At 67.9% G+C, this 108,205-nt stretch carries 116 protein-coding genes and 1 tRNA gene (1 of these 117 cut by a window edge); 54 read left to right on the forward strand and 63 right to left on the reverse strand.

Annotated elements, in window-relative coordinates:
• Positions 1 to 145: 145 nt before the first annotated feature.
• Entirely contained in the window at positions 146 to 709 is a 564-nt protein-coding gene (locus KBY95_RS09870) for a hypothetical protein (protein WP_315858913.1), read from the forward strand.
• 38 nt (positions 710 to 747) lie between these two features.
• Positions 748 to 1,368, forward strand: coding sequence for a hypothetical protein (locus KBY95_RS09875; protein WP_254964827.1), 621 nt, complete (start codon positions 748 to 750; stop codon positions 1,366 to 1,368).
• Here the strand turns inward: KBY95_RS09875 and KBY95_RS09880 are convergent.
• The 5 genes from KBY95_RS09880 to KBY95_RS09900 all read right to left on the reverse strand — a co-directional run bounded on the left by KBY95_RS09880 (position 1,365) and on the right by KBY95_RS09900 (position 5,601).
• Positions 1,365 to 1,847 (reverse strand): hypothetical protein, encoded by a 483-nt coding sequence (locus KBY95_RS09880; protein ID WP_396095013.1) that lies wholly within the window; start codon positions 1,845 to 1,847, stop codon positions 1,365 to 1,367. The genes KBY95_RS09875 and KBY95_RS09880 overlap by 4 nt on opposite strands.
• An 87-nt stretch (positions 1,848 to 1,934) precedes the next feature.
• The gene (locus tag KBY95_RS09885) at positions 1,935 to 2,540 is read right to left on the reverse strand and encodes an alpha/beta hydrolase (protein WP_254964828.1); all 606 of its coding nucleotides are present in this window, start codon (positions 2,538 to 2,540) and stop codon (positions 1,935 to 1,937) included.
• Between the two features lie 58 nt (positions 2,541 to 2,598).
• Entirely contained in the window at positions 2,599 to 4,137 is a 1,539-nt protein-coding gene (locus KBY95_RS09890) for an alpha/beta fold hydrolase (protein ID WP_254964829.1), read from the reverse strand.
• 87 nt (positions 4,138 to 4,224) lie between these two features.
• Positions 4,225 to 4,872: a Crp/Fnr family transcriptional regulator gene (locus tag KBY95_RS09895; RefSeq protein WP_254964830.1), complete on the reverse strand. Its 648-nt coding sequence runs from the start codon at positions 4,870 to 4,872 to the stop codon at positions 4,225 to 4,227.
• 300 nt (positions 4,873 to 5,172) lie between these two features.
• Positions 5,173 to 5,601 (reverse strand): thiol-disulfide oxidoreductase DCC family protein, encoded by a 429-nt coding sequence (locus KBY95_RS09900; protein WP_254964831.1) that lies wholly within the window; start codon positions 5,599 to 5,601, stop codon positions 5,173 to 5,175.
• A 137-nt stretch (positions 5,602 to 5,738) separates the two neighbouring features.
• Between KBY95_RS09900 and KBY95_RS09905 the strand changes: the two genes are divergently transcribed.
• Entirely contained in the window at positions 5,739 to 6,572 is an 834-nt protein-coding gene (locus KBY95_RS09905) for a lysophospholipid acyltransferase family protein (protein ID WP_254964833.1), read from the forward strand.
• Here the strand turns inward: KBY95_RS09905 and KBY95_RS09910 are convergent.
• Complete coding sequence (locus KBY95_RS09910; protein ID WP_254964834.1) at positions 6,563 to 7,180, reverse strand: hypothetical protein; 618 nt, start codon at positions 7,178 to 7,180, stop codon at positions 6,563 to 6,565. The two genes, KBY95_RS09905 and KBY95_RS09910, sit on opposite strands and share 10 nt — an antisense overlap.
• Positions 7,181 to 7,333: 153 nt before the next feature.
• On the opposite strand from KBY95_RS09910, the gene KBY95_RS09915 reads away from it, so the two are divergent.
• Positions 7,334 to 7,927, forward strand: a complete 594-nt coding sequence (locus KBY95_RS09915; protein ID WP_254964835.1) for a MarC family protein — start codon at positions 7,334 to 7,336, stop codon at positions 7,925 to 7,927.
• Positions 7,928 to 7,956: 29 nt separating this feature from the next.
• Here KBY95_RS09915 and KBY95_RS09920 read toward each other — a convergent pair whose 3' ends face one another.
• Positions 7,957 to 8,472, reverse strand: coding sequence for a hypothetical protein (locus tag KBY95_RS09920; RefSeq protein ID WP_254964837.1), 516 nt, complete (start codon positions 8,470 to 8,472; stop codon positions 7,957 to 7,959).
• Positions 8,473 to 9,234: 762 nt separating this feature from the next.
• Here KBY95_RS09920 and KBY95_RS09925 point away from each other — a divergent pair.
• The 5 genes from KBY95_RS09925 to KBY95_RS09945 all read left to right on the forward strand — a co-directional run bounded on the left by KBY95_RS09925 (position 9,235) and on the right by KBY95_RS09945 (position 13,478).
• Positions 9,235 to 9,849 (forward strand): triacylglycerol lipase, encoded by a 615-nt coding sequence (locus tag KBY95_RS09925; protein WP_254964838.1) that lies wholly within the window; start codon positions 9,235 to 9,237, stop codon positions 9,847 to 9,849.
• Positions 9,850 to 9,898: 49 nt separating this feature from the next.
• Positions 9,899 to 10,441 carry an isoprenylcysteine carboxylmethyltransferase family protein gene (locus KBY95_RS09930; RefSeq protein WP_254964839.1) on the forward strand — a complete coding sequence of 181 codons (543 nt, stop codon included), beginning with the start codon at positions 9,899 to 9,901 and terminating at the stop codon, positions 10,439 to 10,441.
• A gap of 80 nt (positions 10,442 to 10,521) precedes the next feature.
• Positions 10,522 to 11,238, forward strand: coding sequence for a superoxide dismutase (locus KBY95_RS09935; RefSeq protein WP_315858910.1), 717 nt, complete (start codon positions 10,522 to 10,524; stop codon positions 11,236 to 11,238).
• Positions 11,239 to 11,338: 100 nt separating this feature from the next.
• Positions 11,339 to 11,755 carry a cupin domain-containing protein gene (locus KBY95_RS09940; protein WP_254964840.1) on the forward strand — a complete coding sequence of 139 codons (417 nt, stop codon included), beginning with the start codon at positions 11,339 to 11,341 and terminating at the stop codon, positions 11,753 to 11,755.
• Between the two features lie 91 nt (positions 11,756 to 11,846).
• Complete coding sequence (locus tag KBY95_RS09945; protein ID WP_254964841.1) at positions 11,847 to 13,478, forward strand: alkaline phosphatase family protein; 1,632 nt, start codon at positions 11,847 to 11,849, stop codon at positions 13,476 to 13,478.
• Between the two features lie 6 nt (positions 13,479 to 13,484).
• On the opposite strand, the gene KBY95_RS09950 is transcribed toward KBY95_RS09945, so the two are convergent.
• The 5 genes from KBY95_RS09950 to KBY95_RS09970 form a co-directional block, all read right to left on the reverse strand.
• Positions 13,485 to 13,700, reverse strand: coding sequence for a Nif11-like leader peptide family natural product precursor (locus tag KBY95_RS09950; protein ID WP_254964842.1), 216 nt, complete (start codon positions 13,698 to 13,700; stop codon positions 13,485 to 13,487).
• Positions 13,697 to 16,453, reverse strand: coding sequence for a cation-transporting P-type ATPase (locus tag KBY95_RS09955; RefSeq protein WP_254964843.1), 2,757 nt, complete (start codon positions 16,451 to 16,453; stop codon positions 13,697 to 13,699). The genes KBY95_RS09950 and KBY95_RS09955 overlap by 4 nt, the downstream gene beginning before the upstream one ends.
• 26 nt (positions 16,454 to 16,479) lie before the next feature.
• Positions 16,480 to 17,013 (reverse strand): thermonuclease family protein, encoded by a 534-nt coding sequence (locus tag KBY95_RS09960; RefSeq protein WP_254964844.1) that lies wholly within the window; start codon positions 17,011 to 17,013, stop codon positions 16,480 to 16,482.
• Positions 17,014 to 17,040: 27 nt separating this feature from the next.
• Positions 17,041 to 18,420, reverse strand: coding sequence for a nicotinate phosphoribosyltransferase (locus KBY95_RS09965; RefSeq protein WP_254964845.1), 1,380 nt, complete (start codon positions 18,418 to 18,420; stop codon positions 17,041 to 17,043).
• A gap of 94 nt (positions 18,421 to 18,514) precedes the next feature.
• Positions 18,515 to 19,531 (reverse strand): bifunctional nicotinamide-nucleotide adenylyltransferase/Nudix hydroxylase, encoded by a 1,017-nt coding sequence (locus KBY95_RS09970; RefSeq protein WP_254964847.1) that lies wholly within the window; start codon positions 19,529 to 19,531, stop codon positions 18,515 to 18,517.
• A gap of 231 nt (positions 19,532 to 19,762) precedes the next feature.
• Between KBY95_RS09970 and KBY95_RS09975 the strand changes: the two genes are divergently transcribed.
• Together KBY95_RS09975 and KBY95_RS09980 are read left to right on the forward strand one after the other, a co-directional pair.
• Positions 19,763 to 20,902, forward strand: coding sequence for a phosphotransferase enzyme family protein (locus KBY95_RS09975; RefSeq protein WP_254964849.1), 1,140 nt, complete (start codon positions 19,763 to 19,765; stop codon positions 20,900 to 20,902).
• Positions 20,902 to 21,450 (forward strand): DOMON-like domain-containing protein, encoded by a 549-nt coding sequence (locus tag KBY95_RS09980; protein WP_254964850.1) that lies wholly within the window; start codon positions 20,902 to 20,904, stop codon positions 21,448 to 21,450. Before KBY95_RS09975 ends, KBY95_RS09980 begins: the two co-directional genes overlap by 1 nt.
• Before the next feature lie 23 nt (positions 21,451 to 21,473).
• On the opposite strand, the gene lipA is transcribed toward KBY95_RS09980, so the two are convergent.
• A complete protein-coding gene (lipA, locus tag KBY95_RS09985; protein ID WP_254964969.1) occupies positions 21,474 to 22,385 on the reverse strand; it encodes a lipoyl synthase in 912 nt (303 codons plus the stop codon).
• Positions 22,386 to 22,408: 23 nt separating this feature from the next.
• Positions 22,409 to 22,987, reverse strand: a complete 579-nt coding sequence (recR, locus tag KBY95_RS09990; protein ID WP_254964970.1) for a recombination mediator RecR — start codon at positions 22,985 to 22,987, stop codon at positions 22,409 to 22,411.
• A 128-nt stretch (positions 22,988 to 23,115) separates the two neighbouring features.
• Between recR and psbP the strand changes: the two genes are divergently transcribed.
• The 4 genes from psbP to KBY95_RS10010 are packed head-to-tail and all read left to right on the forward strand — an operon-like array spanning position 23,116 to position 26,341.
• Complete coding sequence (psbP, locus tag KBY95_RS09995; protein ID WP_254964851.1) at positions 23,116 to 23,709, forward strand: photosystem II reaction center PsbP; 594 nt, start codon at positions 23,116 to 23,118, stop codon at positions 23,707 to 23,709.
• Between the two features lie 2 nt (positions 23,710 to 23,711).
• Complete coding sequence (locus tag KBY95_RS10000; protein WP_254964852.1) at positions 23,712 to 24,776, forward strand: FAD-binding oxidoreductase; 1,065 nt, start codon at positions 23,712 to 23,714, stop codon at positions 24,774 to 24,776.
• A gap of 33 nt (positions 24,777 to 24,809) precedes the next feature.
• Complete coding sequence (locus KBY95_RS10005; protein ID WP_254964853.1) at positions 24,810 to 26,153, forward strand: NHLP bacteriocin system secretion protein; 1,344 nt, start codon at positions 24,810 to 24,812, stop codon at positions 26,151 to 26,153.
• Positions 26,150 to 26,341: a hypothetical protein gene (locus KBY95_RS10010; protein WP_254964854.1), complete on the forward strand. Its 192-nt coding sequence runs from the start codon at positions 26,150 to 26,152 to the stop codon at positions 26,339 to 26,341. Before KBY95_RS10005 ends, KBY95_RS10010 begins: the two co-directional genes overlap by 4 nt.
• A gap of 76 nt (positions 26,342 to 26,417) precedes the next feature.
• Here the strand turns inward: KBY95_RS10010 and KBY95_RS10015 are convergent, their stop codons facing one another.
• The 6 genes from KBY95_RS10015 to KBY95_RS10040 all read right to left on the reverse strand — a co-directional run bounded on the left by KBY95_RS10015 (position 26,418) and on the right by KBY95_RS10040 (position 34,263).
• Positions 26,418 to 27,590: a diguanylate cyclase gene (locus KBY95_RS10015; protein WP_254964855.1), complete on the reverse strand. Its 1,173-nt coding sequence runs from the start codon at positions 27,588 to 27,590 to the stop codon at positions 26,418 to 26,420.
• Positions 27,591 to 27,716: 126 nt separating this feature from the next.
• The gene (locus tag KBY95_RS10020) at positions 27,717 to 29,117 is read right to left on the reverse strand and encodes a chloride channel protein (RefSeq protein WP_254964856.1); all 1,401 of its coding nucleotides are present in this window, start codon (positions 29,115 to 29,117) and stop codon (positions 27,717 to 27,719) included.
• Positions 29,114 to 30,745: a TolC family protein gene (locus tag KBY95_RS10025; protein ID WP_254964858.1), complete on the reverse strand. Its 1,632-nt coding sequence runs from the start codon at positions 30,743 to 30,745 to the stop codon at positions 29,114 to 29,116. The genes KBY95_RS10020 and KBY95_RS10025 overlap by 4 nt, the downstream gene beginning before the upstream one ends.
• 114 nt (positions 30,746 to 30,859) lie before the next feature.
• Positions 30,860 to 32,203 carry a carbohydrate porin gene (locus KBY95_RS10030; protein ID WP_254964859.1) on the reverse strand — a complete coding sequence of 448 codons (1,344 nt, stop codon included), beginning with the start codon at positions 32,201 to 32,203 and terminating at the stop codon, positions 30,860 to 30,862.
• A gap of 3 nt (positions 32,204 to 32,206) precedes the next feature.
• Positions 32,207 to 33,289, reverse strand: a complete 1,083-nt coding sequence (locus tag KBY95_RS10035) for an FUSC family protein (RefSeq protein WP_254964860.1) — start codon at positions 33,287 to 33,289, stop codon at positions 32,207 to 32,209.
• Positions 33,283 to 34,263, reverse strand: a complete 981-nt coding sequence (locus KBY95_RS10040; RefSeq protein WP_254964861.1) for an aromatic acid exporter family protein — start codon at positions 34,261 to 34,263, stop codon at positions 33,283 to 33,285. Before KBY95_RS10040 ends, KBY95_RS10035 begins: the two co-directional genes overlap by 7 nt.
• A 125-nt stretch (positions 34,264 to 34,388) precedes the next feature.
• On the opposite strand from KBY95_RS10040, the gene KBY95_RS10045 reads away from it, so the two are divergent.
• A complete protein-coding gene (locus KBY95_RS10045) occupies positions 34,389 to 34,889 on the forward strand; it encodes an MgtC/SapB family protein (RefSeq protein WP_254964863.1) in 501 nt (166 codons plus the stop codon).
• Here the strand turns inward: KBY95_RS10045 and KBY95_RS10050 are convergent.
• The 3 genes from KBY95_RS10050 to KBY95_RS16285 form a co-directional block, all read right to left on the reverse strand.
• Positions 34,858 to 35,736: an LCP family protein gene (locus tag KBY95_RS10050; RefSeq protein WP_254964864.1), complete on the reverse strand. Its 879-nt coding sequence runs from the start codon at positions 35,734 to 35,736 to the stop codon at positions 34,858 to 34,860. The two genes, KBY95_RS10045 and KBY95_RS10050, sit on opposite strands and share 32 nt — an antisense overlap.
• A gap of 78 nt (positions 35,737 to 35,814) precedes the next feature.
• Complete coding sequence (locus KBY95_RS10055) at positions 35,815 to 37,626, reverse strand: ABC transporter ATP-binding protein (protein WP_254964865.1); 1,812 nt, start codon at positions 37,624 to 37,626, stop codon at positions 35,815 to 35,817.
• Positions 37,627 to 37,640: 14 nt separating this feature from the next.
• Positions 37,641 to 38,075: an RNA-binding protein gene (locus KBY95_RS16285; RefSeq protein WP_315858909.1), complete on the reverse strand. Its 435-nt coding sequence runs from the start codon at positions 38,073 to 38,075 to the stop codon at positions 37,641 to 37,643.
• Between the two features lie 284 nt (positions 38,076 to 38,359).
• Here KBY95_RS16285 and KBY95_RS10065 point away from each other — a divergent pair, with 284 nt between their 5' ends.
• Positions 38,360 to 38,563, forward strand: a complete 204-nt coding sequence (locus tag KBY95_RS10065; RefSeq protein ID WP_254964866.1) for a hypothetical protein — start codon at positions 38,360 to 38,362, stop codon at positions 38,561 to 38,563.
• Positions 38,564 to 38,577: 14 nt separating this feature from the next.
• On the opposite strand, the gene KBY95_RS10070 is transcribed toward KBY95_RS10065, so the two are convergent.
• The 7 genes from KBY95_RS10070 to KBY95_RS10100 all read right to left on the reverse strand — a co-directional run bounded on the left by KBY95_RS10070 (position 38,578) and on the right by KBY95_RS10100 (position 51,085).
• Positions 38,578 to 38,901 (reverse strand): hypothetical protein, encoded by a 324-nt coding sequence (locus tag KBY95_RS10070; protein ID WP_254964868.1) that lies wholly within the window; start codon positions 38,899 to 38,901, stop codon positions 38,578 to 38,580.
• Positions 38,902 to 38,935: 34 nt separating this feature from the next.
• Entirely contained in the window at positions 38,936 to 40,837 is a 1,902-nt protein-coding gene (locus tag KBY95_RS10075) for a DEAD/DEAH box helicase (protein WP_254964869.1), read from the reverse strand.
• Positions 40,838 to 40,927: 90 nt separating this feature from the next.
• A complete protein-coding gene (locus tag KBY95_RS10080) occupies positions 40,928 to 41,302 on the reverse strand; it encodes a phosphomannose isomerase type II C-terminal cupin domain (RefSeq protein ID WP_254964870.1) in 375 nt (124 codons plus the stop codon).
• A 355-nt stretch (positions 41,303 to 41,657) separates the two neighbouring features.
• Positions 41,658 to 43,301, reverse strand: coding sequence for an ATP-dependent RecD-like DNA helicase (locus KBY95_RS10085; RefSeq protein WP_254964871.1), 1,644 nt, complete (start codon positions 43,299 to 43,301; stop codon positions 41,658 to 41,660).
• Positions 43,298 to 47,095 carry a UvrD-helicase domain-containing protein gene (locus tag KBY95_RS10090; protein WP_254964872.1) on the reverse strand — a complete coding sequence of 1,266 codons (3,798 nt, stop codon included), beginning with the start codon at positions 47,093 to 47,095 and terminating at the stop codon, positions 43,298 to 43,300. Before KBY95_RS10090 ends, KBY95_RS10085 begins: the two co-directional genes overlap by 4 nt.
• Complete coding sequence (locus KBY95_RS10095; RefSeq protein WP_254964873.1) at positions 47,092 to 50,400, reverse strand: exodeoxyribonuclease V subunit gamma; 3,309 nt, start codon at positions 50,398 to 50,400, stop codon at positions 47,092 to 47,094. Before KBY95_RS10095 ends, KBY95_RS10090 begins: the two co-directional genes overlap by 4 nt.
• Positions 50,401 to 50,410: 10 nt before the next feature.
• Complete coding sequence (locus KBY95_RS10100; protein ID WP_254964874.1) at positions 50,411 to 51,085, reverse strand: metallophosphoesterase; 675 nt, start codon at positions 51,083 to 51,085, stop codon at positions 50,411 to 50,413.
• Between the two features lie 112 nt (positions 51,086 to 51,197).
• On the opposite strand from KBY95_RS10100, the gene KBY95_RS10105 reads away from it, so the two are divergent.
• Positions 51,198 to 51,542, forward strand: coding sequence for a hypothetical protein (locus KBY95_RS10105; RefSeq protein WP_254964875.1), 345 nt, complete (start codon positions 51,198 to 51,200; stop codon positions 51,540 to 51,542).
• A gap of 15 nt (positions 51,543 to 51,557) precedes the next feature.
• Here KBY95_RS10105 and KBY95_RS10110 read toward each other — a convergent pair whose 3' ends face one another.
• Positions 51,558 to 51,878: an MgPME-cyclase complex family protein gene (locus tag KBY95_RS10110; protein WP_254964882.1), complete on the reverse strand. Its 321-nt coding sequence runs from the start codon at positions 51,876 to 51,878 to the stop codon at positions 51,558 to 51,560.
• Between the two features lie 13 nt (positions 51,879 to 51,891).
• Positions 51,892 to 52,641, reverse strand: coding sequence for a pyridoxine 5'-phosphate synthase (locus tag KBY95_RS10115; RefSeq protein WP_254964883.1), 750 nt, complete (start codon positions 52,639 to 52,641; stop codon positions 51,892 to 51,894).
• Between the two features lie 245 nt (positions 52,642 to 52,886).
• On the opposite strand from KBY95_RS10115, the gene KBY95_RS10120 reads away from it, so the two are divergent.
• The 4 genes from KBY95_RS10120 to grxD are packed head-to-tail and all read left to right on the forward strand — an operon-like array spanning position 52,887 to position 54,746.
• The gene (locus KBY95_RS10120; RefSeq protein ID WP_254964885.1) at positions 52,887 to 53,513 is read left to right on the forward strand and encodes a 1-acyl-sn-glycerol-3-phosphate acyltransferase; all 627 of its coding nucleotides are present in this window, start codon (positions 52,887 to 52,889) and stop codon (positions 53,511 to 53,513) included.
• Between the two features lie 29 nt (positions 53,514 to 53,542).
• Complete coding sequence (locus tag KBY95_RS10125) at positions 53,543 to 54,118, forward strand: hypothetical protein (RefSeq protein ID WP_254964886.1); 576 nt, start codon at positions 53,543 to 53,545, stop codon at positions 54,116 to 54,118.
• 47 nt (positions 54,119 to 54,165) lie between these two features.
• Complete coding sequence (locus tag KBY95_RS10130) at positions 54,166 to 54,399, forward strand: BolA family protein (RefSeq protein WP_254951994.1); 234 nt, start codon at positions 54,166 to 54,168, stop codon at positions 54,397 to 54,399.
• Between the two features lie 23 nt (positions 54,400 to 54,422).
• The gene (grxD, locus tag KBY95_RS10135; RefSeq protein ID WP_254964887.1) at positions 54,423 to 54,746 is read left to right on the forward strand and encodes a Grx4 family monothiol glutaredoxin; all 324 of its coding nucleotides are present in this window, start codon (positions 54,423 to 54,425) and stop codon (positions 54,744 to 54,746) included.
• 23 nt (positions 54,747 to 54,769) lie between these two features.
• Here the strand turns inward: grxD and KBY95_RS10140 are convergent, their stop codons facing one another.
• Positions 54,770 to 55,036 carry a DUF6761 family protein gene (locus KBY95_RS10140; RefSeq protein ID WP_254964888.1) on the reverse strand — a complete coding sequence of 89 codons (267 nt, stop codon included), beginning with the start codon at positions 55,034 to 55,036 and terminating at the stop codon, positions 54,770 to 54,772.
• Positions 55,037 to 55,240: 204 nt separating this feature from the next.
• Here KBY95_RS10140 and KBY95_RS10145 point away from each other — a divergent pair, with 204 nt between their 5' ends.
• The gene (locus tag KBY95_RS10145; RefSeq protein WP_254964971.1) at positions 55,241 to 56,032 is read left to right on the forward strand and encodes a response regulator transcription factor; all 792 of its coding nucleotides are present in this window, start codon (positions 55,241 to 55,243) and stop codon (positions 56,030 to 56,032) included.
• Between the two features lie 9 nt (positions 56,033 to 56,041).
• On the opposite strand, the gene KBY95_RS10150 is transcribed toward KBY95_RS10145, so the two are convergent.
• The 6 genes from KBY95_RS10150 to KBY95_RS10175 all read right to left on the reverse strand — a co-directional run bounded on the left by KBY95_RS10150 (position 56,042) and on the right by KBY95_RS10175 (position 60,639).
• A complete protein-coding gene (locus tag KBY95_RS10150; RefSeq protein WP_254964889.1) occupies positions 56,042 to 56,557 on the reverse strand; it encodes a hypothetical protein in 516 nt (171 codons plus the stop codon).
• A 29-nt stretch (positions 56,558 to 56,586) separates the two neighbouring features.
• Positions 56,587 to 56,868, reverse strand: a complete 282-nt coding sequence (locus KBY95_RS10155) for a hypothetical protein (protein WP_254964890.1) — start codon at positions 56,866 to 56,868, stop codon at positions 56,587 to 56,589.
• Between the two features lie 80 nt (positions 56,869 to 56,948).
• Positions 56,949 to 58,526 (reverse strand): carotenoid isomerase, encoded by a 1,578-nt coding sequence (crtH, locus tag KBY95_RS10160; RefSeq protein WP_254964891.1) that lies wholly within the window; start codon positions 58,524 to 58,526, stop codon positions 56,949 to 56,951.
• 47 nt (positions 58,527 to 58,573) lie between these two features.
• Positions 58,574 to 59,971 carry an FADH(2)-oxidizing methylenetetrahydrofolate--tRNA-(uracil(54)-C(5))-methyltransferase TrmFO gene (gene trmFO / locus KBY95_RS10165; RefSeq protein WP_254964892.1) on the reverse strand — a complete coding sequence of 466 codons (1,398 nt, stop codon included), beginning with the start codon at positions 59,969 to 59,971 and terminating at the stop codon, positions 58,574 to 58,576.
• A complete protein-coding gene (locus tag KBY95_RS10170; RefSeq protein ID WP_216900289.1) occupies positions 59,971 to 60,093 on the reverse strand; it encodes a photosystem II protein Y in 123 nt (40 codons plus the stop codon). The genes trmFO and KBY95_RS10170 overlap by 1 nt, the downstream gene beginning before the upstream one ends.
• 30 nt (positions 60,094 to 60,123) lie before the next feature.
• Complete coding sequence (locus KBY95_RS10175; RefSeq protein WP_254964893.1) at positions 60,124 to 60,639, reverse strand: gamma carbonic anhydrase family protein; 516 nt, start codon at positions 60,637 to 60,639, stop codon at positions 60,124 to 60,126.
• A 51-nt stretch (positions 60,640 to 60,690) separates the two neighbouring features.
• Here KBY95_RS10175 and KBY95_RS10180 point away from each other — a divergent pair.
• Positions 60,691 to 60,762, forward strand: a tRNA-Lys gene (locus tag KBY95_RS10180).
• A gap of 39 nt (positions 60,763 to 60,801) precedes the next feature.
• On the opposite strand, the gene KBY95_RS10185 is transcribed toward KBY95_RS10180, so the two are convergent.
• The 4 genes from KBY95_RS10185 to KBY95_RS10200 form a co-directional block, all read right to left on the reverse strand.
• The gene (locus tag KBY95_RS10185; protein ID WP_254964894.1) at positions 60,802 to 61,491 is read right to left on the reverse strand and encodes a response regulator transcription factor; all 690 of its coding nucleotides are present in this window, start codon (positions 61,489 to 61,491) and stop codon (positions 60,802 to 60,804) included.
• A 51-nt stretch (positions 61,492 to 61,542) separates the two neighbouring features.
• Positions 61,543 to 63,144 carry an iron uptake porin gene (locus KBY95_RS10190; RefSeq protein WP_254964895.1) on the reverse strand — a complete coding sequence of 534 codons (1,602 nt, stop codon included), beginning with the start codon at positions 63,142 to 63,144 and terminating at the stop codon, positions 61,543 to 61,545.
• Positions 63,145 to 63,237: 93 nt separating this feature from the next.
• Positions 63,238 to 63,957 (reverse strand): DUF305 domain-containing protein, encoded by a 720-nt coding sequence (locus tag KBY95_RS10195; RefSeq protein WP_254964896.1) that lies wholly within the window; start codon positions 63,955 to 63,957, stop codon positions 63,238 to 63,240.
• Between the two features lie 798 nt (positions 63,958 to 64,755).
• On the reverse strand, positions 64,756 to 64,974 hold the full coding sequence (locus KBY95_RS10200; protein WP_254951968.1) for a CsbD family protein: 219 nt from the start codon (positions 64,972 to 64,974) through the stop codon (positions 64,756 to 64,758).
• Between the two features lie 186 nt (positions 64,975 to 65,160).
• Here KBY95_RS10200 and KBY95_RS10205 point away from each other — a divergent pair, with 186 nt between their 5' ends.
• The 9 genes from KBY95_RS10205 to KBY95_RS10245 are packed head-to-tail and all read left to right on the forward strand — an operon-like array spanning position 65,161 to position 72,710.
• Entirely contained in the window at positions 65,161 to 65,361 is a 201-nt protein-coding gene (locus KBY95_RS10205; RefSeq protein WP_254964897.1) for a hypothetical protein, read from the forward strand.
• 3 nt (positions 65,362 to 65,364) lie between these two features.
• On the forward strand, positions 65,365 to 67,149 hold the full coding sequence (locus tag KBY95_RS10210; protein WP_254964898.1) for an alpha-amylase family glycosyl hydrolase: 1,785 nt from the start codon (positions 65,365 to 65,367) through the stop codon (positions 67,147 to 67,149).
• Positions 67,150 to 67,171: 22 nt separating this feature from the next.
• Positions 67,172 to 68,038 (forward strand): transglutaminase family protein, encoded by an 867-nt coding sequence (locus KBY95_RS10215; RefSeq protein WP_254964899.1) that lies wholly within the window; start codon positions 67,172 to 67,174, stop codon positions 68,036 to 68,038.
• Between the two features lie 51 nt (positions 68,039 to 68,089).
• Positions 68,090 to 68,905, forward strand: a complete 816-nt coding sequence (locus KBY95_RS10220; protein ID WP_254964900.1) for an N-formylglutamate amidohydrolase — start codon at positions 68,090 to 68,092, stop codon at positions 68,903 to 68,905.
• Between the two features lie 3 nt (positions 68,906 to 68,908).
• On the forward strand, positions 68,909 to 69,748 hold the full coding sequence (locus KBY95_RS10225) for a transglutaminase family protein (RefSeq protein WP_254964901.1): 840 nt from the start codon (positions 68,909 to 68,911) through the stop codon (positions 69,746 to 69,748).
• On the forward strand, positions 69,745 to 70,473 hold the full coding sequence (locus KBY95_RS10230; RefSeq protein ID WP_254964902.1) for a peptidase: 729 nt from the start codon (positions 69,745 to 69,747) through the stop codon (positions 70,471 to 70,473). Before KBY95_RS10225 ends, KBY95_RS10230 begins: the two co-directional genes overlap by 4 nt.
• A 26-nt stretch (positions 70,474 to 70,499) precedes the next feature.
• On the forward strand, positions 70,500 to 71,114 hold the full coding sequence (locus tag KBY95_RS10235) for a triacylglycerol lipase (RefSeq protein WP_254964903.1): 615 nt from the start codon (positions 70,500 to 70,502) through the stop codon (positions 71,112 to 71,114).
• A gap of 19 nt (positions 71,115 to 71,133) precedes the next feature.
• The gene (locus KBY95_RS10240) at positions 71,134 to 72,225 is read left to right on the forward strand and encodes a glycosyltransferase family 2 protein (protein ID WP_254964904.1); all 1,092 of its coding nucleotides are present in this window, start codon (positions 71,134 to 71,136) and stop codon (positions 72,223 to 72,225) included.
• Positions 72,195 to 72,710, forward strand: a complete 516-nt coding sequence (locus KBY95_RS10245; RefSeq protein ID WP_254964905.1) for a hypothetical protein — start codon at positions 72,195 to 72,197, stop codon at positions 72,708 to 72,710. The genes KBY95_RS10240 and KBY95_RS10245 overlap by 31 nt, the downstream gene beginning before the upstream one ends.
• A gap of 15 nt (positions 72,711 to 72,725) precedes the next feature.
• On the opposite strand, the gene KBY95_RS10250 is transcribed toward KBY95_RS10245, so the two are convergent.
• Positions 72,726 to 74,927 (reverse strand): glycoside hydrolase family 3 C-terminal domain-containing protein, encoded by a 2,202-nt coding sequence (locus KBY95_RS10250; RefSeq protein ID WP_254964906.1) that lies wholly within the window; start codon positions 74,925 to 74,927, stop codon positions 72,726 to 72,728.
• Positions 74,928 to 75,202: 275 nt separating this feature from the next.
• Here KBY95_RS10250 and KBY95_RS16500 point away from each other — a divergent pair, with 275 nt between their 5' ends.
• From KBY95_RS16500 to KBY95_RS10270, 4 genes are all read left to right on the forward strand, one after another.
• A complete protein-coding gene (locus tag KBY95_RS16500; protein ID WP_396095012.1) occupies positions 75,203 to 75,574 on the forward strand; it encodes a hypothetical protein in 372 nt (123 codons plus the stop codon).
• Between the two features lie 97 nt (positions 75,575 to 75,671).
• A complete protein-coding gene (locus KBY95_RS10260) occupies positions 75,672 to 77,774 on the forward strand; it encodes a copper-translocating P-type ATPase (RefSeq protein WP_254964907.1) in 2,103 nt (700 codons plus the stop codon).
• Complete coding sequence (locus KBY95_RS10265) at positions 77,771 to 78,214, forward strand: cupredoxin domain-containing protein (RefSeq protein WP_254964908.1); 444 nt, start codon at positions 77,771 to 77,773, stop codon at positions 78,212 to 78,214. Before KBY95_RS10260 ends, KBY95_RS10265 begins: the two co-directional genes overlap by 4 nt.
• 353 nt (positions 78,215 to 78,567) lie before the next feature.
• Entirely contained in the window at positions 78,568 to 79,437 is an 870-nt protein-coding gene (locus KBY95_RS10270; RefSeq protein WP_254964909.1) for a hypothetical protein, read from the forward strand.
• A gap of 6 nt (positions 79,438 to 79,443) precedes the next feature.
• Here KBY95_RS10270 and KBY95_RS10275 read toward each other — a convergent pair whose 3' ends face one another.
• The 4 genes from KBY95_RS10275 to KBY95_RS10290 all read right to left on the reverse strand — a co-directional run bounded on the left by KBY95_RS10275 (position 79,444) and on the right by KBY95_RS10290 (position 82,507).
• Entirely contained in the window at positions 79,444 to 79,965 is a 522-nt protein-coding gene (locus KBY95_RS10275) for a hypothetical protein (protein WP_254964910.1), read from the reverse strand.
• Positions 79,966 to 80,044: 79 nt separating this feature from the next.
• Positions 80,045 to 80,719 (reverse strand): DoxX family protein, encoded by a 675-nt coding sequence (locus KBY95_RS10280; RefSeq protein ID WP_254964911.1) that lies wholly within the window; start codon positions 80,717 to 80,719, stop codon positions 80,045 to 80,047.
• Between the two features lie 32 nt (positions 80,720 to 80,751).
• A complete protein-coding gene (locus KBY95_RS10285; RefSeq protein ID WP_254964912.1) occupies positions 80,752 to 82,347 on the reverse strand; it encodes an FAD-binding domain-containing protein in 1,596 nt (531 codons plus the stop codon).
• 22 nt (positions 82,348 to 82,369) lie between these two features.
• The gene (locus tag KBY95_RS10290) at positions 82,370 to 82,507 is read right to left on the reverse strand and encodes a hypothetical protein (protein ID WP_254964913.1); all 138 of its coding nucleotides are present in this window, start codon (positions 82,505 to 82,507) and stop codon (positions 82,370 to 82,372) included.
• Positions 82,508 to 82,695: 188 nt separating this feature from the next.
• On the opposite strand from KBY95_RS10290, the gene KBY95_RS10295 reads away from it, so the two are divergent.
• From KBY95_RS10295 to KBY95_RS10305, 3 genes are all read left to right on the forward strand, one after another.
• Positions 82,696 to 82,956 carry a hypothetical protein gene (locus KBY95_RS10295; protein WP_254964914.1) on the forward strand — a complete coding sequence of 87 codons (261 nt, stop codon included), beginning with the start codon at positions 82,696 to 82,698 and terminating at the stop codon, positions 82,954 to 82,956.
• A gap of 63 nt (positions 82,957 to 83,019) precedes the next feature.
• Positions 83,020 to 83,163, forward strand: coding sequence for a chlorophyll a/b-binding protein (locus tag KBY95_RS10300; protein WP_216909860.1), 144 nt, complete (start codon positions 83,020 to 83,022; stop codon positions 83,161 to 83,163).
• Positions 83,164 to 83,245: 82 nt separating this feature from the next.
• Complete coding sequence (locus tag KBY95_RS10305; RefSeq protein WP_254964915.1) at positions 83,246 to 84,019, forward strand: hypothetical protein; 774 nt, start codon at positions 83,246 to 83,248, stop codon at positions 84,017 to 84,019.
• Positions 84,020 to 84,029: 10 nt separating this feature from the next.
• Here KBY95_RS10305 and KBY95_RS10310 read toward each other — a convergent pair whose 3' ends face one another.
• The 3 genes from KBY95_RS10310 to KBY95_RS10320 form a co-directional block, all read right to left on the reverse strand.
• Entirely contained in the window at positions 84,030 to 84,242 is a 213-nt protein-coding gene (locus KBY95_RS10310) for a hypothetical protein (protein ID WP_254964916.1), read from the reverse strand.
• A gap of 71 nt (positions 84,243 to 84,313) precedes the next feature.
• Positions 84,314 to 84,907 carry a pyridoxamine 5'-phosphate oxidase gene (locus KBY95_RS10315; RefSeq protein WP_254964917.1) on the reverse strand — a complete coding sequence of 198 codons (594 nt, stop codon included), beginning with the start codon at positions 84,905 to 84,907 and terminating at the stop codon, positions 84,314 to 84,316.
• A gap of 10 nt (positions 84,908 to 84,917) precedes the next feature.
• Positions 84,918 to 85,571 (reverse strand): class I SAM-dependent methyltransferase, encoded by a 654-nt coding sequence (locus KBY95_RS10320; protein WP_254964918.1) that lies wholly within the window; start codon positions 85,569 to 85,571, stop codon positions 84,918 to 84,920.
• A 54-nt stretch (positions 85,572 to 85,625) separates the two neighbouring features.
• On the opposite strand from KBY95_RS10320, the gene KBY95_RS10325 reads away from it, so the two are divergent.
• A complete protein-coding gene (locus tag KBY95_RS10325) occupies positions 85,626 to 86,018 on the forward strand; it encodes a VOC family protein (RefSeq protein WP_254964919.1) in 393 nt (130 codons plus the stop codon).
• Here the strand turns inward: KBY95_RS10325 and KBY95_RS10330 are convergent.
• Genes KBY95_RS10330 through KBY95_RS10350 form a run of 5 tightly spaced genes read right to left on the reverse strand, consistent with a single transcriptional unit; the run spans position 86,005 to position 89,781 of the window.
• Complete coding sequence (locus KBY95_RS10330; protein ID WP_254964920.1) at positions 86,005 to 86,880, reverse strand: PfkB family carbohydrate kinase; 876 nt, start codon at positions 86,878 to 86,880, stop codon at positions 86,005 to 86,007. The two genes, KBY95_RS10325 and KBY95_RS10330, sit on opposite strands and share 14 nt — an antisense overlap.
• Complete coding sequence (locus tag KBY95_RS10335) at positions 86,881 to 87,669, reverse strand: ABC transporter permease (protein WP_254964921.1); 789 nt, start codon at positions 87,667 to 87,669, stop codon at positions 86,881 to 86,883.
• Positions 87,669 to 88,481, reverse strand: coding sequence for an ABC-2 family transporter protein (locus KBY95_RS10340; RefSeq protein WP_254964924.1), 813 nt, complete (start codon positions 88,479 to 88,481; stop codon positions 87,669 to 87,671). Before KBY95_RS10340 ends, KBY95_RS10335 begins: the two co-directional genes overlap by 1 nt.
• Complete coding sequence (locus tag KBY95_RS10345) at positions 88,478 to 89,461, reverse strand: ATP-binding cassette domain-containing protein (protein ID WP_261353629.1); 984 nt, start codon at positions 89,459 to 89,461, stop codon at positions 88,478 to 88,480. Before KBY95_RS10345 ends, KBY95_RS10340 begins: the two co-directional genes overlap by 4 nt.
• A gap of 59 nt (positions 89,462 to 89,520) precedes the next feature.
• The gene (locus tag KBY95_RS10350) at positions 89,521 to 89,781 is read right to left on the reverse strand and encodes a galactose oxidase (protein WP_254964925.1); all 261 of its coding nucleotides are present in this window, start codon (positions 89,779 to 89,781) and stop codon (positions 89,521 to 89,523) included.
• A gap of 158 nt (positions 89,782 to 89,939) precedes the next feature.
• Between KBY95_RS10350 and KBY95_RS10355 the strand changes: the two genes are divergently transcribed.
• The 7 genes from KBY95_RS10355 to KBY95_RS10385 all read left to right on the forward strand — a co-directional run bounded on the left by KBY95_RS10355 (position 89,940) and on the right by KBY95_RS10385 (position 95,717).
• Positions 89,940 to 90,767: a transglutaminase family protein gene (locus KBY95_RS10355; protein ID WP_254964926.1), complete on the forward strand. Its 828-nt coding sequence runs from the start codon at positions 89,940 to 89,942 to the stop codon at positions 90,765 to 90,767.
• Positions 90,768 to 91,433: 666 nt separating this feature from the next.
• Positions 91,434 to 92,201, forward strand: a complete 768-nt coding sequence (locus KBY95_RS10360; protein ID WP_254964928.1) for a phycobilisome rod-core linker polypeptide — start codon at positions 91,434 to 91,436, stop codon at positions 92,199 to 92,201.
• 193 nt (positions 92,202 to 92,394) lie between these two features.
• Complete coding sequence (locus KBY95_RS10365; RefSeq protein WP_254964929.1) at positions 92,395 to 93,351, forward strand: orange carotenoid-binding protein; 957 nt, start codon at positions 92,395 to 92,397, stop codon at positions 93,349 to 93,351.
• Between the two features lie 92 nt (positions 93,352 to 93,443).
• Positions 93,444 to 94,178 (forward strand): fatty acid desaturase, encoded by a 735-nt coding sequence (locus tag KBY95_RS10370; RefSeq protein WP_254964930.1) that lies wholly within the window; start codon positions 93,444 to 93,446, stop codon positions 94,176 to 94,178.
• Between the two features lie 25 nt (positions 94,179 to 94,203).
• The gene (locus KBY95_RS10375) at positions 94,204 to 94,530 is read left to right on the forward strand and encodes a hypothetical protein (RefSeq protein WP_254964931.1); all 327 of its coding nucleotides are present in this window, start codon (positions 94,204 to 94,206) and stop codon (positions 94,528 to 94,530) included.
• Positions 94,531 to 94,974: 444 nt separating this feature from the next.
• A complete protein-coding gene (locus KBY95_RS10380) occupies positions 94,975 to 95,328 on the forward strand; it encodes an RNA-binding protein (RefSeq protein WP_254964932.1) in 354 nt (117 codons plus the stop codon).
• Between the two features lie 176 nt (positions 95,329 to 95,504).
• Entirely contained in the window at positions 95,505 to 95,717 is a 213-nt protein-coding gene (locus KBY95_RS10385; protein ID WP_254964933.1) for a hypothetical protein, read from the forward strand.
• Here the strand turns inward: KBY95_RS10385 and KBY95_RS10390 are convergent.
• Both KBY95_RS10390 and KBY95_RS10395 read right to left on the reverse strand, forming a co-directional pair.
• Positions 95,696 to 96,589, reverse strand: coding sequence for a transglutaminase family protein (locus KBY95_RS10390; RefSeq protein WP_254964934.1), 894 nt, complete (start codon positions 96,587 to 96,589; stop codon positions 95,696 to 95,698). The genes KBY95_RS10385 and KBY95_RS10390 overlap by 22 nt on opposite strands.
• A gap of 3 nt (positions 96,590 to 96,592) precedes the next feature.
• A complete protein-coding gene (locus KBY95_RS10395) occupies positions 96,593 to 96,967 on the reverse strand; it encodes a hypothetical protein (protein ID WP_254964935.1) in 375 nt (124 codons plus the stop codon).
• A 336-nt stretch (positions 96,968 to 97,303) separates the two neighbouring features.
• Between KBY95_RS10395 and KBY95_RS10400 the strand changes: the two genes are divergently transcribed.
• From KBY95_RS10400 to KBY95_RS10410, 3 genes are all read left to right on the forward strand, one after another.
• Positions 97,304 to 97,756 carry a hypothetical protein gene (locus KBY95_RS10400; RefSeq protein WP_254964936.1) on the forward strand — a complete coding sequence of 151 codons (453 nt, stop codon included), beginning with the start codon at positions 97,304 to 97,306 and terminating at the stop codon, positions 97,754 to 97,756.
• 114 nt (positions 97,757 to 97,870) lie between these two features.
• On the forward strand, positions 97,871 to 98,116 hold the full coding sequence (locus KBY95_RS10405; RefSeq protein ID WP_254964937.1) for a hypothetical protein: 246 nt from the start codon (positions 97,871 to 97,873) through the stop codon (positions 98,114 to 98,116).
• 26 nt (positions 98,117 to 98,142) lie between these two features.
• A complete protein-coding gene (locus KBY95_RS10410) occupies positions 98,143 to 98,706 on the forward strand; it encodes a hypothetical protein (RefSeq protein ID WP_254964938.1) in 564 nt (187 codons plus the stop codon).
• 9 nt (positions 98,707 to 98,715) lie between these two features.
• Here KBY95_RS10410 and KBY95_RS10415 read toward each other — a convergent pair whose 3' ends face one another.
• Positions 98,716 to 99,168, reverse strand: coding sequence for a hypothetical protein (locus tag KBY95_RS10415; protein WP_254964939.1), 453 nt, complete (start codon positions 99,166 to 99,168; stop codon positions 98,716 to 98,718).
• A gap of 204 nt (positions 99,169 to 99,372) precedes the next feature.
• Here KBY95_RS10415 and KBY95_RS10420 point away from each other — a divergent pair, with 204 nt between their 5' ends.
• Positions 99,373 to 99,552 carry a Nif11 family protein gene (locus KBY95_RS10420; RefSeq protein ID WP_254964940.1) on the forward strand — a complete coding sequence of 60 codons (180 nt, stop codon included), beginning with the start codon at positions 99,373 to 99,375 and terminating at the stop codon, positions 99,550 to 99,552.
• Here KBY95_RS10420 and KBY95_RS10425 read toward each other — a convergent pair.
• The 3 genes from KBY95_RS10425 to KBY95_RS10435 are packed head-to-tail and all read right to left on the reverse strand — an operon-like array spanning position 99,500 to position 104,904.
• The gene (locus KBY95_RS10425; RefSeq protein ID WP_254964941.1) at positions 99,500 to 102,325 is read right to left on the reverse strand and encodes a bifunctional acetate--CoA ligase family protein/GNAT family N-acetyltransferase; all 2,826 of its coding nucleotides are present in this window, start codon (positions 102,323 to 102,325) and stop codon (positions 99,500 to 99,502) included. The genes KBY95_RS10420 and KBY95_RS10425 overlap by 53 nt on opposite strands.
• Positions 102,322 to 102,768: a universal stress protein gene (locus tag KBY95_RS10430; protein WP_254964942.1), complete on the reverse strand. Its 447-nt coding sequence runs from the start codon at positions 102,766 to 102,768 to the stop codon at positions 102,322 to 102,324. The genes KBY95_RS10425 and KBY95_RS10430 overlap by 4 nt, the downstream gene beginning before the upstream one ends.
• Before the next feature lie 54 nt (positions 102,769 to 102,822).
• Entirely contained in the window at positions 102,823 to 104,904 is a 2,082-nt protein-coding gene (locus KBY95_RS10435; protein WP_254964943.1) for a cation:proton antiporter, read from the reverse strand.
• Between the two features lie 128 nt (positions 104,905 to 105,032).
• On the opposite strand from KBY95_RS10435, the gene KBY95_RS10440 reads away from it, so the two are divergent.
• The gene (locus tag KBY95_RS10440) at positions 105,033 to 106,340 is read left to right on the forward strand and encodes a Rieske 2Fe-2S domain-containing protein (protein ID WP_254964944.1); all 1,308 of its coding nucleotides are present in this window, start codon (positions 105,033 to 105,035) and stop codon (positions 106,338 to 106,340) included.
• Positions 106,341 to 106,358: 18 nt separating this feature from the next.
• Here KBY95_RS10440 and KBY95_RS10445 read toward each other — a convergent pair whose 3' ends face one another.
• Positions 106,359 to 107,009, reverse strand: coding sequence for a ParB-like protein (locus tag KBY95_RS10445; protein ID WP_254964946.1), 651 nt, complete (start codon positions 107,007 to 107,009; stop codon positions 106,359 to 106,361).
• Between the two features lie 84 nt (positions 107,010 to 107,093).
• Between KBY95_RS10445 and KBY95_RS10450 the strand changes: the two genes are divergently transcribed.
• A protein-coding gene (locus KBY95_RS10450) for a sirohydrochlorin chelatase (RefSeq protein ID WP_254964947.1) crosses the window boundary here: on the forward strand, positions 107,094 to 108,205 show its 5' portion. It continues 16 nt past the right edge of the window; 1,112 of the gene's 1,128 nt are visible here — the first part of the coding sequence; it begins with the start codon at positions 107,094 to 107,096; the stop codon falls past the right edge of the window.

Consider the following 108,205-nt stretch of genomic DNA (forward strand, 5'->3'; position numbering starts at 1 on the left):
GCGGTAGCGCATCGGAGAGGGGCGCCCTTATTGCGAACTGCTCGCAACCTAGACGCCTAAGGGCCCCTTTTGCAAGCGATTCTCAATAGCAGCTGGAGATTGCGACGGGGTCCGGGCGTTTGGCGGCTGGCCCTCCCTACCGTTGGTGTCCTTCTGCTGGAGCCGTTCTGCCGTGATCCCCGATGCCCAGCAGTTGCTGGAGCGTGAACGACGCTGCCGCCAGGAGGGCAGTGGTCTCAGCCAGGCTGCGCTGATGGGCTCCTGGCGACTGGAGCGCGTCTGGAGCAAAGGGAGCCTCAGGCCGGCCGCGATCGGTGCCACCCTTTTGCGGGGATTGGCGGCCCGACTGCAACTCTCGCCAGACCAGGAGGCCGCAGGCGCTGAGGGGTTGCGGATGGTTAACAGCGTGCGCCTCGGTGCCCTCGAGTTGCGTTTCGAAGGCCTTGGTCGGCTGCAGGGCCGCCGTCCCCTGCTCGTCTTCAGTTTCGATCGGCTGCTGCTGCTGCTGGGTGGACGGGTGCTGATCCAGCGTGCCCTGCCCCCCCCTGATCCGCTGCGCCGACCGTTCTTCGCCCTGATTGCCGCCGAACACCCAGCGCCTGCCGTGGGGCTGCCCTGGGCGGGGGAGTCCCTCGGGTGGCTGGCGGCCCGGGGCCGCGGTGGTGGCCTGGCCCTGTGGCTCCTCGAAAGTGGCGAAGGGCCAGAATGAAGCTAGGGTTAATGAAAGTTGAGAAATAGGTTGACGACATGGCGGAACCAGCGACGGCCCTGCAGGAATGGTTGCTCCGCCATGCCCCTGACGGCAGCGCCGCGACCCTGCCGAGCAACCTGGTGCGGGCCTTCGACGCTGATGACATCAGTCTGCTGCCGGTGTTCGTGGCCCATGGCTGGCAGGATCACCTCCGCTCCGAAGCGTGCCGCGGCCTGAGGGAAGCCACCGATGCCGAGCAACAGCGCCTGGAAGCCGCCTTCCATGCCCAGATCGGCCTTGGCGACGACCACGATGGTGACCTGGCGTTGTTGCTGGGACGGGCTGTGGACCGACGCCTCGTCGCCTGTCACCGCTTCCTGCATCTCACGGCCCAGGCGATCCCGGATGGACGGCGCTGGTACCGGCTGGACATCAAGCCCAGCCCCAACACTCCCGGCGGCCTGTCTGAATCGGTGCAGCTGTGTGCCGTCGAATCCGAGCTCCAGGCCCGGGCGATCTGTGAGGCCGTTCACGAGGTGTTGGCGGCCCGTGGCTTCCAGACCAGTGCCGAACAGGGTCTGTTCCACCTGGAGGGCCCCCAGCTGGGGGCCCTGGTGGCGATCCTGAAGCGGCTGGCTCTGCAGGAATCCGAGGCTTCGATGGCCCTGGTCGCTTAGCGGCAACCCTGCACCGAGATGCGGTAGCTGAACCCCAGGGACCCAGGGTCGTTGCTGGCGCCCACCTTGAAATTCATCTGGCTGGCCGCCTTGCCCGGAATGGCGGGAAAGGGGCCGAACATCCTGCCGGTCCCGATGGGTGGATTCATGGTCTGGTTGATCACCTGGAGATTGCTGCCGTCGGTGAACTTCATGTACCCCTCCACGGGGTACTGGGCATTGGCGTCGGAGGAATTGGCCGTGAAGAAGAATTTGTAGCTGCTGTAGGGCTGGTCGACGATGAAGTCGGTGTTCCAGTTGGTCCTGCCGATGGCCTTGCCTGGACCCACCGACTTCGCCACCACCGGACTGGTGCTGTTGGCGCCGATGGGGGCCAGGAAGGTGCACACCGGGGCCGCCTGCGCCGGCGCCGCCAGAGGCAGCAGGGCCAGGGTCGCCAGGCTGCAGGCGCCGGCGAATGGGGAGAGGCGATGGGTCACGGCGGATCGATCGACGGAAGCACTCTGCAGCGTAAGAGCAGCGGCCCTGGCCTCCGCGCTGGCCGTCCCACCGGGCTGGGACCCTCCTCAGGGCTTGACCGGCGCCCCGGGAGGCTTCACCCGCTCGAGGTTGGATCCCAGGTCCGATTCGAGGAACTCCTTGAGGACGTTGCCCATGCCGCTGAGCCCCGCCAGGGCCGACTGCAGCGCCGGCAGGTTGATCGCCACTCCCTCGTTGGGATAGGCCCGCAGGAATCCCACGGCCGACAGGCTCCCCGAGCCGGTCTGAAGTCCGAGGATCGTCGCTGAACGCAGGGCCACCATCCCCACCCTCGGCGCCTTCAGGGGGTAAACGATCACGGACAGCTTCTCCAGGGCGTTCTCACCGAACCCTGTGCTCAACAGTCGCGTGGTCAGCACCAGTGGCAGGGGCACCCGGTGGTTCAGCAGCTTGCCGACCTCGGCGGGGTCTTTGCCGCCAAGGCGCAGGGCATCCCCCAGCAGACCCACGGCCTCCCCCGTTCGGGCCAGCCGTTCCAGGTCGGCAACGGGGATCGAGCGTCGGAAGGCTCCGCTGACGAACACCACTTGCTCGGCCGCCCGCGCCGATGGGGTGGCCAGGGTCAGCAGGCCAGCCAGCCCGGCTGCGCCCCAGGCGCGGGCTGATGGCGGAAGGGAAGGCCGAGGCGACATCAATCAGAGGCTGGAACCATGGGGCACAAGTGTGGTTCAGATGCTGGGCCCTGCCGGCTCAGGGGTTCCAACTCGGCAGCCGGTCGCTCACATCGCTGAGGGACAGATCGCGATCCCCCCAGCCATTCGAGGGCAGCAGGGCCGGGGCCACCGAGCCTGGTCCGACATCGGGGCCCGCGGCGAAGGCCCCGTTCACCCAGCCCAGCAGCAATCCCCGCAGGGGGCCGCCGCCCTGGTCGTAGCGGGAGCCCAGATTGAAGTGGTCCCCTCCGCCCACCAGCACAAGTCGGTGGCCGGCATCCCCGAGACGGGCGATGCGGGCCATCGGAGCGATGGCTTCAGGGCCGGGAGGCACCACCCAGTCGCGGCTGCCGCTCACCAGCAGCACCCGACCTTGAAACACAGGGGCGGCCTCGGCATCGAACAGGAGCGCCATCGGCGGACTCACCGCCACCACCGCTTTCACCCGCGGGTCGGCCAGGGCCGCCTGGTCGGTGGCGCCGAGGAAGCTGCACTGCAGCACCCAGCTGAGGTTGCGCTGGGGGTCCTGCAGATTGTTGCAGCGCTTCTGGAGGAGCTGGGAACGGGGACGGGCGCCCGCCAGCTGAAGGGCCGTGGTGGCTCCCCAGGAGTGGCCCAGCACCACCACGGAACGGGAGTCCACCGCGGCTGGCAGCGCCAGTTGCCCCGCCGCGGCCGCATCGATCAGGGCGGAGATGTCGAGGGGCCTCAGGCGCAGCTCCGCTGGACCAGGCGGGGGCACCTTGCCGGAGAGCATCGCCTGCTGCTGGGTCCGATCGCTGCCGGGGTGACGGGGCAGCAACACGGTGTAGCCGTGGCTGGCCAGATGCCGTCCCCAGCCCTCGAAGCTCTCCGGCCCATCCCAGAGGCCATGGGAGATGGCCACCAGCCGGCCGGAGGCCTGCTGGGACGGACGGATCACCACCACCTCCAGGGGCAGAGGCCGGTAGGTCACCGGCAGGTTCAAGGTGTCCCGTTGCACGACCAGGGGACCAGGGCCGGCGAGGCCGGGATCCACCGCCGCCGGGGTCTCCCCCTCCAGCAGCCGGTTGGCCGACAGCAGCTGGCCATTCAGGCGCTGGAGCAGAAGCAGGCCTTCGCCGACATCCACCGTGGCCGTGCGGCCAGGCACGGCCTGGAGAACCCCCAGCATCGTCAGGGCGCCCCGCCCGGCGGCCCGGTCGAGCACCTGCAGCACGGTCTCACTGGACACATCGGCGGGCAGCCCATCGACTCCCCCGAGGGAGGAGAGCAGCAGCAGCGCCTGCTGGGCCAGGGGGGAGGGGACCACCTGGCGGGCCACATCAAGGGCCTGAAGCGGCAGGGGGGTGTTGAACAGCTCCACCATCCGCTGTCCGATGGCGCCGCCGGTGGCCTGGTCGAGCTCGGCCAGGTCGCTGTTCCCCGTCAGCAGGGCGCGGGGGTCGCTCAGTTCAGCCAGCTGGATCGTGAAGGTGGTTTCCACCAAAGGCAGTTTCAGTTCGATCTGCTCCAAGGCCACTGCCGCAGGCGGCAGAGCGATCGCCGTGGCAAGCACGAGGGCCAGCGGTGCCAGGGACGAAGCAGCCTGGGCCAAATGTGCTCCCCCCGGGTCGGGGCCGCATCCTGACAGAAAGGCAACGGCTTGGGCCCTGGCCTGATGACCGGATTCCGGAGCCAAGCGTCAGGGGGTCAGAAAGCCGGCCTTCCGGTGGGCAGGGGGCTCCTGGCTCAGCGTTCTCAGGAAGGGAATGGAAGCGCTACCGAAGGGTGCGGGGCTGATACCCAGGCCGTCGATGCGCGGTACCAGCAGATCAGCCTCACTGACCCTCACCACCAGACCCTGGCTCCGGAAGCGAGTCAGCGCCTTGGTGACCGTGACCCGGGTCATCCCGGCGATGTCGGCCAGGTGGCGATGGGTCAGGTTCATGTCCTCCAGGGAGAGGGTGGTGCCACTGCTGCTGATCCGCCCGAAGCGATTGCCTATCCAGTGCAGCAGGCGCAGCAGGCGTGCCTCGGCGGGCCTGACACGGTGAATCTGCAGCAGCTCGGTGGTTTGGATGAACTGGTCGCGTAGAAAATCGAGAACATCGCTCTCGCTTGGTTGGTGCTCCACGACAGACACCCGGGCCAGGGAGATGAGTTCGTAAGGCTTTATTCCACAACCGGTGGGGGTGATCAGATCTCCGGGTCCCCAGATTCCGAGGGTAATGGATTCCCCTTCCACGTTCCAGGTGTTGGCGCGGATGTAGCCATCATCGATGCGCCAGCTGATGTCGGCCGGCAGATGACCATCGGAGCGGAGGTTCAGGCGAAGCGGACGCGCGGGCATGGCGATCGTCATGGCACGTGGGAAGTCATGGCGTCAAAGTTCTGCTGTTTGACCAGAACCTCCGGAGAGGCTCGCGTTCGAGTCCGGGAACGTTAATGACCAGTTGCCGCCTATGGGTAGGACCATCGGGCAGCATTGCCAATCCTCCCGATAAGCCCCGGTGATTGGATGGCGCAGAAATCCAATCCGCGCCAGTTTCTGCCTGTGTTTCAGCAAGTCGCCGTGAAGAGTGAAGACCCCAAATCGTTCTTCTCACAGCGGTGTGATGGCTGTTCTTCCAGAACCGCCTGACGCGGCCCTTCAGGAGGCCCCTAGCGTCTGTGTCTTGGCCGTTGTTGAGAGATTGCAGCGGCCTTGGCAGAGCACTTCGAGGGCCGGCCGGCCAGTGACGGCCAGCCGCCACCGGGCCCAGAGTCCGTACAAACCGTCCACCAACGGCCGCAGCAGGGGCCAGCGGGTGGGCGCATATAGCCAGCCGAGCCCAACCAGCCCATAGGCCTGGCGGAACACTTCCACATCCCGGATCACGCTGCCGTCGGCGCGCAGGGCGTGCATGCGGCCCATGGCGTCGGCATAGGTGATGCCGCCATAGCGGACCGGATCGTAGGTGAGGTCGTCCACATCCACGAAGGCCAGGCGGCCCGCGCTGCCATCGCGGCGGCGCAGGATCTTCACCTCCCGCAGGCACAGGGGGCAGCCGCCATCGAACAGCAGGGTGAGTTCGGCCATGGGTCGCAAGGGGGCGATCGTGCGCGGGTTGGGGAGGTTTCAGGCGCTCATCGAGCCTAGAAAGAGCGGCCAAGGGGTCGGGTCCGCCCGCCGGAGCCCGTCGGGTGACCAGACTCCATGCCTCCCTCCTTTCGCCCATGCCCGTGTCCCGCCAGGCCGCGCTGCACCGCTGGCAACGCCGGGATCCGCAGTTGATCCAGAGGCTGATGCCCTTCTGGGGGTGGTTGTACCAGCACTACTTCCGTGTTGTCACCGATGGCTGGGAGCACATCCCTGAGGCTGATCCGGTGCTGTTCGTGGGCACCCACAACGGCGGCCTGGCGGCGCCCGACATGCACATGGTCATGTACGACTGGTTTCGGCGTTTTGGCCTGGAGCGCCGGGTGCTGGGGCTGGCGCATCCGAAGGTCTGGCTGGGCTACCCGCCGTTGGCGGATCTGGCCTCCCGCACCGGCGCCATCCCGTTCCACCCGCGCCTGGCCCTGGCGGCCCTGGAGGAGGGGAACAGCCTGCTGGTGTATCCCGGCGGCGGGCAGGACACCTTCCGCCCCCACCGGGACCGGGGCCGCATCCACTTCGCCGGTCGCACCGGCTTTCTGCGCCTGGCGATCTGGCACGGACTGCCGATCGTCCCGGTGATCTCTTGGGGCGCCCACGACACGCTGGTGGTGCTGGAGGATTTCTACCCCCTGTTCCGGGCCCTGCACGAGCGGGGCATGCCCTGGCTCTTTGGCATTGATCCTGAGGTGATGCCCCTCTATCTGGGTCTCCCCTGGGGCCTGGCCCTGGGACCCCTGCTCAACCTGCCCCTGCCGGTGCGGATTCGCACGCGGGTGTGCCCGCCGATCCGCTTCGAGCGCAGCGGCCATGCCGCCAGCCGCGATCGGGCCTATGTGCAGCAGTGCTACCAGCAGGTGACCCACACCATGCAGCAGGCGCTGGATCGGCTGGCCGTCGAGGCTCAGCGGTAACGGGAGGGCGCCCCGTAGGACTGGGAGGGAATCGCCTGGGGTGACGGTCCACTGCCGAGGCGCTGCGGCAGGCCATCCCGCTGCCGTTGCAGTTCAGCCAGAGAGCGGGTTTCGCCCATGGCCAGGCCTGTCAGCACCGCCAGTTCCTGCTTCAGCTGGTTGGCAGGCCTGGGATTCACGAAGCGGAAATTGAGCGTCGTCTTGTCGCCGGCGCTGTCGTAGCCCACCACGGAAAAGTGGAGATCGGCGGTTTTGCCGGCCTTGGATCCGGCCAGGGCACCGCCCACCATGCCCCCCACCAGGCCGATCGGGCCCAGCAGCAGGCCACCGGCGATGGCCCCGGCGGTGCCGCCACCCACGGCTCCCACGGTGCCGTTGGTGCTGTCGTAGGTCTCCTGTCCGCCGGCGTACCAGCGGGCGATCCTGCCGACGGGAATGAAGCTGTTCCTGTTCCCGATGCCGTTGGCGTCGAGGTTGATGCTGCAGGGGTTGTTGCCGCAGAGGGCCTGATAGGTGGTGGCCGCCGCCGGGGCGGGATGCAGCAGGGCCAGGAGCAGCGGGGAGGCCTGGATGGCGCGCCACCGCAGCCGGGCTCGCGTGACGATCATGGGTCCAGCGTCAAGGGCCCTGCCAGTCAATCGGCGCTCGCCTGCGGCGCAATGGGGCCGGGGCCACGGGGTGATGACCGGATGTGTCCGGCGTGGCGGTGCGCCCGCGGCTCCGATGATGGTCATCGATTTCCCGGAGTCCCCGGGGCCGCCATGTCCCTGATCAATACGGCTGTCGGTCTGCTGGCGATCAGCTCGCCCATCGGCCTGCTGCCGGTGGTGGTGCAGGCGGGGCGGGGCAATCCCGTCCGCATCCGCCGGATCAGCCGACTGGCGGTGCTCACCTTTCTCTCGGCCCTGATCGCCGCCTGCTGGTGGGGCCAGGCCCTGCTCGATCTGTTTGGCATCACGTTGGAGGCGTTCCGGGTGGGTGGGGGGCTGATCCTGCTGCCCATCGGGCTGCGCCTGATCGATGGGCGCGAAGTGAGCCATGGCTCGCTCGACGGCACCGAGGACAGCGCCGGCGTGGTGCCGATCGGCCTGCCCCTGCTGGCGGGCCCCGGGGCCATTTCCCTGGTGGTGGCCGATGCCCCTGCGGCCTGGCAGGGCAAGGCGGCCCTCAGTGCCGTGATCGGCCTGCTGGCCATCGTCATTTATGTGTTGCTGATCGCCTCGATGCCCCTGCGTCAGGCCCTCGGGGAGCTGCAGGAAAAGGTGATCAGCCGCTTGATGGGCCTGCTGCTGAGTGCCATCGCTGTACAGATGCTCGTCAGTGGCCTGAGGGGGTGTTTCCCGGTGCTGGCCTGAAGGCTGGCTCCGCAGAGCGCTGCCGTCGATCAGAGGCAAGCAAGCCTTGGTGGTAAGGGTGGCCCTTCGAAGGGATCGATCGCCAGCTCCCGATCCAGGACGGCGAGGATGTCCTGGATGACGGCGGGTCGGGTGGCCACCCAGAGAAAGCCATCCAGCGGAGCTGCCTGGAGGGGGTCCCACAGGCAGTACTGGGGATGCTGCCTGTAGAGGCGGGTGGCCAGGGGCAGCAGGAAACGGGTCTTCGGGAAGTGATCTTCGCCATGGTCGAAGGTCAGGACAAAGGCGAACTCCAGCTCGCCTTTGGGGGTGTAGCGGTCGATCCGCGTTTCCCCTTCCAAGCCCGGAAAGGGGGAGAGCCGGTACTCCACATAGCGGCGATGGAAGGGATTCTTCTGTTCCTTCCAGGTTTTCGCCTCCACCCCCAGCTCCGTCGCCAGCTCGGTGAGCAGCAGATAGGAATGGGTGCGGAGGGTTTCCTGGAGCTCGTCAGTCCTGCTGCTCTGCAGTCGCCACAGGTCCGCCAGCGCGTCGTAGCGATTCATCCTCTTGGGCGGTTCATCTGGGGCGGTTCATCCAAGTTTTCCTCTCTTTCTCAGTTTATCTGCGGTCTACGGGCTGGCCAGGGGGCCTCTCGGCGCAGGGGCTGGGGCGAGTGGGTGGAGACCGTCGACGCCTCAAAGTCCTGTCTGCGTTTAGATCCTGACCGGACTGGCCGATCGCGGCAGGGCTGCAGCAGCACCGCAGCGACTGCTGGGCCATGAGCGATAACTTGGTGTACTCTTAAGGGGCAGTGAAATGACGGCCATGGATCCTGTAAGCCCAGTCGCCCAGTTGGCAGTGGCGGCCATCAGCGGAGCAGCTTTTCTGGTTTCGATGCTGGTGATTCCTTTCCCCGAGTCCAAAGCGGACTCCTCCGCGGGCGTTACGCCGCCCTCCCATACAACCAGCACCACCATCCATCCCCTGGATAAGTCTGCCGCTCCCCTGATCAAGTAAGCCTTCCTGGCCCGCTCGCCCCGAACGTCGATATCTGACCCGTCAGCCTGGAGCCCCCCTGAAGGAGGCCCTCCTGACAACCGACAGCCGGCTGTGTCCAAGCACCAGCCAACCCCACGACAAGGCTTTCAACCCCCACCCACGCCCTCCGCTGACCCAGAGCCATGGCGGGCTCAGCCGGGCGAAAGGCAATCCAACAGAGTGATGACCAAGGCCGTCCTTCCGGATGGGGCTCCGCCATGGTTCGCTCAGCCCGAGTCGCCTGATTCACCCCATCCGAAGATGGCGGGGTGATGCTCACCATCGCCATGGCTTCAGGCCGGGAAACCTCCACGCGGCCCCCGCTGGTGCTGGTTCACGGGCTGTTCGACACCCCCAGGGTGTTTGAGCGACTGGAGCGTCGCTTGGCTGGCAGACGCGAGCCTCTGTTACTGCCCGCGCTGCCACTGCGCTTCGGCATCGCACCGATCCAGACCTCGGCCCAGCGGCTCGCCGGTCACATTGAGGCGGCGTTTGGTGGCAGCGAGACAATCGACATTCTCGGCTTTTCCATGGGCGGCGTCATCGCTCGCACCTGGATCCAGCTGATGGGCGGCCATGTCCGCACCCGCCGCTTCCTCAGCCTCGGCAGCCCCCAGCAGGGCACCTTGACGGCCCAGCCCTGGCCCCGCCCGCTGCTGGCCGGTGTTGCTGATCTCAAGCTGGGCAGTGCACTGCTGCGCCAGCTCAACGCCGACCTCACCACCCTGCAGGGGATCGACTGCAGCAGCTACGGCACCGCCACCGATCTGATGGTGCTGCCGGGCTGGCATGGGGTCCTGCCGATCGGGCCGCGGCGGATGCTGCCTGTCTGGAGCCACCAGCAGCTGCTGCGCCATCCGGCGGCTCTCGATCCGGTGGTGGAGGACTTGCTTCGCGCCTGACGCTGATTCCGGCCCAGCATGGAGGTGGACGCCGAACCGCGAGGTCACCATGCCGAATGTCCTGGCCGAAAGGCTCAGCGCCTGGGGGTTTTCCTGGGCGGGGTTGCGCGACAACCGCCGTGGGGAATGGTGGCTGATCGCCCAGATGGCCTTGATTCTGGCCCATCTGCTGCCGGCCACCCCCTCCCCCGTCTCGCTGGGCCTGCACTGGCCGCTTTCCCTGCGCCTCGGTGGTCTGGCGCTGTTCGGCCTGGGTCTGGTGCTGGCCGGCCAGGGCGCCCTGAACCTGGGTGCGAGCCTCAGCCCCCTGCCTGAACCGATGCCCGAGGCCGCCCTGGTGACCACCGGTGCCTACGGACGCTGCCGCCATCCGCTTTACCAGTCGCTGATCCTCTGCTCGCTGGGTGTCACCCTGGCCCTGGGCAGCCTGCTGCATCTGGTCCTGCTGCTGGGGCTGGTCGTGGTGCTGGGGTTCAAGGCGCGCCGGGAGGAGTCCCGCCTCTGCAGCCTCCATCCGGAGTACGCCGTCTATCGCGCCACGACTCCGGCCATTCTTCCTGGTCTGCCCTGGCTGGATTGGCGCTCGGACTGAATCCAGGCCATCCATCGCTTCATGGGGGCTCTGGATGGCAGGGACGGTTAGAACCGGGGCTGATGCTCCCAGCCTGCCCCATGGCTCCGTTGACGTTTCTCCGTGGCCTGAGGGCCTACGGCCTCGCCGTATTGGTGGCTCTGACGGTGTTCGCTGCCGGTGCGCGGCCGGCGTTGGCGGCCTACGTGCTGCCGCCGTTGCCCTACTCGGCCGAGGCCCTGGCACCCTCAATCGATGCCACCACGATGAACATCCACCACGACCGCCACCATGGCGCCTATGTGGCCAATCTCAACGCCCAGATCGCGGACCATCCCGAGCTTGAGCGGGTGTCGCTGGAGGACCTGCAGGGCCGGATCTCTCAATACCCGGCAGCGGTCCGCAACAACGGCGGCGGCCATTACAACCACTCCCTCTTCTGGCGGGTGATGGCACCGCCCGGGCAGGGCGGTGCCCCGTCCCCGGAGCTGGAAGCGGCAATCAGCACGGCCTTTGGGTCGCCCGAGGCCCTGCAGCAGCGCTTCGCCCAGGCGGCGACCAGCCGCTTCGGTTCGGGCTGGGCCTGGCTGATCCGCCAGCCCGATGGGGCCCTGGCGATCACCAGCACTGCCAACCAGGACAACCCGCTGATGGACCTGCCCGGGATCGAGCCGGGCCTGCCCCTGCTGGGTCTGGATGTGTGGGAGCACGCCTACTACCTCAACTATCAAAACCGCCGACCTGACTACATCGCCGCCTGGTGGTCGTTGGTGAACTGGAACGAGGTGAACCGGCGCTTCGCTGAAGGCTCTGCTTAAGGCAGCGCCAGTAAATCCTGACACCTCCACTTGTCGGTAGCCGATACGACGATTTCCCAGGAAAATGGTCGCGAAAGTTAACCATATTGCTGCGATTGTCATGGCCCTGTCCCGCACCGTCGAACTCCTCCCCATGGAGCGCTCGCTGCATGGGGAGGCCGTCTTCTCCGCCCCCCGCGCCAGCGATGAAACCCTGATCGCCGAGATCGGCAGCGGCGACTCCTTTGAACTGTTCCGCCACCGCTTCCAGACCGATCAGCTGCTCGTGCTGCGTGGATCGATCGATCTGGTGGTGCTGCAGAACCGCCAGCTGCGCCGCATCTCGCTGCGGGAGGACGAGGGCCTCTGGGTCCGCATTCCGCCGGGAGTGCCCCACGGCGCCATCAACCGGGGCCGTATCCCCGCCCTGCTGGTCAATGCCGTGCTGCGTCACGGCCCCAGTGATCCCCGGGACTACCGGCCCCTGCCGGTGCCGCACAAGCTGCGCAGCCAGTGGCGGCGCTTGGCGGTGGCCTGAACCGAGGGGAGTCGGTCCTCAGGGCTGGCGCCAGTGTTTGTTCCCATCGGCTCCATCGCGCGATGATGGGGTCTTGTCGCCGATGTCGGGGATGGCCAGGAGCAAGGTGCTGGTGCTCGGCCTCGATGGCTACGAAAACACCCTTGGCGACGCGATGATGGCGGCCGGCGAGCTGCCTGCCCTGGCGGCGCTGCGGGTCAGCGCCGCCCATGCCCTGCTCGACCATGGCCCTGCCCAGCGCACGGGGCTGGCCTGGGAGCACGTGGCCTCGGGCCTTTCTCCCGAGGATGCAGGGCGCTGGTCAGCCGTTGGCTTCGATCCGGCAACTTACCGGGTGTGGCAGGAGGGAACGGTCCTCACCCCATTCCCACACGGCCTGAAGGCACGCACGGTGGTGTTCGATACCCCCTACTTCGACCTGAAGCGCGCCGATCAGGTCCAGGGTCTGGTCGGCTGGGGCGCCCACGATCCGGGCATTGCCCCGTCGTCCCGTCCGGCGGCCCTGTTCGGCGAGATGGTGGACCGGTTCGGCACCTATCCGGCCAAGGAACACATCTACGGCCTGCCCTGGCCCTGCCCTGACCGTTGCCGGCGCATGGCCACCGGCCTGGTTGAGGCCGTGCAGCGCCGAGCGGACGCCAGCCTCTGGCTGCTCCAGCAGCGCTGTCCCGACTGGGAGCTGGGTGTGGTGGTCGTGAGCGAGCTCCATTCGGCCATCGAGGGCCTGTGGCATGGCGTCGATCCCGGCCATCCTCTGCGGGACCACCGTTCCGCGTCCCCGGCTGGAGAGGGACTGCGCCAGGTGTACCAGGCGGTGGACCAGCTGGTGGGGCGATTCCTCGCTGCTTTCCCCGAAGCCGTCGTGGTCGCCTTCTCCACCGGCGGCATGGGCCCGAACCACTCGGACGTGCTCAGCATGGCCCTGCTCAGTGAGCTTCTCCACAGAGAGGCCTTCGGCACACCACTGATGGGGGAGAGGCCCGACTGGTCGGGAGCCCCCGATGGCCTGCCGATGCTTGCACCGGAGGACAACTGGCACGCCGCCATGCGGAGTCTGATCCCGACCCCAACGGCCCCCTCTCCGCTGCTGGGGCACCGGATAGTGCGCCGACTGCGCTCCTGGCTACCCAGTCGTTTCCAGCCTTCCAGCCAGGGGAGGCAACCGGAGATCCTGACCCTGGAGTGGATGCCGGCGACCCGCTACCAGCCGTTCTGGTCGTCGATGCGCGCCTTTGCGCTGCCGTCCTTCTACGACGGCAGGATCCGGATCAATCTGGTTGGTCGCGAATCCCATGGTCTGGTGCAGCCTCAGGACTACGGGGCGGTGTGCGACGAGCTGGTCGCCCTGTTGCAGGAGTGCCGCGACCCTCGCAGCGGAGACGGCATCGTGCAGGCCGTGGAGCTGCCGGCGCAGGGGCGGGATCCGCGCAGCTTGGGGCCCACCGAATCCGATCTGGTCATCATCTGGCGAGGCGCCCTGGCCCTCAGCCATCCCCGGCACGGAACCCTCGGACCGCTCCCCTATCGCCGCACCGGGGGGCACACCGGCACCCACGGAATGCTCCTGCTGCGCTCGCAGCAACTGGCCCCCGGAGATCTTGGCCTGCGCAGCACCTTTGATGTCGTGCCGACCATCCTGGCGCTGCTCGGGGAGGCACCGCCACGCCCCCTCAGTGGCAGGAGCCTGCTCCCCGACGCCGTTGCCGCCACCAGCGCTCGATGAGGCCCCTCAGTTGTATTCACCGGGAATGTCCTGCTTGGTCACCGTGACCCGGCCGACCTTCTTCCCGGAGAGCCGCAGCAGCTCATCACCTGAGAAGTCGAAGCCCCTGCCGGCGGCGATCTGGGCCACATCGTCCGCGGTGGCGGCGGCCAGCACCTCGCTGCGCAGAGCCGCATCGTCCTGCATGCGGGCCAGGAAGGAGCGCGCCTGATCGAGGCTCATGCGCTGGTGGGGGGGTGGGGTGAGCGCCCAGCATGGCGCAGGCCCAGGGCACGCCCCTTCTCCAGTTCCAGGTAGGCCACGAACGCCAGGCTCACTCCGCCGCAGGCCGCCAGCTCGCCGGCTGAAAGGGCGGTGACGCCGAGGAAGCGGGCCATCGGCGCCACGTAGAGAAGCAGCAGCTGCAGGGTGGCGGTGGCCAGCACCGCGCCCAGCAGCCAGGGGTTCGCCAGGGGAGGGGTGCGCCACAGCGGCCGGTCGCTGCCGGCCGAGAGGGCATGGCCCAGCTGGGCCAGGCAGAGGGTGGTGAAGGCCATCGTCTGCCAGGGAAGTCCGAGGCGGGCCGCCACCGCCATCAACGCCACCACCAGGGCCCCGAACACCAGCCCGGCGCGCAGGATGGCGCTGCCCAGCCCGCGGGCGAAGAGCGATTCACCGGGTTCGATCGGCGGCTGATGCATCAGATCCTCCGCCGGAGGACCCAGGGCCAGGGCCAGGGCCGGCAGGCCATCGGTCACCAGGTTGATCCAGAGGATCTGCAGGGGCGTCAGGGCCAGACCCAGCAGCGGCGCCGAGCCGATGGTGATCAGTTCGCCCAGGTTGCAGCCAAGGATGAAGCGCACGAAGCGGCGGATGTTCGCGTACACCTGCCGACCCTCCTCCACGGCGTTGACAATCGAGGCGAAGTTGTCGTCGAGCAGCACCACATCGGCCGCCTCCCGGCTCACGTCCGAGCCGCTGATGCCCATGGCCACCCCAACGTGGGCCTGGCGCAGGGCAGGGGCGTCGTTGACCCCGTCACCGGTCATGGCCACAACCGCGCCCGTGGCCTGCAGCGCCCGCACGATGCGGAGCTTCTGCTCCGGCAGCACCCGGGCGAAGAGGCTGGTGCGTCGCACGACCGCTTCGAGTTCCCCGTCGTCGAGGCCCTCCAGCTCAGGACCCTGCGCGATCGGGCTATCCGGTTCCGCCAGGCCGATGGCCGTGCTGATCGCGCGCGCCGTCAGGGGATGGTCGCCGGTGACCATCACCGGCCGGATGCCGGCCCCATGGCAGCGGGCCACGGCGCCTGGGACTTCCGGCCGGGGCGGATCGCGCTGGGCCATCAGGCCGAGCAGGACCAGGGTTTCCATCCCGGCTTCCGGGCCCTGGTGCTGCGGGCCGCAGGCGAAGGCCAGCACCCGCAGGCCACAGGAAGCCAGCCCGCGGGCTTCCGCCAGCCACCAGTCCCGCTGGACCGGTGTGAGGCTCCGTGCCCCCGCGCCATCGAGCCAGCGATCGCAGTCGCGCAGGATCGCCTCCGGAGCTCCCTTGACGATCAGCAGCTGGGAAGCGTCCGCAGGGGAGGAGCCCAGGGGGGGTGAGCCCAGGGGTGCCGTCAGGTGCCCGTCGGGATCGCTCACCCACACCGCCATCCGCTGGCGCTCGGCGCGAAAGGGACTCTCCGCCGTGCGGGGGTGCTTCGCACGCAGGCTGGCTGCCTCCAGGCCCGCCCGGGCGGCGGCTTCCAAAAGCGCGACCTCGGTGGGATCCCCCATCCCTCCCCCCTGTCCCGGTTCAGCGTCGTTGCAGAGCACGCCGGCCAGCAGCAGCAGCAAATCTCCTTGGCCCGGGGCGAGCCCGGTTTCAGCCCCCGGCGGTGGCACCAGATCCCGGACTTCGAAACCGTTCTCGCCCAGGTCCAGGGCCTGGGTGCCGCAGCGAATCTCGACCACCACCTGGCGGTTCTGGGTGAGGGTGCCGGTCTTGTCGGTGCAGATGACGGTGATGGCGCCCAGGGCCTCCACCGCCGGCAGATGGCGGATCAGGGCGGCCCGCCGCACCATCCGCTGGGTGCCGATCGCCAGGCTCACCGTGATCACGGCCGGCAGCCCCTCCGGCACGATCGCCACAGCGGTGGAGAGGGCCAGCTCCAGCAGGGCCAGGGGAGATCCGCCCAGCAGCCAGCCGCCCAGCACCACCGCCGCCACCAGCCCCAGGGCCCAGGCCACCAGCTGGCCAGAGAGGTCCGCCAGCCGTTTCTGCAGGGGCGTCGGCTCGGGGCGGGCGGTATGGATCAGGGTGGCGATGCCGCCCAGCTCGGTGGCCATGCCCGTGGCGGTCACGACAGCCTGCCCCCGCCCTCGCCCCACCTCGCTGCCGAGGAACAGGCAGTTGCTGCGCTCCACCAAGGGCGTGTCCGCCGCCAGCGGTGGTTCGGGGCGCTTGCTCACCAGTTCGGCCTCGCCGGTGAGGGCCGCCTCCTGCAGCCCCAGTTCGCTGCCCTCCAGCAGCCGCGCATCGGCGGGCACCCGATCGCCGCTTTCGAGGCGGATCACGTCCCCCGGTACCAGCTGGTCACTGGGGAGGCGCTGCCAGTGTCCGTCTCGCCGAACGCGGGCCAGGGGCTGGGCCAGGTTCAGCAGGCTGCGCAGGGCCAGCAGCGCCTGGCTCTCCTGCAGGTAGCCCAGCAGGGCGGTGAGGGCCACGATCAGCAGGATGGCGATCGCGTCCTTGGGGACGGCGTGGTTCAGCATCGCCAGGCCAGCGGAGACGGCCGCCACCGCCAGCAGCAGGACCAGCATCACGTTGCTGAACTGATCCAGCAGGAGGCGCCAGCGGCCCGGGCCCGGTGGTAGCGCCAGCCGGTTGGGACCTTCGCTGGCCAGGCGATCGGCCGCAACGGCCTCGCTCAGGCCCTCTGCGTCGACCCCGAGCCGGCGCAGGCATTCGGGCCCCGAAAGGGACTGCCAGGCCGTGGCTTCGGGAGGGAACATCGCAGCCACAGCGTGGCTCCCAGACCCTAGGTGTTGCCATTGGGGATCAGGGTCGAGCGGCGCGTGCGGCGGAAGTCCCAGGGCCTGGTGAGGCCCCCCGGCACCCGCCACACTCCGAGCCGCTGGCGCCGGGCCCGCTCCTCGGCCTCCAGGTAGGCCGCCGCGTTGCAGCTGCCGAGGTAGCGGCGGAAGGCGAAGGCCAAGCCGTCCTCCACCAGAGCCAGGTTGATGGTGGTGTCACCGACCGTTTCGGCCACGATGCGCCCGAAACGGTCGGTGCTCCTGGGCTGGATCGTCACCGGCCGTCCTCCGGCCAGGCGCCTCTGGAGGGCCTGCTGCGCCTGCCGGCCGTAGGGACTCTGGGCCATCTCGGGGGCATCGATGCAGGCCAGCCGGATCGTGATCCGCTGCTGGCCGCTGCGCACCCGCAGGGTGTCGCCATCACCGACCGAGAGCACCGTGGCTTGGAAGGCCGGTTCTGCCCATGTGGGCCCAGGCAGCCCCAGGCCCAGCAGGATCAGCGCGATCAGCAGTGATGGCGGCAGCCGGTGGCCGGTCATGGGCGCGGGGATCCCAGGGGCAGCCGCTCAGCCTTGCATCGCCCTGGCCCGTACCTCCTCGAGGCTGCAGCGCCGCCGCAGCGCCCCGTTCTCGAACACGGTCTGGAGGCAGCTGGCCGGATGGGGCACCGGTCGCTCCAGCACCACCGTCCGATAGCCCCGTTCGTCCCGGATCAGGTCGAGCACGCCGGCCTTGCTGGTCTTGGCGGGATCGGTGACGGGGCTCTTGTGCACTGGCCGGATCCGGCCGGCCCGCTCCACCCACGACAGCTTGTAGGCGAAGCGCTGGCTGTCCCGGTTCACCTGCTGCAGCAGGCCGCCACCCATGCCGAAGGCCACGTTCTCGACGCTGAAGCCCGCCGCCAGGATCGCTTCGAGCACCAGCGGCAGGCTGGTGGCGGTGATGCCATCCCCCTGGATCACACGCACGTGCTCCAGCACCCGGTAGCCCTTGCCGTTGAGCCGGCTGCCGAAGCGGGCCTCCAGGCGCCGCAGCAGTTCCGGCACGATCGCCACAGGATCGCCCGAATCGGGCCGGATCACCACGGTGGCGCCCGAGGCGATCACCTGATCCCGCAGCAGCTCGCCCCAGAGATGGTCGACGGCGTTCCAGAGGTCGTAGGAATCAGAGACCACCGCCAGCACGGCACCTGGCCTGGCAAAGCGGTCGAACATGGTCCGGTAGGCCTCCAGCTCGTGCTCCTGCCCCCAGGCCAGGATCGTGGAGTGCTCGGCGGCGGGAATCGAGAAGCCGGCCATCGGGCAGTCGTAGTGGCGCCGGCTCGCCACCAGGGCGGCGACGGTGTCGGTGCCGCGGAAGGCCACCAGGTGCGCCAGGCCGCCGATGGCGGCGCTCTCGTGGCTCGAGACGCCGCGGGAGCCGAAGTCGTGCAGGCGGAAGGGGAGTTCGGCGACCGGGTCGTTGGCGGAGCGCTCCAGGGCTGAGCGCAGCAGCTCCCGGAAGTGCCAGCTGCGGGTGGCCACGGTGGTGGGGTACCAGAGGCGCAGCAGCAGGGTCTCCACCCAGGTGACCAGCCAGGCCAGGGCTGGATCGGTGGACTCCACCGTCATCAGCACGTTGCCGGTGGGAACCCGGCTGCCCTCGGGGACGGCCCGGATCCGCAGGGGCAGGCGGCCGCCGTGGACGCTGACCAGGCGCTGCCAGCCCTCACGGTTGAACGGCAGGCCGTGGGCGGTCCAGAGGTCGGCGGCCTCCTCGACATCGTTTTGACTGACGGGCCGCTCCAAAGTGGTCTGCAGCAGCATCTGCAACCCGAAAAACAGCGTGTCGGGGTTCTCGCCGCCGCGGCTCTCCAGGTAGGCCCCCATGGCGGTGAGATCGGGGGGGTATTGGAGCCAGTGGCTGCCTTTGTAGCTGTCGGTGTCGAGCAGAAGATTGAAATCCATGGTGTGCGCTCCGCACGGGGTGGATGGAGGGCTCCGGCCCGGTCTCCCCAGGCCTGAAGCGTTGATGGGCCAGCCGTCGCCGGCAGCGGTGTGGTCAGATCCGGGCGATGAAGTGCTGAATGATCTGGACGTGGTCCTCGAAGAAGCTGTCTTCGTGGGCGTAAATGTCGGCCAGGGGCATCCAGAAGGCTTTATCGGCGTCATCGCCGCCGCGGACACTGGGGAGGACGCCCCCCTTGAGCTGGATCAGGAACGCATGGGTGATCACCCGGCCGCGCTGGGAGCGCCCCGGGGCATCGAAGACGTGGCGGTCGGCGATGGAGCCCTCCAGCACCGGCCTGGGCACCTTCAGGCCCGTCTCCTCGCGCAGCTCCCGCAGCATCCCATCGACCAGCCGCTCCTGCTGGTCGAGGTAGCCCCCCGGAAGGGCGATCAGCCCCTTGCCGGGCCGCACCCGGCGGCGCACCACCAGCACATGGCCCGATTGAACAACCACCGCATCGGTGGTGACAAAGGTGGGCGGGAACGGGGCCACCGACCAGATCTGACGATAGCCGGCGATGTAGTCGGCCTCCTGGCGCAGCCAGCGGTAGCGGCCCGTTTCCCGGTAGTCCATGAGGAAAGCCCGCACCGCCTCCGGCGCATGGGAGGCCCATTGGGAATCATCGGCGCCGGAGAAGTAGGCCTGGCGAATGGCCGTGGAGTGGACGGCATTCTTGAGGGGCACGTCCTGAAAATCCCACTGGGGGAAGAGGTCGAGGTAGTAACTGCTGCGGTCCTTTCTATGACCCACCAGCAGCACCCGATCCTCCTCATCGGTGGCGGCGAGCACCTTCTGCTGCACCTCCGCCAACCAGAGATTGTCAGAGTAGAGGTGGTCGCGGATCGGGATCACCTCCAGCCGGCGCTGCCAGTCGGCCGGCAGGGCGGCGCGGATCATGCGCTCCCGCTCCTCACTGCTCCAGGGGTTGCGGGTGTCGGGGGCGCAACGGTGACTGCCCAACAAGAGCAGCAAGCGGTCGGCCCTCTCAAGGGCCGATGCGACCAATGACAAATGCCCCTCATGAAAGGGCTGGAAGCGTCCTATCAGGACGGCAACATCGTGATTCATGGTGAAACCTCAGAATCCCTGAGATGAAGTCCGCCTCAATGGCAGACCATCGATTTATAGCATGACTTCTGGGGATCTCCTGCGGTTCCCGTCAGTTCGGAAGCTGGGCCGATGGGTCCCCTCGCCGGCAGACTCCGCCTTGATGGCCTATCTCGCTGCTGGGCCATTTCGGTCGTCTCCAGACCAGCAAGGCATGCGATCATCCGCGCTCCTCCACCGCTGCAGCCACCCATGACCCTGGGGGACGCCCACGACGACCTGAGCGCTATCGCTGCGGCGTTCGATCTTCCGGGTCGGATCCTTGGCCTGGATCCCCTGGGCAACGGCAATGTCAACGACAGTTACCTGGTCGTTTGCGAAGGGCCTCCGCTGCAGCGGTTCGTGCTGCAGCGCCTGAACAGGACGGTGTTTCTGCGGCCCGAGCTTGTGATGGCCAACATGATCGCCATCGCGGAGCATGTGGAGGCGCGATTGAATCAGGGCTGTGCCTTGCTGGGTGAGCGCCGTTGGGAGCACCCCAGGGTGTTGCTGAGCCGTGACGAACGACGACCCTGGGTGGAACGGGACGGTGGCTTCTGGCGCTTGACCACCTTCATCGAATCCTCCCGGAGCTTCGATGTGGTGGCTAGCGCTGAGCAGGCCAGGGAGGTGGGCTTCGGACTGGGTGTTTTCCACCATCTGATCAGTGACCTGCCCCCGGCAGGACTGGCCGACACCCTGGAGGGTTTTCACGTCACCCCCCGGTATCTCGAGCACTACGACGTGGTGGTGGCCAACGCGCCGGCCGCGGCAGTGAACGGGGTGCGGCACTGCCTGGCCTTTGTGGAGGAGCGCCGGGACTTTGCGTCGGTGCTGGAGGCGGCCAGGGACAGCGGCCATCTGCGCCTTCGCCCCATCCACGGCGATCCCAAGGTCAACAACGTGATGATGGAGGCCTGCTCCGGCCGGGCCTGCGCCCTGGTGGATCTCGATACGGTGAAGCCGGGATTGATCCACTACGACATCGGCGACTGCCTGCGGTCCTGTTGCAATCCCCTGGGGGAGGAAACGGCGGATCTGGAGGCCGTTTCTTTCGATGTGGATCTCTGCCGCGAGGTGCTCAGCGGGTATCTGGCCGCCGCTTCAGGGTTTCTCACCGCTGCCGACTATGACCACCTCTATGTGGCGATGCGCCTGATCAGCTTCGAGCTCGGCCTGCGGTTCTTCACCGATCATCTGGCAGGCAACGTTTATTTCAGAACGGACCAGCCGGGCCACAACCTGCAACGTGCCCTGGTGCAATTCCGGCTCACCGAGAGCATCGAGGCCCAGGAGCTTCAGATCCGGGACCTGATCGCTGAGCTCAGGGCCGATCTCGCCGCTGGCTGCTGATGGCTGCGTCCGTTTCCCAGCGCTTCGCGCTGTGCCCCTTTGATGACGGCACAGCGTCGCCGGCCCTCCAGCTGGGGGGCGAGATCGACCGCGAGGGCCCGCGACTCCTGCTGCGTTTGCGGCTGGGAGGAGCGATCGAGGCGGTGCATCTGCCGGCGCCGGTCGTGGCACCTTTGCGCCGGGATGGCCTCTGGTCCACGACCTGTTTCGAGTGCTTCTGGGCTGTTGAGGGGGAGCGGCCGTACTGGGAGCTGAATCTGTCCCCGGCCGGCCATTGGAACCTCTACCGACTGGAGGACTACCGCGATGGTCTGCGGCCCGAGCCCGGCTACGACCTGCCGCCGCATCGCCTCATCCGCGACGCTGCCGAGCTGACCCTGCACCTGGATCTGTCGTTGCCACAGGGGCTCGCAGAGGAGGTGCCGCTGCAGGTGGGGATCACCAGCGTGATCGAGGAGCGCAGCGGGCGGCTGAGCTACTGGGCCCTGTCCCATCCGGGGCCTGAGCCCGACTTCCACCGCCGGGAGGCGTTCCTGCTGCGCCTTTGAGCGCGTCAATCAGGCCGTTGCGGCTACGCCACGGCGGCGTGGTAGCTGCTGCGCACCAATGGGCCACTGCGCACCTGGGTGAAGCCCATGTCACTGGCGATGGCGCCCAGCTCCTCGAATTCCTCCGGTCTCCAGTAGCGGGCCACGGGGATGTGGGCCAGGGAGGGGCGCAGGTACTGGCCCAGGGTGAGTCGTTGGCAGCCGGCGGCCCGCAGGTGTTCCAGGGTGGTCACCACCTCCGCGGCGGTTTCGCCGAGCCCCAGCATCAGACCGGATTTGGTGGGGATCTCCGGCGCCAGTTCCCGGGCCGTGGCCAGCAGTTCCAGGGAGCGGCCATAGGTGGCGCCGCGGCGCACCTCCCCCTGCAGACGTTGCACCGTCTCCAGGTTGTGGTTGAAGCACACCGGCGCGGCGGCCAACACCGCGGCCAACCGCTGCCGCTGGGACCGGCGGCCCTGGTCGGGGTCGGCATGGCCGCCCCAGAAATCGGGGGTGAGTACCTCGATCAGCACCTGCGGATCGCGGCGCCGGATCGCGGCCATGGCAGCGGTGAACAGGCTGGCGCCATGGTCGGCCAGGTCGTCGCGGGCCACGGCGGTGAGCACCACGTAGCGCAGGTTGAGCGCCTGCACCGCCTCCGCCACCCGCTCCGCTTCACCCCCGTCGAGGGGCAGCGGCGCCCTGCCCTTGTCCACCTGGCAGAAGGCGCAGCTGCGGGTGCAGATGGGCCCGCCCAGCAGGAAGGTGGCCGTGCCGGCGGCGTAGCACTCGCCCCGATTGGGGCAGCGCCCCTCCTCGCAGATGGTGTGCAGTCGCTGCTCCCTGACCACCCCCTGCACCCGTTCGGTGGCCGAGGCCTCACCGAGGGGGCGACGGATCCACTCCGGCAGCCGCTCCGTGGGGGGCATGGCGCTGTAGCGGCTGGTGGCGGTCATGGTGGCGCGGTCAGGCGGCGGGCTCATTCCATTCGGCGGCGCCCTTCAAAGGCCCGCGCCAGGGTCACCTCGTCGGCATACTCCAGCTCGCCACCCACCGGCAGTCCATAGGCGATGCGGGTGACGCTGGTGAAGGGCTTGAGCAGCCTGGCCAGGTAAAGGCTGGTTGTGTCGCCTTCGACGCTGGGAGTCAGGGCCAGAATCACCTCGATCACCCCCTCCCGGTCGACCCGCTCCACCAGCGGCTGGATCTGCAACAGTTCCGGCCCGATGCCATCCATCGGCGAGATCAGTCCGCCCAACACGTGGTAGTGGCCATGGAATTCGCGGCTGCGTTCCATCGCCAGCAGGTCGCGGGAGTCGGACACCACACAGATCTGGCCGTTGCGACGCTCTTCGTTGCGGCAGATCTCGCAGAACTCCTCGGCCGAAAGATGGAAGCAGCGACGGCACTGTCCCACCTGGCTGCGGGCTGCCAGCAGGGCATCGGCGAAGCTGCGGATCTGTTCTTCCGGCTGGCGCAGCAGGTGCAGGGCCAGCCTCTGGGCCGTGCGGGGCCCGATGCCCGGCAGGCGTTCGAACTGGTCGATCAGCCTGGCCAGGGGTCGGGTGAAACCGCTCAGAGAACCGGCTGCAGGTGGTGTGAATCTAGGCGGCACGCTCGCGCGAGGCGGGGCGCCGGGTGAGGATGGCACCGGCTCTCGCCAGCTCCCCTGCCTCGCCCCGTGCCATGGGTTTTCCTGCTACCCACCAGCCCCTTCCACCTGCCGCCACTGGGCGCCGACGCTGGGGCAGCTCCCTGGTCGCGGCCCTGCTGCTGAGCCTGATGCTGGTGGGTTGCAGCGCCGCTGCCGCGGGCTTGAATTCCTTCCAGAGCCCGGACGGTCGCTATGCCTTCCTTTACCCCACCGGCTGGACCCGGGTTCAGGTCAGCAATGGCCCCCAGGTCGTCTTCCACGACCTGATCAACAGCGATGAAACCCTCAGCCTGGTGGTGTCCGAGGTCACCCCCGACCGGGATCTCAGCCAGCTGGGCAGTGCCGTCGAAGTGGGCGAGACCCTGCGCCGCAGCGTCATCTCACCAGAGGGCAGCGGCCGTGACGCCGAACTGGTGGAAGCCCACCAGCGGGAGCAGGGCGGCCGCACCTACTACGACCTGGAGTACACGGTCCATCTGGCCGACCGGGACCGCCACGAGCTCGCCACGGTGGTGGTGGACCGTGGCCGGCTGTACACCTTTGCCGCCAGCACCAACGAAGCCCGCTGGAACAAGGTGAAGGAGCTGTTCACCGTGGTGATCGGATCCTTCACGCTGCAGATCTAGGGGTGTCCGCCCCCGGCCGGCTGACCATCGTGGGTGGCGGCCTGGCAGGCAGTCTGCTGGCCCTGGAGCTGGTGGAGCGGGGCCTGCCGGTGACGCTGATCGACGCGGCAGAGGCCACCGCCACGGCGGTCAGTTACGGCGGGGTGGCCTGGTGGGCCGGGGCCCCTGGCAGTCTCGGCCCGCTGCTGCGCCAGGCCCCTGAGCGCTGGCGCCGGCTGCAGGGCCGGCATGGTTCTCTCGGCTGGCGGGGCTGCGGCCTGCGCCTCCATGGCGGCGGCTGGGGCACTTCCCTGTTGCGCCCCCCCTTCGCCCAGGTGGACAGCTCCGTGCTGATGGCGGCCCTGCCCGGGGTGCTGGTGGCCGCCGGGGTGGACCTGCGGCGGGCGCGGGTCCTGGCCCCGCCACGGCCGGAGGCCGCTGGCTGGCAGCTGCCGCTGGAGCCCGGGGGACCCCTGCTGACGGAGCAGGTGGTGCTGGCGGCCGGGGCCGGTTGCCGCGCCCTCGCCCCCGCCTTGCCGAACCGTCACCGGGTCAGCTGGGCCGGGGTGCTGGCCCTGCCGGCACGGCCGACCCTGCCGCCACGGTCCGCCAGCCCCTGGTGGCGGCACGCCATGCAGCGCCGCATCGTGCAGCCGCGTCACTGGCAGCGTCCAGCTCTGGAGAGTGCGGCGCCGGGGCTGGAGCAGGAGCGTTGGATCGTCGATGCCGGTTGCGCCCCCTGGGGCGCAGGGCTGCTGCTGGGCCAGATCAGCCTGGTGCGGCCGGGTCTGGAGCGCGGCGAGCCGCCGGCAACGGCGGTCATGGAAGGGCGATTGCGCCAGGGACTGGCCGGACTCGACCCGCTGCTGGCGGCCCTGCCAGGCCCCTACCGCCAGGTGCCGGTGGCCTTCTGCAGCGGCGGGCTTCCCTTGGTGGGCCGGCTGCCTGGGGCGGCGGGCCTGTGGGTGTTCAGTGGTTTTGGCGGCGCCTTTGCCCAGGTGCCGGTGCTGGCTCCCCTGTTGGCCGATGTGATCGCTGGCGTGGCCGATGAGTCGGCCCTGGCCGGATTGGGCGTCCTGGCGGGCTGACAGGTGGGCTCCCATCCAGCATGCTGGCGGGCGATGGCCACGTCCGCTCCCCCGACCGGTGCAGCGCCGCCCCTGCGGCCGGCCGCTGGCTTGCGCCGCCGTTGGCGGGGCCTTGGTGATCGGGGCCAGGTGGGGGCCTGTCTGGTGGCCATGGGTGGGGCCCTGGGGCTGTGGGTGCTGTTCTGGCCCGTGCCCACAGAGGTGATGGGGCAGGGGGTGTTGCTTTACCCCGACACCGCCGGCCTGCTCGATGCCCGCGCCGGTGGTCAGGTGCGGCGCCTGCGGGTGGCCGTGGGGCAGAAGGTGCGCAAGGGGCAGGTGCTGATGGAGTTGTACCTGCCGGTGCTCGATCGCCAGCTGCAGCAGCAACGCGGCAACCTGGCCCAGCTGGAGCGCGACAACCGGGAACTTGACCGTCGGGATGGCCTGCGGTTGGCCAGCGAAAAGCTCAGCGTCGACACCTCCCTGGCCAAGTTGGCCCAGGATCGGCGCCGCTACGAGGAGCTGGCGGCCACCTATGCGGAGAAGGTGCGCAACCTTCGCTGGCTGAGCCAGCGGGAGGTGGTGGCCCCCCTGGCTTCCGAGGTGGTGGCGGCTGAGCAGGGTCTGACCAGCACCAGCGTCAGTCTCGATGCGGTCAGGATCCAGGAGAAGGAGTTGCTGACCAGCTACGAGCAGGTCAAGCTCGACATCCAGACCCAGGCCTTGCGCCGCCGGTATCAGATCGACGACATGCGCCGCCAGATCCGGGTCACCGAGGCCCGTCTGGCTTACGACGGCCAGGTGCTGGCCGACCGTGACGGTACGGTGCTGGATCTGCAGGTGATCCAGGGCCAGACGGTTGCCACCGGACAGCGCCTGGGCACCCTGGGCCGTGCCACTTCCAGCACCGGCGTGCGGGCGCCGATCCTGCGGGCCGTGGCCTATTTCGCCCCCGCCGATGCCCGGCGTCTGCCGGTGGGTCTGCCGGTGGAGGTGGTGCCCCTCTGGGACCAGCGGGGCCGGTTTGGTGGAATTGTGGGCAAGGTGACCCAGGTCCTGGCTCTGCCGGCCACGGAGGAAGACATCTCCACCACCATCGGCAACCCCCAGCTGGCCCGTGACCTGCTCAAGCGGGGTCCGGTGATGCGCACGGAGATTGAGCTGGAGCGGGATCCCACCAGCCGGGACGGCTACCGCTGGACCCTTTCGGGCGGCAGCGGCGTCTTCCCTGTGCGGGAAGGCCTCACCATTGCCGCCCATGCCTACGTGGAATGGCGCACACCGATCACCTACGTGATTCCAGGGCTGCGCTCCCTCACCGGCGGCTACCGCACACTTCGCATGGATCGCCTTTGGGACCGCCCCTCCCTGCGCCAAAGCGGGCCGTTGCCATGAGTGAACGACGCTGGTGGCAGATCCGCAATCCCTTACTGCGCCAGGAACTTCCCTGGTTGATGAGTGAAGTGGTTCTTCTGGTGGTGCTGTGCAACGCCAATCCACCGGAACTGTGGTTCTGGTTGGTGGTGCTGCTGGTGATCCTGGGCTACAGGATGGAGCGCTGGATCTCCTCCCGGCCGGAGTGACGCCTGCGGTTCCCAAACCCTGCCAACAACCTTGCTCAAAACAGCGCGCACGCTCGCGCACGCTCCGGTGATCCGCTCAGCCGGCGGTCTCCTGGAACCTGTGGGCGAAGCCTGACCAGGAGCTATCCGTTGTGGTTGCTGCTGTTTCCGCAGGACTGCCGGCGACCTGATCCTCACATCGAAGCAGCTTGATTTCGTGCATCAGAGCATTGCCATCGGCAAGGAGTTCGGCGATCGTTTCATGCCTTTCGGGTTGATAAGAGGTGATTCCATAGCTGAAATCAAGATTGTAGATTTTGCCCGAGAGTCCTTTTTCGTGCATCAAAGCTTCCTTGATGCGATGGATGACCGTCTCTGACTGTTCCCGGGTGGAGTTGATCAGAAGCACCACGAACTCATCACCACCAAGCCTGGCAACGACATCGGAATCGCGACAGACATGCCTGATCTGATCGGCAAAGGTGATCAGGGCCAGATCCCCTTCCCCATGGCCGTGAAGGTCGTTGATGGTCTTGAAATGATCGAGGTCCAGATAAAGCAGCGAAACAGGCAATCCCTGGCGGGTAGAGAGTTGCAGACTCTGCTGGGCAAGAGCTAGAAAGCCGCGTCTGTTGTCCAGGCCGGTGAGCTCATCTTTGGTGGCCAGCAGGCTGGCCACCAACTCCTGCTCCACCAGGCTGGCCAGGTCCCTGAGGGTGTCGATCTGGTCCTGATTCAGGGAGCGGGGTGAGTCGTCGGCGATGCAGAGGGTGCCGATCTTGCGCTGATCAATGGTCAGGGGGCATCCGGCGTAAAAGCGAATGTGGGGGTCACCCAGGACCATGGGATTGTCGAAAAAACGCTCGTCCTCAGTGGTATCTTCCACGATCAATACATCGGAGCCAGTAATCGCATGCCCGCAGAAGGACACACTTCTGGCAACTTCTGAGATCCTCAGACCTACGCAGGATTTGAACCATTGCCGATCTTCGTCAACGAGGCTGATCACACAGATCGGCACCTGGAAGATACGCCCGGCCATCCTGGTGAGGCGGTCGAAACGGATGTCGTCTCCCGTATCCAGGAGCCGCAATGAGCGGAGCTTGGCGAGGCGGAGCTTTTCGTCCTCTGGGGTCTTGGGCGATTTCAATGCATCCCTCTGGAATTCATGGGCCTGGACAACAGTGGCAATATGGAGGGGCAGGAAACCAGCTTGGAAAGGCCAGTTCGGAAGGGGAGCTTTGTCTGCTGTTCCACATGCGGCCAGCATGTGCTGATGGGCCGCAACAACCGTGGGGAATATTAGCGTCTTTTGCCCATGCTCCCCATTCCTTGCTGCGCCTTAACTGCTGCTTCAGTCATTCAGCCAGTTGTAGAAATGGCGTAGACCGACGACTCAGTCTTCTTTCATCTTTTCTGCCATGTTGACTTCGTGAGACTCAAGCCAGCGTTCCAGCTGCACCTCGTTCCATGTCGCCGCCCACACCCAGCGTCCGATCGGCGCCGCCAGGGCAGCCACGAGCAGCAGCAGGGGCACCAGGGCGCCATTGCCGGCGATCTGGGCGACGAACAGGGCGCAGAACAGGGGGGTGCGGCAGGCGCCGCTGAACAGTGCCGTCGCTCCGATCCACACCAGCAACTGCCGTTCCAGGGGCGGAAGATCGCCGATCAGGGGCCCCGCCAGCAGGGCCCCCAGGGACATGGCGTCGTGCATGACACCGCCGGGGGCGCCGATGGCGATGCTCAGCACCGAGGCCAGCAAGCGCCAGGGCAGGACCTCGAGACCCGGGCGATCCTCGCCATAGGCCATCCGTAAGATCAGTAACTGGCCGTCGTTGAGACTCCAGCCATCGCTGGCCACGGCCGCCAGGCTGATCACCAAAGCAGCCCCCAGTGCCCAGATCAAGGGCCTTGGAAGGGCCGATCCCCCCGGACGTGCCGGTATGGAGAGCCACTGGCCCCAGCGTCTGGCCGTCCAGGCGGTACAGGCGGTGAACAACCCACCCAGCCATCCCGCCCCCAAGGTCAGCAACAGGGCCGGCGCGATCAGGTGGCCGCCGCTGCCCATCAGCAAGGTGAGGCCGGCATGGTGGGCGGGAGCCGCTTCGGCCATGCGCTGCCAGAGGCCGGTGGTGGCTCCGATCAGCACCCCCAGGCCCGTGGTCAGCAGGGTGCCGTTGATGAGGGCGGCCGAGCGCCGGCGACACAGTTCCTCGATGGCATAGGTAACCCCCAACAGGACGGAGTTGAAGGCCATGCCCAGGCCGGCTCCGGCACCGATCGCCAGCAGGACCGGCAGGGGCAGACGCCTGAGGGGGGCCAGCCTGGCTCGCAGCGCCAGCAGCAGGCTCGCCCCCAGCGAGGCGGAGGGGGATTCAAGACCTACGGTGAGGCTGGCGCCATGGGTGAGCAGCAGCAGCGGCAGGCGGGCCAGCTGGCGCTTCAGATCCAGGGAGGCCAAAGCCGCAGAACGGGCCGGACCCTGCTGCACCGGCTCCAGCTGCAGGGCCAGTACCCCGGTGAGGCCGCCCCCCCGGCTTCCCTTCAGGGGGCCATTCGCCAGCAGGGTCAGCAGTGCCGTGCCGGCGAACACCAGCAGCAGGCTGCCTCCGCGGACACCTCCTCCCTCGCCCAGGGGCCAGGCCCGCTGCAGACGGAAACCCAGAGCCGAAAGCCATTGGTAGGGCTGCAGCAGCAGCAGCAGCGGCAGCGCGGCCGCTAGCAGGGCGAGCACCTGGCCCCGGCGCAGGTTCCCGTCAGGCTGGACGTCGCCGAGGGTTGCAGGGGGAGGCGTCATGGCTCCAACTGCAGGCGGGCCGGAACCGGCGCGTCCGGATCGGTGGGCATGGGCAACAGTTCGCGCAGCAGCTGGGCGTAGGTGACGTTCACGTTCACGGTGGCCTCAAGGCGTTGCACGAGGCTGGCGATCAGGCGCTCCTGAGTGTTGGAGAGATCCAGCTCGTTGCTCAGACCCGCCTGATAGCGGAGGCGGGCATCACGGAAAGCCTCCAGACTTGCCGCCACGCCGCGCCTGGCGGCCACCAGCCGCGCCAGGCTGGCTTCATGGCCGAAGAAGGCCTGCTCGATCCGCAGACGGATGTCGTTGCGCTGGGCGGCGTACTGCTGGGCCACGGCCGCCCCTCGGCGGGCCAGGGCCCGTGCCTGTCCCCGGGTGGTCCCGGCGTCGAAGAGCAGCCAGCTGACCGCCAGGCCCACCGACCAGTCGCTGCCGTAGGTGTTCAGGGAGGTGGCGACGGTGGCGCCGCAGCAGCCGCCATCGGCGACCCCCACATTCCAACTGTTGGCATTGCTGGCACTGGCCCCTGCCCTGGCGAACAGCGACAGCTTCGGCAACAGCCCGGCGGCGACGGCATCCTTCTGCAGCAGCAGGGCTTCGCGGGTGGCCAGAAGGGCTTCCAGCTCTGGGTTGTTCCGGTAGGAGGCCACCAGGCTGGCTTCCAGATCCAGGGGCCAGCGCGGCTGGAGGCGGACCGGGTCGCCGGCGGCGGGGGTCAGCTGGGGCGGCAGGTTGAGCAGGGCCGCCAGCCGCCGGCGGGCGATGGCCTGGTCCGCCAAGGCGGCGATCAGCTGTTCCTGGCCGTCCGCTTCGATCGCCTGGCGCCGCAACACATCCAGCCGGGGAACCAGCCCCGCCTGCTTGAGATCCAGGCTGTCCTGCAGGATCAGCAGGTCGTTGCGCACCACGGCCTCGCGGATGCGCACGAGTTGGTCGGCCCGCTGCAGCTGGTAGTAGCTCTCGCTCAGGGTCAGCTGAAGCCGCCGCAGGGCATCGGCGTAGGCCAGCCGGCTGCTGCGCAGACTCGCCAGGGCGGCCCGCGCCTTCGGCGTGCGGGCGAAATCCAGCAGCTCATAGCGCAGCTGCAGGCCGGCAGCCATTGCATTGGCGTTGGTGTTGAAAGACGCCCTGCCGCCGGGGGGAATGAAGAACGGGTTGCTGGGGGCGAACAGGGTTCCCGAGCCGGTGGGGGAAAAGAAGCTGGTGCTCGCCTGGTCGGTGCCACCGGCGGCATAGGCCGAGATCCGCGGCCAGTAGGTGCCCATCTGGCTTTGCAGCTCGGCCAGGCCCGCCGCCACCTCTTCGCGGCGGGCCTGCAGGGTGGGGCTGTTGGCGAAGCCGATCGCCAGGGTCTGCTCCAGGCTGAGGGCCTGGGGCTGGCCTTCGCGCAGGCTGCCGGCCTCCGGCAGCGCTAGTGGTGGCAGGGGCGCGGTGTTCTGCGGCGGCAGCGATGGGTTGGCCGGTGCGCCGCCGTTGAGAGGTTCCGACTCCGCTGGCAGCAGCTCTTCAAGGGCTCGGATCTGGCGATCCAGCTCGTTCCAGCGGCGCTCGAGGCGCCGCACGTCTCCGCTGCTGGCGGCCGTCAGGGGCTGACCCGCCAGCGGCCCTGATCCGAGGCCAACAGCCAATGCCAGCCCCGCGAGGATCCACCTGGCCAGGGGCCGACCCGTTCCGCTGCCCCCCATGGCTCGCCGTCCCCCCCATCCAGCGCCCAGTTTGCTCGACACCGGCCACCCCGGCTCCTAAAAGCTCAAACCCAGCTGCAACCCCACCGCGAACACTCCGGGCACCCGGCCGGCTCCGCCAGGGTTGACGATCCACTGCAGGCTGGGCTGCAGGTTGAACGACCGGTTGATCCGCAGCTGGTAGCCGAGTTCCACCACACCTTCATGGCTGAGGCCGGGACTGATGGTCGGGCTGAAGCCCGTCCGGGCTAGACCGAGGATCAGCAGGTCGAAGGGCCGGCCAGGCAGGACTCCCTGACTCACCAGACCGCCCCCGACATAGCTGGGCGTCGGATTGGTGGCGGGGTCGAACCCTGCGGCTGCGGTTCCCCAGAGCCTGTGGTCGAGGCCCCAGGGCAGGTGAATCGGCACGGTGGCGCTGCCGTACAGCCCCCGGTTCGGTCCGGTGCCGGCATAGGCCGCCACTTGCAGCAGGCCTCCGGGTAGTTGGCGCTCCACCAGCACCGGTTGGGAACAGCTCCCGCGTCGGGCCCTGAAGCCGGCACCTTGGTGGCAGGCGGCGATCGGGGCCGTCAGGTGGCGGTTCAGCCAGGGGGCGGCATAGCTCCACTGCAGCTGATGGGTCCAGCCCCGTCCGGGGGGAAGGCCGCTGGATGTCCCCAAGAGCCCTGCCACCGCGTTGGTCGCGGCCAGATCAAAACTGGCCAGCCGCAGGGTGCTGGCTGGTGTTGGCCGCAGCCTCAGCAGGGCGCCCGTTGTGGCGACGGGAAAGATGGGAAAGTTGGGGATCGAGAACAGCACGGGCGCCCCGTTGAGGGCGTCATGCACGTAAAAGTCCTCGATCGGCGTGCTGAACAGATCGGGGCTCATGCTCACCGACCCCGCCTCCAGGCTCCAGCGGTCGTCGTCGGATCGGCGCTGGAGGCTGGCGCGGGTGAGCCAGAGCCCCACCGGATTGGCCACCTCCTGCAGCGACAGCACCGCCCCCAACCTCTGCGCATAGAGGGGGTCGCCATTGAAGCTGGCGATGGCGACATGCATGGCCCAGCGGTCCCATTCCCTCCCCGGTGAGCGGGAAGGGTCCGTGGGGACCCTCAGGGTCAGCGCCAGGGTCGTCTGCTGGATCCAGGTCGCTTCGCGGACCAGACCACCGGCAGGGTTGCCCATCGGTTCGGCCAGGACCTCCAGATCCAGATCGACCCAGGCAGGCAGACCCAGCGTCTGCTGGAGGCGGCCCCAGCCTGGCTCGAGCCTGAGCAAGGGCACCGGTGCTGGCGACGGGCTTCCCTCAGGTTCGATCGGCTCGGCCGCGCCGGGTACGGCGCTGGTCAGCAGCAGCGGCAGGGCCAGTGGCGACCAGAGCCCGGGGGCCTTCGGCGGAGAGCGGCGCAGTCCACCCATGGCTCAGCCGCGGGCCTCCCCCAGGGCTCGCCAGCTGTGCTCCGTCTGCTCGATGCTGTGCAGGGCTTGGCCGCAGAGCATCAGCCGGCTGGCATTGCGCTGCAAAAGAATCAGATCGAAGCCATCGAGTTCCGGATCGTGCAGCCATCGTTCCAGGCTCTCCCAAAGAGGTGGTGGTTCAAGGTGCGTGCTCGGGGGTGCTGGCCGGTGCCGGTGGGGCACTTCCAGGCAATGGTTCCATTGCTCCAGGCGTGCGGCCACCGCCCGCAGCAGTTCCGCCTGGGCCCCATGGACCCCCTCCAGCGGGCCGCGATCCGATGGCGTGTGCTCCAGAAGCCGCAGCCCGTCGACGACACCGACGAGTTGGGAGCCGGCCCCATTCAGGAGCTGGAAGAGACGAAACGTGGCGTGGCTGGTGGGGTTGTTCCCCAGCTCGTCGGCCACCGCCGGCATGGCCTCGCGCAGCCCCACCAGCTGACGGCGCAAACCTTGCGCCATCTGCAGCTCCAGTCGCTGGTCGGCCGCCATGGCGCCCGGGGGAAGGGGGGCAGCAGGGGCTTCGATGCGGTCGGCCTGGCCGACGAGGGCGGCGCCGAGGTCGGCCAGGAACCGCCGCAGCCGCTGCCGGTTGGTTTCCACCGCCAGGTCAGGCCAGAAGAGGCGCAGAGACACCAGGGCCACCAGGATGCCGGCCACGGTCCAGAACAGCCGCACCGGGACCCAGATTCCCAGCTCGCCGTCGTGGACCAACCAGCCCATCACGATGATGTTGCTGCCCACCTTGTAGCCCACCTCCAGCCCCAGGGCCGCCCCCAGCAACCGCATGGCAACGAGGGCCAGGCTCAGCCCCAGGGGCAGGGGCAGGTGGCTGAGGCCGGTGAACGACACGACCAGCACCACGGCTCCCGCCACCGACCCCAGCAGCCGCTGACGGCCAAGGCCGATGGAGCCCCCGTAGGTGCCGGTGCAGACCACCAGCACCGCCAAGGGGGCGTAGAAGCCATAGGCCACCGGGGCCAGGGCGCCGAAGCCGTTCATCAGTCCGGCCGTCAGGGCCAGGCGCAGTTCGGAGCGGCGAATCAGCATCGGGCCACCAGGCTCAGGGTGCGCAGGCTCGCCAGCAGCGGCGGCTGCTCCTGGGCCAGGGCGAGCAGGGGCAGCAGGGGCAGCGATCGGTGCCGGGCCAGGGCCTGCCATCGTCGGGGATCTAGGGCCGCGACCGGCGGGGACCCCCCCTGGAGCAGGGCCCCCATGTGCGCCAGGCTTTCCGCCAGCGGATCGTTGCCGCCATCGGCGCCGTGGTCCGTGCCTGGGCGGAGGCGGTCTGGAAGGCCAGCCAGCAGCCGCTCCCACTGCACCCAGTGGTGCTGGACCGACCCCCAGAGCTGCAGCCGCTGGGCCCAGCGCTGTCCCTGCATCCGCCGGCCGTGGGGACCACGGCGCTCCTGGGCCACCAGCTGTTCCATGGCCACCAGGTCGTGGCTGAGTTGGGCCGGGGGCAGGGGCAGGGGCCGTTCCCCCCGGCCCTCGAACCAGTCCCACTGACGCTGCAACTGGGCGATGTAGCCGTCGCGCAGTCCCACTTCCAGTCGTATCAGCCGGTCGAATCCGCGCCGGGGCCAGAACAGCAGTCCCACCAGAATCGCAATCACGCAGCCGACGGACGTGTCCAGCGTGCGGTTGAACACGTAGTCCCAGTTCAGGGCCACGTGGCTCGGAATCATCAGGAACATCAGGCTGACCAGCGTCGCTGTCCCGGCCGCCGACTGCCAGCCCAGCCAGCGCAGCAGGGGCAGCATCAGCAGCAGCGACACCAGCACCCCCTGCCAGCCGGCCAGCACGGTGTGGACCAGAAAGGTCACCAGGCCACCGGTGATGGTGCCAAACACCCTCACCTTGGCGGCCTGCAGGCTGAGGTCGTCACCGTCTTCCATGACCGTGATCACGGCCAGCATCGGGTACCACACGTAGGCGATGCGCTCGAACCAGAGCGACAGCGCCGCTGTGACGAAGGCGGCCACCCCGAGCCGCAGGCTGTTGCGAAGCAAGGCGGATCGCACGGACCTCGAAGCGCGGGGCAGGCAGGAGCCTTTGGAGCTTCATGGTCCCGGGCTGTTTGCCGTTACGCCAGGGCTGTACGCCGATGCGCGAGGGTTGGAACTCTCTTGTATTGGAACGGGCCGCCATGGTCCTCTCGCTGAGCCCTGATCTGGAAGCCCTGCTGCGGCTTGGCATGGCGGTGCTCTGCGGACTGGCCGTGGGGATCAACCGCGCCCATCACGGCAGTCGGGCCCATCCCAACCGGCTGCGGGTGCATGTGCTGGTGGGAATGAGTGCCTGTTTGATGGTTCTGGCGGCTGGCTCCGACCCCCAGGCCCGCAGCCGGGTGATCCAGGGAGTGGCGACGGGCGTCGGTTTTCTGGGAGCCGGCGAGATCCTGGTGCCCCCGGTCCGTCCAAAGCACGGCATCCCGGAGGTGCGTGGTCTGAGCAGTGCCGCCTCAATCTGGTTCACCGCCGCCCTTGGCGTCACGGTGGCCGTCTCGAGTCCGGTGCCGGTCCTGATGGCCCTCGGCCTGGCTTTGATCACCCTTTCCGACCGCAACGGCCATTCCGTCGACAGTGATGAAGCCGCTCTTCCTCAGCCTGAAGATCTCAAAAAAGAAAGCGGTGGCGGCCGTTCGTAGCGTTGACCTGGCCGTCGCCCTCGGCTTCCAGTGGATCCCCCTCCGGGGTCGGCCAGACGGCGTCCCAGTAGCTGATGCCGTCCTTGTAGAAGGGCCGTCCGTCCAGTCGCTGGGTGTCGAGCTGGGTGCTGCCCATGGCCGTGATCAGGCCGCCGAGCTCCATCGGCCCGAGGTCCGTTTTGATGTCTTTGCGGGCCGCCATCATCAGGGCCGGCAGTCGCACCAGGTATTCCGGCCGGGTCAGCTTGCGGAACAGGGACTTCAGGGCCAGTTGCTGGCGGTCCATGCGGCCGAGATCGCCGGTTTCGTCATGGCGGAAGCGCAGGAAGCCCTCCAGATCCTTGCCACGCAGGGTCTGCATCCCAGGCTGCAGATCAATGGACAGTCCCTGGCTTCGGTCTTCATAGAGCATGCGCTTGGGGACATCCACCTCGATGCCGCCCAGCACGTCGGCCATCTGGCGGATGGAGGAGAGATTGACGACCAGATGGTGCTGAATGGGACGGCCGAGACGTTGGGAAATCTCCCGCTTCACCGCTTCGATGCCGCCGAGGTTGTAGAGGGCGTTGATCTTGACCGGGCCGAAACTTTCGGCCTCGATGTAGGTGTCGCGCGGGATCTGGGTGATGCTGGTGCGGTTGCCATCGATGCGCAGGGTGGCGATCACATCGGTGTTGCCGCCGCCCACGTCGGTGCCCAGAATCAGTACATCCTGACGGCCCATGCCGCCGCTCCAGGCGGCGAAGGGATTGGTGAGTGCGGCGCCGGCCTCGGCGCTGGATCGTGCTGAGATCAGTTGGGCCAGGGGCCCAGCCAGCAACAGGCCCGCTCCAAGGCCACAGGCCATGGCGAAGAAAATGGGGGCACGTCGACGCGCCGACCTGGGCTTGGACATTTTCATTCAATCCAAACTAAGCCCCTGGACTCAGCGCAGGGCTTCCTCCGGCCTCAGTCCGGTCTGTACGCGCCAGAGCGCGGCATAGGCCCCGTTCCTGGCGAGCAGATCGTCGTGCCCGCCGCTCTCGACGATGCGGCCGCGTTCCATCACCACGATCCGGTCGGCGTGGCGCACCGTGCTCAGTCGGTGCGCGATCACCAGGGTGGTGCGTGCCGCGGTGATCCTGTCGAGGGAGCGCTGGATCGCCGCCTCCGTTTCGTTGTCGACGGCGGCGGTGGCCTCATCCAGCACCAGCACCGGCGGGTCCTTGAGGATCGCCCGGGCGAGGGCGATGCGCTGCCGCTGGCCTCCGGACAGGCGCAGGCCCCGCTCGCCTACCACGGTGTCGTAACCCTGGGGCAACTCCTGGATGAACGTGGTCGCCTCGGCCAGGCTGGCGGCCCTTTCGATAGCCCCGCGGCTGGCCTCGAAGCTGCCGTAGGCGATGTTCTCGGCCACAGTGCCATGGAAGAGAAACACCTCCTGGCTGACCAGGCCGATGGCCCGGCGCAGGTCCTGCAAGGTCAGCTCTTCAATCGCCACGCCGTCGAGAAGAATCCGGCCCGCCTGGATCGCATAGAGCCGTAGCAGCAGCTTGACGATGGTGCTCTTGCCGGAGCCGGTGGCCCCGACGATCCCGAGGGTGGCACCGGCTGGCACCTCCAGATCAAAGCCTTCCAGAAGCCTGTCGCGGCCGGAATAGGCGAAGTCAACCGCTTCGAAACGGAGGTGTCCGCGGACGGCGGCGAAGGGAAGCGGCCGGTCGCCACTGGGGATGGCGATGGGGGTGTCCAGCAGGTCCATCACCCGATGGGTGGAGGCCATGGCGCGTTGGTAGTCGTCGAGGGTGCGGCCCAGGGTGGTGAGCGGCCAGAGCAGGCGCTGGGTGATAAAGACCAAAAAGCTGTAGGTGCCGATGGCGATGGCGCCACTCCAGGCCTGCAGGCCGCCGATCACCAGGATCGCCAGGAAGGCGAACAGGATCGCGAATCGGATCAGGGGGATGAAGGCGGCTGACAGGCGGATCGCCTGGCCGTTGCTGGCGCGGTAGGCCTGGCTCTGGGCGACCAGCCGTTGCTTCTCCCAGTCCTCTGCCGCATAGCTCTTGATGGTCAGCATGCCGCCGAGGTTGTTGCTCAGCAGGCTGGCCAGGTCACCGGCCCGCTCGCGTACCTCCCGGTAGCGGGGGGCCAGGCGCCGCTGAAAACGCAGGGACCCCCACAGGATCACCGGAATCGGCAGGAAGGAGACCCCCGCGACTGTGGGGGACAGCACGAGCATGGTGCCGCCCACCGCCAGAACGGTGGTGACCAGTTGCAGGATCTCGTTGGCTCCCTGGTCGAGGAAGCGTTCCAGCTGGTTGATGTCGTCGTTGAGAACCGTGAGCAGACGCCCGCTGCTGCCGGCCTCGAAGAAGCCCATCTCCAGGTGCTGGAGGTGGTCGTAGGCCTCGATGCGCAGCTCGTGCTGCACGGTCTGGGCCAGGCGTCGCCACAGCAGGGCGTAGAGGTACTCGAAAAGGGATTCGGCGCTCCAGACCAGGAACGAGAGCACCGCCAGTACCCCCAGCTGACCGGGAACGGTGCTGAAGCCGAGTGCGGCCAGCCAGGAGGTGCGCTGTTGGACCACCACATCGACCGCCAGACCGATGAGGACCGGAGGGGCGAGGTCGAAGAGTTTGTTGAGGACCGAACAGGCGGCTGCGAGTCGAACGAGCCGAAGGTGGGGCCGAAGGCTGGCGAACAGACGCCTTAGGCCGGGTGTTGGGGTGGTTGGCGCCCCGACGCCATCAACGGCCATGGGGGCCGCGGGCGTCACCAGCGATTGCCGCCTCCGCCACCACCCCCATAGCCGCCACCAGCGCCACCGCCGTAGCCGCCACCACCGCCACCACCCCCGTAGCTGCCGCCACCGCCGGAGCGGCCGCCGCCACCGCCGGGGCGACCACCGCCGCCGCCGCCGCCGCCGTAGCCGCCGCCACCGGAGCGTCCCCCGCCACCGCCACCTTCACGGGGTGTGGCTTTGTTGACCCGGATCATCCGCCCCATCCATTCGACGTCCTGCAGGTCGTCGATGGCCTTCTGCTCGGAGGCATCGTCGGCCAGTTCGATGAAGGCAAAGCCGCGTTTGCGACCCGTTTCCCGGTCGAGGGGAAGGCTGCACTGACGGACCTCGCCGTACTGGCCGAAGAGATCGAGAAGGTCCTCGCGTTCAGCCTGGAACGAGAGGTTGCCGACGTAGATGGTCATTCAATGAAAAAGCTGGAACGGATTCCTCCGGTGTCGGGAATCCCATGGGAAGCAGGCGGTCGGCATGGAGGTCAGAACGGATCCAGGGGAGGGGACGGTTCTGTTGGGCCTGAGCCGGCGTTGCGTGCCGAAGGGATCCAGAGCGGTATGGAACTGGAGGAAGCCTACAACCGAGGCCAGAGTCTCTATGGAGAAGTTTGAAGCGGAAGCGAAGCAATTCCGAAGGTTTTTCCGGCCCAGGCCCGGACGCTCCATTGTCAGCAAACCCTGATCAAGCTGATCCCATGAAAACCGCCCCCGTTCCCTGGAGCCTCACCTGGCATGAGGATGGCGAGCTCGGAACCCAGGATCTGTTCGACCTGCTCCAGGTCCTTGTGGCTAACGAAAGTCACGAAGTTCAGATGTCCCTCATCGCCGTTGTGGAGCAGCTCACGGTCAGTGATCGCCAGGCGATGGCCAGCGAGGAGGTCACCCGGATGTGTGCCTGACGTGAAGGCCTCGATCAGATCGGGTAGCGCTTTGAGGTGGCGTCCCTGCAGCTGCTGCGGGCGGAGGCGATGCTGCTGCCGCTCGTGATGCGATCGGCCACGCAGCTGCAGGCGTAGTGGGCCATCCCGTCGGGAGCCTTCTTGCCGGACTGGGCCAGTTCCGTCTCGAAGGCGGAGAGGCAGAAGGAGCGCACCACCTCAAGGATGGGGCCGGAAACCGCCTCCGCCGGGCTCCCCGTCGGCCCCAGAGCTGCCAGGGCAAGCAGGCTGAGGCTCAGCCAGCCGAGGCCTGGCAGCTCTCGGGGAGATCGCAATCGGGGCCACTGCTGGGAAGGCATGGGAAGGCGGCGTGGTGAACGCCGGCGAGGGGAATCAGGAGCCCAGTCGGGAGATCTGAAGTTCCTTGTTCATCACCCGCAGGCGACGAAGGTCCGCGAAGACGTCTTCAGGCATGCCCTTGGGCAGGTCGACGGTGCTGTGGGCATCGAAGATGCGGATCTTTCCGATCGAACGACCGGCGAGACCGGATTCGTTGGCGATGGCGCCCACAATGTTCCCGGGCTTGACCCGATCGCGCCAGCCCACTTCGATGCGGAACCGCTCCATATTGTCCTCGGGGCCGTCTTCGTTGCGCTCCTGGTTGCGGTCGTTGAACGAACGGCGTTCGCCGCCCCGCTCCCTGTCGCCACGGTCGCGGTCTCGCTCCCTGGTGGGGGCACCGGGACGGGATTGACCCCAGCGCTCCTCACCCTGGAGCAGCAGGGGCTTGCCGCCCAGCCCCAGTTCCAGGGCGGCCAGGGCCAGCTGGTCGGGGCTGCAGGACTGCTCCTGGGCCACCCGTTGCAGGATCTCCGCCAGTAGGGCCCTTTCCTCGGGATTGCAGACCGGCTGCTGCAAGGTCGTGGTGAGTTTCTGGCGCAGGCGGTCGAGGCGGTGCTGATTGATGCTGGCGTTGCCGGGCACCTCCATCGCTTCGATCGGCTGATTCACGGCGCGCTCCATACCCCCGAGGAAGCGACGTTCCCGCGGCGTCAGGAAAAGGATCGCCTCACCATTGCGGCCGGCCCGACCGGTGCGGCCGATGCGGTGCACATAGGCCTCGCCATCAAAGGGGATGTCGTAATTGATGACCAGGCCGATGCGGTCAACGTCGAGGCCCCTGGCCGCCACGTCAGTGGCCACCAACACGTTGACCCGGCCATCCCGCAGGCGCTCGATGGTGCGCTCCCGTTGGGTCTGGGGCACATCGCCGTTGAGCACAGCCACGTCGTAGCCGTGTTGCTCCAGCGACTCGGCCACCGTGAGGGTGATGGCCTTGGTGCGGGCGAAGATGATCACCCCTTCACTGCCCTCGGCCTCCAGCACCCGTTCGAGCGCCTCGAGTTTCTGGGGGCCGTTCACCACCAGATGTCGCTGGCGGATGCGGCGTCCGTCGGCGGCCTTCTGACGAATGGTGACCTCGGCCGGGTCCTTGAGATAGTTCTGCGAGATGCGACGGATCTCCGAGGGCATCGTGGCGGAGAACAGCACCACCTGACGCTCGGCGGGGAGCTGCTCAAGCACCCACTTGACGTCGTCGATGAAGCCCATGCGGAGCATCTCATCAGCCTCGTCCAGCACCAGGCTGCGCAAGCCGGAGAGGTCGAGGGTGCCCTGACGCATGTGGTCCATCACCCGGCCAGGGGTGCCGACCACGATCTGCACACCCCGGCGCAGGTGCTGGATCTGGTCGCGGAAGTCGGCGCCGCCATAGATCGGCAGCACCTTCACGCCCTTCATGCAGGCCGCATAGCTGTTGAAAGCCTCTGCCACCTGCATCGCCAGTTCGCGGGTGGGGGTGAGCACCAGCACCTGGGGGGTGCGCTGGCCGGGATCGAGGCGCTCCAGCAGGGGCAGGCCGAAGGCGGCTGTCTTGCCGGTGCCGGTCTGGGCCTGGCCCACAAGATCGCGGCCGAGCATCAGCTCGGGAATGGCGGCTTTCTGAATCGGGGAAGGTTCCTCGAAACCAATGGCCGCCAGGCCGTCGAGCAGTTCACGGCGCAGGCCGAAAGCGGCGAAGGCGCTGACGGGGAGAGCGATTTCCGCCGCGGGAACGGCGCCCTCAAGGTCCGCTACCGGCTCAGCGGACACAACAGTGTCGGTGGTGTCGGTGTTGCTGTCGTCGTCCTGGGAAGCGAGGACGGACGAGAGGATAACGTCTTCGCAAGGCTGCTCAATAGCCGCCTGGGAATCGGCGGCACCAGTGAGGGTGCTGCCGTCAATGATCTGGGTCACGGGTTGCTGAAGCCTGGTGAATCCTTCAACGCAGGCCGGCAGTGGACCGTGGGAAATGGGTGCTCTGCACCCGGGCTGCCTTGCCCTTGCTCAAAGGTTGAAATGAGACTTTACCACCCTGCCGTAATCGTCGCTGAAACGCTCGATGTCGTCCTCGCGCAGCTCCGACCCCCGTTGCACCTCAATGATTTCCAGGTCGGAAGCTGCCGCCGCTGCCCGGTGCACGCCACCGCAGGGTACGAACAGGGTGGCGCCGGGAACAGCGGCGATGCAGGCGCCATCGCACTCCATCACCCCCGCTCCAGCCACCACCACCCAGTGCTCGATGCGGTGGTGGTGGCGCTGAAGACTGAGGCGCTGATCGGCCGTGATCAGGATCCGCTTGACGAGATAGCCGGGGCCCGTCGCTAGGGTTTCAAACCATCCCCAAGGACGGTGGACGCGTTCAGTGATGGACGCTGTCAACGGTTGCCGATGGGTGGGGGGTTAGTCGGTTGCTAAGGAAAGACTGACCGGAACCGCCTGGGGCCAGGGTATCCATGGGGTTGTCCCTGTCGACCTCGGGGCACCTGAGGGAGCGTGTCCGGGGGGCCGGTCCGATCCTTCGTGACGATGCAGGAGGGCATTCCTCAAGGAGGAATGGAGGGCTCCCTGAAGGGGAGAGATCCCAGCGGTGGAGACTATTGGAGCAGGGGCTCCGGTGCGACCGGCCCGGGGGGAACGTGCCGATGGACGAAGTATGGATCGGGGGGCGATGCTCTCTTCGAACGGTTCACTTTTCGTAGACACATCACCCCGTATGGCGATGCATGAAGAACGCTTAAGTCGAGGACCCGGCGCTGGGTTCGTTGTCCCCATCGGTGAGCAGCAGGGCCGCCTGCCGGGCCCGGGTCAGGGCGGTGTAGAGCAGGCGGCTATCCCTGGACCCGCCGCTGGGCAGCAACACGATCACTTCCTCGGCTTCGCTGCCCTGGGCCTTGTGAACCGTCAGGGCCAGGGCGGGCTCGGCCGCGCCAGCCAACTGGCCGGGATGGATCCAGATCGCCTCCCCGTTCCCGTCGCCGAACAGCAGCCGTGCCGACGGCCCCGGCCCGCCGACGAGCAGCCCCACATCCCCGTTGGCCAGGTCCAGTTCCGGCAGGTTGCGGCGGCAGAGCACGGGGGTGCCCACCGGTAAATCCTGCAGATCGCCGCCCAGTTGTCCCCCCAGCAGGGTCCGATGGATCGCTTCCAGTCCCCAGCGCCCCTGGCGCTGGGGGGCCATCACCAGCAGCCGGTCCCGCTCTTCGAGCAACTTCCCGCATCCCTGGGCTGATCCTGGCCGGCACCGTCCCGCCAGCCGTGCCAGGGAGGCCTGGTGGCGAAGCAGCCGCTCCAGAAGTTCCGCCGGCAGGGTGCGTGGGGAGCAGGGACGCCAGCGCAGGTTGTCGGTGGCCTTCAGGGCCTGCAGCAGAGGCCGAATGGCGGTGAGTGGGTCGGTGGAACTGGTGCTGGGGGCGGTGGCCAGACTCTGGCGCAGGGTGCTGGCCACCGCGGCAATGGCGCCGGCGTTGCGGTAACTGGTTGTCAGGGTGATGGCGGCGGCCCCGAGCTGATGCCGACAGTCGGGCCTTTGCAGTTCCTGGAGCACGGCCCCCGGCGCGATCGGGGGCAGCTGGGCCGGGTCGCCCACCAGCACCAGTCGGCAGGTGGCGGGCAGGGCCTCCAGCAGGGCGGCCATCAGGCCCAGGTCCAGCATCGACACCTCATCCACCACCAGCAGGTCGAGCTCGAGGGGGCGGCCGCGGTGGCGGCCCAAACGGTCGCCGCGGCTCTCCAGCAGCCGATGCAGGGTCGTGCAGGGGAGAGTGCCCCCGGTGGCGGCCCGCAGGCGGCCCGCCGCCTTGCCGGTGGGTGCCGCCAGATGGAGGCGGCACCCGGGCTCTTGGTCTCGGAGCGCCGCGATCATGGCGGCCACCGTGCTGGTCTTGCCGGTGCCGGGCCCTCCCTCCAGCAGCACCAGCCCCTGGCTCAGCACCGCGGCCACCGCCTGCCGCTGGCGCCCATCGAGGTCGGCCCATTCAGGGAGGTCACGGACCCCAGGCACCGCAGCCGAAGCCGGCCGCTCCAGGGTCCCCGCACGGCCAACCAGGGCGTCGATCACCGCCTGCCGCTGTCGCTGCCAGCGGCGCCACTGCAACCGCCCCTCCTCCAGGGCCAGGGGGCCGTCCGGATCCCCGCAGAGCGGACTGCTGGCCAAGGCGCTGCGGTGCTCCTCGGGCCAGGACGCCGCGCTCACCTCGACCGGTGGTGGCCCGTTCAGATCCAGCTCCAGTTCCCCCCGCCCGAGGGCAGTGGTGAGGGCCGTGATCACCTCGGCGATCAAGGGATCACAGGGCGTGCCATAGAGACGCGGCAGGGCTTCGGCCAGGCTGGGGCCGAGGGCCGTCAACCAGGGTGGGGGGATGTGGATGGCGTCCGTCATGGCGAGCCCTCCCCGCTGCCGTCCGCGGCGTGGCCGCCCAAAGCCCTATCGAGGGCGAGGACCCTGGCCAGGGGCGGTTGTTCCACGAACAGGCCCGGCACAGCTCCGGGCAGGGCCTGCATCCCCGCTTCCCCCGGGGCGCCGCGCAGGAAGACGTAGGCGTAGCCCCCCAGATGGCGCTCCGGTGCATAGCCCGGCAGGCGCCAGCCCAGGTAGCGGTGCAGGGCCACCAGATAGAGGTGGGCCTGGAGGGGGTAGTGGCTGTGGGCCATCAGGGCGGCCATCGCCTCCTGGCCGTAGTGGCGAGGGCCGCAGGCCAGGGGTCGGCCTTCGCTGTCCCGCCGTCCCAGCCAGTTGCTCTTCCAGTCGGCCACCCACCAGCGTTCCTGTCCGTCGGCCCCGGTGGCGGTGAAGATCAGGTCGATCGAACCGGTGAGGAAGCCGCGGCTGGCCACCGGCAGGGCCGCCACGGTGGCGGCATAGGCGGTCCCGAAGGCACCGCCGGGATGGTCGGCGAAGGCCGCCGCCATCCCGGCGGCCCTGGCGAAACCGAGCGTGAGATCGAAGTTCATCTCGTTGAGCCGGCGCTTGGGATCCAGGTCGGCCATTCGCAGCGACCCCAGCTCGGCGCCGAAGGGGGTGAGGCGCACCTGCTCCAGGCCCTGCAGCAGTGGCTCCAGGGGGTCGGCCTCCAGGCCGGCCCGGCGCAGCTCCCGCTCCACCAGCTCGCGGTTGGCCGCCGCGTCGATGGGACGGCGGTAGTCCAGTTGCTCCAGCATCCGGTGCAGGCAGTCGCCGGCGGCCGCACCGCGGGCGAAGCCGGCCAGGGGGCCCTGCTCGGGCCACTGGTCGGCCCCAGCCTCCGGGGCCTCGTCGACGGGGCTGGGATCGCTGGTGTCCCGGCCTTCGTCGAGGGCCGCTCCCGAGACCGCGGCGCCATGGGCGGCACGGGTCCAGGCGGTGTAACTGCTGCGGCCCCAATGGGTGTCCAGGTGGCGCAGGGGAACAGGGCCGCAGCGAAGCGCGGCGATCGCCTCCGGGGGCTGCGGTACCCGGCGAGGGGGTGACGGCTGCGTGGGGAGTTGATGCAGATCCATGTGCAGCGATCGCTGATCGATCTCCTTCCCCAGGCGCCCCCGCCAGTCGTCGTCGCCCAAGGCCGCGACGGAGTCCTCGTCATCGGCATCGGGCAGGGGCTCGCCGGGGAACAGCCAGGGGAACAGGGGGTTGGCCTGCTGCCCCTTCGCCGGCGCCCAGGCGAGCACCAGCAGGTGCTGGGCGCGGGTGACGGCCACGTAGGCCAGGCGCTCCCGCTCGGCCCGTTCGGCCTGGTTCTGCTGGCGGAGTGCTTGCCAGCCCTGGCCCCAGCCCGGACGCCGATGGAGGTCGAGGCGGGACTCGGCACTGCCGGGAGGCTGCCAGCGGATTCCCACCCGGTGCCGGCCCGCCGAAGCGGTGCCGGCCGCTTCCCAGAGATAGGGGCAGACCACAACGGGAAACTCCAGGCCCTTGCTGCGGTGCACCGTGATCACAGTCACGGCCTCGTCCACCTTGTCGCTGTGGGCCTGGTGGGATTCCGGGATGGTTCCGGTGGCCCGGCTCTGGTCGAGACGCAGGCGGCGCAGCCAGTCGGCGGCGGCCACCAGCGCCAGTCGCTCCCCATGCAGCCGTTCCTGCAGCAGTTCGGCCACCTGCTGCAGATCCGCCAGCAACCGGCCGCCGACACTCAGTCGGGCCAGACCTTCGCCGTCCACCAGCTGGGAGAGCACTCCGAGCGGTCCCTGATGGGGCAGATCCCGGGCCAGGCCCTGAAGCCGTCCGGCCAGCTCGCTCCAGTCGCCCGGTTCGGCGGCGGCGATCTGCCGGGCTGACCAGCCGAGCAGGGGGGAGGCGGCCAGCAGTCGCAAGCGGTTGGGATCGGCCGGATCGGCGAGGGCATCCAGCAGGCGCTGCAGGGCGGTGGCCGCCGGGCTGGCGAACACATCGGCCTTGCTCACCAACCGGCTGGCGATGCCGCGCCGCTCCAGGGCGCTGCGTTGCTCCTCCGCCTGCTGGTGGTTATGGACCAGCAGGGCGATGTCGCCGGCACAGAGGCGTCGGGGGGGCTGGCCGTCGCCCGCCACCAGGGTGGGGGCCTGCTCCAGCAGCTCCTGAACAGCGCCGGCCACCAGGTCGGGCAGCCGGCTCTCCAGCGCACTCTTGCTCGGCAGGGGGGCCCCGGCCGTCCGTTCGCTGCCCAGCCAGAGCAGGCGCACCGGGGCCAGTCCGTCGGGGCCGTGGCGCCGGGATCGGGCCTCCACCGGCGGTACCGGCAGGAGGGAGCGGGGCAGACCCGCCGGGGCCATCAGCCTGTTGAGGCTGTCGATCAGCGCCGGGCTGGAGCGCCGGTTCTCCTGAAGGGCGAGCACCCGCGCGGCGCGGCGTCGTGCCCGCCGGTAGGTGTCCAGGTCGCCGCCACGGAAGCGGTAGATGGCCTGCTTCGGATCGCCCACCATCACCAGCAGATGGGCGTCATCCGCGAAGGCCAGCCGCAGGATCCGCCACTGGACGGGGTCGGTGTCCTGGAATTCGTCGATCAGGGCGGCCCGGTAGCGCTCCCCCACCGCCCGCAGCAGGGGGGTGGGGGTCGTGGCGTCCGGGCCGGGGTCGAGCCCCTCCAGCAGCTGGGCGAAACCGATGCTGCCGCTGCGCGCCCGACGCCGGGCCAGTTCAGCCCGTCCCCAGTGACAGCCGTGCAGCAGCACCGCTTCGGCCGGACCGTCCCGCAGGGCGGCCACCGCCACCAGCAGGTCGGGGCAGGGCAGCCGGATCTCCTGCTCCGGGCCTGCCACCGTTCTGGCCACCTTGCAGAAAGGCTCGGGGTGGAAGTACCCCCCCAGTTCCTTCTCGGCACAGACGGCGGCGTAGCTGCCGGTGTCGTCCTGGGCGGCGAGCCAGGCCTCGACCCGCCCGCAGTGATCGGTTTTGGGCTTGGCGGCATACGGCGTGATGCTCTTGGCACCGGCGGCGCGCCAGTCGCTGGCGGCCTTCCGGAAGGCCTGCTCCAGGTCCTGGCCCTGGGCTGCCCAGGTCTGCTTGAAGCGCCTCCAGGGCTGGTGCCACAGCGTCTGCAGTTGCTCCTGCAACGGCCGTTCCAGGCTCAGGCCCTGCGGCAGGGGGTCGAGGACCAGGCCGGGATCCCCGTCGAGCAGCTGCAACAGCCGCTCAAGGTCGTCGAGGCCGGGGCCCGTCGCCAGCCCCTCCACCAAATGCAGGGGAAGGGCCAACACCTGCTGCTGCCAGTAGTCGTGGGCGACCTGGCGCACCAGCTCAGCGGCGTCGCTCTCCAGCGTCAGGTCGGGCGGCCGGGCGGCCTCCATGGCCTGGCGCCGCAGCGTGCGCTGGCAGAAGCCATGGATGGTGGTGATGTCGGCGGCGTCGAGCTCTTCGAGGGCCAGCAGCAGCAGGCCCTGCACCGTGCCACGGGCGCCGGCCTCGCCTGGCTGGCGCTCCAGCCATTGCGCCAGCACGGGGTCGGGTGCCCGCCAGCCGGGGGGGGGCTGGAGGCCGGTGAGGGCCTCCTGGATCCGACGGCCGATGCGATCGCGCAGTTCGGCTGCCGCGGCGTTGGTGTAGGTCACCACCAGCAGCTGCCGCAGCCCCAGCCGTCGCTCCGCCAGGAGCCGCAGCACCAGGTGGGCCAGGGCGAAGGTCTTGCCGGTGCCGGCGCTGGCCTCCAGCAGCATCACGCCGTCATCGAGGCGGACGGCATTGGAATCAAAGCTTTCGGAGGGTGTGGTCTCGGTGGCGGTCATGGCTCTGTCTCCGCCGCCAGCAGGGGGGACAACAGGGCGTCGGCCAGGTCCAGCACCGCCGGCGTCAACAGGGCGTCCGCCGCCAGGCGGGCGCCGAAGCAGGCCTCCATCTCGGCCCGTTCCCGCTCGCCGCTGTGGAAAGCGGAACCCTCCCAGGTGCTGGCGGCCTTGAGTCGCCCCTGGCCCGGTTTCTTCCGCTCGCCCGCTACGTAGCTCCAGCCCGTTTCCGGGGGGACCGGCCAGCCACGGCGGCGCCAGTCATGCTGCAGGCCGGCCAGCCGTTCGAGTTCGTTGCGGGCCGCCTGGGGCGCCGGCGCCCTTAGCTCCAGGGCCGGGGCGAAGACGTCGCCATCGCGGGCGATCAAAATGCCCCGGGCCGGACCGCCTGCTGCCGAGGGGTCCCCGGCCGCGGCGGCCGCAAGCAACAGCTGCAGCCAGAGCCTCAACCGGTGGCTGACGCGGGCCTGGGCCGTATGGACCAGCACGACCGTCTCGCCGCGCCAGGGGACCGGGGCTTGCCAGGGGCCCCAGTGGTGGCTGACCTGCCGCAGGGGGCCGAGGTGCTCGAGGGCTGCCGCCAGGCTTGACCAGCGCCGTTGCAGGAGGCCCGCTTCCAGGTCTGCCGCGGCCCTCGGGGGCAGTACACCCTGCCCGCGGTGCCATTCCAGCCAGTCCTGAGCCGTGCCCGGGTCTCCGCCGCCGGGGTCGCCGTCGCTGCGCTGCAGCCTCCCCCGCAGCAGGGCGGAACGCTCCCTCTCCCCCAGGCACAGGTCCTCGAGGTCGTCGATGCGCTTCTCCCATTCACCGGGCCGCAGGCCCAGGGATCGGAGCCAGTGCGCCTGGGGGGCCGCCAGCCAGTCCCCCAGGTCGCGGAAAGCGTCGCCGTCGGTGGGGCTGTCGGTGGCTGTGATGGCTTCCACCGGGCTCGGTCCCCCCAGCAGTGGCGCTGGTGGTGGGGGTGGATCGCCGCTCAGGTGGCGCACGGCTTGCAACAGCCTGCGGTCGCAGCTTGGGGGCTCTCGGCCGACGGCGGGCAGGAAATGGCGCCGGTCGAGGGGGTTGGCGGCGTGCTCCACCTGCAGGCGCCCCATCGCCTCGGGGTCCAGTTGGCCAGCGAGCCATTGCAGCCAATGGCCCACCGGGCCGGAGGGGGGCAGGGCGGCGCCGGTCCGGTCGTCGCGGCAGCTCCAGCTGAGCAGCAGATGGTCCCGGGCGGAGAGCAGGGCCTCCATCAGCACGTAGCGGTCCTGGTCGGCGGGATGGGGATCGCCGAGCTGGCGTTGGCCCTCCATCAGGTGGAAGGCGGGACGGTCGCTCGGCCTGGGAAACAGGCCCGCGTCCAGCCCCATGAGCACGATCACCCGATAGGGGATGGCCCGCATCGGTTCGAGGGCACTGATCGTCAGGGCGCCGCTGCGATGGCCGAAGCGGCCGCTTTCGGCCCCAAGCAGCTCCCGCAGCACGGCCGCCACCACCGGGGCTTCCAGGCCCAGCGGACAGCGGCCGGCGGCGGTTTGCCAGCTGTCGATCGCCGCCATCAGGGCCGGCAGTTCGTCGGCGGCCTCGCCCCCATCACCGAAGAGGTCGTCGATCAGACGCCGCAGCCGTTCCACCCAGATGGTCACAGCACCGCCGCGGCGCAGTTCCCCCAGCCAGTGGCGCAGTCGGCCGAGCAGATGCAGCCAGCGGCCGGTCAACTCCAGGGGCACGCCCCCCTCCCAGGGGGCCGTCTCCCCCGGCGCCAGGCCCGCTCCGGCGGGCAGCACCAGGCCGAGCAGCAGCCGGTCGATGGCCCAGGCCAGGCTGTGGCACGCACCGTCCTTCTCCTCGCCGTCGAGGCCCCAGCGGAAGCCCGCCTCCTGCAACGCCTCGACCAGGCGGGCCGCCTCCCTGGCCTCGAGGTCGAAACGGCCCAGCAGGGGGCCGCACCCCAGCAGGGTTTCCAGACCGGAGGCGGTGAGGCGGGTGCCGGCCAGTTCCAGGAGCTGGAGCAACGTGCTGCCGAGGCCGGCCCCCTCGTCCTGGCTGCGGTCGGTCAGTCGCCAGGGGAGGTCCACCCCCGTGGCGTCGCCATCGCCGAAGACCGAGGCCACCAGGGGGGCGAATCCGTTGATGTCCGGCGTCATCACCAGGATGTCGCGTGGTTCGAGGCTGGGGTCGGCCGCCAGCAGTTGCAGCAGGCGGTCGCGCACGATCTGCACCTGGCGCAGCCGGCCGGGGCAGGCATGGAACTCGAGAGAGCAATCCTGCGGATCGAGCTCCAGGGCGGGAATCCGGCTGGCATCGGCCAGCTGCTCCTGCAGCTGGGCCAGCAAGGGGGCAGGGCCGTCGCCGCTGGCCGCAGCGAAGAAGAGGTCCTTCTCCTGCTCCTCCCCCAGCTGGGCCTCGCCGGTGCCCTCCAGTAGCTGCTGGAACTCCCCTCCCAGGCGTCCGAAGCGGGCGTCCAGGCCCGGGGCCTCCAGGAGCCAGGCGGCCTCGAACGGCTGGCGCAGGGCCAGGGCATCACTGAGCTGGCGTCGGCGCTCGCCGCAGCGTTGCCAGAGATCCCGGCAGGGGGTGAGCAGGTAGAGGTCCACCGGCCGATGCAGGCTCAGGGCCTGAAGCAGCTGCACCTGGATCGGCGCCATGCTGCTGAGCCCGAACAGGCGCAGGGGGGTGCCACGTGCCTCCTCGGAGAGCTCGCCGCGGCGCAGCTTTCTGATCAGCTCCTGCACCCGGCGTCCGAACGGCTCCTGGCCCAGCTCCTGGAGCAAGGAGCGATAGAGCAGGGGCTGCCAGCGCTGGTTCTCCGCCAGGGGCCGGCCGCCGGCATCGATCGCCTTGCCGGCCCCCCAGGCCCCTAGCAGCTCTGGTCTGTAGAGGGCATAGTCATCGAAGGCATCGGCGATGGCGCGCGCCAGCTGCCAGTGGCCCAGTTCCAGCTGGTCGCCACCGCCCCTTTCGGCCAGCCAGTGGCGCAGTGGCCCCCCCTCCCCTGCGGCGGCCACGGCTGGCAGCAGACCGAGCAGGGGCCAGACCAGCTGGTCGGCGCGCCAGGGATCGGCACTGGTTTCAGACGGTCCCTCCGCCGGGGCCAGCAGCTGCTCCACCAGCTGGCGCAGATGGCTGCCCGGGAAGGGAAAGCGCAGGTTGGCGGCGATGCCGCCCAGGTGCTCCGCCAGTTGCTCCCCGAGCCAGCGGCTGGTGGGCCAGGTGTTGACCACCACCTGCACCTGCTCGAAGGGATCGGGGGGCTGCAAGCGCAGCTGGGTGGCCAGCACCCTGGCCAGCAGCTCCGCCCGGTTGCTGCGAAAGACCGTCAGCACGGGGACTGGCTCAGAGGGCGCAGCTCAAAGCGGAGCCAGGCGCCTGGGCGCTCAGGGAGCGGCGTGCCGCAGGCAGGCCGCCGACCCGGCGGGTCTGGTGGGTTTCGGGACAGTAGGCGGTGAGGTCACCGCCGTAGCAGGCGCCGGTATCGAGCAGGACGATCGACCCGAGACGCCGCAGGTCGGGCCCGGGGGTGTGGCCGACGATCACCTCGCCGAAGCGGTCGTCGTAGGCCTGCCAGAAGGCCAGCCGCACGTTGAGATCCGGCTGCCAGGTGCGGGGGTCGAAGCCGGCATGGGTGGCGACCCAGCCCTGACCCCAATAGGCCAGGGGCAGCTGGTCGAGCCGGTCGCGCCACAGACGGCAGCGGGCCGCTCCCAGCTGGCGGTAGGTGTCGTTGCCGTTCAGTTCCGGGTAGCTGGTGGGAGCCAGGCCCAGGTCGAGCCGGGTGACCAGGTCCCGTTCATGGTTGCCCTTGAGCCACACCGCCCGACCGCGCCGTACCAGGTCCCAGACCAGCTCCATGGCGGCCTCGATGCGGGAGCCGCGGTTGATCACGTCGCCGCAGAACACCAGCCGGTCGCCGGGGGGCAGCTGGGCCACCAGCCATTGCAGAGCTTCCGCACAGCCATGGACATCCCCGATCACCCAATGGTGCGGTGGACATGGGTCCGGGAACGTCATCAAGAAGAAAGCTTCCCCCCAAGTGTTGCCTTTGAAGTGGGTTTCTGTCACCCCCCGTCGGCGCCGACAGGGCTCCAGCGCTGATACGGTGCCGCCAGGGAGGCAACGGGCGATGGACCTGAAGGATCTGCCGGTCACCCAGCGCGTCAATGCCCTGGTGAAGGCCCTGGATGGGGCCAAACGCACCAATGAGGCCCTGGCCCGCTGTAGGGATGGCGAGGAAATGCTGGATGTGCTCCTCGATGCCTCATCCAGGCTGGGTCTGGGCCTGACCCGCTGGGAGCTGGAGAACACCCCGCCGATCCGGGATTGGGTCTGGTGGAAGAACAAGGAAGCGCCCCTGACCATCGGCGACAGCAAGCCCCGCTACCAGCAGGATGGCGGCCAGGGCAAGCCCCGCCCTTCGGGCTCAAGCGAAGACGAGACGCCCCGGCGACGCTTCCTGGGCCTGTTCTGAGGGGGACTGTCCTGATCAGGGCAGGATGGCCAGTGGATCGGGGAAGGCGGGGCTCGGAGCTTCGAAGCTCCCCACGGCCACGAACTCCAGGCGCAGCTTCATGAAGGTGATGAACTTCTCGTCGGTGGACACCACCGCCGCCGCAGGCCGGGGCACCGAGGCCACGGCGGTGGCCAGCTCGGGCGCCTCCAGGAAGGCGGGCCGTTCGAGCAGCCAGAAGTCGATGGCCTTGTCCTTCTCGGTGTAGTTGCGCACGCGTTCGCGCAGCACCTCCTCCAGGGGTTCTTCCTCAAGCAGGAAGGCGCGGCTGGCAGCGACGAAGTGGTAGCGGGTCATGGCGGTGGGGGCCTCAGAGCTGGCGGTCGCCGAACAGCGGGTCGCGGCGGGGATTCTGCACCAGCGCCCGCATCTGCCGCACCGCTTCTTCGAGGCCGACGGCCAGGGCGCGGGCCACGATCGTGTGGCCGATGTTGAGCTCCTCCATGGCCTCGATCGCGGCGATTGGCTCGACGTTGTGATAGGTGAGGCCATGGCCGGCGTTCACCCGCAGGCCGAGGCCCCTGGCGATGGCGGTGGCTTCGGTGATGCGGGCCAGCTGGAACGGTTGCTGCTCCCAGGCGGCCTCCGCATAGGCGCCGGTGTGGAGCTCCACCCAGCGGGCCCCGCAGTTCCGGCAGGCTTCCAGTTGCCCGTCGTCGGGGTCGACGAACAGGCTGACGCCAATCCCTGCCCCCGTCAGGCGCCCCACCAGGGGCGCGAGACTCTCCACTTGTCCGGCCACGTCCAGGCCCCCCTCGGTGGTCACCTCCTCGCGGCGTTCCGGCACCAGGGTCACCATGTCGGGGCGGACCCGCAGGGCGATCGCCTCCATCTCCGCCGTGGCGGCCATCTCCAGGTTGAGACGGGTGCGCACGGTGGCCCGGAGGAGCTCCACGTCCCTGTCCTGGATGTGGCGTCGGTCCTCCCGCAAGTGCACGGTGATGCCGTCGGCGCCGCCCAGCTCGGCGAGCAGGGCGAAGCGCACCGGATCAGGTTCCACGGTGCGGCGGGCCTGCCGCACGTTGGCGATGTGGTCGATGTTGACCCCGAGGCTGGCCATGGGCGGCTGGTGGCTGAAGCGATCCTGACCGAACCGTATCGGTCGTCGGGGCCGCGGCCGCAGGCCCAACTGCCCGCCTCGGCCCTGCAGCGGGGGGATCGAGCCCTTAGCGTCCAAGGCGATGTTCCGCCGGTTCAAGAGTGTTGGCGGCGCAGACGCCCCCCGGATCAGGCCTCTCAGCCGCGATCAGCTCGCGGGAGAGTTCGCTCTGCAACGGCATCAGCCCTTGGCTGTCGCCGCTGGCCATGGTGGTCACCATCGACCTGGTTCTCAAGGGTTACTTCGCTGAGCTCAAGGTGCTGGATCGGCGGAATCTGCCCATTGACGGGGCCGTGCTGCTGGCTCCCACCCACCGGGCCCGCTGGGATGCCCTGATGCTGCCCTGGGCCGCTGGCCGCCGTATCACCGGTCGGGACTGTCGCTTCATGGTGACGGCGGACGAAATGAAGGGGCTGCAGGGGTGGTTCCTGCATCGCCTGGGTTGTTTCCCGGTCGATCAGGGCCGCCCCACCCTGACCAGCCTGCGGTTCTCCGTGGAGCTGCTGGCCGCAGGCCAGCAGCTGGTGGTCTTCCCCGAGGGCCGCATCCGCCGGGAGGATGGTCCCATCCGTTTGCATCAGGGGCTGGCACGCCTGGCTCTGCTGGCCGCCAGCCAGGGTGTGGATGTGCCGGTGGTGCCTGTGGGCATCGCCTACGGCCACGCCGACCCCCGGTATGGCGATGAAGCCGCCCTGTGTTTCGGCCCCCCCCTGCGGGCGGCGGGCCAGGGTCGCCAGGCGGCCCTGGCTTTCGGCGCCCAGGTCGCCGCCGCGATGGAGTCGGCCGAGCAAGCGGCCCGCGCTGCGGTGGGTCGTCCGATCGGCTCCCCGTAAAGTTCGCCCGTTACCCGTCAGGCGTCGACGTGATCAGGCCTTCCGCCATCCCTTCCCTTCGATCCGCTCGGCCATCGGGCTTCGCCGGGCTCTGCGGAAGCGCCCTGGCCCTGCTGGCCCTGGCCCAGCCATTGCTGCAGCCAGTGGCCCGGGCCCAAGCCACACCCCAGACGGTGCAGCCCGCGGGCACCGACCTCAACCTGTCCTCGGTGAAAAGCCTGCTCTCCAGGGGTGACGCGGCGGTGGCCAGCGGCAACCTGGCCGAGGGGCGTCGCCTCTATGACCTGGCCCGGGATGCGAGTCGGCGCTTGCTCGGCTTCTACCGCGATCTGAGCGGCTCCTTCCGCGGCCTCGATGCCCGCATCCCCCGGGAGATGGATGACAAGGGGAGGGAGGCTCTGACTCTGCTCGCCGAGACCAACCTGCGGTTGGCGGCCCTGTTCCGCCGCCAGAACCAGCCGGAGGTGGCCATTCCCCTGCTGGTGGAAGTGGTCAAGATCCTGACCCCCACCAACGAGGGTGGGCGCAAGGCCTATCAACAACTGGTGGAACTCGGTTTTGTCGTCACCCCCTACAACGCACCTGGATCGGCCGCCGGCGGCTGATCGTCCTTAGATTCCAGCTTCCCGTCATCCCCCAGATCCCCGCCGCCATGGTGCAACCGGAGCAGGTCAAGGACGCCATCCGCCGCGCGCTTCCCGATGCGGCCGTGGAGGTGGAGGATCTCACCGGTGGTGGTGACCACCTCCAGGTCAAAGTGGTGTCCGGCGCCTTCGCCGGGCTTAACCGGGTGCGGCAGCACCAGCTCGTCTACGGCGCCCTGCGCAGCGAGCTGGCCAGCGAGGCCATCCATGCCCTGGCGGTCCAGACCTCCCTCCCTTCCTGAATCCTTTTCCCGATTTCGTCACCATGGACGCCAGCACCCGTCAACGCATCCACGACCTGATCACGACCGCTCCCGTGGTTGTCTTCATGAAGGGAAACAAGCTGATGCCGCAGTGTGGGTTCTCCAACAATGTGGTTCAGATCCTGCAGTCCCTGGGTGTGGCTTTCGAGACGTTCGACGTGCTCTCCGACATGGAGATCCGTCAGGGAATCAAGGAGTTCTCCGACTGGCCCACCATCCCCCAATTGTATGTGAAAGGGGAGTTTCTCGGCGGCTCCGACATCCTGATTGAGATGTACAACAGCGGCGAACTGCGCGAGAAGCTGGAAGTGGCCTTGGCTTCTTAGTCCGGTCTTGCCCGACGGACCACTCAGTAGCGGCTTGTTTCCATGAGCAGCTGGGGTTGGCCGTCGGGCCCCATGAAACTGGATGGGTCCTGAATCCAGCGGTCGATCAGTTCCTCGAGCCGCCGCTGGGAGTGGTGGTCCAGCACGGCCGTGCGGCGTAGCGCATGCAGGTAGCCGTCCGCATAGAGGCGCAGCTCGGAGGGTCCGTGATAACGATCGGAAAGGTCCTGGCACGCATCGCACAGGGACTGGAAGTGTCGGATCGCGTCGGGATGTTGGAGTGCTGTCATGGCTGGGGTCGAGCCCCTGGCGTCATTGTGGCGGCGACCGCCGGCAGATGCCACCCATCCTGCCGTGCCACGACCGCCTTCCGGGAGCAGACAGTTGACAAGGCATCGCCCGTCACCGGCGTCCACGCACATTTCCAGTTAGCGTTGTCACACCCAATCGGCTGTCGGCACTTCCGCTTCTGATGTCATCGTGATGCCGAGGTGATTCCCGTGGCCCAAGACAAATTGACCGACCCCGGAGGCACCCCGCGTCGGGTGCTCGTGGTCGACCCCCACGCGACCCTTCGCACGGTTCTCGCCCAGCGCCTTCGCCAGGATGGTCACCTCGCTGCAGCGGTGGCCACCGCCCGCGAAGCCCTGGAGATCTGCCAGGAGCAATCTCCCGATCTGCTGGTGAGTGCCGAGTTGCTGGAAGAGACGTCGGCCCTGCGCCTGGCGGCCCAGCTGCATTGCCAGGTGATGGTGCTCACGGCCCGCTCTGGCTCCGAGCCCGTGGTGGCCCTGCTGGATGCCGGCGCCGACGACGTGCTGCGCAAACCCTTCGGTCTCGAAGAGTTGGCGGCCCGTTGCCGCACCCTGCTGCGCCGCAGTGGCAGTGGTCTTCAGGAGCGGGTCTGCGTCGGACCCCTGGAGGTGCACCTGCTGCTTCGCCAGGTCACCCTGCGCGACCAGCCGGTGGAACTCAGCCCCAGGGAGTTCGCCCTGCTTTGCGCCCTGCTGATGCCCCCGGGGGTGGTGCGCAGTCGCCAGGAGCTGCTGCGCATGGCCTGGCCTCCCTTCAGTGGCGGGCCCCGATCCGTCGATACCCAGGTGCTCACCCTGCGCCGCAAGCTTGAGCAGGCCGGCCTCGGCGAGGGCGGAGCCATCGAAACGATGCGGCAACAGGGTTACCGGTTCAGCCTCGACACCCTTCCCGAGCTCAGCGAGGAGGTTGCCGGCGGTGCCGGTTCGGGATTGCTGCTCACGTCTCCCACTAGTTCTTTGCGCCTCAACTAAGGCCGAAGCTCAAACCGGGCGGAGGGTCAAGGCCAGGATTTCACCGACCAGCAGCAGGGCCGAGAGCAGGGCCAGCAGCTGGTAGGTCCAGGGGGGGCTGATCCGGCTGATTCCTTTGGTGGGCAGGCCCGTGGCAATGGAGAAGCGCTCCAGGAAGTCATCGAAGCGGGCCACCCGCTGGGGCAGCAACCAGGACGCTCCGCTGCCTCCACCCTGCGTCGCGGCGCTGCGCACGTAGTAGACCCGACCCCCTTGGCTGGTGGTCACCGGCGTCAGGGCCGTGATGCGGCTCCAGGGCAGCTGCCAGCCGCGCCGCAGCAGCCAGGCACACCAGGAGGGATGGCCCACCCGCAGCCCCTGAGCATCGAGCTCCACCCGCTCACTGGTGATGGCCAGCACCAGCACCAGGCCGGCGATGGAGGCCAGCAGCAACGGCAGCTGCAGGGGCTCCGGTGCCAGCAGCGGCAGGGGCAACACCAGGGCCAGGTAGAGACCAAGCAGGGTGAAGCGGATCAGCGCTGCCATGGGGTAGCGATGGCACGAGGGCTCTGAACTCATCGGTCGTCGGGGGAGCCTGGCAAAGGTTCGGTCACCTGGGAGGGCTGGTAGTGGCCCCCGAACACCTCCGCCTCCTGTCCTTTCCAGAAGCTGCCGAGGCGCATCAGGTCGGCGTGGGCTTCGCCGAGGCGCTCGACGTACTCGTTGGGCTCCATCGTGTCCTTGGCCTCCTTGAGTTTGCTGAGGCGGAGCAGGTGCCACACCCAGGGTTTGCCCATCTCGCCGCGGGCCTCCATGTAGCGCGCCAGGTCGGCAGAGCTGGGAATCGGAGCCGCCATGGACGCGAAACAAATATTTACAAACCCTACAGACGCCCGGGCGTGGGCGGGAGCCGTTGGCGTGATCCTCGGCTGCAGCCTCAGGCCGGCAGGCTCCAGGGATTGAGGCCCAGGTCGGCGCCGATGCGGTGGGCGCAGGCAAAGCCGCTGAAGGCCACCGCATTCAGCCCCTGGCCGGGGAAGCAGGAATCCCCCACGCAATAGAGATCCGCAATGGCGGTGCGGTTGAAGGGCATCGGCAGCAGGCCCGGCAGCCTCATGGCCGGCACCGGCCCGTAGCTGCCGCCGTGGCGACCCAGGAAGCGGCGATGGCTGCGGGGAGTGCCGATCTCCCGGTGGGTGATGGCGCCCTCCAGGCCCGGCAGGATCGCCTCCAGCCGGCGGATCAGCCGGGTGGCGGCGGCTTCCTTGGCGGCCTTGTACTCCGCTGGGGCCAGCCCCTGCCAGGTGGCCATCGCCGAAGGGGTGAAGGTGTGCACGATGTGGTGGCCGGCCGGGGCCAGGGAGGGATCGAGCAGGGTGGGGATCGAGACGAAGATCACCCCCTGCTCGGCCTCCATGTCCTGCCAGCGCTCCAGCAGCAGGTGGTGGACATGGCTGCCCGAGGGGATTGCCTCGGCCTTCACCCCCAGGTGCAGGGAGAGGAAGGAGGACGAGGGCTTGTAGCGCCGCCGCCAGGTGCGCTCGGCGGCCGGGGTGTGGGCCTCATCGACCAGGGAGCCGAAGGTGTCCCAGCGGGTGGCATTGCTCACGACCCGGCGGGCGCGGATCTCCTCGCCGCTGGCCAGCTTCACACCCACGGCCCGGGCCTGCGTTCCCTCGCCCTCCAGCAGCACCTTCACCACCCGCGCCCGGTAGCGAATCTCGCCGCCGTGCTTCCGCAGGCCCGCCACCAGCTTCTCGGCAACCACCCCGACGCCGCCCTTGGGGTAGTTGATGCCGCCGGCGTGGCGATCGGAGAACACCATGCCGGCGTTGATCATCGGTGTGCGATCGGCCGGCATCACCGACCAGCAGAAGCACTCCATGTCGATGAACCTGAGCAGATCCGGATCGCTGATATGGGCGCGGGCCACAGCCCCCACGTTCACCGGCAGCCAGCGGGCCAGCCCCAGGCAGGCCAGGGGCGCCCGGAAGAACACCTTGGTCAGGTAGGCGGGGTCTTCCAGCGACAGCAGGGGCATCGCGTCGAGGCAGCGGAACACCTGCCAGCAGGTGTCGTAGAAGCGGCGCAGGCCCACCGCCTCATGGGGGAACAGGGCGGTGAGATCGGCCAGGAAGCGCTCGTAGTCGCGATCGACCGCCACCTTGAGGCCACCGGGCAGGTGGTAGGCCAGCTGGGCGGGGTCGGGAATCGTGTCGCAGTGCTCACCCACGTCCGCCAGGGCCCGGGTGAGCAGGTTGGTGTGGCCCTGGGTGCCGAAGCCGAAGATCATCGAGGCGCCGACGTCAAAGGTGTAGCCCTCGCGGCGGAAGCTGCCGCCGCTGCCACCGGGGATCAGGTAACGCTCCAGCACCAGCACGCGCGCCCCCTTGGCCGCCAGCTGGCTGGCGGTGACCAGCCCGCCGATGCCCGAGCCGATCACGACCACGTCCCAGGGTCGGCCATCGGCTGCGATGAGGGGAGCGGCGGCGGACGAACGGGCCGTGACGGTCACCGGAACCAGGCAAACGGAAGCGACGTGACCCTAGGAAGCGGCCCCCCTCAGCCGGCTGCGGCTACGGGCAAAGCGGCGGGGCTACCCCCCTGGCGCTCCCTCTCCCAGGCGGCCAGATCCCCCAGGGAACGGTCGCGGTAGGCGCCATAGCGGCGGCGTTTGTCGCGGATGCGCTCAGCTAGCTCCGGCATCAGCCCAAAGCTGGGCGGCATGGGCTGGAAGCCCCCCTTGCGGCCGCTGTGGCTGCGCTCGGCCTCGCTGATGAAGGCGAGCAGAGCACCGGCCATGGTGGTGGACGGCAGGCTCAGGGGCGCCAGCCCCCGCACCAGGCGGGCGGCGTTGGTGCCGGCCAGCCAGCCACCGGCCACGGCTGCTGCGTACCCCTCGGTGCCGGTGATCTGGCCGGCGGCCAGCAGGCTGGGGCGCTGGCGGAACTGCAGGGTGGGCTGCAGCAGTTCGGGGGAGTCGAGGAAGGTGTTGCGGTGCATCACCCCGAAGCGCACGAAGGACGCGTTCTCCAGGCCGGGGATCATCCGCAGCACCCGCTGCTGTTCGCCCCACTTGAGGTTGGTCTGGAATCCCACGAGGTTCCAGAGGTGGCCGTCACGATCCTCCTGGCGCAGCTGCACCACCGCATGGGCCCGCTTGGCACGGCGCACGTCGCGGTCGTGCAGGTCGCCCCAGCGGGGATCCCAGAGGCCGATCGGCTTGAGCGGGCCGTAGCGCATGGTGTCCTCGCCCCGGCGGGCCAGCTCCTCGATCGGCAGGCAGCCCTCGAAGAAGGTGGCGCTCTCCTGCTCGAAATCCTTCAGCTCCGCCTTCTCGGCCTCCAGCAGGGCCGTGCGGAAGGCGAGGTACTGCTCCCGGTCCATGGGGCAGTTGATGTAATCGGCGTCGCCCTTGTCGTAGCGGCTGGCCCGGAAGGCCACCGACAGATCGAGGCCTTCGCCTTCCACGATCGGGCTGGCGGCATCAAAAAAATGGCAGGACTCCCGTCCGGTGAACTGGCCCAGGTCTTCAGCCAGATCGGCGCTGGTGAGGGGGCCGGTGGCCAGCACCGCGATCTCGCCAGGTTCGGGCAGGGCCAGCTGCTCGCGCCGCTCCACCGTCACCAGGGGGTGGGCCTCAAGGGCGGCGGTGAGGGCGGCGCTGTAGCGGCCCCGGTCGACGGCCAGGGCGCCGCCGGCGGGCACCGCATGGACATCGGCAGTTCTGATCACGAGTGATCCCAGCCGCCTCAGTTCCTCCTGCAGCAGGCCAGCGGCACGATCGGGGGAGAGGGCGCCGAAGCTGTTGCTGCACACCAACTCGCCGAAATCTCCGCTGTGGTGGGCCGGGGAGGGGCGCACGGGCCGCATCTCCACCAGCCGCACCGGAATCCCGGCCTCGGCGATCTGCCAGGCGGCTTCGGTGCCGGCCAGGCCAGCACCGATGACGACGACCATCAGGCGCGGGCGCGCTTGAGCATCAGTTGCAGCTGGCCAATGGCGGCGCGGCCGATGTTGAAGGCGGCCCAACCCACGGCCAGGAGGATCGGAGCAGCGACGAGCAGCAGCCGGAGGTCCATGGCGACGCAGGGGAAAACGATGGCGGGATCCTAACGGAGTCCAGCGTGAACCTCCGCCAGGCTCCGGTAACGGCGGGCGTGCTGGCGCTGGGCCTCGATCGCGGCCGGATCGAGCTGGCGTTTCACCTGGGCCGGAGCCCCCATCACCACGGCACCGGCGGGGACATCGCGGGTGACCACCGAGCCGGCCGCCACCAGGGCCCCGGCCCCCACCGTGACGCCGTTGAGCACGATGGCGCCGATGCCGATCAGGCAGCCGTCCTCCAGCGTGGCGCCATGGACCACGGCCCGGTGGCCGATGGTCACGTCAGCGCCGATCGTCACCGGCTGGCCCGGATCCCCGTGCAGCACGGCGCCATCCTGCACGTTGCTGCCCTCCCCCACAACGATCGTGCAGACATCCCCCCGCGCCACCGCCGTGGGCCAGAGGCTGGCCCCCGCCGCCAGCCGCACATCTCCGATCACCACAGCCGAAGGCGCCACCCAGGCGGCTTCGGCGATGCGGGGGGCGTCCCAGCGGCTGGGCCAGGCCTCGGAGGTGGTCATGGGTGGCGGGCTTGGAGAGGGTCGCCGCCGGGTGATAGCTTCCCAAGCGACGGGTCGCTAGCTCAGCGGTAGAGCATTCGGCTTTTAACCGACTGGTCCTGAGTTCGAATCTCAGGCGACCCATCCCAACCACTGAACCTCTCGAGGGCTGCCGCCAGGCCCTCAGCCCAGCTGAACCATGCCGCAGCGGACTCCTTTGAGCACCGCCTGCATGCGGTTGTTGACGCCGAGGGTCTGCAGCAGGCGTTTGGTGTAAGTGCGGGCGGTGGCGTCGCTCACCACCAGTTTGCCGGCGATCTCCCGGTCACTGAGGCCGCTGGCCAGCAGGTCCAGCACCTCGTACTCCCTCGGGGTGAGCCGGGGACAACTGAGGTAGGGGAGCTTGCCTGAGCGCAACGACGGGCTGCGGTAGGAGTGATGGCCCATCACGGCGATCACGGCGGCCTGCAGGGGGCGCTGATCTTCGACGATGTCGGCCTCCGCCACCACGGCCTCCAGCCAGGGGGCGTGCTCGTATTCGGCGGGGATCACATCCCCCAGGGCCAGCATCACCACCTTGAGATCGGGGCTCAGCTGCTTGGCCTTGCGCGTCAGCTCAAAGCCGTTGCCGCTCTCCAGGTGATCGGTGCACAGCAGCCACTCGTAGGGCTCCTGCTTGAGGTAGCCGAGACAACTTTCCTCATCGGTGATCGCACAACCGATCAGGCTGCGGTCACTGACGCTCTCGCACAGCGCCCGCAGCAGGAAGCGGCCCTTCATGGCGATGGCCACCTTCCCCTTCACCGACACCGAGAGCAGCACGTCCTCGAAGGTGTTCCCTTCCAGGCTCGGCAGGAACGGCGTGAGATCCATGGTGGCCGGGCCATCCAGGTCTCCCTCATCATCCGTTCTCGCGGGCCGGGATCAGAAGCGGAAGGTGGTCTTCACCAGTCCGCCCAGCTGGCGGAACGTGGTGCCGGGGGTGGTGTCCTGCCCCAGGGGCCGGCTCAGGTAGAAGAGGGCCGGTGTCACGCTGATGTTGTCGGTGACCTGCCACTTGTACCACCATTCCCAGGCGAAGTTGCCGTCCTGGGGCGTCTGGCCGTCGTCAAGGGCCGTGGCGAAGACGGGCTGACCCACCGCCATGCCGAGGGCATTTCCCTTGATGAAGGCGTCATCCCACTGCAGGCCCACCATCCACGACTGGCTGGTGCGCAGGGCGCCGGGGGCCTGGGCGGTGTCGTAGCTGGTGCCGTTGAGGCCCCAGCCGGCGCTGATGGAGGGAATCCAGCCGGACTCGGCCGGCTGCCAGTAGCCGCTGACACCGAAGGCATCGGTGCGGCTGTTGGGATTGGCTTCGTAGGTGAGGCCGGTGAAGGGGGTGGTGCCAGGCACACCAACACCCGACTGGATGCGGGAGTAGATCGCCGCCAGCCCCCACTGCTCTTTCGCGTAGCCGATCTGGACCGTGCCGGTGCCGGCCGAAGCCACGGTGCCGATGCCGCCGCTGTTGGGGTCGCCCACATCACCGTTGGCGGCCACGTAGTTGGCGCTGATGCTGAAGCCGCCCTGCTGCCACCACAGACCGGCCCCCGGACCGAGGTTCTTGTTGTAGGCCGCCGGGGCGCCGTTGAGGGTGAACAGGTTGAGGATCGTGTCGGAGGGGTAGGCGCTCGGCCAGAGGGCGAGCATGTCCTCCTGGCCCACCCGGCCGCCGACGGTGGCGGTGAACTGGCTGCCGATCGGGAACTGGTAGAAGAGCTTGTCGATCGCCACCACGTCGCCGCAGTCGGCGGGGCCACCGCAGTCCTCCTGGAAGGCGGCCTCCAGGGTGGAGAGCCCACCGGTGGGACCGGCGCCGCCGAAGGCGGAATCGGCGAAGTTGCCCGCCCGCAGGTTCGTGCGCAGCAGGTCCTTGCCGGTGAAGCTGGTGTCAAAGGTCAGCTGGATGTCGTAGCTGAAGGTGGTGGCCCCCACGGCGGCCCGGGCGGCGTCGACGTTGGGGGTGTCGCTGCCCGAAAACGCATTGGCACCGATCACGAAGGTGGCCTGGCCGCTCAGCTTGGTGGTGGTGGAGAACTGGGTGGCTTCGAGCTCGCCCACCTTGGCCTCCAGGCCATCCACACGGCCGCGCAGCACGGCGAGTTCCTTCTCGAACTCGGCCATCAGGCGCTTGAGCTCGTCGGTCACTTCGGTGATCCGGTCGAGACAGGCGTTCAGCAGGGCCGCCGCCTCAAACCGGGTCATGGCCTGGCCGCCTTTGTAGGTGCCGTTCGGGTAGCCGGCGACGCAGCCGTAGCGCTCGATCAGGTTCGAAAGGGCCTGGAAGGCCCAGTCGGTGGGCTTGACGTCGGAGAACTGGTTGATGCTGGTGACCTGCTCCTGGCTCTGGCCCGTTCCGGACCTGGCGTAGCGGTTGACGGCGTCGAGGTTCAGCTCTCCAGCCGTGGCGGCGGGCTGGGTGGCCAGAAGCCCCAGGCCCACGGGGACGTGCCAGAACCTGGAAACGACGCCAAGGATGTTCATGGAAGCTCCGCCAGGAGACAGAAAGGAATGGGAATCATTCTCACCCTTTGCCTCGGCCTTAGGCGGGCTGGCATGGTCAGTCCGGTCGCCGGCTCAGAGTGCGAACAGGTTGTCGTAGCGGCCGTACTCAGGCTTTCGCAGGCCATCGACGGCCAGCATCCGCCGCAGTTCGATGATCTCGCCGCGCTGAGCCACGATCACAGCCCTGGCGAAGCGCCGGATCGTCGGATTGGTGCTCTTGGCCAGGGCATCGTGGGCCATGATCAGCGCCCCGCCATGGTGATGGAGCATCCCCTCCAGGAACCAGGTGACCCGGTTCTCCTTTGTCGGACCCTCTCCCATCATGCGCATGCCATCGATCTGGGGCTGGCTCATGCGGATCAGGCCGGCGAGGCTGTTGGGATCGCCGCCCTTGGCCAGGGCCACGGGATAGACGGGCGCCTGGGGGTACCAGGCCTTGCGCCACAGCCCCATCGCCCGGATCTCGCTGGCCTGATCACGCCAGATCGTCGCGGCCAGGGCCCCCACCCCAGGCTGGCCGATGCCGAAGACGAACTCACTCATCCGCAGGGCGCCGGTGTGGTGCTGCACCATCCCGTCGATGAAGCGCAGGTCATAGGTGGCGCCGGCGGGGCCCACGTCGTGGGCATGGTCGGCATGGGCCGACGCCCCGGCCGCGTTGGGCTGGCTTGGTGTGGCGTGGTTGTGATGGTTGTGGTCCATGCCGCCGTGGTCCTGCGCCAGGGCGGGGGCGGCCAGCGTCAGGGCGCCAAGGACCCCGAGCAAGGCGGTGGAGATTCGGCTGGGGCGCATGGCGAGAAAAGAGGAACCTTCACCGTATGGTCTCCCCCCGGCAGGAGAGTCAAGGGAATCGGAGGCTGCTGCCCCTGTGCTCTGGTGATCGCCATACCGGCCAGGATCGTCAGTGGCCACCGCGGCGCTTCGTTGCCCTGTCACCAAAGGGGGGCTCTGCCTGGACGAGGCTCTCAGGATCAAGGTGGTGGCGCGCGACAGGATCGGCGCGACTACCCTGGGTCAGCCGGAGTCGGTGGCCTCAGGACTCGATGCGCTGCGGCTGACTGTTGATGCTTTAGAGGCTGCCCCTGGGAGGGGGATACGCGCCGTCCATGCCCTGATCGCCGTCGCCGACACGGTCAGACCCAGCTCGGCCGCCGCCCTGGCGGATTTAGCTCAAACGAAGATTGGCTTCGCGATGGGCGCAACGGGAACCCCTCTCGCCAGGGAAGTCGCCGATGTGGTGCTCATCCATGAGCTTCTGATGCGAGCTCCGGAAACGATCGAGCTCTCCTGCCGCCCCCTCAGAAACCTGCGCCAAGATGTTGCTCTGGCGCTGGGAAACGAGGCTCTCTTTCTGATCCTCACCCTGGCCGGTAGGGCCACCATGCGGATAGCCAGTCTGTACTGGCCTGGGCACCAGCCTGCTTGTCAGTGCCCAAGGACTGCGATGGCTTCGCTGCCCCATTCGCTCCTCAGATCCGAAGAGGGGAGCAGACCCCAGCGTCTGCCGGTCTTGACGCCGGTGGACGCCGTGGCTGAGGCCCTCCACATGCATGGAGTGCCTGGTCGACGCTGACTGTCAGCCCCTTCTTATCAACCCTTTCCGTCAGCCAGTTTCGCGGCGGCGTCGCTGACCTTCTGGGCCAATGACCTGGCGCCATCCTTTAACTCTTCTGCCGCATTCATCGCCGAGGCCTGAACCTGCTTGGCTTTGCCCTTGATCTGGTGCTCAGTGTCGCCAGTCAGTTCACCCAGGGCCGATTCAAGTTTGCCTTCCGCCTCTTTGGCTGCGGCATCAGCTTTGTTGGACATGGTTGTACTCGCGATTGGGAATCAGCGTTGTGCAGATCATTGGTGCCAGCACTATGCTGACAGTGAGGGGCAACGAAATCAGGAGTGAATCTGAAGGGATTCACAGCGTTCGCACCCATCTGAGGCTGCCTTTCCATCCTAGGCGTGACAGAACGATGCGCGTGTGGATCAAGCAGCCAACCTCCCATGAGATCGCTCACCAGAATGGAATCAAGGAATGACAGGGACACGTTGCCCATGACAACAAATGGTGCCGAAAAGGACTTCTGCATCAACCTGCAGCGCTTTGGCTGCATCTCTGCATTCAGCCATGGCTTGATGCTCAAGGTTTCTGAATGCCTGTGCTTTGAAGGAACCCCTGTGAAAGAGTGGTTTCAGCAGGGTTGAACCATGGAAAAGCAGCTGATCCATCCATGGATGGGATCCTTTCCCTCCTCTGACGGCGTGGCGTTTCGTGTCTGGGCGCCCCATGCCGAAAGGGTCTCCGTGATCGGTTCCTTCAACGACTGGGATGGCGCCGCCCATCCGATGCATCCAGAGCCGCGTGGCTTCTGGTCCATCAACGTTGAGAGTGCCAAGATCGGCGACCACTACAAATACCAGCTCTGTACGCCATGGGGAGTCATCAAGCGCATCGACCCCTATGCCCGTGAAGTGACCAACTCGGTCGGTAATGCCATCATCCACGATCCTGACTTTTCATGGGATGGTGATGACTTCTCCATGATGCACTGGAATGAGCTTGTCATCTATGAGTTGCATGTCGGCACATTCAATGACGACGATCTCAATCAGCCTGGCCGGTTCAATTCCATCACGGCACGACTGCAGCACCTGAAACGTCTTGGCATCAATGCCATTCAGATCATGCCAGTCGGTCAGTTTGCCGGTCAGCGCTCATGGGGCTACAACCCATCCCATATCTTTGCCGTCGATTCCGACTATGGCGGCTCCTTGGGTTTCAAGCGATTCATCAAACGCGCCCATCAGGCTGGCATTGCTGTGATTCTGGACATTGTCTTCAATCACTTTGGCCCCAGTGACCTTGACCTTTGGAGATTCGACGGTTGGTCTGAGAACGGCAAGGGAGGAATCTATTTCTACAATGACGATCGTGCGCAAACGCCTTGGGGGGAAACGCGGCCCGACTATGGCCGAGGGGAAGTTCGCCAGTACATCCTTGACAACGTGTGTATGTGGCTCGAGGAGTATCACCTCGATGGCCTTCGATTCGACAGTACAGGTTACATCCGCAACATCGGCGAAGCCGGAACTGAAGAGATCCCCGATGGCTGGAGTATTCTCCAGGCCATCAATGAAACCGTGGCCCGGCTGCACCCGGGGCGGATCACCATTGCGGAAGACCTGCGCAGCAATGATTGGTTGACCAAGGATGTAGGGGCTGGTGGGGCAGGGTTTGGATCCCAATGGGATCCCCACTTCGTCCAATCGATCCGTCAGGCCGTGATTGCCTGCCAGGATGAAGACCGTGCCCTCGAGAGTATCCGAGAGGCCCTCCTCTATCGCTACAACGACGACGCCTTCGAGCGCGTCATCTACAGCGAATCCCATGACGACGTGGCCAACGGACAGTCTCGGATCCCCCAGGATGTCAACCCGGCTGATCCCACGGGCTGGCATGCCCAGAAGCGTTCCACTCTGGCTGCCGCCATGGTGTTCACGGCACCTGGTATTCCCATGCTGTTTCAAGGTCAGGAGTTTCTCGAGGGCGGCTGGTTCCGGGATACGGTTCCCGTTGACTGGGACCAGCGCGAGGAGTTTCGCGGCCTTGTGCGTCTGTACCGGGATCTGATCCGTCTCCGGCTCAATAGCGAGGGACTGTCCCGCGGCCTTTGTGGTCAGTTCACCCAGGTTTATCATCTCAATCGCGCGCGAAATGTGCTGGCCTTCCACCGCTGGGACCAAGGAGGGCCCGGGGATGATGTTGTGGTGATCGCCAATTTCTTTCATCAGCCCCAAGAGGACTACATCGTGGGCTTGCCGGCGGCCAAGGAATGGAAACTTCGCTTCAACAGTGATTGGCACGGCTACAGTGAGTGCTTCGACGGCTGCCAAAGCGGTGATGTTGAAGCCGTTCAGGGAGCGTGGGATGGGTTTCCCTATCACGCCCGTTTCCGTGTTGGGCCGTATAGCGTCTTGATCTATTCCCAATGATCAACCCCCTCATGGCGAGCTGATGAGACGCTTCAACATCCTCCATCTCACGACCTACACCTACACCGCCCCTGTCCGACTCGGCACCCATACGCTGCGTTTGCGTCCTCGGGAAGGCCATGATCTGCGCATCGAAACCTCTTCGCTCTCGATTCGCCCGGCGGCGAAGCTGCGCTGGCATCGTGATGTTGAGGGGAATTGTCTTGCCATGGCCTCATTCAGCATTGCCGCCGAAAGACTGCTGATCGAAAGTAATCTGATCATCCAGCAATACGACCGTGTTCCACTCGACTTTCTTGTCGATGATGACGCTGTTTCCTATCCCTTCGACTACGTTCCCAGGGATCGCCCCGTTCTGGGGGCCTATCTGGCGGAAGCGACCGCGGAACCATGCCTGGCTTTGCTGCAGTGGATGGCAACGGTCTGGCAGCCGGGCGACATCATCCAGAGCTACACCCTGTTGAAACGCCTGAATCTGGCGGCTCACCAGAGGGTCTCCTACCGCAAGCGTGACGAGCCTGGCGTCCAGACCTCCGCCGAAACGCTCGACAGCGGCTTTGGAACCTGCCGTGATATTGCCTTCCTTTTCATGGAGGCGGCCCGGTGTTTCGGATTCGCCGCCCGTTTCGTCAGCGGCTATAGCTTCACCGCGCTTCCACCAGAGGAGGCCGGAAGCACGCACGCCTGGGCCGAGGTTTTTCTGCCGGGAGCTGGATGGAAGGGCTTCGATCCAACCCACGGCGTCATTGTGGGCGACACCCACATCCCTGTCGCGGTGGCCCGAAGGCCCGAGTCTGTGCCTCCCATTGCCGGCAGTTTCGGCGGAGCAGCGCTGTTGTCGATGGAGGTGGGCGTCTGGATCACCGAGCTCCAAGGCTCCACGCCATAGCTTGGACCCTGGGCACCAGCGGCCGTGCTTGCCTGCCTGACCGCTTGGATCATGGAGTCACCGGTGCACCCAGAACCCCTCCTGGGGGCCGCTGATCCTGCCATCTTCCGGATTGTCAGCCCCGCCGGTGGCTCGGCCGTGCTGCTCACGGCCGACCACGCTGGCCGCGCCATTCCCCGTCGCCTGGCCGGCCTGGGTCTGGATGAGCGGGTGCTCGACACCCACGTGGCCTGGGATCTGGGCGTGGCCGGGCTGGCCTTGCGGCTTTCGGCGCAGCTCGACGCCTTCCTGATCCTGCACAACTACTCAAGGCTGGTGGTCGATGCCAACCGGCCGCCGCAGGCACCGGATTCGATCGTCAGCCACAGCGAGGTTGCCGCCATCACCGCCAACGCCAACCTTTCCCCCGCCGAGCGGCAGCAGCGGCTTGACGCGCTCTTCCACCCCTACCACCACCGCATCGCCACCGAGCTGGAGGCCCGACTCAGGCGCGGCCAGCCCAGCGTGCTCGTGACGCTGCACAGTTTCACACCGGTGCTCGGCACGGAGGTGCGCCCCTGGCACGTGGGGGTGCTGTACGGCCGCGATGACCGTCTGGCCCGTTGGATCCGCCCGGGGCTGGAGCGCGAGCGCGGCTTGCTCGTGGGGGATAACGAGCCCTATGCCGTCAGCGATGCGAGCGACTACACGCTCGTGGTGCACGGTGAGGGGCGCCGGATTCCCCACGTGGAGCTGGAGATCCGCCAGGACCTGCTGGCCACCGAAGCCGGCCAGCAGGAGTGGGCGGAGCGCCTCGCCGCTGTGCTGGAGGTCGCCCTGGCGGAGGGATTCCCGCCGCTTCAGGCCCGCCCACGCTCCTTAGGGTGATGCATGGACCCATCGCCCAAGGCCACGCCGCTGCCGAACCAACCCCTCGAGATACGGGTGGGATTCGATGTGGCGCTGCGCTTCCCGGCGGCGACTCCGATGATCGTCACCCTGGGTGTGCATTCCAGTCGCTCCGCCGATCTGCTGGAAGCCGATCGGCTCCAGGTTGAGCCTGAGGTTCCGCTCCAGGTGTATGTGGATTCCTTCGGAAATCACTGCCAACGACTGGTCGCGCCCGCCGGCCTGCTGCGACTGCGGGGCAGCGGGCTGGTGGCTGATTCCGGCCAGCCCGATCCCGTTCTGCCATGGCTTGTGCAGCAGCCGGTGGAGGAGCTGCCGGAGGAAGCACTGCTGTTCCTCCTGGCCAGCCGCTTCTGCGAGTCCGATCTGCTGTCGCCCATGGCCTGGTCCCGCTTCGAGGGTGTTCCCGGCGGCTGGGGGCGTGTGCAGGCGATCTGCGACTTCGTGCATCGGCACGTGCGCTTCGACTACGGCCGCTCCAGCCCGACAAAGACGGCGCTGCAGACCTTCGACAGCCGGGAAGGGGTCTGCCGGGACTTTACCCATCTGGCGATCGCCCTGTGCCGTTGCATGAACATCCCGGCGCGATACTGCACGGGTTATCTGAGCGACATCGAGGTGCCGCCGCCGCATACCGCCATGGATTTCCATGCCTGGTTCGAGGCCTACCTCGGCGATGGCTGGCACGTGTTCGACCCGCGCAACAACACGCCCCGAATCGGCCGGATCCTGATCGCCCGGGGCCGTGATGCGGCGGATGTGGCCCTCACCACCACCTTTGGCCCCTCGGAGCTGGAATCGTTTCAGGTGTGGACGGCATGACCTATTGCGTGGCCGTGCTTCTGGAGGGCGGGATGGTGTTCGCCTCCGATTCACGCACCAATGCGGGCCTGGATGACTTCGCCAGTTTCTGCAAGATGACCGTGTTCGAGCGCAAGGGCGATCGGGTGCTCGTGCTGCTCAGCTCCGGCAGCCTGGCCGGCACCCAGGCGGTGATCGGTCTGCTGCGCCAGCGGGCCGAAGCCGGCGACGGGGAGGCCAATGTGTGGACGGCGCAGACCATGTTTGAGGTGATGGGCCTGGTGTCGGATGCGGTGCGTGCCATCGAAGAGCGGGACGGCCCTTACCTCAAATCGTCTGGCTCCAGCTTCAATGCGTCCTTCCTGGTGGGCGGGCAGATCAAGGGGGAAGCGCCCAGGCTGTTCCGCATGTATGCCGAGGGCAATTTCATCGAAGCCGGTGAGGACACGCCTTTTCTGCAGACGGGTGAGGCGAAATACGGCAAGCCCATCATCGACCGTGTGATCCATTCCGACACCACGCTGGCGGAAACGGCCAAGTGCGTGCTGGTGTCGTTCGACTCCACCATGCGCAGCAACCTCTCAGTGGGCATGCCGATCGATCTGCTCCTCTACGAGCGGGATCGCCTGGAGATCACCCAGCGGCGCCGGTTCAGTGAAGGAGATACCTATTTCAAGGAACTCAGCAGGGAGTGGAGCGTGGGCGTACGGCAGGTTTTCCGGGAGTTGCCGGAGCTGGTCTGGTAGGTGACATCCAGCGCCTCGGTCGATCGATGACCCTTCAGGATCGGCCCCATCCCTTTCCGCCGCTGGTGCTGATTCACGGGATGCTGGACACCCCTTCTGTGTTTGAGCCGCTCAAGCGCCAGCTGGCAGGGCGCCGCTGCCCCCTGTTGATCCCCCGCCTGCCGCATCGGTTCGGGCTGACGCCGATCGCGCTGCAGGCCGCCCTGCTCGGCACCCACATCGACGCGTCCTTTGGCCAGGAGCAGCCCATCGATCTGCTGGGCTTTTCGATGGGAGGGGTGATTGCCCGCACCTGGATCCAACGCCTGGGCGGTTACCGGCGCACCCGACGCTTCATCAGCGTGGGCAGCCCCCAGCAGGGCACCCTCACGGCCGGGCCATGGCCCCGCTGGCCCCTGGCTGGCATTGCCGACCTGAAAACGGGCAGCCCGCTGCTGGCGGAGCTCAACGCCCATCTCACCACCCTCGTACCCGTGGATTGCTGCAGTTTTTACTGTGAGCCGGATCTGATGGTGATGCCGGCGTGGCGCGCCATGTTGCCGATCGGGCCAGGGAAAAACCTGCCTGTGCGCTATCACCATCAGCTCCTGACCCACCCGGCGGCCCTGGAGGCTTTGGTGGAGGAGCTGTTGCGTCCTTAGCTTGAAACCATTAGCAGCCGTGCCGACCGTGGATCTGTTGGCCATCTCCCTGCTGGTGCGCTGGCTGCTTGGCTGGGCCCTGTGCCTGCGCATGCCGCGCCTGCCGGTATCCAGGGTGCAGGGTCATCCGACGCTTTCGGTGCTGATTCCGGCCCGTAACGAGGAACACACCCTGCCGAAACTGCTGTCCGCCCTGAAGCTGCAGAGCCTCAACCCCTCGGAGGTGATCGTGATCGACGACCACTCCAGCGATCGCACCGCCGCCATCGCCGCAGCGGCAGGGGTCAGGGTGATGCAGCCGCCGCCCCTGGCGGAGGGCTGGTGCGGCAAGACATGGGCCCTGCACCATGGCGTCCGCGCCAGCGAGGGGGAGCTTCTGATCTTCCTTGACGCTGACACCGAGCCCCACCCGGAGTTCCTGCGACGGCTTGTGGCGGCCCAGCAGGAGCTGGGTGGTCTGGTGTCGGTGCAGCCCTTCCATCGCACCGAGAAGCCCTACGAGCAGCTCTCGGTGCTGTTCAACCTGGTGGGGCTGATGGCGGTGCCGATGGGGAAGGGGTGTGGCGTGGCCTTCGGTCCCGCCATGGTCACCATGCGGGCCGATTACGACCGCATCGGTGGCCATGCGGCGGTGGCCGGCAAGGTGGTGGAGGATTGGTTCCTGGGCCATCTGTACGAGCAGGCAGGCCTGCGGGTGAGCGCTTACATCGGCCAGGGGCTGCTCGATTACCGCATGTATCCCGGCGGCCTCCAGGACATGGTGGTGGGCTTCGCCAAGAACTTCGCCACCGCCGCCGGGGAGGTGCGCTGGGTCTGGATGCTCGGGGTGGTTCTCTGGATCTCCGGTCTGTTCTGGTCGGCCTGGTGCCTGCCGGCCTCCCTGCTGGGCTGGCCGATGCAGGGGGACGCTTCCGTGCTGTCCAGCGTGCTCCTCTACCTCGCCTTTGCCGTGCAGCTGCTGGTGGTCACCCGCCGGATCGGCGACTTCGGTTGGATCTGCCTGATCTTTCCGATTCCCGTGCTGTTCTTTCTGGGGGTGTTCGTTCTGGCGATCCTGAATCTTGAGCGGGGGACAATCGAATGGAAAGGCAGACGATTTCCGACGCGCTAGCGGTCCTGGCTTGCGGCCTGGGTTGGCTGCTGTGGTCGCTGCTGATCGGCTGGCTGGCCCAGCGACTGCCCGAGTCGGCCCTGGCCCGCGACACCTGGCTCACAGGCAGGCGCCCCTGGCCGGAGAGTCAGGAGGGCTTCGAGCAACGGCTCGGCATTCACCGCTGGAAATCCCTGCTGCCCGACGCCGGTACGGCCTTCCCAGGCGGTGTGGCCAAAAACAGCCTGGTGGGCCGGGATCGCGCCACCCTGCAGCGCCTGCTGGAGGAGACCCGCCGGGCCGAGCTGGTGCATCTGGCGCTCTGGCCCTTCTGGATCGTGACCGCCCTCTGGGTGCCGCCGGTGGGTGTGTTGATCAACCTCATCTTCGCGACCCTGTTCAACCTGCCCTTCATCTGGCTGCAGCGCTACAACCACCTGCGGGTCAAGGGCACGCTGCAGCGCCTGGACAGCCGCGCCACGCGCTCACCATCGCCAGCCTCCTGATTCCCCGCGGGTCCTTCAGCGGCCCACCACCCCGGCTTCGAGTTGGAGGTCCACCCCGATCCCTGGATCTTCGGCATGGCGTGCCACCAGCAGCCGGTGGCGACCGCCCTCGAGCACAAAGGCGTCGCGGGACTGATCAAACCAGGCCAGGCGCCGCAGCGGAATCGGGATCGCCACCCGCTCGCTCTGACCTGGCTGAAGGTTCAGCCGGCGGAAGCCCACCAGGGTGCGTCGGGGACGCTCCACGGCCCGGCCGGGAGGTTCGGCGTAGACCTGCACCACCTCCGCGGCGTCCATCAGCCCAGTGTTCGCCACCGTGACGCTGAGCTCCAGGGCCCCTTCGGCTCCTGATGGGGTGGGGAGCCACTGGGCCACCGGATCACTGTGGCTGAAGCGGCTGTAGGACAAGCCGAAGCCGAAGGGGAAAGCGGCCGTCTGGCCGAGACGCTCCAGCCGCCTGTAGCCGTGCCACAGGTTGTAGGTGATCTGCCGGGCCCTGGGATCGAACGGCGGCAGATGGCTGGGATCGGTGGGCACGGCAAAGGGCATCCGGCCCGAGGGCGACACCCGTCCGAGGAGGACGTCGGCGAGGGCCTCCCCGCCTTGCTGGCCGGGGTACCAGAGCAGCAGCAGGCCTGGTACCCGCTGGCGCCAGGCTTCGCAGAGGATGGCCCCGCCGCCCATCAGCACCACCACCGTGCGGGGGTTGGCGGCGGCGACGGCCAGGATCAGGGCCTCCTGTTCAGCAGGAAGCTGGAGCCTGGTGCGGTCGCCCGAGGCGAAGGCGCCGCCGGCACGGGCCGAACCCAGGCGTGTCACCTGGGCGACCGCGGCCGTCAGATGCGACCACAACGGCAGCAGGCGGCGGCGACCGACCAGGCGCAGCAGTCCAGCGGGAGGGGGGGCCTGGCCCAGGATCGGAGCGAGGTCGCCAGGGTGGATGTGCTCGCCCTCGTGGCGCCAGTCCAGACCCACCACCACCAGCGCCGCGTCGCTGCGGGCCGCCAGAGCCGAGGCCATGGCCAGATCGGTGCCATCGGTGTGATGCAACTGGATCTCCGGCGCCGCCGCCCGCAGGCCGGCCAGGGGCGTCACCACCGACCCCGGCGCTGGCCGGGTGTCGGAGGACCCGTGGTCCCCCAGGTTGACGGTGTCCGCCAGCGGGCCGATCACCGCCAGCGCCTTGATCCCTTTCAAGGGCAGAACGCTGCCCTCGTTCCTGAGCAGCACGATCGATTTGGTGGCCGCCTCACGCGCCAGTGCCCGATGCACGCCGCAATGACGCAGCGCCTTGGGGTAGTCGCCCCCGGGAACCGTTCCCTGGGCCAGCAGCAGTCGCAGCACGGCGTCATCGATCCGCGCGATCGGCACCCGTCCAGCGGACACCGCCGCTGGAAGCGTGGCTTGGAAGATCATCCGAAACGGCATCTCCAGGTCCTGGCCGGCGGCGATGGCGGCCTCCCCATCGCGGATCCCGAAGATGAAGTCGGTGAGCACGAAGCCACGGAAGCCCCAGCGCTGCTTGAGGATCTCGCGCAGCAGATGGGGATGCTGGCCGCACCAGGCCCCGTTGACACTGTTGTAGGCGCTCATCACCGCCAGGGCCCCGGCCTCGACGCAGTCACGGAACTGGGGCAGGTAAAGCTCCTGAAGGACCCGCTCGCTGGCGTCCACATCAACCCGGAAGCGGGCGCTGTCGATCGAGTTGAGGGCAAAATGCTTGACGCAGGCGATGGCATGGCGCTGCACGCCCCGGCTGGCGGCGGCCCCCATGGCGCCCACATGCAGCGGGTCCTCGCCGTAGGTCTCCTGGGCCCGACCCCAGCCCGGATGGCGCAGCAGATTGACGCAGATGCTGCCGAACAGATTGGCGCCGAAGGATCGGGCCTCCTTGCCCATGGCCTCGCCGATCCTTTCCTCCAGATCAACGTCCCAACTGGCACCGCGCCCGATGGGCGCCGGGAAGGTGGTGGCGCCGCCTTCAAGCACCACCCCGCGCGGGCCATCGACGAAGTGCAGCCCACCGATGCCCAGGCGGCTCACCACCCCGGCCGGCCAAGGGCGTCGATGGGAGGCATCGTGCAGGGCGATCTCCGCCAGGCCACCCCAGAACGGGGTATCACCGTCGAGCAGGTCGAGTTTTTCGTCCAGGCTGAGCCGATCCCGCAGGGTCCGGGCCTGCTCCTCCAGGAGGTTCCAGTCGTGACAGGTAGGCACAGGTCAGCCTAGATGCGGCGTCGTGCAGCGCCCTTCCCCTCACCATGTGTGGATCGCCGCACACCCTCAGAAGTGTACGGGTTTCACCCTGAGCGGCTCCCGTGCGCTGCGTTTCGCTGATCTGAAGGATGGGTCATCCGTCAGAAGTCCAGATCAATCTGCTGCGATTGATTTGTTGCTGGATTCTCTCCTTAGGTTGTGGGCAGGAAGAAGGTATCTGAGCCTCACAGTTCGGGTGCAGAGTCGAGATCGTTGCCAACCTGCCGGGATCCCCAATGAACGGGATGTCGTGGTGGATGCCATCAAGCGTTTTGCTTTCCCAACATTCAACAGTTCCATTACAAGCCATCACCATGACAACTCCTGTAAAGACTCAGAAAAAGCTCCATGTCACCCATTTCGCTGAATCGGAAGGCGGGATGTGGGACACCGAAGGATCCAAGCTTCTTGACCCAAAAGTCATCGAGCCGCGTATGTATCTGGCTAATCCTGGCAGCGACAGCGGCTGGGGCTTCCACCACCGCGCCGAGCTGCTGAATGGCCGTTTGGCGATGCTTGGCTTCGGCATCGGTCTCGCGCTGGAGGCCCTCACCGGTTCGGGGATCCTTCAGCAGATCGGCCTGGGGGCCCTGCTGGCCCAAGGTTGATCCGGCGACGAGGCCGGATGGTCAGCCAGGGCTTGACTCTCCAGTGGAGGGGAGCCCATAGGGTGAACCTTCTGGCTTCGGCCCCGGCCAGTCCCTGATGCGCAACTCCACCATGGGCTCTCCCTGCTGTCACGCCGAACCGGTCACCGGCGCCACGGCGGGGATGGAGCGGGAGCTGGCCCATGAGCTCACCGTGCTGCGCCGCAAGCTGTCGGTGGCGGTGGTCCTGACCTTGCTGGTCATGGTTGCCACCTTGCCCCACATGCTTGGCGTCCACATCGCCTGGCTGCCCGGCTGGTTCACCAGCCCCTGGACCCAGCTGGTGCTGAGTACGCCGGTGCTGTTCTGGTGCGGGCGGGAATTCTTCAGCGGCGCCTGGTCGGCCCTGCGTCGCCACAGTGCCGACATGAACACCCTGGTGGCCGCCGGTACCGGCATCGCCTGGCTGGCTTCGCTGGTGGTCACCCTGTTCCCGGGTGTATTGACCGACGAGGGCCTGCCCGCCGACGTCTACTACGAAACCGCCGCCGTGATCCTCACCCTGGTGCTGCTGGGCCGGTTGCTGGAAGCCCGGGCACGGGGCCAAACCTCCGAGGCGATCCGCCGCTTGCTCCAGCTCCAGCCCGCCACGGCGCGGGTGTTGCGCGATGGGATTGCCACCGAAATTCCCGTGGCGAACGTGGTGGCGGGTGATCTCATTCAGGTGCGCCCCGGCGAGAAGTTGCCCCTCGACGGGGTGGTGGTGGAAGGCAGTTCCTGGGTGGAGGAATCGATGCTCACCGGCGAGCCGACGCCGGTGGCCAAGGGTCCCGGGGATGGGGTGATCGGCGCTTCAATGAATCGCAGCGGCAGTTTCACGTTCCGCGTCACCCGGGTGGGCGCCGACACGATGCTGGCCCGCATCGTGGAGCTGGTGCGCCAGGCCCAGAGTTCCCACACCCAGGTGCAGCGCCTGGCGGATCAGGTGGTGGGTTGGTTCGTGCCGGTGGTCATCGCCATCGCCATCGCCACCTTTGTGCTGTGGTTTCTGGTCAGCGGCAACGTTGTTCTGGCGACGCTGTTCCTGGTCAGCGTGCTGGTGATCGCCTGTCCCTGCGCCCTTGGCCTGGCCACCCCCACGGCGATCATGGTGGCCTCCGGCAAAGGGGCTGAGAACGGCCTGATCTTCCGCAGCGCCGAGGCGCTGGAAACGGCCGGTGGGCTGCGCACCATTGTGCTCGACAAGACCGGCACCCTGACCGCCGGCCAGCCCGAGGTGACCGATTTCGAACGCCTCCAGGGGGGGCAGATGCCTGTCCAGAGCCTCCTGGCCCTGGTGGCGGCGGTGGAGTCGCGCTCAGAACATCCCCTGGCCGAGGCGATCGTGGCCTATGCCACGGGCCGCCGGGGCCATGAAGAGCCTCCGGATGTGGAGGCTTTTGAGGCCATGACCGGACGTGGTGTCCTGGCCACCGTGGCCGGCAAGGAGGTGCGGATGGGCAGCCCCCGTTGGCTGGAAGCCTCGGGCTTGGACACCGCCCCCCTCGCTCCGGTGGTGGCGCGCCTCGAGCGGGCCGCCCGCAGCGTGGCCGCCGTGGCGGTGGCCGGGCGGATGGAGGCCTGCTTCGGCATCGCCGATCCGATCAAGCCAGAAGCCCATGCCGCCGTGGCCGCCCTGCGCAAGCTGGGGCTCGAGGTGGTGCTGCTCAGCGGCGATGCCCGCCGCACCAGTGAGGTGGTGGCCGCCGATGTGGGAATCGTGCGGGTGATTGCCGAGGTGCTTCCCGGCGACAAGGCGGCAGTGGTGCAGCGCTTGCAGGAGCACGGACAGGGACCGGTGGCGATGGTGGGCGACGGTCTCAACGATGCTCCGGCCCTGGCCCGGGCGGAGGTGGGCATCGCCATGGGCACGGGCACTGATGTGGCGATCGCCGCCAGTGACATCACCGTGCTCTCGGGGCATCTGGGCGGTGTGCCAGCGGCGATCGAACTCAGCCGCCGCACCATGGCCACCATTCGCCAGAACCTCTTCTTCGCCTTTGCTTACAACGTGGCGGGGATCCCGATCGCCGCCGGTCTGCTGTTCCCGCTCACGGGTTGGCTGCTGAACCCGATGCTGGCGGGGGCCGCCATGGCCTTCAGTTCGGTGTCGGTGGTGAGCAATGCCCTGCGGTTGCGCCGCTTCCGGCCCGCCCATCGCTCCACGGGGGCCGTGGCATGACGCCCCTCTTTGCGTCAGCGCCGCTCGTTCTCTCAGCGCCCCTGTGGCGCACGATCCCCCAGCCGCTGGCCCTTCAGCTGCTGGTGGCGGCGGCGGGGCTGGCCCTGATCGCCGCGGAGCTCTGGTGGTTTCTGGGCCGCCATGGTGGTGGCGTGGTGGCCAGCGAAGGGGACCAGGGGCTGCAGGAGATCACCATCACCGTGGATGGCGGTTACTCCCCGTCCCAGATCAGGGTGAAGGCCGGCCGGCCCGTGCTGCTCCGGTTTCACCGCACCGATCCGAGCGGCTGTGTTGCCCAGGTGATCTTTCCGGACTTTCAGCGCACCCTCGACCTGCCCCTTGGTGCCACCACAAGCATTGAGCTGTTGCCCACCCGGTCGGGCCCTTACCCGTTCCACTGCGGCATGAACATGGTGCGTGGCAGCCTCGAAGCAGAGTGAGGTGGCAGCCAGGCCGCTCAGGGCCATGGAGAGTTATCGCGGCGTACGCTCAAATACATTGAGATTTCTTCTGCTTTGATGCTGCAGATTGCCAGGAAACTTAGAAGGAAGAGACCTATTCTGGTACTCTAGATTCCAGTGATCAAGGCATGATGAAGAATCTCTCGAACGGGTTGTTGATGCACGCTCATTCTCGCGCTCTCGCGAGGGTCTTTGTTTGTTCGTCCATTCTGTTCACCGTCTTGCCCATTGTTTCGATGTCTCCTGAGGCCCTCGCTCAGAGCAATCCCTGGGGTCCTCCCACGCAGCAGCAACAGCCGCAGAATTCTCCATGGGGCGGCGGCGGGGGATCCTTGCCACCAGGCTATGGTCAGCCCAACTACAGATCCGTTTCCTTCCCCATGCAGGGGGTGATCTGTGACAGCTCCGTGAGCGTCTGTTTCAATGCCAACGGTGCCGCCCTGGCCGAAACAGAGCGGCAATTCGGTCGTCGTGCGCGCCGCAATCTGGAGAACAATCTGGTCAACAATCCCATTGTCGACGTCACCTTCGCCGATGGCCGCTATTGCAACTTCAACCTGCGCGGTTGCTGGACCAACAGCCAGCGCACCAGTTTCGACCCACGGCTGAACTCCTGGGTGTTTGGCACAAATTCCGCGGCCGGCAACCAGGGCGGCCAGGGCACGGTGATCGGGGGGTCCGGATCCGCCTGGGGACCGGGCAGCGGCTTCAACCCCGGGCAGCCACCCACCAGCAGCCTCGGGCCTCCCTTCACACGCACCCGCCAGGGCGGGACCTGCAATTGGACGAACGGGGGTGTCTCCATCTACAACGGCGCCTGCCGCTACGAGATTGTTCAGAACAACGTCAACGGCGCCAAGAGCCTGGCCTTCACCTTCGACAGGCTGCCGGTCTCAAACCAGCTACGAACGATCCGATTCACGGCCCAAGGCAACAACCCATGGACCATCCAGTTGCCGAATGGTTCCACGGCGGCCGTTGTGTCCAAGGTGACGGCCGACCAGTACCGCACCAATCTTCAGCTGGGCTGGAGCAACGTGTTCAACCTGGGCTTCAGAAGCACCATCCAGGCGACCACCGCCCAGCTGAATCAAGCGCTGCAGCCCGTGGACGCCTACGGACAGGTGGTGCAGGGAGGCGACTCTGAAGGCTTGGGGCAGGCCCTGGGTGGGTTGTTGCAGCAGTTGTTCGGCGGCCAGTGAGGGCTGTCAACCCGCGGCCACGGTGCCCGCTCCATCGGAATCGTTACTGAAGAACTGGCGCAGGTTCACGCCAGCTTCGTGGGCCGCCACGCTGATCTGCAGCTTCTGATCGGCGTCGAGACCATCCCAGAAGGCATGGAACAGGTCCAGGGAGGCTTTGGCACTGCCCAGCACACCCATCACCGCCATGGGGGCCGCCAGCCAGGGGAAAACCAGCAGCACCACCGAGAGCACGGCACCCACGGCCACACCGGTTTTGGCGGATTCCAGGCTTGTGCCCAGCACCAACCTCACCTGGGTGATCCTGTCGATCTCGCCCCGTTTGCGCAGGGCCTCGGTACGCAGGGCGCTGAGCAAGGCTTGATAGGTGGCATAAAGGACAACCCCACCCACGGTGGATTCCGAAAAGAACTCGCCACCACTGAAGGTGCCGCCGTTCCGGTTCAGATCCACCGAGGCCAGCCCCGCCAGGGGTGCGGCCTCCCAGCCGGCGCGGGGGATGCGGAAGGGGTCGTGCTCGCGGGTCATGGGAGGTCAAGGAGCCAGAAGACAAGCCTGCCACGGGTTTGAGCTGAACGATCCAGCTGCTCGCTCCCCCTGGGATCGCTCAGCTGGCTTCAGGCATCAAGTCGTAGCTGGCAGCCATGGCGCTGGTGGGGGAAGCCGTTGCTGCGTTGTCGCTGGAATCGGCAGCCAGTCCTTTGACGATGCCGGCATCAAAGGAATATCGGCCCGGGCCAACCAGGAGCAGGGCGAGGCTGCCGCCCAGATAGAGCACCACCAGCTCAAGCACATAGATGTTGAGCCCGCTGGTGAGGATGTGGTGGTAGGCCGCCACGGTCATGGTGCCGGTGAGGGCCAGAGCGCCAAGCGGTGACAGCAGACCGAGGATCAGCAGCCAGCTGCCCATGATTTCGGAGTAGCCCGCCACGTGGGCAAGGAACAACGGGAAGGGCAGGTGCAGGGGCACTACATAGTTGTCGGCGAAGGACTGTGGATCCCCCAGTTTGTCCTGGCCGTGGTGAATCATCATCGCCCCGATGGCCAGCCGCAGAATCAGCAGGCCGGTGTTAGCCAGGCGGCCTTCCCGCAGGAAATAGGACTGAAGGAACTGGCGAACGGTCGTGGTGATGGCGAGGCCTGGGGCTGCGGCAGCGACGCTCTCTTCCACATTGACAACCGTTGCGGCGCTGGCGGCCGGACGGTTGAGCGCCAGCATCCACAGGGCGATGAAGGCGGTGAAGAATCCCGCGAAGATCTCAAGCAGGAGGGTGGTGGTCATGGCGGCGGGAGAATTATGAAGATTCTGGCGCCTTAGGTAACGGAACGTGAAGCGTGGTCCGTCTCTGGCCCAGGTTCCAGGCCCAGATCCAGGCAGAGCTGGCCGGCGGCGACCCGCCGCCGCCGGGGACCACCGCCCTTGCCGGAGGGGGGCAGTCCCGAACGCCTGGATCCATGACGCTCCTGGATGGCGTCGGCGGCAGCGCCGAAGCCGGGCTGGCGTCGCAGGCCCCAGAGCCGTTCCCGGGCTTCCCGAGCGGCGCCGGCCACATCCACGATCGGGGCCGGGTAATCGAGGCCGAGGCGGCAGCCGCTGGCTGCCTGGGTGGCCGCATCCATCCGCCAGGGCTCATGCCGCCAGACGGCTGGCACCGCCGCCAGTTCCGGCAGCCAGCGCCTCAGGAACAGGCCATCCGGATCGTGGTCGAGGCCCTGCTTGATCGGGTTGTAGATCCGGATCGTGTTGATCCCGGTGGTGCCGCTCTGCATCTGGCACTGGCTCCAGTGGATGCCGGGCTCGTAGTCCACGAACTGGCGGGCCAGGTGGAGGCCGCTGTCGCGCCAGTCCATCCAGAGGTGATGGCTGGCGAAGGACAGCAGCATCGCCCGCATGCGGAAGTTGATCCAGCCGCTGTGCCGCAGGGCGCGCATGCAGGCATCCACGAACGGCACCCCGGTGCGCCCTTCGCTCCAGGCCGCCAGCCGTTCAGGATCGGTGCGGCGCAGCCCGATGGTGGCTGGATGGAGCTCCTGGATTTCGATCGAGGGCTGGCGTTCCAGCTTCTGGATGAAGTGGCAGTGCCAGTGCAGGCGCGAGATGAAAGCGTCCAGTGCCCGGGGCCAGCCGGCGCTGGCGTTGGCCGGCAGCGCCGCCAGGGCCAGCCGGCGGGCGCGGGCCTCCTGCACCACCTCCCCCATCGAGAGCGCGCCCCAGGCCAGGTGGGGCGAGAGCCGCGAACAGGCCTCGAAGGCGGTCAGGGGACTGGAGAGCCGGCGGTGGTAGCCGCGTCCCCGCTCCAGCAGGAACCCCTCCAGCAGCTCCCGGCCGGCGCGGCGACCGCCCTGTTGCCGCTGGGGGCAGGGGTCCGCCGCCAGGCCCAGATCGGCGGCACTGGGCAGGGTGCGGTGGGCGACCCCGGCCAGGGGAACCAGGGCCGCGGGAGGGGCCAGCAGGGGTTCGGCCATGCGCTGCTCCCAGGCCCGCGCCCAGCCGCGGCGATCCTTCAGGCCCCGGATCACGCCGAAGCTGGCGCATTCGCGCCAGGGGATCCCCCGCTCCTGGGCCCAGGCAGCCACGCGGCGGTCCCGGTCGTAGGTCCAGAGGTTGCCGGTCTCCTGGTGGCTCCAGAGCCCCTCGATGCCATGGCGGCGATGGGCAGCCTCGAGCACGGCCACCACCTCACCCATACGAACCACCAGGGGCTGGCCCAGGCCGGCCAGGGCGTCGCGCAACTCCAGCAGGGCCTCCCGGCAGAAGCTCCACTGGCGCTCTGAGCTGTCAGGGCGCTGCCAGAGCTCCGGTTCTGCCACAAACAGGGGAAGCACCGGGCCGCGTTGGGCCGCCTCCACCAAGGGGCGGTGGTCATGGATGCGCAGATCGCGCTTGAACCAGACCACCTGAAGCGCCATCGCCGCAGGATAGAAATCCTGCTCAGCGCTTCGGCAGATCGCTGGGCCGCAGCACCACCACGACGACCCCCACCACCACCATCACGATCAGCACCGCCGCCCCGGCGAGGGGCAGCACCGTTTCCGTCTCCATCCGTTTCCCCGCCGACTGCGCCTTCATCCTGCCTCTGGGACAGGGAGAGGGGCAAAAAAAAGACGGGTCAGCGAACCCGTCCCCGAAGAACGTCTAAAAAATCGTAAAGGTACGCCCCCTTCGGATGCGCGGCCGCTCTGATTCGGTCCCGCGAGGCCCGCCATCACGATCGCCGCGGCCGCGCGCCAGGATCTTTACGTTCCGTTACATCAGTCATGACGGTCGGCGAGCTCTACCTCGAATCCCTCTCCACCGGGATCATCACCCCCACCGAACTCTCCTGGCTCGCCCATGGGCAGGACCGCTTCTCACGTCTGGAGGAGGCCACTGCCCTGAGGCTCGGTCGCCTGCTCGATCAGGGCGACATCCAGCTGGGCTGTCGTCTGGTGTCTGCAGACCCCCCGACCCCCAAGACGACCACCCCAGGCGTCCTGGAGGAGTGGATCGAACCACTGGGTCGGCAACGGCATCGCTGACGACAGTCACAACGCTTCACGATCGTTTACACTCCCTTCAAGTTTCGCAAACAAACTCCTTCCATGACCGACTCCACCACCCGCTTCGGCTTCGTCGCCTTCGCTGAAACCTGGAACGGCCGCCTTGCCATGCTCGGTTTCGTGATCGGCCTCGGCACCGAGATCCTCACCGGCCAAGGCATCCTCGCCCAGATCGGCCTCGGCTGATCAACCGAAAGGTTCGCCAGCTTCAGCCCGGATGGTTCTGCCATCCGGGCTTTGATGTCTGCAGCGTTCACCCTGATCCGCTATGGCGCACGCTCTTGTCTTCGTACTGGCCCCTGAAGGTGCCCTGCCCGGTGATGGCGTGGCCTGGGCCGATCTCCTGGCCGCCCAGCGCCTGGGCGTCGGCAGCGGTGTTGCCTTGCGCATGTACCGCGCCGGAACGCCAACCGAGCAAAACCTTGACGACCTGGTCGCTTCGGGCCAGGCCAACGTCAGTGGTGCCGACCCGTTTGAGCCCCTTCGCAGCGACCCCTGCCAGGACAGATCCTCCCCCTCCCCTGGGGCTGGGTCCGTCCGCAGGCTGATCTGTGACGCCTTGGTCCCCCATCTGGAACCCCGATCCCTCTGGCTCGGGGCCTACGAACTCAGCGGTCCCGAGTTGCAAGACACCGGCCATCCGGCAGAGCGTCTTGGCATCGAGACGATCCGGTGCCTTGATCAGTTCTCCCTGAGGGAGGCCGACAACGAAACCTGCTGGTTCTATCCCACCGAAAATGGTGACTATCTCTGCTGGGAGAACCAACGGTCCCTTGGTCTTACACCTGGATATCCAGCCGATCCCTGCATTCAGCAGGGCAAGATCCCCTACGAACGCAGCGACCTGAGGCTGCTTTGGTCATTAATGGCCGACGATCAGGCCCTGACCTGTGTTGGGCTCACCTACCAGAGGCGAAGGATCGAATGGCCCGTGGTCGCTGCCGATCCTGAACCGTTCGCCACCTGGACCTCGTTTCGGGTCGACAGCATGGCGGATGACAACTACCAGGAAATGTCCAGCATCACCGTCTTCCCCAGCTGACGAACCTCCTTCAGCTGGCCTGTTCGTAGAGTTGCTCGAGCCGTTCTCGGCTGAGGTCCACATAGAGAACCTCCTCCCCCGGGGCGGGAGCTTCAGGATGGGGTGGACGCTTAGCCGGCATTGTCGAGGCGCTGCGCAGGTTCTGGGTCATCAGTGCAAAGGCACCGCCGGCGATCACCGCGAAACTCACCATGTAAACAATGGGGAACAGGGCTTCCAGCATGGAACTCTCGCTTTGGACCCAGGCTAATGTAAAGATCTGTTAAACGTGGCTGCCGCTCCGGACCCACCGCCTCATGGGTTGAGCCACTCTTCCTGCCATCCCGTGTCAGCTCGCCAGCTGCGACGCCTGTGCGGGTGACCCACCAGCTCCAGCAGCTCCACCCGTTGCAGCTGCACCCGCAGCAGTTCGAAATGTTCCGGCCTCGGGGCGCCGTCTTGGAGTTCCCGTGGAAACGGCGCGTCTGGCTGCAGGGGTTCTCCCGGCGCCGGCCAGCCCCAGAGGGCGCGGCCCCTGGGGGTGAGGGCCTGCCAGTGGCGTTCCAGGGCCTGCCGTTCTGCGTCGCTTCCGAGCTGGAGCCGATGGCCCCTGAGGCGGAACTGGCAGCGGGCCCTCGGGAGCACCCAACAGAGTTCCAGTGGTGCCATCCCATTCAGTTCGCCGCTTTTGGCGCTGCGGCGGTCGGTGAGCAGATCGAGGCCCGTTGCTCCGGCCCAGCAGCGGAACACCAGCGTGCGCACCCGGGGTGTGCCGTCCCGGGCCAGGCTGGCCAGCTGCAGCCAGCGGGCCTGGGGGGAGCGTCCCTGTCGCTCCAGCGCCCCGCGCAGCAGCGGGCGCCAGGGGGGCAGGGGCTCGTCCAGGGTTGGCGAAGGGATGGGAACCGGCATCAGGTGTGGCCTACGGCGCGGGCCTTTCGGCCACCACGGCGAAGAACGGATCCCCCTGCCCCCCCAGCCACCCCTGGGGTCCCTCGGCCCGGGTTGACTCGGCGATCAGCTGCGGGGCCGGCCAGCCCTGGGCCTGCAGCACCCGGCTGATGTAAGCGAGGTGATCCCGATCGCTGCCGTCGGTCCAGATCTGGGGCGCCTTCTGGAAGAACATCCGGTTGGAGAAGGCCACGATCACCTGGCCGGCGGGACGCACCACCCGCAGCAGTTCGGCTGCCACCGGTTCGGGGCGCTGCAGGTACTGCCAGCCCGCCACCATCAGCACCGCATCCACGCTGGCGTCAGCCAGGGGAAGGTGCTGGTCCCTGTTGAGGTTCTGCAGCCAGTGGCGGTCCAGGCGGGGGTTCGCCGCCAGCTCGGCGTCGTTGAGGCCGTGGCCGATCACCTCCTCGTAGCGGATGTCCTCCGGCAGGTGACTCACCCAGCTGCTCATCAGATCCAGCACCACCGCGCAGGGGGGGATCCGCTCGCGGTAGAGCGCCGTGAGCCGGCGCCGGAAGGCGCCGTCGAGGTGCTGCACGAAGCGCGGCTCGGCATAGAAAAGACCATCGTCGGAGCCGTCCAGCTTGCGCCGCTCCGCTTCGTTCAGCACCAGCACCGCCATGGCTCTCGGGGATCCGTTCTGCTGCCATGGTGGCGAGCCGCGGCTGCTTCCGTCATGACGTCCGCCGTCCCGTCGTCTTTCCTGGTGCTGGCCGCCGATGACCCCGAACGGCTGGCCGCCTTCTACGGCGCCCTGCTGGGGACGGACCCGCTGCAGGGATTCAGCCCCAGCCACTGGCGCCTGCTGGGGCCGGGAGAGCGCCGGCTGGAGATCTACGCCCCCTCCCGGAGGCGTCCCCGCCCCCGGGGCGAGGGCCGGCTGGCCCTGTGTTTCTCCCGCCCGGCGGGCGATGCGCCCCCCCTGCAGGTGCTCCACGACTGGCTCGCCGTGGTGCTGGCCCTGGGGGCGGTGGCGGTGGAGCCGCCGCGGCAGGAAGCCTTCGGGGCCGAGGCCTGGCTGGCCGATCCGGAGGGCAACCGTCTGCTGCTGCTGGTCAGCGGCGGCTGAGCCGCAGCTGGCAGGCGTAGGGCCCGCGGCCATCGAGGCAGGCCGCGCCGCAGTGGGCGCCGAGGCTGATGGCCTGTCCCAGATCCCAGCCGGCGGCCAGGGCCGTGGTGACGCCGGCGGCGAAGCTGTCGCCGGCGCCGTAGGCATCCCGCACCGGCCCCGGGCGCGGCACGGCGGCATAGCGGCCGCCGGGCATCAGCACCCCGCCCCGCTCCGCCTCGGTGCCGATGTAGAGCGAGGGCGCCGGCGCCAGATCCCCGGGCCGGTAGGCCTCGCCGGGGTCGGCGGCGCTGCCGATCAGGGCGTCGAGGGTCACGCCCGCCTGCCGCAGGGCCGCCAGCCGGACCCTCGGGGTGGCGGCCAGCACCCGGGCCCGCCGGGCCAGCCGCAGCCCGCCGGCATCGGTGGCGGTGACGAAGACGCCGTCGGTCTGAGCCAGCCGCTCCCAGGGCAATCCATCGGCGCCGGTGGGCATCAGCCGCTCGCCGATCACCGTGATCGTGCGCTCGCCGCCGGCGTCGATGAAGGTGAGGCCCCGCCGGGTCGGCGCCTGGCGCCAGGCGATGTGCAGCTCCAGCCCCAGGCCCTCGAGCTCTTCGGCGGCCCGGTGCCCGAGGGGGTCGTTGCCCAGGGCCGTGAAGAAGGGAATCCGCTCTCCCGTGAGACGGGCCATCTGCACGGCCACCACGGCGCCGCCGCCGGCGGGGAGCTCACAGAAGTCGTCGGCATGGAGGATCTCGCCGGCTGCCGGCAGATGGTCCACGCCGATGAAGCTGACCATCTCCACATGGCCCACCACCGCCAGGGCCAGCGGGGGCAGGGCCGGCAGCGCCGCCAGGGGCAGGGGGACGATCGGCTCCATTCAGCTGGAGGCGGAGGTGTAGAAGCGCAGGGCGAACTGCCAGAACCAGCGGCTCAGCACCACCGAGGCGATGGCCACCGCGCCGCCGGCCAGCAGCCAGGGGCCGGAGGCCCGCCCCAGGATCGCTTCGGCGGGCACCGTCGTGAGGAAGGCCACCGGCACGATGAAGGTGAAGAAGGCCCGCAGGCCGGCCGGGAAGGCACTCACCGGAAAGCGTCCTGCCACCAGCACGCTGCGCAGCACCTCGGTGGCGTTCCAGATCTTCACGAACCAGATGCTGCTGGCCGCCAGCACAAACCAGAGGCTGTAGAGGATCAGCAGGCTGGCAACCAGCATCAGGGCTGCCGCCAACAGGGTGAGGGGCGCCGGGGTGGCGCCGGCCTTCCAGGCGGCGTAGCCGATCAGGCCGGCCCCCATGGCGATGCCAGGCAGACCCCAGGGGGAGACGGTGCGGGCCGACAGCCAGAACTGGCTGTCGATCGGCTTGAGCAGGACGAAATCGAGGCTGCCGGTGCGCACGTGGGCCACGATCGTGCTGAGGTTGGGTTGCAGCAGCGTGCTGGTGACCCCCTCGAGCAAGGTGTAGACCCCCAGCACCACCATGGCCCCCTCCCAGCTCCAGCCCCCCAGTGATTGGCCGCGCCCATAAAACAGTGACAGCACGAAGATGCTGCCGACCAGATTGCCGGCCGTGGCCACCAGCTCGATCAGGAAATTCGCCTGATATTCCAGTTCCGCCGTCAGCGAGGCGATCCAGAAGATGCGCAGGGTGGAGAGATACCGGCCCATCAGGCCCCCATGGCGGAATAGTGGCGCAGCCCCCGGCGCCACAGCAGCAGATTGATCGGCAGCAGCAGAGCGGCCCAGGCGGCCATGACCGCGAAGCTCTGGCCCACCGCCACCGGCTCACCGGCCAGGATCCTGGCGGGCACATCAATCATGTAAGGGAAGGGGGTCCAGAAAGCGACGTTGCGCACCGCCTCGGGGTAGAGCGCCAGGGGGGCCACCAGCCCCGAGAGATACAGATAGGGGAGGTAGAGGAGCCGTTCCAGGGCGCTGGCCTTCTCGCTCCAGAAGCACACCATCGTCAAGGTGAACTGCATCAGGAAGCGCAGGGCGAAGGCGGCCAGGGTGGCCAGCACCGTCAGCAGCAGCGATGAGAAAGACGGCCACCAGAAGGCGGCGGGATAGAGAAGGAAGAACAGACCCACCAGCATCGCCACGAAGGGCAGGCGGGTGGCCTGCTCCGACAGGTGGGCGGCCACGTAGCGCCACACCAGCGGCAGGGGCTGCAGCAGGTAGGGCGACAGGCGGCCGCTGAGATTGTCCTCCTCGAAGGTGTACATCACCCAGACGATCGTGAACTGCCGCACCACGAACGCCGCCAGGAAGTAGCGGGCCAGCTGGAGGGAGCTCATGCCCAGCCCGTCGCCGGCATCGACGGCGCTCCAGAGGCCCAGCATGATGAAGGGCAGCACCCCCGAGAGGGCCCAGAGCACGATCTCGGCCCGGTACTCGAGCATGTAGGCGTACTGGCTGGAGAGCAGTACGGCGGCGATGCGGCGGCCATGGCCCAGCCGCTGACGCAGGGCCACCCTCATGCCAGGGCCCCCTGATGGAAGAGCCGGCCGATGATGTCCTCGATCGGCGGGTCGGACACGGAGAGATCGACCACGGCCAGATCGGCCAGCAGCCGTCCCACCTGCTCGGTGAGCCGCTCCCGCGGGATCAGCAGCCGCACCTCCCGGCCCTCGATGGCCTCCACCTCGCCATAGCTCGCGAAGGCGTCGGCCCCCATGGGCTCGTGCAATTCGAGGCGCACCTCGCGGCAGGGGGCCAGGCGCTGGGTGAGCGTTTCCAGGCCGCCGTCGTAGAAGAGGCGGCCTTCGTGGATCAGCAGCACCCGGGGGCAGAGGGCGGTGATGTCGGCCATGTAATGGCTGGTGAGCAGCACGGTGGCGCCGAAGCGGCGGTTGTAATCGGCCAGGAAACTGCGCACTCTGGCCTGGGCGTTCACATCCAGCCCCAGGGTGGGTTCATCGAGAAAGAGCACCGCCGGACGGTGCAGCAGGGCCGCCAGGAGCTCCGCCTTCATCCGCTGACCGAGAGAGAGCTTGCGCACGGGCCGGCGCAATTCATCCCCCAATTCGAGCATCTCCGCCAGCTCGGCGATGCGACGCCGGCTTTCTGCTGGGGGAATGCCGTAGACGGCGGCATTGACCCGCAGGGAATCCAGCGGCGGCAGATCCCAGATCAGCTGTTGCTTCTGGCCCATCACCAGGGTGATCTGGCCGAGGAAGGCCGCCTGGCGGCGATGGGGCAGGCAGCCAGCCACCTCCACCGTGCCGCTGGTGGGGTGGATCAGCCCCGTGAGCATCTTCAAGGTGGTGGTCTTGCCGGCGCCGTTGGCCCCGAGGAAGCCGACGAACTCGCCTGGCTCGATCGAGAAGCTCACATCCCGCACGGCCTCGATCGTGCGTTCGCGGCGGTTGACGAAGTGACGCAGGGTGCCGGCCAGTCCGGGTTGCTTGTCGGCCACCCGATAGGTCTTGCCGAGGCCCTGCGCGCGGACGATGGCCATGCGGACGGGCTTGGGGGCGAGCCACACCCTATCCAGGGCCTTGCCTGAGGGAGCGGGCGTCAGGCGGCTTCCGGGCACCAGCCAACACCGCCCTGGAGAGGGTCGATCCAGCAGGGACAGCGCTGGGTGAGGTGGTCGCCGTGGCAGATCAGGGCCTGACGCCACTGGCAGCTGAGCAGGGGCAGGTTATCGGCCCCTGCGTGGTGTCGGAACCAGTGGCAGGTGAGGCAGACGCGCCGGCTGCGGCTGGGTAGCAGCTGCTCCGGCCCCAGATAGGGCCAGGAGACGAGGGCTGGGGTGCATGGCGGGAGGGAGGACATGACCGGACGGCAAGTACGTCCGTACTAGCGTCTTCTGGCTCGGATCGCCAGTGTGCCGTTTCCTGTCCCGCTGACATCTCTCCGGTCCCACCACGGATTCCCTGTCGGGGGGCCACAATCGACCATCGGGGCAGCGCGCCGTTTCTCTTGCCTTCTCCATGCTGATCCGGCTCGGTTGCGAACTGACTCTTTCCTGCTGGGCCCCGACACCGGTGCTGGCCCTGGTCCATCCCCACAGCAGCCGCCTTGAGGATCGGGTCGGGCCGGAACGGTTGTGGTTGAGCCCGGATCGGATCGCCGAGGTGCTTACCGACGCCGACGGCAACCGTGCCTGCCGCTTCATGGCCTCCGCCGGCAACACCACCCTGGGGTTTGAGGTGGTGGTAGCCGATGACGGCCATCCCGATCCGGTGGCAGCGGATGTGGGCGAGTGCCCGGTGGGGGGCCTGCCGATCGTCACCTACCCCTATCTCAACCCCAGCCGCTATTGCGACACCGATCGCCTGGCCCAGGTCGCCTGGGGGCGCTTCGGTGGTGTCCGGCCCGGCTGGGCGCGGGTGCAGGCCATCTGTGACTGGGTGCATGAACAGCTTCGCTTCGACTACGGCGCCGCCAGCAGCGACAAGACCGCCCACGACGCCCTGCGGGAGGGGCGCGGCGTCTGCAGGGATTTCGCCCACCTGGCCATCAGCCTCTGCCGTTGCCTCAACATTCCAGCGCGTTATTGCACCGGCTACCTGGGTTACTCGGGCGTTGAGGCCCTGCCAGATCCGATCGACTACTCGGCCTGGTTCGAGGCGTTCCTCGAGGATCGCTGGCATGTCTTCGATGCCCGCCACAACACCCCACGGATCGGCCGGGTGCTGATCGCCAGGGGTCGGGACGCGGCGGATGTGCCCTTCCTGCGCTCTTTCGGCGATCACCAGCTCACAGGATTCCACGTCATCACCGAGGAGATGGAGCCCCCCGAGAGCCCGCACCACTGAGCGCTTGATGGATCCCCTACCCCTCTGCGTTGGGCGGCGTCTGCGCTGAAGTGTGGAGAAATCCTGCGCTGCGGCGGCCCACCCGACTCAGGGGGCAGAATCCCCTGAGTGCTGGAACGGTCGAACGCGTCGATCGGTTCTTGATGACAGTCGACTGAGGCACCGGCAGGCCCTACGGAGTCCATCGGTGCCCCGTCACCGGAACGGGGGTTCAGGAGCAACTCCCAGTGGGCTCTACCAATGGATTCGCTCAGAGTTAACAATGGGGTTACGGATTGACGAGGCCACATTCCTGGAGCGAGCCATCTCTCGATTCGGCGCCAGATACGACTATTCCCAGATGACCTACAAGAGTTATCGCACGCCGATCAAGATTCGTTGTGTCGAACATCCTGTCAGGGAAGTCGTGATCACACCCGAGCGCCATCTCCAGACCACCGGGGGTTGTAAGTACTGTCTTCGGAATTACCGCAATCAGACCCTTGAGCGGGTTCTCAGAATGGAGTGTGAGAGCTCCGAGCTTCCTGCTCCCCTGCTGCCGCGGGCTCCGCAGGAGCCACCTGTGGCAGGCCAGAAAAGTAAAGCTGTGTGAGGGATCGGGCCGCCGGCCCAAGCTCACTTTTGATCTTCGGTATCTTTCCGGGTCATTCTCCCCTGAAGTCCTTCATGGCCCTTCCACTGCTCGCCGCCCGACCCTCAAGCCTCAACGCCAGGGTGCCGAGTTATGCGATCGCCAGCGAGGAATCACCCCGCCAGGCCGTTGCCAGCTTGGAGACCGGCAAACCCGCCGGGGATCGCCTCGGCCTGGACATCCAGATCGAGCAGGCCTACCGCCAGATCTTCTTTCACGCCTTCAAAGTGGATCGCGAAGTGGTGCTGGAATCCCAGCTCCGCAGCGGACAGATCACCATGAGGGAGTTCATCCGTGGGCTGCTGCTTTCCAGGCGATTCCGTGAGGGTTTCTATGACTGCAACAGCAACTATCGCCTGGTTGAGCAACTGGTTGGCAGGGTTCTGGGCCGACCTGTCTATGGCGATCAGGAACGCATCAGCTATTCGATCCTGATCGCCCAGCATGGTCTCGTCGCCCTGGTGGATGCCTTGCTGGACTCGGCCGAGTATCTCGAGGCTTTCGGTTACGACACGGTGCCCTACCAGCGCTCCAGGGTGTTGCCGGGCCGGGCCCAGGGAGAGCGTCCCTTCAACCAACAAGCTCCCCGCTATGACGGCCGCTGGCGCGACGTGATCGCCAGCAGGGCGCCCCGTGGCGCCAGCCCCTGGTCGCCGGGTACCCCTCGTCCCGCCTGGCTCGGTGAGCAGCCCTCGCCCCTGGCGCGCAAGATCTGGCAAGGGCTCGTCACCGCTGGTGGCTTTGCCCTCACCGGCCTGGTGCTGTGGACCGCGGCCTCGATGCTGAGCACCGCAGCGCAGTGATCGAGGGTCCCTGGGGGCCTCCACCTTCCAGGGACCCTTTCTCGAATCCCTGCAGTGGTTATCCGCTTGTTGCTCGCTGTGCTGGTGGACACGGAATCGTGCTTTCCTTGGTGTCAGGTGGTCTCAGCGGCAGCACAGGTCCACCGTGCATTAGGATTTGTAAAGATTTATTGACCTCCGGAGCTTTCCTGTCATGTTCACGCTCGAAAAAGCGTCCCAGATCTTTCCGGACACACTTTCCGCCGACGTGGTGCCCGCCCTCACCGCCCGCTTTGCTCTGCTGAACGCGGAAGACCAGCTGGCGCTGATCTGGTTCGCCTACCTCGAGATGGGCAAGACCATCACCATCGCGGCCCCCGGCGCCGCCCGGATGCAGTTCGCCGAGCCGGTGCTCAGCCGGATCAAGGCCATGACCTTCGCTGAGCAGAGCCAGGTGATGGTGGATCTGGCCAACAGGGCCGACACCGACATCTGCCGCACCTACGCCATCTGGTCGGTCAACATCAAACTGGGCTTCTGGTATCGCCTCGGCGAGTGGATGGAGGAAGGACTTGTTGCCCCCATCCCTGAGGGCTATCAGCTGTCGGCCAACGCCGCCTCGGTGCTGTCCTCGCTCAAGGGAATCGATGCCGGTCAGCAGATCACCGTTCTGCGCAACTTCGTCGTTTACATGGGCTTCGACCCCAGCAAGGTGGACGCTGCCGATCGCATTGCGGAGCCGATCGTTCTTCCCACGGCTCCCGAGCAACGCACCAAGGTGTCGATCGCTGGAATCGACAACCCCACGATCCAGTCCTACATGGATCTGCTCAATGCCAACGATTTCGACCAGCTGATCAAGCTGTTCCTTGCCGATGGCGCCCTGCAGCCCCCGTTCCAACGACCGATCGTCGGAACCGATGCCGTGCTGCGCTTCTTCCGCGAAGATTGCCAGAACCTAAAACTTCTCCCCGAAAGTGGCGTGAGCGAGCCTTCCGATGGCGGCTTCACCCAGATCAAGGTCACCGGGAAAGTCCAGACCCCCTGGTTCGGTGCTGGCGTTGGCATGAATGTGGCCTGGCGCTTCCTGCTGGATCCCGACAACAAGATCTACTTTGTGGCGATTGATCTGCTGGCTTCCCCGGCCGAACTGCTCAAATTCGCGCGCTGAAGAGCCTTCCAATTCAGCCTGATCCCGCCACGGTGGAGGCCAGGGTCTCCTCCGTTCCCCCGGCCCAAAAGGGCCGGGGGTTTTGGCTTGGCATGGTGATCTTCTGGGGCTGGTTGGCCAGCCTCATCGGTTTGCTGCTGGCCCATTCGGCCCCCTGGTCCCCAGTGGCCATTCTGCTGGCCATCGCTGTGCGCACGTTTCTGCAGACGGGGCTGTTCATCCTGGGTCACGATGCCATGCACCGCACCCTTGTCCCCGGGCGTCCAGCCCTCAACGACGGTCTGGGCCGTCTGGCCTTGCTGCTCTACGCCGGCCTGCCCTTTGGCCGCTGCCGTCGCCACCACCTACGCCATCACCGTTCCCCTGGCAGCGCCAGGGATCCCGATTTCCGGCTGGACAGCGGTGATGGCGCCCTGCGCTGGTATGTGCGTTTCATGGGAAACTATCTCTCCTGGAACCAGCTGGGCCTGCTCCTTGTCACCTGGATCAGTGCAGCAGCCCTGTTGGTGCTGCTGGACCCCCAGCGGGCGGTGAATGTGGTCGCGTTCTGGGTGCTGCCGCTGGTGCTCAGCTCGTTGCAGCTGTTTCTCTTTGGAACGTACCTTCCCCACCGCAGCCAAGGAGCGCTCCCTGTCAGCAGCCATGCGGTGAAAAGTCTGGGTTACTGCCACTTTCTCTCCTTACTGGCTTGTTATCACTTTGGATACCACTGGGAGCATCACGCCTACCCGGGTGTGCCATGGTTTCGCCTGCCGGAGTTGAGGCGCCGCGTTTCCCTTGATCACGGGCAGGGGAACGGCTCGCGGCAGCTCAGGCTCGCGCGTTAGGGTTAGAAGACAAGTGTTGAGCTCAATGGTGACGGCGGTGTTGGGGTGGACTGAGCAGGAGCAGGAAGTGGCACGTCGGGCCTTTGATACAGCCCATTCCCGGGCCGCCCTCGGCATCATTCGGGCTGCTCAAGCCCATGCCAATCGCATGGACTCCGTGGAGGAATGCTGGAAACTTCATGATTTCCTCAGCATTCAACGTCATGAAATCGAGGGTCGCTTTGATTTTCGTCTTTCCGGACTCTTGTTCGTGTTCGCCAGCCTGGTGAAAGACGGTTTGCTGCAATTGGACGAACTTGAAGGATTGGATAGGGACAAGCTCAGCAAGATCGTGGCCATGTCCCGCATGTGAGTGGAGCTGACGCGGTCTCCGTGGCCACCCGGATCACTGTGAAGACTGGTGAAGGCATTCCCGGATGGTCATCCGCACGTCCGGCTCCAGCTTCAGTTACGTCGCTGCTGCCGAACTCTGGAAATGCCGTTTCGTCAGCCTTGACTTGCCCGTTGGCCATGGCACGGAATGACTCACCGTCCAGGCCATTGCCCCTTGCGAGGATCGCCCATCACACGGGTTGTCCGAGGGGTGAAACCAGGGAGCAGGCCGTGGGCCTGGAGGCTGCAGATGCGCTGCGCCATGTCCGCAGCTCTCCGATCGGTGACCCCGACCTTTGGCGTCCGGCCGTTCTGGGCCCATGGGGGCTGTAAGGTAGGTGAGATTCCAAGATTTCTCTCCAGCGAGCTCATCACTTTCTAAAAGGGCTGTCGAAGGATCGGTTCATAGTTTTTTTTCAGGTTCATGACCATTTACATCGGAAATCTTTCCTTCGACGCCGAAGTGGAAGATGTTAAAAATCTGTTCGCCCAGTACGGCGAACTTCGCCAATGCACCCTTCCTCTTGATCGCGACACCGGCCGCAAGAGGGGTTTCGCTTTCGTTGAAATGACGAACGACGCCGACGAGACCAAGGCCATCGACGACCTCCAGGATGTGGAGTGGATGGGTCGCAGCATCCGCGTCAACAAGGCCGAGCCCCGCACCGGCGGTGGCGGTGGCGGCGGTGGTCGCTCCGGCGGCGGCGGCGGTGGCGGCTACGGCGGTGGTGGCGGCGGCGGCTATGGCGGCGGTGGCGGCGGCCGCAGCCGTTACTGAGTCACCGGGTCTCCCCAGAGACCCCTTCTCCTCTCCAACCGCCCCGGATGTTCCGGGGCGGTTTTTTTTGGGCCGATCGCGATTCGGGTGGTCCTGTCGTGTGGGGAGTTGGCCACGGATTGGAAGACACTCTGCTGCTAGGGCGACTTGCGGAAGGTGGGAGGCAGATTGGTGCCATGAGTGAACCCAGCCCTCGTGGCCGCTACCGGGTCCGACCCGCTGACCAGAACGAGACCACCGTTCCCAACGAGGTGCTCGGCCCCCTCTTCGATCACCGTGACGAGGCCGAGCGCTATGCCCAGAGCCTCTTTCAGACCCATCGGGCACCGGTGATCGTTGAGAAGCTGGCCCCGGCGGGGTGCTGGCTTCAGCTCGGGACCATCGGCTGAGCTGTTCCCTCCAACTCCTCGAGGCTGGAGGCGGCCCGCAGCCGGATCAGATAGGACAGGCTGGAACCCACACCAGTTCCCCGGTATCGGCCACTGACCGGCGCCGCCAAGTGGTGATCCGGTGCGGCGGCCAGCACCACGTGGCCATCGGCGACCGCCAGACCCAGGCTGGGGTCGAACCCCCTCCAGCCGCCTCCCGGCAGGTACACCTCCGCCCAGGCGTGCAGCTCGTGTTCGCTCACCTCCGGGGGATGGTGCATCGAGTAGCCGCTGACGAACCGCGCCGCGAGGCCCTGGCTGCGACAGGCCGCGATGAACAGCACGGCGGTGTCCCGGCAGGCTCCGGTGAGCGTCGCGAGGGTCTCCGCCGCCGCGGTGGGCTCCCCTTCCAGCCGACCCACATGGTGGAAGCCGTGGTGAATCTCGTCGGCCAGGGCGCTGAGGAAGGCGGTGGCCGATCCGTCGACCTGGTCGGCGATCGTCTGGGCCCAGGCACGTACAGCCGGATCGACCTGGTCATGGCGGCAACCCGCCAGGGAGCAGGCCTCCGCCACGGGGTAGGCCACCGGCAGGTGCTGGGCTTCCCTGTGGGTGACGATCCAGTCGAACGGATTGCTGCGCAGGGTTTCCAGCAGCATGTCCACCTCGATCGTCAGCTGGTCCCGCTCCTGCTGGAACCAGGCCACCATGGCGTCCGTGCCATCGGGCTCCAGCACCCGCGTGAGGCCAGCGGCGGGATCCACCAGCCGCAGATGGTGCTCCAGGATCCTCTGGCTGCCGTCCTGACGGGGGGTCAGGCGCAGGGTCATGGGCTCCAGGAAGACGGGCCGTTCGTAGGTGTAGCTGAGCTGGTGGTGAATGCGGAAGAACATGATTCAGCCCATGGCCTCGCGCAGGGCGTCCTGCAAATCGTCATCAATGACGTAGGTGTGCAGTGGCTCGCTGTCCAGGTCCTCGACAAGGGGGTAGAAGCGGACAGAGAACCAGGCCTCGAACAGTTCAAGGCTGCGGGGGTGGGGCCAACGGCTGCGATCGCGGCACCAGAGTTCGAGTTCGGCAGCGAAAATCTGCCCATAGTTGTCCAGCAGCCGGTCCTGGGCTTCCACGTCGCTGTCGTAGGTGGGGATCAGATAAAGGCTGTGGTCTTCCCCCAGTCCTTCCATGTCCTCGCGGGTCCAGAAGGGCCGGGTCCAGTCCACCATCGGCTGCCGGGGTGCCACCGCGATCGCGCAGCGGTTGAGAACGGCCAACGATGATGTGTCTGTAGCGATCTGCAATCTAGCCAGGCTCTGCCTGGGGAGCACGCGGGAACCCTGTCGGTGGAGGCCATCGCTGCCCTCGAGGCTGGCGCTGCCGTGGGACGGAGCAGAAAACTTGCACCATCCGGTTGTTGCCAGCGCAGCTGGGTCATGGCCACGATGTGTTCATCGCTACCCACCCCTCGGTGGCCCCCGCTGCCCTGTCGTCCCATGCTCCTGCGCCGGAATCCCCTTCTCCCCAGTGGACAACACCCCACAGGCCGATGGCCTCAGCGCTTGATTCCCTTGGGAGGAGGCCTGCTGGCAGCCCTGATCGTTAGTCCTCTGTTGGCCCCTGCGGACGCGAGCGCGGCCCAGCAAGATCCCAACGCCAGGGTGATCTATCGCCTTTCCACCCAGTGCGCGTTGCAGGGCGCGGCTCCTGTGCCCTGCACCGTGGAAGCGGTGGATACGGGTGCGGCCACCCTTTATCGCCACCGCATCGGCAACAGCGTCGAAACGGTCCGCATCACCGCCGAACCGGTGACGATGGCGATCTGGGCCCATGACACCAGGAACTGGCAGCCCCTGCGCGGTGCCTCGGCCCGCTTCTCCACCAACACGGTCTGCTTCAACGGCAAGGACCTGTGCGTGGTCAACCCCAACTACCTCAACAGTGTCCGGGAAGATCGCGCCAACACCCGGCTCCAGGGCCGTGACCTGGTGATGGTGCATTTCGGCTCTGACGGACGGGTGGACGCCAGCTGCTACGACGACGCCTGTGCGCTCCTGGCGAAATGAAGAACATGACTGGATTCGCCCTGTTGATGGCTGGTGTGATCGCCTCTCCGGTCGGGGCTGCCCTGGCCCTGGAAGTCACCACCGCTGCCCAGGTCCCGATGTTGATCGCCAGAGGTGCTGGTGGTGGACGCGGTGGCGGTGGTCTTGGCGGTGGTGGTCGTGGCGGAGCTGGTCTTGGCGGTGGTGGCGCCAGAGTTGGTGGCGGAGGTGGCGGCGGACTCGGTCGCGCTGGTGGTGGTGCATCGCTGGGCCGCAGCGGTTTCCAGGGATCCGGTGGGGCCGGTGGCTTCAATCGGGGTGTCACCAGGCCCGCCGGTGGCTGGAGCAGCGGCGGCGGAGGGCTGGGGGCCCCGGGGTTGAATCGGCCTGTCGCGCGCCCCGGTGGGGTGGTCGGCACCCCTGGCCTGAACAGGCCCGTCGGCACCGGCTCGGTCAACCGCAACGTCAACGCCAATCTCAACCGGAACGTCAACCGCAACATCAACCGCAACGTCAACGTCAACCGGAACTGGAACCGGGCCGCCAACGTCAATGCCTTTGGTGTCAGGCCGGGCTGGGCCCGTCCAGGCTGGGGCGTCGCCAGGCCCTGGAACCACGGCTGGTACGGCGGCTGGGCCACCCCGTCCTGGGGATGGTGGGGGGCCAGCGCCGCCGCCTGGGGGGTGGGCGCCCTGGCAACGGCCGCGATCATCAACAGTGCGGTGGATGCCGCGGTGGCCAGCAGCCAGACCGTGATCGTCGTGCCCAACACCCAGTACCAGCTGCTGTTCGGCACCGTCCAGCCGACCGGTACCGCCACGGTGGCTTTTGACGTCAGTGCCAACGGCAGCGTGTATCAACTCTCGGCCGACTGTCAGTCGGGATTGTTGAACGGCCAGCCGCCTGGCAGTGCCCAGGAAGCGGAACTCCTCAATGCCGCCTGTCAGGTGGCCTTCGGGACCGCTTCCTGAGCTGGGTGATCACCAGGGCAGGGGGGCACGCTGGGCGCCGACGCTGCAACCCATCTGCTGGCCCAACAGGGCCCCGAGCGGCACCGCCCAGGTGCGTCCGTCCTGGCGGGACACGGCATAGCCCAGGCCGCCGCCGATGATGCCGCCCACCAGCCGGCCCACGTTGCAGCGCTGGGCCGTCTGGGCTTGGACGTAGCCGGGACCGACCGGCACGTTGGCCCGGTAGCGGTCGACGTCGTAGTCGGCCCGGTAGCCGCCGCCGTAGCCATCCCCATAGGAGGAGGGGTTGGGCAGGGTGGGGATGGGATAAGGAACGCGGCGGCTGTCGACCTGACGGGGGACGCCGGACTGACCCCAGGGACCAGCCCAGGCCTGCAGGGGCGTGGCGAGCAGAGCCAGGACGCCCGTGGTGCCCAGCAGGCCGGCGAGGCGGCGGGAGCTCTGACGAATGAGGTTGTTCATGGTGGTTCGCGTTGTGAGGAGCGACCCCTGAGGTGGGGATGACTTCAATCAAGCGAAGTCATGTGACCGATCCATGAACGGGTCCCCGGCGATGTCCGACAAGATGCGACTCGCCTGGAGCCACCCCCTCTGCATCGCTTGTTGTCGGCCCCTGGCCAGAACGCCCCGCCCTTGGCAGCGTGGAGGAGAGGGTGGGAGGACCCGATGAGTTGGAGCGAACTGGAGCGCCTCGTTGATGAGGCGGAAGCGGACCAGGTGATCTGCCGGGGTCTGCGCCATTGCCGCTCCAGAGCGGAACTGGTGCTGGCTGCCCGCCGGCTGGGCTTCCGCGTCACCCAGGTGGATCTGCAGCGGGCCTGGCAGCTGCAGGATCAAGCAGGCTGATCTCAGCACGCACGCACTCGGCCGTGGGCCTGAGCCGGAAGCCCAGCTTCTGGCAGACGTGCTGCATGCCCCTGTTCTCGTGCAGGATCTCGGCGCAGATGCGCTCAAGCCCTTCGGCGCGGCCAATCGCGATCAGCAATCCCAGCAAGGCAGTGCCCAACCCCTGCCGTTGCCAGGGATCGGCGATCAGCATGGCGAATTCGGCGGCGTTGTCGTCGTGGATCCTGCTGAGCCGGCCCACCCCCAGCACTTCAGCAGCGGCGCCGTTCTCCCCCGGGCGTTCCACCACCAGGGCCATCTCCCTGTCGTAGTCGGTGAAGCAGATCCGAGTCAGCCGTTCGTGGGCGATGCGGTGGCCCAGGGTCATCAAATGGAAATAGCGGAAGTAGACGCTCTGCTCCGAGAGGGTGCGGTGGAAGGCCACCAGCATGGGTTCGTCCTCCGGCCGGATCGGCCGCAGCGTCACTGGTGATCCGTCGGGCAGGTGCCAGGGGCGCACGTACTCGCTCGGATAGGGCCGGATTGCAGGCCTGGGGGTGAAGCAGGTAGCCCCGGAGGATGGCTGCAGCAGCACCCGGGCATCCAGGGCCACCATGGATCCCTTGCCGATCCCCGGTGCCACCCGCAGGGGGTTGATGTCGAGTTCCAGGATGGCCGGGTGCTCCAGCACCAGCCGGCTGAGCCGCACCAGCAGTCGCTCGAGTGCCGCCAGATCCACCGGAGGCCGGCCGCGCACCCCCTGCAGTGCCGCATAGATTCGGGTGCCTTCCATCAGCCGCCGGGCCAGGGTGGTGTTCAGCGGCGGCAGGGCCACGGCGCTGTCGCGGAACACCTCCACCAGCAGGCCACCGGTCCCAAACAGAATCACCGGGCCGAACTGGGGATCGATGCTGCTGCCGACGATCAGTTCGTAGGCCCCCGTCAGCTCCAGCATCGGCTGCACGGTCACCCCGCCGAAGGCGCTCTCCCCGTGTTGCGCCACGATCGCGTCCTGCATGCTGCGGAAGGCCTGCGCCACCGCGGCAGCGTTGGGCAGGTTGAGTTGCACCCCCCCGACGTCGCTTTTGTGGGTGAGCTCGGCGGAGAGCAGTTTGACCACCACCGGATAGCCCGTGGCGTCGGCCGCCGCCACGGCCGCCTCGGCACTGCTGGCCATGTGGGTAGGCACCGTGGGAATTCCGTAAGCCTCCAGCACCTGCTTGGCTTCCCATTCGTTGAGCAGGGTGCGCCCCTGGGCCAGCACCCCGGCCAGCAGCGCTTCCACCCGCTGGCGATCGGCATGGGGCTCGCCAGCTTCATTCGGCTCGCTCTCGGGCACCAGGGCCGGAGTTTCGTAGAGGGCGCGCAGGTTGTCGCTGTAGCGCCACATGGCATCAAACAGCTGCACAGCCGCGTCCGGGTAGCGGTAGGTCGCGATGCCAGCGGCATTGAGCAGACGCTCTCCCGCGTCCACGTCCTGGCCCCCCATCCAGCTGGCCAGCAGCGGCTTGGTGGTGGTCGACGCCAGGGCCACCAGCCGTTCGGCCGTGCTGGTGGGGTCGGTCATGGCCTGGGGGGTGAGCACCACCAGCAGACCATCGCTGTCGGGGTCGTTAAGGGCGTGGCGGATGGCCTGCTCGTAGCGGTCCGGATCCGCGTCCCCCAGGATGTCGATGGGATTGGCCCGACTCCAGTGCTCCGGCAGCACGGCGTCGAGGGCGGTCAGAGTGGCCGGGGCCAGCGTGGCCAATTGACCGCCATGGCGTACCAGGGCATCGGTGGCGAGCACGCCTGGCCCCCCGGCGTTGGTGAGGATCGTCAACCGCGGCCCCTTGGGCCGGCGGCGTTGCTTGGCCAGCACCTCGGCCAGGTCGAAGAGGTCGGCGATGCTGTCTACCCGCAGCACACCGCAGCGCCGGAAGGCGGCATCCAGCACGGCATCACTGCCGGTGAGAGCTCCCGTGTGGGAGGCCGCCGCCTGGGCCGCTTCCGCGGTGCGTCCGGCCTTGATCACCACGATCGGCTTGGTGAGGGCCACCTCCCGCGCTGCCGAGAGGAACGAGCGGGGGTCGCCGATCGATTCCATGTAGATGACGATGCTGTGGGTCTCCGGGTCGTCCCCCAGGTAGGTGATCAGATCCCCCCAGTCGACATCCAGCATCGAGCCCATCGAGACGAAGGCGCTGAAGCCCACGTTCTCCTGCAGGCTCCAGTCGAGGACGGCGGTGCAGATCGCCCCCGACTGGCTCAGGAACCCCACGTGACCGGGGCGGGCCATGGCGCCGGCGAAGGTGGCATTGAGGCCGGTGCGGGGATTCATCAGCCCCAGGCAGTTGGGGCCGACCAGCCGCATGCCGGAGCGACGCAGGCCATCACGGAGGCGGGCCTCGAGGGCGATGCCGACCGGGCCGATTTCCCGGAACCCTGCTGACAGCACGATCACGCCCTTCACCCCGGCCGCTGCGCACGCCTCGATCAGGGCCGGCACCGTGGCGGCGGGGGTGGCGATCACGGCCAGATCCACAGGTTCGGGCACCTCCGCCACCGAGGCGTGGGCGCGGATTCCCAGCACACTGCGACGTTTGGGGTTGACGGGGTAGACAGTGCCGCCGAAGGGATGGCTGATCAGGTTCCAGAGCACCCCGCGACCGACGCTGCCCGGCCGGTCGGAGGCACCGATCACCGCCACGCTGCGGGGTGAGAAGAGGGCGGCCAGCGGCTGGTGCTGGGAGCGGAGGATGTCGTAAGCCCGATCCGTGGCGCCACCGTCCCTGCCGGAGGGGTTCCCCTTCATCGGTAGACCAGGACCGGACAGGGGGACTGGACCAGCACCCGCTGGGTTTCGCTGCCGATCAGCATCCCCACCAGGCCGCGGCGGCCGTGGGAGGCCATCAGGATCAGGTCGCAGCCCAGCCGGGTGGCGGCCTCGACGATGGCCTGGTGGGGCAGATCGCTCACCACACGCTCGGCCGTGGCGCTGACGCCGGCCTGCTTCGCCAGCACCAGCGACTCCTCCAGGATCCGATCCCCATCCTTGCGGCTGGCGTTCATCAGGGCCTCCATGGTGGTGGCGTCGAGCATCTCGCCGAGTCCCACCACCTGCACCGGCACACTGGCCTGGGCATGGAAGAACGTGATCCGGGCCCCGAGGGCAGCGGCCAGGGCCACGGCGTGGCGCACGGCCGCCAGTGAGAGGTCGGAGCCGTCGCTGGGCACCAGAAGATGGCTGTAGGACATGGGGACTGCGGGTCTCCCCTCTGTCTAGTCAAGGCCCCGGATCAGTGCAGTGGGTCAGTGGAGTGGATCACTGATCACCAGGGCCGAGCAGCGCAGGCGCCGCAGCAGGCTGGTGGCCTGGTCACTGGCAGGAATCGGCAGACCCTCCACCAGGCGCCGCAAGGAGCGCAGGATCACCAGATCGTGGCTTTCGCTGCTGCGCTCGATCGCCTCGGCCACGTTCTGGTCGGCCAGAAGCTCCACCGTGACCGGCACGCCCCCACCGCCCCTGGGGGGGGAGGGAACCCACGCCTGCAGCTGGCGGGCCAGCTGCTCCCGTTCCGCCTGGGGCAGCCAGGGCTCGTGGATGTGCAGCAGGGTGATGGCGGCACCCTCCCCGGGGGGGCAGGCGCTGAGCAGCCGCTCCGCCAGCTGGTACTGCTCCAGGGCGCCGGCGGAGAGGTCCTTCACGGGGACGAGCAGCCGCCGGAAGCTGGCCGGGTCGTCCCGCAGCCGGGCCATCACCACCGGGCAGTGGGCCTGACGGCAGATGGCGGCCACCAGATCGCCGAACAGCCAACGCCCCAGGCGGGGGGCCGCCGCCACGCCCACCAGGACCAGATCGGCCCCCTGTTCCAGGGCCGTGCGAGCGATGCCGCCGGGGATGTCGTTGTCGACCCGCAGCAGCGAGCGGCTGGGCACCCCCGCCGCCGCGGTGAAGGTATCGGCCCGCTCCAGCAGCTGGCGCCCCTCGGCCAGGGCCCGGTGCACCATCGCCTGGGCGCCGCGGCCGGCTTCGACCTGGCGCGGCGATACCACCGAGAGGGGCAGCACCGTGCCTTGGCGGCCGGCGTCCCCGTCGATCAGCCGCCCGGCCAGCACGAGCAGGGGTTCCTCGCTGCGGGCCTCGCTGATCGGCACCAGCACCCGCAGGGCCCGTCGCACCAGGGCCAGTTGACCACTTTCCTGCAGGCTGAGATCCCTGGACCGGCGGCTGGCCATCCGGGTCATCGCCACCGAGGTGAGGATCGGCCCCAGGGTGGCTGTCACCACCATCAGGGCCAGGACGCTGTTGAGCATCCGCTCATCCAGCAGGCCCTGGCGGAAACCCACATAGGTGGCCGCCAGGGTGGCCGCCACCTGGGGGAGCGAGAGCGACCACAGGGTCAGCATCTGGGGCCCGTCGTAGCGGTAGAGCAGACCCGACCACCAGGAGGCCAACCCCTTGCTGGTGATCAGCGTCAGGATCAGGGCGATGGCGAAAGCCGAGCCCGTCATCGTGCTGAGGAACACCGGCACGTCGAGCAGCAGACCGAGGTCGATGAAGAACAGTGGGATGAACAGGCTCGCCCCCACGACCACCACCTGCTCCTTGACCCGGCCCTCCGGCAACACCCCGTTCACGGCCAATCCGGCCAGGAAAGCGCCGACGATCTTCTCCACGCCGGCCAGCTCCGCCCCCACTGCCGCCAGGAACAGGGCCAGCAGCACCGCCACGAACAACCGGCTGTCGCCATCCACGCTGCGGCGGATCAGGCCGCGTCCAAGCCGCCGGATCAGCAGCATCACAGCGGCGGCATAGAGGGCCACCTTGAGCAGCAAGGTGACCACCCCCGGTGCGCTCAGCTGGCCCTTCCCCAGGCTGACGCAGAGGGCCAGCAGCACCAGGGCGGCGATGTCGGTGAAGATCGTTCCGCCGATCGCCACCGTGACGCACTCCTCCCGCATGGCGCCGAAGCTGCGCACGATCGGGTACCCCAGGGGGGTGTGGGAGGCGAGGATCGAGCCGATCAGAACGGCGCTGACGGCCGGGTAGCCGTAGGCGAATCCCAGCACCGTTCCCGCCACCATCGGCAGGGTGAAGGTGAGCAGGCCGAAGCGGAAGGAGCGGGCCCGGATCCGCTGGAACTCCCCCAGGTCGATCTCCAGTCCGGCGATGAACAGCAGATAGATCACCCCCACGTCTGAAAGCAGCCGCACCGTCTCGTTGCTGGAGACGAGCCAGGCGAGGCCATGGGGACCGATCGCCACCCCGGCCAGCAGCAATCCCACCAGATCCGGCAGCCGCAAGGGCCGCACCAGGGGCGGCACCACCACGCTGAGCACCAGCAGCAGGGCGAAAATCGCCAGGGGATTGCCGGCCAGGAAGGTGCCCACGGGGTTGGAAAGGGTTGGCAGGAGTGTCTTCCAAGCCGTCCTAGGAGCGCCGCCGCCGCTGGCAGCGGCCCTGGCGGCGTCTTGTAACGGGCCCGCATCTGTCCCAGCCCGCCAGCAGAATCGGACCCATGACGAGCACCGCCTGGCACCAGCACTGGTATCCGGTGGCCTTTCTGCGGGACCTCGACCGCAGCAGGCCCACCGCCTTCACGCTCCTGGAGCAGGACCTCGTGCTCTGGTGGGATCACGCGGGCCAGACCTGGCGTGCCTTCGCCGATGTCTGCCCCCACCGCCTGGTCCCCCTCAGCCAGGGGCGCCTCAACGGGGCCGGAGAACTGGAGTGTCCTTACCACGGTTGGACGTTCGCCGGCGATGGCCACTGCACCGCGATCCCCCAGGCCGAGGCGGGGGCCACCCCCAGCGCCCTGCGATCCAGCTGCCGGGCCTATGCCACCGCCGAGGGCCAGGGCCTGCTGTTCGTGTTTGTCGGTGAGGCGGCCGCCGCCGCGGGGGTGCCCCTGCCCCTGGTGCCGGTGCTGGAGGAGCCGGGCTGGTTCGTGCAGGACACGTTCCGGGATCTGCCCATGGATGCCCTCACCCTGCTGGAGAACGTGCTCGATGTGAGCCATGTGCCCTTCACCCACCACCGCACCGTGGGCAAGCGGGAGAACGCCGCCCCGGTGGTGGCCTCCCTCACCAGTGCCGGTCCGGAGGGTTTCACCGCCCTGTGGCAGGAAGGGCCCCGCAAGGGCACGCTCGGCAGCCAGTCCACCACCTTCGCTGCCCCCGGCCTGATGTGGCACGAGCTGACGGCGCCGGGCTTCGCCCGCATTCTCACGGTGGTCTACGCCACGCCGATCCGTCGCGGCGAATGTCGCCTGTTCGCCCGTTTCCCGTTTCAGTTCGAATCCAAGCTGCCCCCCCTGCTGCTGGGACTACGCCCCCTGTGGCTGCAGCACATCGCCAACCACACCGTGCTGGAGGACGACCAGGTGTTCCTGCACTGGCAGGAGCGGGTGCTGGAGCAGCGGGGCCGCAGCGGCGGGGCCGAGCGGGCGTTCTTCCTGGCCACCAGCGCCGACGTCTACGTCAAGGCCCTGCACGACTGGGTCAACGGCCACAAGGGCGACCCGTTCCCCGGCCAGCCCCTGCCACCCCGCCTCGACCAGACGGCGCTGATGGATCGCTGGGCCAGCCACGGGGAGCACTGCGCCGCCTGCCGTGGCGCCCGGCGGGGGTTGCGCCGCTGGCGGCGGCTGCTGCAGGCGATTCCCTGGCTGGCCCTGCTGGCGATCGCCTGGTGGCAGACCCCCCAGGCGCTGATCGTGGGGCTGCTGCTGGCCGGAGCGGCTTTGCTCCTGGCCCAGCGCTTCGATCGCTGGGAACGGCTGCTGCTGGCGGGAGATGGCGCCCCGCCCCGCAACAGGCCCGACTGAGGCCTGCTCAGAAGGGTTTCAGCCCTTCCAGCCGGCCAGGTGGGAGGCGGAACCGGAGCGCACCAGGGAACGGGCGGCGGCCAGGGCCGGGGCCAGGTTGCTGGAGCTGAAGGGGGGCATGGGCCGGCTGCGCAGCCAGGCTCCCCAGCGGAACTCATGGAAGGGGATCAGGGGGGCTGGATCGATCATTCCCTCCTTCTTGAGTCGCCACACCAGGGAGCGGTAGGGATCGTCCTGGAGATCCGGCAGCCGCTGCGGCAGGGCCGCCGGCGCCAGGGGGCCATGGCCGCGGCCGTCATAGAGGTACAGCCATCCCCGCTCCTGCAGTTCGGCCAGCACTGCCTTGGGTGGGTGTCCGGGCAAGTCCAGCACCAGGTAGCCGTAGGCCATCGCCGCCGGATCGATTTCGATCAGGCCCCGCAGGCGATGGTGACGGTCGACCATCCAGAGCTCCCCAGCCCCACCGCGCACCAGGGGCACGGGCTTGCCGCGCAGGTAGCGCAACCGTTGCTCGGCCGTTTCCTGGGAGAAGTCCTGCTGGCGACTGCGCACCTCCGCCAGGCCCACGCACATCTGGGTGGGCTGGAGGTCGGCGATGGCCACGGTGAGCAGCTCCGCCCTGGGTCCCGGTGGGGGCAAAGGCCGGTAGGGGGGGAGGTGCAGGCTCATGGGTGCCGGTGGCTGGCCCCCATCCTGACGGCTTCCCGCCTGGTCCCAGCCGCGGGAATAGGGTCAATCCACGTGCAGATGTTCATGATCACCGCCCCTGAGCGAGATGGCGCCCTGGCGGGACCCCATGGCCCGATCGGAGTGCTGGTCTGCGGCCACGGCAGTCGCAACCGTCTGGCGGTGGCCGAATTCGCCTCCCTGGCCCACCAGCTCCAGCACCACCTCGATCCGGTGCCCGTCGACCACGGCTACCTGGAGTTCGCCCGGCCGATCCTGCGCGACGGCCTGGACGCCCTGCGCCGGCGTGGCGTACGCCATGTGCTGGCGGTGCCGGCAATGCTGTTCGCCGCCGGCCATGCCAAGAACGACATCCCCTCGGTGCTCAACACCTATGCCGCCGAGACAGGGCTGCGCATCGACTACGGCCGCGAGCTGGGGGTGGATCTCAAGATGATCCAGGCCGCCGCCGCCCGCATCCGCGCCAGCCTCGAGGCCGCCGATGCCGCTGCCGTCGCCGCTGGCGGCAGCCCCGTGCCGCTGCACGACACGCTGCTGGCGGTGGTGGGGCGGGGCTCCTCCGACCCGGATGCCAACTCCAACGTGGCCAAGGTGACCCGGATGCTGGTGGAGGGCTTCGGCTTCGGCTGGGGGGAGACGCTCTATTCCGGCGTCACCTTCCCCCTGGTGGAGCCTGGCCTGCGCCAGGCGGTCAAGCTCGGCCACCGGCGCATCGTCGTCTTCCCCTACTTCCTCTTCTCCGGGGTGCTGGTGAGCCGGATCCGGCAGCACAGCGAGCGGGTGGCCGCCGACCATCCTGAGCTCGAGATGGTCCAGGCCGGGTACCTCGGCGACCATCCCCTGGTGCTGGACACCTTCCGCGAGCGGGTCGCCGAGGTGCTGGGGGGCGAAGCCAACATGAACTGCTCCCTGTGCAAGTACCGGGCCCAGGTGCTGGGCTTCGAGCGGGAGGTGGGGGCCCCCCAGCACAGCCACCACCACCATGTGGAGGGGCTGGTGGAGAGCTGCACCCTCTGCGAGCGGGAGTGCACCGGAGCCTGCCAGCCCGATGGGATGCCCCTGCCGGTGGGCGGTTCGGCCGGCGGACACGACCACGACCATGGCCATGGTCAGGGGGGCCATCACCACCATCCGATCTACCCCCACGCCGACCATCCCCTGGGTCCCCTCACCCTGCG

It is taken from the genome of Cyanobium sp. Aljojuca 7A6, assembly GCF_024346455.1.
Lineage (GTDB): Bacteria > Cyanobacteriota > Cyanobacteriia > PCC-6307 > Cyanobiaceae > Cyanobium.

Coding starts and splice junctions, on each gene's coding strand:
- KBY95_RS09875 (WP_254964827.1), top strand. CDS start 748: ATGGCGGAACCAGCGACGGCCCTGCAGGAATGGTTGCTCCGCCATGCC.
- KBY95_RS09885 (WP_254964828.1), bottom strand. CDS start 2,540: ATGTCGCCTCGGCCTTCCCTTCCGCCATCAGCCCGCGCCTGGGGCGCA.
- KBY95_RS09895 (WP_254964830.1), bottom strand. CDS start 4,872: ATGCCCGCGCGTCCGCTTCGCCTGAACCTCCGCTCCGATGGTCATCTG.
- KBY95_RS09900 (WP_254964831.1), bottom strand. CDS start 5,601: ATGGCCGAACTCACCCTGCTGTTCGATGGCGGCTGCCCCCTGTGCCTG.
- KBY95_RS09905 (WP_254964833.1), top strand. CDS start 5,739: ATGCCCGTGTCCCGCCAGGCCGCGCTGCACCGCTGGCAACGCCGGGAT.
- KBY95_RS09910 (WP_254964834.1), bottom strand. CDS start 7,180: ATGATCGTCACGCGAGCCCGGCTGCGGTGGCGCGCCATCCAGGCCTCC.
- KBY95_RS09915 (WP_254964835.1), top strand. CDS start 7,334: ATGTCCCTGATCAATACGGCTGTCGGTCTGCTGGCGATCAGCTCGCCC.
- KBY95_RS09920 (WP_254964837.1), bottom strand. CDS start 8,472: ATGAATCGCTACGACGCGCTGGCGGACCTGTGGCGACTGCAGAGCAGC.
- KBY95_RS09925 (WP_254964838.1), top strand. CDS start 9,235: ATGGCTTCAGGCCGGGAAACCTCCACGCGGCCCCCGCTGGTGCTGGTT.
- KBY95_RS09930 (WP_254964839.1), top strand. CDS start 9,899: ATGCCGAATGTCCTGGCCGAAAGGCTCAGCGCCTGGGGGTTTTCCTGG.
- KBY95_RS09935 (WP_315858910.1), top strand. CDS start 10,522: ATGGCTCCGTTGACGTTTCTCCGTGGCCTGAGGGCCTACGGCCTCGCC.
- KBY95_RS09940 (WP_254964840.1), top strand. CDS start 11,339: ATGGCCCTGTCCCGCACCGTCGAACTCCTCCCCATGGAGCGCTCGCTG.
- KBY95_RS09945 (WP_254964841.1), top strand. CDS start 11,847: ATGGCCAGGAGCAAGGTGCTGGTGCTCGGCCTCGATGGCTACGAAAAC.
- KBY95_RS09950 (WP_254964842.1), bottom strand. CDS start 13,700: ATGAGCCTCGATCAGGCGCGCTCCTTCCTGGCCCGCATGCAGGACGAT.
- KBY95_RS09955 (WP_254964843.1), bottom strand. CDS start 16,453: ATGTTCCCTCCCGAAGCCACGGCCTGGCAGTCCCTTTCGGGGCCCGAA.
- KBY95_RS09960 (WP_254964844.1), bottom strand. CDS start 17,013: ATGACCGGCCACCGGCTGCCGCCATCACTGCTGATCGCGCTGATCCTG.
- KBY95_RS09965 (WP_254964845.1), bottom strand. CDS start 18,420: ATGGATTTCAATCTTCTGCTCGACACCGACAGCTACAAAGGCAGCCAC.
- KBY95_RS09970 (WP_254964847.1), bottom strand. CDS start 19,531: ATGAATCACGATGTTGCCGTCCTGATAGGACGCTTCCAGCCCTTTCAT.
- KBY95_RS09975 (WP_254964849.1), top strand. CDS start 19,763: ATGACCCTGGGGGACGCCCACGACGACCTGAGCGCTATCGCTGCGGCG.
- KBY95_RS09980 (WP_254964850.1), top strand. CDS start 20,902: ATGGCTGCGTCCGTTTCCCAGCGCTTCGCGCTGTGCCCCTTTGATGAC.
- lipA (WP_254964969.1), bottom strand. CDS start 22,385: ATGACCGCCACCAGCCGCTACAGCGCCATGCCCCCCACGGAGCGGCTG.
- psbP (WP_254964851.1), top strand. CDS start 23,116: ATGGGTTTTCCTGCTACCCACCAGCCCCTTCCACCTGCCGCCACTGGG.
- KBY95_RS10005 (WP_254964853.1), top strand. CDS start 24,810: ATGGCCACGTCCGCTCCCCCGACCGGTGCAGCGCCGCCCCTGCGGCCG.
- KBY95_RS10010 (WP_254964854.1), top strand. CDS start 26,150: ATGAGTGAACGACGCTGGTGGCAGATCCGCAATCCCTTACTGCGCCAG.
- KBY95_RS10015 (WP_254964855.1), bottom strand. CDS start 27,590: ATGCTGGCCGCATGTGGAACAGCAGACAAAGCTCCCCTTCCGAACTGG.
- KBY95_RS10020 (WP_254964856.1), bottom strand. CDS start 29,117: ATGACGCCTCCCCCTGCAACCCTCGGCGACGTCCAGCCTGACGGGAAC.
- KBY95_RS10030 (WP_254964859.1), bottom strand. CDS start 32,203: ATGGGTGGACTGCGCCGCTCTCCGCCGAAGGCCCCCGGGCTCTGGTCG.
- KBY95_RS10035 (WP_254964860.1), bottom strand. CDS start 33,289: ATGCTGATTCGCCGCTCCGAACTGCGCCTGGCCCTGACGGCCGGACTG.
- KBY95_RS10045 (WP_254964863.1), top strand. CDS start 34,389: ATGGTCCTCTCGCTGAGCCCTGATCTGGAAGCCCTGCTGCGGCTTGGC.
- KBY95_RS10050 (WP_254964864.1), bottom strand. CDS start 35,736: ATGGCCTGTGGCCTTGGAGCGGGCCTGTTGCTGGCTGGGCCCCTGGCC.
- KBY95_RS10055 (WP_254964865.1), bottom strand. CDS start 37,626: ATGGCCGTTGATGGCGTCGGGGCGCCAACCACCCCAACACCCGGCCTA.
- KBY95_RS16285 (WP_315858909.1), bottom strand. CDS start 38,075: ATGACCATCTACGTCGGCAACCTCTCGTTCCAGGCTGAACGCGAGGAC.
- KBY95_RS10065 (WP_254964866.1), top strand. CDS start 38,360: ATGAAAACCGCCCCCGTTCCCTGGAGCCTCACCTGGCATGAGGATGGC.
- KBY95_RS10070 (WP_254964868.1), bottom strand. CDS start 38,901: ATGCCTTCCCAGCAGTGGCCCCGATTGCGATCTCCCCGAGAGCTGCCA.
- KBY95_RS10085 (WP_254964871.1), bottom strand. CDS start 43,301: ATGACGGACGCCATCCACATCCCCCCACCCTGGTTGACGGCCCTCGGC.
- KBY95_RS10090 (WP_254964872.1), bottom strand. CDS start 47,095: ATGACCGCCACCGAGACCACACCCTCCGAAAGCTTTGATTCCAATGCC.
- KBY95_RS10100 (WP_254964874.1), bottom strand. CDS start 51,085: ATGACGTTCCCGGACCCATGTCCACCGCACCATTGGGTGATCGGGGAT.
- KBY95_RS10105 (WP_254964875.1), top strand. CDS start 51,198: ATGGACCTGAAGGATCTGCCGGTCACCCAGCGCGTCAATGCCCTGGTG.
- KBY95_RS10110 (WP_254964882.1), bottom strand. CDS start 51,878: ATGACCCGCTACCACTTCGTCGCTGCCAGCCGCGCCTTCCTGCTTGAG.
- KBY95_RS10115 (WP_254964883.1), bottom strand. CDS start 52,641: ATGGCCAGCCTCGGGGTCAACATCGACCACATCGCCAACGTGCGGCAG.
- KBY95_RS10120 (WP_254964885.1), top strand. CDS start 52,887: ATGGTGGTCACCATCGACCTGGTTCTCAAGGGTTACTTCGCTGAGCTC.
- KBY95_RS10130 (WP_254951994.1), top strand. CDS start 54,166: ATGGTGCAACCGGAGCAGGTCAAGGACGCCATCCGCCGCGCGCTTCCC.
- grxD (WP_254964887.1), top strand. CDS start 54,423: ATGGACGCCAGCACCCGTCAACGCATCCACGACCTGATCACGACCGCT.
- KBY95_RS10140 (WP_254964888.1), bottom strand. CDS start 55,036: ATGACAGCACTCCAACATCCCGACGCGATCCGACACTTCCAGTCCCTG.
- KBY95_RS10150 (WP_254964889.1), bottom strand. CDS start 56,557: ATGGCAGCGCTGATCCGCTTCACCCTGCTTGGTCTCTACCTGGCCCTG.
- KBY95_RS10155 (WP_254964890.1), bottom strand. CDS start 56,868: ATGGCGGCTCCGATTCCCAGCTCTGCCGACCTGGCGCGCTACATGGAG.
- trmFO (WP_254964892.1), bottom strand. CDS start 59,971: ATGGTCGTCGTCATCGGTGCTGGCCTGGCCGGCACCGAAGCCGCCTGG.
- KBY95_RS10170 (WP_216900289.1), bottom strand. CDS start 60,093: ATGGACCTCCGGCTGCTGCTCGTCGCTGCTCCGATCCTCCTGGCCGTG.
- KBY95_RS10175 (WP_254964893.1), bottom strand. CDS start 60,639: ATGACCACCTCCGAGGCCTGGCCCAGCCGCTGGGACGCCCCCCGCATC.
- KBY95_RS10185 (WP_254964894.1), bottom strand. CDS start 61,491: ATGGATCTCACGCCGTTCCTGCCGAGCCTGGAAGGGAACACCTTCGAG.
- KBY95_RS10190 (WP_254964895.1), bottom strand. CDS start 63,144: ATGAACATCCTTGGCGTCGTTTCCAGGTTCTGGCACGTCCCCGTGGGC.
- KBY95_RS10195 (WP_254964896.1), bottom strand. CDS start 63,957: ATGCGCCCCAGCCGAATCTCCACCGCCTTGCTCGGGGTCCTTGGCGCC.
- KBY95_RS10200 (WP_254951968.1), bottom strand. CDS start 64,974: ATGTCCAACAAAGCTGATGCCGCAGCCAAAGAGGCGGAAGGCAAACTT.
- KBY95_RS10205 (WP_254964897.1), top strand. CDS start 65,161: ATGAGATCGCTCACCAGAATGGAATCAAGGAATGACAGGGACACGTTG.
- KBY95_RS10210 (WP_254964898.1), top strand. CDS start 65,365: ATGGAAAAGCAGCTGATCCATCCATGGATGGGATCCTTTCCCTCCTCT.
- KBY95_RS10215 (WP_254964899.1), top strand. CDS start 67,172: ATGAGACGCTTCAACATCCTCCATCTCACGACCTACACCTACACCGCC.
- KBY95_RS10220 (WP_254964900.1), top strand. CDS start 68,090: ATGGAGTCACCGGTGCACCCAGAACCCCTCCTGGGGGCCGCTGATCCT.
- KBY95_RS10225 (WP_254964901.1), top strand. CDS start 68,909: ATGGACCCATCGCCCAAGGCCACGCCGCTGCCGAACCAACCCCTCGAG.
- KBY95_RS10230 (WP_254964902.1), top strand. CDS start 69,745: ATGACCTATTGCGTGGCCGTGCTTCTGGAGGGCGGGATGGTGTTCGCC.
- KBY95_RS10235 (WP_254964903.1), top strand. CDS start 70,500: ATGACCCTTCAGGATCGGCCCCATCCCTTTCCGCCGCTGGTGCTGATT.
- KBY95_RS10245 (WP_254964905.1), top strand. CDS start 72,195: ATGGAAAGGCAGACGATTTCCGACGCGCTAGCGGTCCTGGCTTGCGGC.
- KBY95_RS16500 (WP_396095012.1), top strand. CDS start 75,203: ATGAACGGGATGTCGTGGTGGATGCCATCAAGCGTTTTGCTTTCCCAA.
- KBY95_RS10260 (WP_254964907.1), top strand. CDS start 75,672: ATGCGCAACTCCACCATGGGCTCTCCCTGCTGTCACGCCGAACCGGTC.
- KBY95_RS10265 (WP_254964908.1), top strand. CDS start 77,771: ATGACGCCCCTCTTTGCGTCAGCGCCGCTCGTTCTCTCAGCGCCCCTG.
- KBY95_RS10275 (WP_254964910.1), bottom strand. CDS start 79,965: ATGACCCGCGAGCACGACCCCTTCCGCATCCCCCGCGCCGGCTGGGAG.
- KBY95_RS10280 (WP_254964911.1), bottom strand. CDS start 80,719: ATGACCACCACCCTCCTGCTTGAGATCTTCGCGGGATTCTTCACCGCC.
- KBY95_RS10285 (WP_254964912.1), bottom strand. CDS start 82,347: ATGGCGCTTCAGGTGGTCTGGTTCAAGCGCGATCTGCGCATCCATGAC.
- KBY95_RS10290 (WP_254964913.1), bottom strand. CDS start 82,507: ATGAAGGCGCAGTCGGCGGGGAAACGGATGGAGACGGAAACGGTGCTG.
- KBY95_RS10295 (WP_254964914.1), top strand. CDS start 82,696: ATGACGGTCGGCGAGCTCTACCTCGAATCCCTCTCCACCGGGATCATC.
- KBY95_RS10300 (WP_216909860.1), top strand. CDS start 83,020: ATGACCGACTCCACCACCCGCTTCGGCTTCGTCGCCTTCGCTGAAACC.
- KBY95_RS10305 (WP_254964915.1), top strand. CDS start 83,246: ATGGCGCACGCTCTTGTCTTCGTACTGGCCCCTGAAGGTGCCCTGCCC.
- KBY95_RS10310 (WP_254964916.1), bottom strand. CDS start 84,242: ATGCTGGAAGCCCTGTTCCCCATTGTTTACATGGTGAGTTTCGCGGTG.
- KBY95_RS10315 (WP_254964917.1), bottom strand. CDS start 84,907: ATGCCGGTTCCCATCCCTTCGCCAACCCTGGACGAGCCCCTGCCCCCC.
- KBY95_RS10320 (WP_254964918.1), bottom strand. CDS start 85,571: ATGGCGGTGCTGGTGCTGAACGAAGCGGAGCGGCGCAAGCTGGACGGC.
- KBY95_RS10325 (WP_254964919.1), top strand. CDS start 85,626: ATGACGTCCGCCGTCCCGTCGTCTTTCCTGGTGCTGGCCGCCGATGAC.
- KBY95_RS10330 (WP_254964920.1), bottom strand. CDS start 86,880: ATGGAGCCGATCGTCCCCCTGCCCCTGGCGGCGCTGCCGGCCCTGCCC.
- KBY95_RS10335 (WP_254964921.1), bottom strand. CDS start 87,669: ATGGGCCGGTATCTCTCCACCCTGCGCATCTTCTGGATCGCCTCGCTG.
- KBY95_RS10340 (WP_254964924.1), bottom strand. CDS start 88,481: ATGAGGGTGGCCCTGCGTCAGCGGCTGGGCCATGGCCGCCGCATCGCC.
- KBY95_RS10345 (WP_261353629.1), bottom strand. CDS start 89,461: ATGGCCATCGTCCGCGCGCAGGGCCTCGGCAAGACCTATCGGGTGGCC.
- KBY95_RS10350 (WP_254964925.1), bottom strand. CDS start 89,781: ATGTCCTCCCTCCCGCCATGCACCCCAGCCCTCGTCTCCTGGCCCTAT.
- KBY95_RS10355 (WP_254964926.1), top strand. CDS start 89,940: ATGCTGATCCGGCTCGGTTGCGAACTGACTCTTTCCTGCTGGGCCCCG.
- KBY95_RS10360 (WP_254964928.1), top strand. CDS start 91,434: ATGGCCCTTCCACTGCTCGCCGCCCGACCCTCAAGCCTCAACGCCAGG.
- KBY95_RS10365 (WP_254964929.1), top strand. CDS start 92,395: ATGTTCACGCTCGAAAAAGCGTCCCAGATCTTTCCGGACACACTTTCC.
- KBY95_RS10370 (WP_254964930.1), top strand. CDS start 93,444: ATGGTGATCTTCTGGGGCTGGTTGGCCAGCCTCATCGGTTTGCTGCTG.
- KBY95_RS10375 (WP_254964931.1), top strand. CDS start 94,204: ATGGTGACGGCGGTGTTGGGGTGGACTGAGCAGGAGCAGGAAGTGGCA.
- KBY95_RS10380 (WP_254964932.1), top strand. CDS start 94,975: ATGACCATTTACATCGGAAATCTTTCCTTCGACGCCGAAGTGGAAGAT.
- KBY95_RS10385 (WP_254964933.1), top strand. CDS start 95,505: ATGAGTGAACCCAGCCCTCGTGGCCGCTACCGGGTCCGACCCGCTGAC.
- KBY95_RS10390 (WP_254964934.1), bottom strand. CDS start 96,589: ATGTTCTTCCGCATTCACCACCAGCTCAGCTACACCTACGAACGGCCC.
- KBY95_RS10415 (WP_254964939.1), bottom strand. CDS start 99,168: ATGAACAACCTCATTCGTCAGAGCTCCCGCCGCCTCGCCGGCCTGCTG.
- KBY95_RS10420 (WP_254964940.1), top strand. CDS start 99,373: ATGAGTTGGAGCGAACTGGAGCGCCTCGTTGATGAGGCGGAAGCGGAC.
- KBY95_RS10425 (WP_254964941.1), bottom strand. CDS start 102,325: ATGAAGGGGAACCCCTCCGGCAGGGACGGTGGCGCCACGGATCGGGCT.
- KBY95_RS10430 (WP_254964942.1), bottom strand. CDS start 102,768: ATGTCCTACAGCCATCTTCTGGTGCCCAGCGACGGCTCCGACCTCTCA.
- KBY95_RS10440 (WP_254964944.1), top strand. CDS start 105,033: ATGACGAGCACCGCCTGGCACCAGCACTGGTATCCGGTGGCCTTTCTG.
- KBY95_RS10445 (WP_254964946.1), bottom strand. CDS start 107,009: ATGAGCCTGCACCTCCCCCCCTACCGGCCTTTGCCCCCACCGGGACCC.